General features: G+C 58.9%; 104 protein-coding genes and 3 tRNA genes (1 of these 107 running past the window's edge). 55 read left to right on the top strand and 52 right to left on the bottom strand.

The genetic code is table 11. The features are described 5' to 3' along the window. The 3 genes from rraA to ppsA form a co-directional block, all read right to left on the bottom strand. Nucleotides 1–321: the 5' portion of a ribonuclease E activity regulator RraA gene (gene rraA / locus FHL16_RS10550; RefSeq protein ID WP_077748195.1), read on the bottom strand. Its footprint begins 171 nt before the window's first position; 321 of the gene's 492 nt are visible here — the first part of the coding sequence; the start codon lies at nt 319–321; the stop codon falls past the left edge of the window. Between the two features lie 121 nt (nt 322–442). Further along, on the bottom strand, nt 443–1,432 hold the full coding sequence (locus FHL16_RS10545) for an alpha/beta fold hydrolase (RefSeq protein ID WP_077748194.1): 990 nt from the start codon (nt 1,430–1,432) through the stop codon (nt 443–445). 98 nt (nt 1,433–1,530) lie between these two features. Further along, complete coding sequence (ppsA, locus tag FHL16_RS10540; protein ID WP_010456532.1) at nt 1,531–3,906, bottom strand: phosphoenolpyruvate synthase; 2,376 nt, start codon at nt 3,904–3,906, stop codon at nt 1,531–1,533. Between the two features lie 174 nt (nt 3,907–4,080). Here ppsA and ppsR point away from each other — a divergent pair, with 174 nt between their 5' ends. Continuing rightward, nucleotides 4,081–4,899 (top strand): posphoenolpyruvate synthetase regulatory kinase/phosphorylase PpsR, encoded by an 819-nt coding sequence (ppsR, locus tag FHL16_RS10535; RefSeq protein ID WP_077748193.1) that lies wholly within the window; start codon nt 4,081–4,083, stop codon nt 4,897–4,899. 123 nt (nt 4,900–5,022) lie between these two features. Here ppsR and FHL16_RS10530 read toward each other — a convergent pair whose 3' ends face one another. Continuing rightward, nucleotides 5,023–6,432 (bottom strand): aminotransferase-like domain-containing protein, encoded by a 1,410-nt coding sequence (locus tag FHL16_RS10530; RefSeq protein WP_077748256.1) that lies wholly within the window; start codon nt 6,430–6,432, stop codon nt 5,023–5,025. Nucleotides 6,433–6,523: 91 nt separating this feature from the next. Between FHL16_RS10530 and FHL16_RS10525 the strand changes: the two genes are divergently transcribed. After that, the gene (locus FHL16_RS10525; protein WP_077748192.1) at nt 6,524–7,456 is read left to right on the top strand and encodes a DMT family transporter; all 933 of its coding nucleotides are present in this window, start codon (nt 6,524–6,526) and stop codon (nt 7,454–7,456) included. Nucleotides 7,457–7,561: 105 nt separating this feature from the next. Here FHL16_RS10525 and prpD read toward each other — a convergent pair whose 3' ends face one another. The 6 genes from prpD to FHL16_RS10490 form a co-directional block, all read right to left on the bottom strand. Then, nucleotides 7,562–9,046, bottom strand: coding sequence for a 2-methylcitrate dehydratase (gene prpD, locus FHL16_RS10520; protein WP_077748191.1), 1,485 nt, complete (start codon nt 9,044–9,046; stop codon nt 7,562–7,564). 203 nt (nt 9,047–9,249) lie between these two features. Beyond that, nucleotides 9,250–10,440: a 2-methylaconitate cis-trans isomerase PrpF gene (prpF, locus tag FHL16_RS10515; protein ID WP_010456542.1), complete on the bottom strand. Its 1,191-nt coding sequence runs from the start codon at nt 10,438–10,440 to the stop codon at nt 9,250–9,252. Between the two features lie 54 nt (nt 10,441–10,494). Beyond that, nucleotides 10,495–13,092: a Fe/S-dependent 2-methylisocitrate dehydratase AcnD gene (acnD, locus tag FHL16_RS10510; protein WP_010456544.1), complete on the bottom strand. Its 2,598-nt coding sequence runs from the start codon at nt 13,090–13,092 to the stop codon at nt 10,495–10,497. 203 nt (nt 13,093–13,295) lie between these two features. Beyond that, nucleotides 13,296–14,423 carry a bifunctional 2-methylcitrate synthase/citrate synthase gene (prpC, locus tag FHL16_RS10500; RefSeq protein WP_077748190.1) on the bottom strand — a complete coding sequence of 376 codons (1,128 nt, stop codon included), beginning with the start codon at nt 14,421–14,423 and terminating at the stop codon, nt 13,296–13,298. A 153-nt stretch (nt 14,424–14,576) separates the two neighbouring features. Next, nucleotides 14,577–15,467, bottom strand: a complete 891-nt coding sequence (gene prpB, locus FHL16_RS10495; RefSeq protein ID WP_010456549.1) for a methylisocitrate lyase — start codon at nt 15,465–15,467, stop codon at nt 14,577–14,579. Beyond that, nucleotides 15,464–16,186: a GntR family transcriptional regulator gene (locus tag FHL16_RS10490; RefSeq protein ID WP_077748189.1), complete on the bottom strand. Its 723-nt coding sequence runs from the start codon at nt 16,184–16,186 to the stop codon at nt 15,464–15,466. The genes prpB and FHL16_RS10490 overlap by 4 nt, the downstream gene beginning before the upstream one ends. 299 nt (nt 16,187–16,485) lie before the next feature. On the opposite strand from FHL16_RS10490, the gene rloA reads away from it, so the two are divergent. From rloA to pabB, 4 genes are all read left to right on the top strand, one after another. After that, nucleotides 16,486–17,022, top strand: a complete 537-nt coding sequence (rloA, locus tag FHL16_RS10485) for a retropepsin-like aspartic peptidase RloA (RefSeq protein WP_010456553.1) — start codon at nt 16,486–16,488, stop codon at nt 17,020–17,022. Nucleotides 17,023–17,027: 5 nt separating this feature from the next. Continuing rightward, entirely contained in the window at nt 17,028–18,563 is a 1,536-nt protein-coding gene (gene rloB / locus FHL16_RS10480) for an osmotic stress tolerance membrane protein RloB (RefSeq protein ID WP_077748188.1), read from the top strand. Beyond that, complete coding sequence (locus tag FHL16_RS10475) at nt 18,563–19,549, top strand: alpha-L-glutamate ligase-like protein (protein WP_010456557.1); 987 nt, start codon at nt 18,563–18,565, stop codon at nt 19,547–19,549. Before rloB ends, FHL16_RS10475 begins: the two co-directional genes overlap by 1 nt. Nucleotides 19,550–19,788: 239 nt before the next feature. Then, nucleotides 19,789–21,126: an aminodeoxychorismate synthase component I gene (pabB, locus tag FHL16_RS10470; RefSeq protein ID WP_077748187.1), complete on the top strand. Its 1,338-nt coding sequence runs from the start codon at nt 19,789–19,791 to the stop codon at nt 21,124–21,126. Between the two features lie 49 nt (nt 21,127–21,175). Here pabB and thrH read toward each other — a convergent pair whose 3' ends face one another. Further along, the gene (gene thrH, locus FHL16_RS10465; protein ID WP_010456561.1) at nt 21,176–21,793 is read right to left on the bottom strand and encodes a bifunctional phosphoserine phosphatase/homoserine phosphotransferase ThrH; all 618 of its coding nucleotides are present in this window, start codon (nt 21,791–21,793) and stop codon (nt 21,176–21,178) included. A gap of 172 nt (nt 21,794–21,965) precedes the next feature. Between thrH and FHL16_RS10460 the strand changes: the two genes are divergently transcribed. The 3 genes from FHL16_RS10460 (at nt 21,966) to FHL16_RS10450 (ending at nt 25,590) form a co-directional block, all read left to right on the top strand. Beyond that, on the top strand, nt 21,966–22,706 hold the full coding sequence (locus tag FHL16_RS10460) for a phosphoadenylyl-sulfate reductase (RefSeq protein ID WP_010456562.1): 741 nt from the start codon (nt 21,966–21,968) through the stop codon (nt 22,704–22,706). A 562-nt stretch (nt 22,707–23,268) separates the two neighbouring features. Continuing rightward, a complete protein-coding gene (locus FHL16_RS10455) occupies nt 23,269–24,804 on the top strand; it encodes an NCS1 family nucleobase:cation symporter-1 (RefSeq protein WP_077748186.1) in 1,536 nt (511 codons plus the stop codon). Between the two features lie 57 nt (nt 24,805–24,861). Next, the gene (locus FHL16_RS10450) at nt 24,862–25,590 is read left to right on the top strand and encodes an aspartate/glutamate racemase family protein (RefSeq protein ID WP_077748185.1); all 729 of its coding nucleotides are present in this window, start codon (nt 24,862–24,864) and stop codon (nt 25,588–25,590) included. 96 nt (nt 25,591–25,686) lie between these two features. On the opposite strand, the gene FHL16_RS10445 is transcribed toward FHL16_RS10450, so the two are convergent. Continuing rightward, on the bottom strand, nt 25,687–26,610 hold the full coding sequence (locus FHL16_RS10445) for a LysR family transcriptional regulator (protein WP_077748184.1): 924 nt from the start codon (nt 26,608–26,610) through the stop codon (nt 25,687–25,689). A gap of 125 nt (nt 26,611–26,735) precedes the next feature. On the opposite strand from FHL16_RS10445, the gene FHL16_RS10440 reads away from it, so the two are divergent. Next, nucleotides 26,736–27,482 carry a 3-oxoacyl-ACP reductase family protein gene (locus FHL16_RS10440; protein ID WP_010456571.1) on the top strand — a complete coding sequence of 249 codons (747 nt, stop codon included), beginning with the start codon at nt 26,736–26,738 and terminating at the stop codon, nt 27,480–27,482. A 119-nt stretch (nt 27,483–27,601) separates the two neighbouring features. Here FHL16_RS10440 and FHL16_RS10435 read toward each other — a convergent pair whose 3' ends face one another. Beyond that, nucleotides 27,602–28,297, bottom strand: coding sequence for an HAD-IA family hydrolase (locus tag FHL16_RS10435; protein ID WP_010456572.1), 696 nt, complete (start codon nt 28,295–28,297; stop codon nt 27,602–27,604). A gap of 252 nt (nt 28,298–28,549) precedes the next feature. Between FHL16_RS10435 and FHL16_RS10430 the strand changes: the two genes are divergently transcribed. Both FHL16_RS10430 and FHL16_RS10425 read left to right on the top strand, forming a co-directional pair. Next, the gene (locus FHL16_RS10430; protein ID WP_077748183.1) at nt 28,550–33,325 is read left to right on the top strand and encodes an RHS repeat-associated core domain-containing protein; all 4,776 of its coding nucleotides are present in this window, start codon (nt 28,550–28,552) and stop codon (nt 33,323–33,325) included. Next, complete coding sequence (locus tag FHL16_RS10425) at nt 33,322–33,624, top strand: hypothetical protein (protein WP_077748182.1); 303 nt, start codon at nt 33,322–33,324, stop codon at nt 33,622–33,624. Before FHL16_RS10430 ends, FHL16_RS10425 begins: the two co-directional genes overlap by 4 nt. An 869-nt stretch (nt 33,625–34,493) precedes the next feature. On the opposite strand, the gene FHL16_RS10415 is transcribed toward FHL16_RS10425, so the two are convergent. From FHL16_RS10415 to FHL16_RS10385, 7 genes are all read right to left on the bottom strand, one after another. Then, nucleotides 34,494–34,703 (bottom strand): hypothetical protein, encoded by a 210-nt coding sequence (locus FHL16_RS10415; RefSeq protein WP_077748180.1) that lies wholly within the window; start codon nt 34,701–34,703, stop codon nt 34,494–34,496. 106 nt (nt 34,704–34,809) lie between these two features. Further along, the gene (locus FHL16_RS10410) at nt 34,810–34,992 is read right to left on the bottom strand and encodes a hypothetical protein (protein ID WP_010456579.1); all 183 of its coding nucleotides are present in this window, start codon (nt 34,990–34,992) and stop codon (nt 34,810–34,812) included. A 127-nt stretch (nt 34,993–35,119) separates the two neighbouring features. Next, nucleotides 35,120–35,548 carry a glycine zipper domain-containing protein gene (locus FHL16_RS10405; protein WP_010456581.1) on the bottom strand — a complete coding sequence of 143 codons (429 nt, stop codon included), beginning with the start codon at nt 35,546–35,548 and terminating at the stop codon, nt 35,120–35,122. A 193-nt stretch (nt 35,549–35,741) separates the two neighbouring features. Next, nucleotides 35,742–36,113 (bottom strand): hypothetical protein, encoded by a 372-nt coding sequence (locus FHL16_RS10400; RefSeq protein WP_010456583.1) that lies wholly within the window; start codon nt 36,111–36,113, stop codon nt 35,742–35,744. Between the two features lie 336 nt (nt 36,114–36,449). Further along, nucleotides 36,450–36,635, bottom strand: a complete 186-nt coding sequence (locus tag FHL16_RS34400) for a hypothetical protein (RefSeq protein WP_010456584.1) — start codon at nt 36,633–36,635, stop codon at nt 36,450–36,452. A gap of 187 nt (nt 36,636–36,822) precedes the next feature. Then, nucleotides 36,823–37,143: a YbjQ family protein gene (locus FHL16_RS10390; protein ID WP_077748179.1), complete on the bottom strand. Its 321-nt coding sequence runs from the start codon at nt 37,141–37,143 to the stop codon at nt 36,823–36,825. Nucleotides 37,144–37,472: 329 nt separating this feature from the next. Further along, a tRNA-Ser gene (locus FHL16_RS10385) sits at nt 37,473–37,562 on the bottom strand. A gap of 307 nt (nt 37,563–37,869) precedes the next feature. On the opposite strand from FHL16_RS10385, the gene FHL16_RS10380 reads away from it, so the two are divergent. The 3 genes from FHL16_RS10380 (at nt 37,870) to FHL16_RS10370 (ending at nt 40,629) form a co-directional block, all read left to right on the top strand. Beyond that, complete coding sequence (locus FHL16_RS10380; protein ID WP_010456588.1) at nt 37,870–38,559, top strand: crotonase/enoyl-CoA hydratase family protein; 690 nt, start codon at nt 37,870–37,872, stop codon at nt 38,557–38,559. 214 nt (nt 38,560–38,773) lie between these two features. Next, nucleotides 38,774–39,496: a lysophospholipid acyltransferase family protein gene (locus FHL16_RS10375; protein WP_077748178.1), complete on the top strand. Its 723-nt coding sequence runs from the start codon at nt 38,774–38,776 to the stop codon at nt 39,494–39,496. 161 nt (nt 39,497–39,657) lie between these two features. Then, entirely contained in the window at nt 39,658–40,629 is a 972-nt protein-coding gene (locus FHL16_RS10370; protein WP_010456592.1) for a magnesium and cobalt transport protein CorA, read from the top strand. 54 nt (nt 40,630–40,683) lie between these two features. On the opposite strand, the gene FHL16_RS10365 is transcribed toward FHL16_RS10370, so the two are convergent. The 3 genes from FHL16_RS10365 to FHL16_RS10355 all read right to left on the bottom strand — a co-directional run bounded on the left by FHL16_RS10365 (nt 40,684) and on the right by FHL16_RS10355 (nt 44,883). Beyond that, nucleotides 40,684–41,412, bottom strand: a complete 729-nt coding sequence (locus tag FHL16_RS10365; RefSeq protein WP_010456594.1) for an amidotransferase — start codon at nt 41,410–41,412, stop codon at nt 40,684–40,686. 95 nt (nt 41,413–41,507) lie between these two features. Continuing rightward, nucleotides 41,508–43,652, bottom strand: a complete 2,145-nt coding sequence (locus FHL16_RS10360) for a 3-hydroxyacyl-CoA dehydrogenase NAD-binding domain-containing protein (protein ID WP_077748177.1) — start codon at nt 43,650–43,652, stop codon at nt 41,508–41,510. A 25-nt stretch (nt 43,653–43,677) separates the two neighbouring features. After that, nucleotides 43,678–44,883 carry an acetyl-CoA C-acetyltransferase gene (locus FHL16_RS10355; protein WP_010456599.1) on the bottom strand — a complete coding sequence of 402 codons (1,206 nt, stop codon included), beginning with the start codon at nt 44,881–44,883 and terminating at the stop codon, nt 43,678–43,680. Between the two features lie 598 nt (nt 44,884–45,481). Here FHL16_RS10355 and FHL16_RS10350 point away from each other — a divergent pair. Then, nucleotides 45,482–46,303, top strand: a complete 822-nt coding sequence (locus FHL16_RS10350) for a c-type cytochrome (protein ID WP_077748176.1) — start codon at nt 45,482–45,484, stop codon at nt 46,301–46,303. 120 nt (nt 46,304–46,423) lie between these two features. Here the strand turns inward: FHL16_RS10350 and FHL16_RS10345 are convergent, their stop codons facing one another. The 10 genes from FHL16_RS10345 to FHL16_RS10300 all read right to left on the bottom strand — a co-directional run bounded on the left by FHL16_RS10345 (nt 46,424) and on the right by FHL16_RS10300 (nt 55,565). Further along, entirely contained in the window at nt 46,424–47,239 is an 816-nt protein-coding gene (locus FHL16_RS10345; protein WP_010456609.1) for a transglutaminase family protein, read from the bottom strand. Further along, nucleotides 47,236–48,186 carry an alpha-E domain-containing protein gene (locus FHL16_RS10340; RefSeq protein ID WP_010456611.1) on the bottom strand — a complete coding sequence of 317 codons (951 nt, stop codon included), beginning with the start codon at nt 48,184–48,186 and terminating at the stop codon, nt 47,236–47,238. The genes FHL16_RS10345 and FHL16_RS10340 overlap by 4 nt, the downstream gene beginning before the upstream one ends. Before the next feature lie 12 nt (nt 48,187–48,198). Beyond that, nucleotides 48,199–49,608, bottom strand: coding sequence for a circularly permuted type 2 ATP-grasp protein (locus FHL16_RS10335; protein WP_010456613.1), 1,410 nt, complete (start codon nt 49,606–49,608; stop codon nt 48,199–48,201). Between the two features lie 393 nt (nt 49,609–50,001). Next, the gene (locus FHL16_RS10330) at nt 50,002–50,343 is read right to left on the bottom strand and encodes a ribonuclease E inhibitor RraB (protein WP_010456615.1); all 342 of its coding nucleotides are present in this window, start codon (nt 50,341–50,343) and stop codon (nt 50,002–50,004) included. A 214-nt stretch (nt 50,344–50,557) separates the two neighbouring features. Next, nucleotides 50,558–50,791 (bottom strand): hypothetical protein, encoded by a 234-nt coding sequence (locus tag FHL16_RS10325; RefSeq protein ID WP_077748175.1) that lies wholly within the window; start codon nt 50,789–50,791, stop codon nt 50,558–50,560. Nucleotides 50,792–50,967: 176 nt separating this feature from the next. Then, complete coding sequence (speE, locus tag FHL16_RS10320) at nt 50,968–51,843, bottom strand: polyamine aminopropyltransferase (protein WP_010456619.1); 876 nt, start codon at nt 51,841–51,843, stop codon at nt 50,968–50,970. A 247-nt stretch (nt 51,844–52,090) separates the two neighbouring features. Further along, nucleotides 52,091–52,282: a PLDc N-terminal domain-containing protein gene (locus tag FHL16_RS10315; RefSeq protein WP_010456621.1), complete on the bottom strand. Its 192-nt coding sequence runs from the start codon at nt 52,280–52,282 to the stop codon at nt 52,091–52,093. A 64-nt stretch (nt 52,283–52,346) separates the two neighbouring features. Next, a complete protein-coding gene (locus FHL16_RS10310) occupies nt 52,347–52,877 on the bottom strand; it encodes a hypothetical protein (protein ID WP_077748174.1) in 531 nt (176 codons plus the stop codon). A gap of 246 nt (nt 52,878–53,123) precedes the next feature. After that, nucleotides 53,124–53,642, bottom strand: a complete 519-nt coding sequence (locus FHL16_RS10305; RefSeq protein WP_010456625.1) for an ankyrin repeat domain-containing protein — start codon at nt 53,640–53,642, stop codon at nt 53,124–53,126. Between the two features lie 96 nt (nt 53,643–53,738). Further along, on the bottom strand, nt 53,739–55,565 hold the full coding sequence (locus FHL16_RS10300; protein ID WP_077748173.1) for a long-chain-acyl-CoA synthetase: 1,827 nt from the start codon (nt 55,563–55,565) through the stop codon (nt 53,739–53,741). Between the two features lie 344 nt (nt 55,566–55,909). Between FHL16_RS10300 and FHL16_RS10295 the strand changes: the two genes are divergently transcribed. Beyond that, entirely contained in the window at nt 55,910–56,188 is a 279-nt protein-coding gene (locus FHL16_RS10295; RefSeq protein WP_010456630.1) for a DUF3509 domain-containing protein, read from the top strand. Nucleotides 56,189–56,408: 220 nt separating this feature from the next. Here the strand turns inward: FHL16_RS10295 and mtnC are convergent, their stop codons facing one another. From mtnC to aroC, 5 genes are read right to left on the bottom strand one after another with little or no spacing between them, the layout of a single operon-like run. Next, nucleotides 56,409–57,092, bottom strand: a complete 684-nt coding sequence (mtnC, locus tag FHL16_RS10290) for an acireductone synthase (protein WP_077748172.1) — start codon at nt 57,090–57,092, stop codon at nt 56,409–56,411. Nucleotides 57,093–57,096: 4 nt separating this feature from the next. After that, nucleotides 57,097–57,642: a 1,2-dihydroxy-3-keto-5-methylthiopentene dioxygenase gene (locus FHL16_RS10285; RefSeq protein WP_010456634.1), complete on the bottom strand. Its 546-nt coding sequence runs from the start codon at nt 57,640–57,642 to the stop codon at nt 57,097–57,099. A 34-nt stretch (nt 57,643–57,676) separates the two neighbouring features. Continuing rightward, entirely contained in the window at nt 57,677–58,303 is a 627-nt protein-coding gene (locus FHL16_RS10280; protein WP_077748171.1) for a methylthioribulose 1-phosphate dehydratase, read from the bottom strand. Beyond that, the gene (locus FHL16_RS10275; RefSeq protein ID WP_010456638.1) at nt 58,300–59,445 is read right to left on the bottom strand and encodes an MFS transporter; all 1,146 of its coding nucleotides are present in this window, start codon (nt 59,443–59,445) and stop codon (nt 58,300–58,302) included. Before FHL16_RS10275 ends, FHL16_RS10280 begins: the two co-directional genes overlap by 4 nt. A gap of 33 nt (nt 59,446–59,478) precedes the next feature. Further along, entirely contained in the window at nt 59,479–60,570 is a 1,092-nt protein-coding gene (aroC, locus tag FHL16_RS10270; RefSeq protein ID WP_010456640.1) for a chorismate synthase, read from the bottom strand. 129 nt (nt 60,571–60,699) lie between these two features. Here aroC and FHL16_RS10265 point away from each other — a divergent pair, with 129 nt between their 5' ends. Next, nucleotides 60,700–61,653, top strand: a complete 954-nt coding sequence (locus FHL16_RS10265; RefSeq protein WP_010456642.1) for an alpha/beta hydrolase — start codon at nt 60,700–60,702, stop codon at nt 61,651–61,653. A 99-nt stretch (nt 61,654–61,752) separates the two neighbouring features. After that, entirely contained in the window at nt 61,753–62,544 is a 792-nt protein-coding gene (locus FHL16_RS10260; protein ID WP_010456644.1) for a hypothetical protein, read from the top strand. A gap of 126 nt (nt 62,545–62,670) precedes the next feature. Here FHL16_RS10260 and prmB read toward each other — a convergent pair whose 3' ends face one another. After that, nucleotides 62,671–63,579, bottom strand: coding sequence for a 50S ribosomal protein L3 N(5)-glutamine methyltransferase (gene prmB, locus FHL16_RS10255; protein WP_010456646.1), 909 nt, complete (start codon nt 63,577–63,579; stop codon nt 62,671–62,673). Between the two features lie 238 nt (nt 63,580–63,817). On the opposite strand from prmB, the gene FHL16_RS10250 reads away from it, so the two are divergent. The 10 genes from FHL16_RS10250 (at nt 63,818) to FHL16_RS10205 (ending at nt 76,884) form a co-directional block, all read left to right on the top strand. Further along, a complete protein-coding gene (locus FHL16_RS10250) occupies nt 63,818–64,408 on the top strand; it encodes a cysteine hydrolase family protein (RefSeq protein WP_010456648.1) in 591 nt (196 codons plus the stop codon). A 130-nt stretch (nt 64,409–64,538) separates the two neighbouring features. Continuing rightward, nucleotides 64,539–64,859, top strand: a complete 321-nt coding sequence (locus tag FHL16_RS10245; protein WP_010456650.1) for a hypothetical protein — start codon at nt 64,539–64,541, stop codon at nt 64,857–64,859. 87 nt (nt 64,860–64,946) lie between these two features. Beyond that, the gene (locus FHL16_RS10240; protein ID WP_010456652.1) at nt 64,947–65,504 is read left to right on the top strand and encodes a Smr/MutS family protein; all 558 of its coding nucleotides are present in this window, start codon (nt 64,947–64,949) and stop codon (nt 65,502–65,504) included. A 77-nt stretch (nt 65,505–65,581) separates the two neighbouring features. Continuing rightward, nucleotides 65,582–66,127: a GTP cyclohydrolase I FolE gene (gene folE, locus FHL16_RS10235; RefSeq protein WP_003204506.1), complete on the top strand. Its 546-nt coding sequence runs from the start codon at nt 65,582–65,584 to the stop codon at nt 66,125–66,127. Between the two features lie 101 nt (nt 66,128–66,228). Beyond that, nucleotides 66,229–66,600 (top strand): glutathione S-transferase N-terminal domain-containing protein, encoded by a 372-nt coding sequence (locus FHL16_RS10230; RefSeq protein WP_010456661.1) that lies wholly within the window; start codon nt 66,229–66,231, stop codon nt 66,598–66,600. Between the two features lie 333 nt (nt 66,601–66,933). Beyond that, nucleotides 66,934–68,283 carry an NCS2 family permease gene (locus tag FHL16_RS10225; protein WP_042932677.1) on the top strand — a complete coding sequence of 450 codons (1,350 nt, stop codon included), beginning with the start codon at nt 66,934–66,936 and terminating at the stop codon, nt 68,281–68,283. A gap of 72 nt (nt 68,284–68,355) precedes the next feature. After that, complete coding sequence (locus FHL16_RS10220) at nt 68,356–68,985, top strand: LysE family translocator (RefSeq protein ID WP_077748170.1); 630 nt, start codon at nt 68,356–68,358, stop codon at nt 68,983–68,985. A gap of 208 nt (nt 68,986–69,193) precedes the next feature. Next, nucleotides 69,194–72,793: a calcium-binding protein gene (locus FHL16_RS10215; protein ID WP_077748169.1), complete on the top strand. Its 3,600-nt coding sequence runs from the start codon at nt 69,194–69,196 to the stop codon at nt 72,791–72,793. Between the two features lie 234 nt (nt 72,794–73,027). Continuing rightward, on the top strand, nt 73,028–74,914 hold the full coding sequence (locus FHL16_RS10210) for a hypothetical protein (RefSeq protein ID WP_238706164.1): 1,887 nt from the start codon (nt 73,028–73,030) through the stop codon (nt 74,912–74,914). 110 nt (nt 74,915–75,024) lie between these two features. Continuing rightward, on the top strand, nt 75,025–76,884 hold the full coding sequence (locus FHL16_RS10205; RefSeq protein ID WP_177346231.1) for a hypothetical protein: 1,860 nt from the start codon (nt 75,025–75,027) through the stop codon (nt 76,882–76,884). A 156-nt stretch (nt 76,885–77,040) separates the two neighbouring features. On the opposite strand, the gene uraH is transcribed toward FHL16_RS10205, so the two are convergent. After that, nucleotides 77,041–77,394: a hydroxyisourate hydrolase gene (uraH, locus tag FHL16_RS10200; protein WP_010456673.1), complete on the bottom strand. Its 354-nt coding sequence runs from the start codon at nt 77,392–77,394 to the stop codon at nt 77,041–77,043. 418 nt (nt 77,395–77,812) lie between these two features. Between uraH and puuE the strand changes: the two genes are divergently transcribed. The 8 genes from puuE to FHL16_RS10160 all read left to right on the top strand — a co-directional run bounded on the left by puuE (nt 77,813) and on the right by FHL16_RS10160 (nt 85,939). After that, entirely contained in the window at nt 77,813–78,739 is a 927-nt protein-coding gene (gene puuE, locus FHL16_RS10195) for an allantoinase PuuE (protein WP_008031461.1), read from the top strand. After that, nucleotides 78,736–79,251: a 2-oxo-4-hydroxy-4-carboxy-5-ureidoimidazoline decarboxylase gene (uraD, locus tag FHL16_RS10190; RefSeq protein WP_010456677.1), complete on the top strand. Its 516-nt coding sequence runs from the start codon at nt 78,736–78,738 to the stop codon at nt 79,249–79,251. Before puuE ends, uraD begins: the two co-directional genes overlap by 4 nt. Nucleotides 79,252–79,341: 90 nt before the next feature. Further along, nucleotides 79,342–80,337, top strand: a complete 996-nt coding sequence (gene alc / locus FHL16_RS10185) for an allantoicase (RefSeq protein WP_059404692.1) — start codon at nt 79,342–79,344, stop codon at nt 80,335–80,337. A 116-nt stretch (nt 80,338–80,453) separates the two neighbouring features. Continuing rightward, entirely contained in the window at nt 80,454–80,957 is a 504-nt protein-coding gene (locus tag FHL16_RS10180; protein ID WP_010456681.1) for an ureidoglycolate lyase, read from the top strand. A 50-nt stretch (nt 80,958–81,007) separates the two neighbouring features. Next, nucleotides 81,008–82,300 carry a urate hydroxylase PuuD gene (locus FHL16_RS10175; protein WP_010456683.1) on the top strand — a complete coding sequence of 431 codons (1,293 nt, stop codon included), beginning with the start codon at nt 81,008–81,010 and terminating at the stop codon, nt 82,298–82,300. Nucleotides 82,301–82,471: 171 nt separating this feature from the next. Continuing rightward, a complete protein-coding gene (locus tag FHL16_RS10170; RefSeq protein WP_010456685.1) occupies nt 82,472–83,830 on the top strand; it encodes a nucleobase:cation symporter-2 family protein in 1,359 nt (452 codons plus the stop codon). A gap of 161 nt (nt 83,831–83,991) precedes the next feature. Then, nucleotides 83,992–84,777 carry an outer membrane protein OmpK gene (locus FHL16_RS10165; protein WP_077748166.1) on the top strand — a complete coding sequence of 262 codons (786 nt, stop codon included), beginning with the start codon at nt 83,992–83,994 and terminating at the stop codon, nt 84,775–84,777. Between the two features lie 376 nt (nt 84,778–85,153). Beyond that, nucleotides 85,154–85,939 carry an outer membrane protein OmpK gene (locus FHL16_RS10160; protein WP_010456690.1) on the top strand — a complete coding sequence of 262 codons (786 nt, stop codon included), beginning with the start codon at nt 85,154–85,156 and terminating at the stop codon, nt 85,937–85,939. A gap of 116 nt (nt 85,940–86,055) precedes the next feature. Here the strand turns inward: FHL16_RS10160 and FHL16_RS10155 are convergent, their stop codons facing one another. Both FHL16_RS10155 and FHL16_RS10150 read right to left on the bottom strand, forming a co-directional pair. Further along, nucleotides 86,056–87,228 carry a patatin-like phospholipase family protein gene (locus FHL16_RS10155; RefSeq protein WP_077748165.1) on the bottom strand — a complete coding sequence of 391 codons (1,173 nt, stop codon included), beginning with the start codon at nt 87,226–87,228 and terminating at the stop codon, nt 86,056–86,058. A gap of 28 nt (nt 87,229–87,256) precedes the next feature. After that, a complete protein-coding gene (locus FHL16_RS10150) occupies nt 87,257–88,189 on the bottom strand; it encodes a lipid A biosynthesis lauroyl acyltransferase (RefSeq protein WP_010456694.1) in 933 nt (310 codons plus the stop codon). 118 nt (nt 88,190–88,307) lie between these two features. Here FHL16_RS10150 and minC point away from each other — a divergent pair, with 118 nt between their 5' ends. The 8 genes from minC (at nt 88,308) to FHL16_RS10115 (ending at nt 96,321) form a co-directional block, all read left to right on the top strand. After that, on the top strand, nt 88,308–89,045 hold the full coding sequence (gene minC, locus FHL16_RS10145) for a septum site-determining protein MinC (RefSeq protein WP_010456696.1): 738 nt from the start codon (nt 88,308–88,310) through the stop codon (nt 89,043–89,045). Nucleotides 89,046–89,236: 191 nt separating this feature from the next. Then, nucleotides 89,237–90,049, top strand: coding sequence for a septum site-determining protein MinD (minD, locus tag FHL16_RS10140; protein ID WP_010456697.1), 813 nt, complete (start codon nt 89,237–89,239; stop codon nt 90,047–90,049). After that, nucleotides 90,049–90,303, top strand: a complete 255-nt coding sequence (gene minE / locus FHL16_RS10135; RefSeq protein ID WP_007898843.1) for a cell division topological specificity factor MinE — start codon at nt 90,049–90,051, stop codon at nt 90,301–90,303. The genes minD and minE overlap by 1 nt, the downstream gene beginning before the upstream one ends. Nucleotides 90,304–90,482: 179 nt before the next feature. Beyond that, nucleotides 90,483–91,118 carry an RluA family pseudouridine synthase gene (locus tag FHL16_RS10130; protein ID WP_030131660.1) on the top strand — a complete coding sequence of 212 codons (636 nt, stop codon included), beginning with the start codon at nt 90,483–90,485 and terminating at the stop codon, nt 91,116–91,118. Nucleotides 91,119–91,168: 50 nt separating this feature from the next. Continuing rightward, entirely contained in the window at nt 91,169–92,275 is a 1,107-nt protein-coding gene (locus tag FHL16_RS10125) for a hypothetical protein (RefSeq protein ID WP_077748164.1), read from the top strand. 76 nt (nt 92,276–92,351) lie between these two features. Beyond that, the gene (locus FHL16_RS10120; protein WP_027922480.1) at nt 92,352–93,641 is read left to right on the top strand and encodes a M18 family aminopeptidase; all 1,290 of its coding nucleotides are present in this window, start codon (nt 92,352–92,354) and stop codon (nt 93,639–93,641) included. A gap of 257 nt (nt 93,642–93,898) precedes the next feature. Further along, on the top strand, nt 93,899–94,075 hold the full coding sequence (locus tag FHL16_RS34025) for a hypothetical protein (RefSeq protein ID WP_008031437.1): 177 nt from the start codon (nt 93,899–93,901) through the stop codon (nt 94,073–94,075). A 77-nt stretch (nt 94,076–94,152) separates the two neighbouring features. Continuing rightward, nucleotides 94,153–96,321 carry a mechanosensitive ion channel family protein gene (locus FHL16_RS10115; protein ID WP_077748163.1) on the top strand — a complete coding sequence of 723 codons (2,169 nt, stop codon included), beginning with the start codon at nt 94,153–94,155 and terminating at the stop codon, nt 96,319–96,321. A 112-nt stretch (nt 96,322–96,433) separates the two neighbouring features. Here FHL16_RS10115 and FHL16_RS10110 read toward each other — a convergent pair whose 3' ends face one another. Next, complete coding sequence (locus FHL16_RS10110; protein ID WP_008030372.1) at nt 96,434–97,147, bottom strand: UTRA domain-containing protein; 714 nt, start codon at nt 97,145–97,147, stop codon at nt 96,434–96,436. A gap of 349 nt (nt 97,148–97,496) precedes the next feature. Between FHL16_RS10110 and FHL16_RS10105 the strand changes: the two genes are divergently transcribed. The 6 genes from FHL16_RS10105 to FHL16_RS10080 all read left to right on the top strand — a co-directional run bounded on the left by FHL16_RS10105 (nt 97,497) and on the right by FHL16_RS10080 (nt 102,940). Next, on the top strand, nt 97,497–98,561 hold the full coding sequence (locus FHL16_RS10105) for an ABC transporter substrate-binding protein (RefSeq protein ID WP_077748162.1): 1,065 nt from the start codon (nt 97,497–97,499) through the stop codon (nt 98,559–98,561). Nucleotides 98,562–98,749: 188 nt separating this feature from the next. Continuing rightward, nucleotides 98,750–99,556, top strand: coding sequence for an alkaline phosphatase family protein (locus FHL16_RS10100; protein WP_077748161.1), 807 nt, complete (start codon nt 98,750–98,752; stop codon nt 99,554–99,556). A 5-nt stretch (nt 99,557–99,561) separates the two neighbouring features. Further along, the gene (locus FHL16_RS10095; protein WP_154501365.1) at nt 99,562–100,398 is read left to right on the top strand and encodes an ABC transporter permease; all 837 of its coding nucleotides are present in this window, start codon (nt 99,562–99,564) and stop codon (nt 100,396–100,398) included. Further along, nucleotides 100,385–101,185, top strand: a complete 801-nt coding sequence (locus FHL16_RS10090) for an ABC transporter permease (RefSeq protein WP_010456724.1) — start codon at nt 100,385–100,387, stop codon at nt 101,183–101,185. The genes FHL16_RS10095 and FHL16_RS10090 overlap by 14 nt, the downstream gene beginning before the upstream one ends. Further along, nucleotides 101,182–102,171, top strand: coding sequence for an ABC transporter ATP-binding protein (locus FHL16_RS10085; RefSeq protein WP_010456726.1), 990 nt, complete (start codon nt 101,182–101,184; stop codon nt 102,169–102,171). The genes FHL16_RS10090 and FHL16_RS10085 overlap by 4 nt, the downstream gene beginning before the upstream one ends. 115 nt (nt 102,172–102,286) lie before the next feature. Beyond that, a complete protein-coding gene (locus tag FHL16_RS10080) occupies nt 102,287–102,940 on the top strand; it encodes an HAD family hydrolase (RefSeq protein WP_077748160.1) in 654 nt (217 codons plus the stop codon). Between the two features lie 54 nt (nt 102,941–102,994). Here the strand turns inward: FHL16_RS10080 and FHL16_RS10075 are convergent, their stop codons facing one another. Then, the gene (locus FHL16_RS10075; protein ID WP_077748159.1) at nt 102,995–103,957 is read right to left on the bottom strand and encodes a zinc-binding dehydrogenase; all 963 of its coding nucleotides are present in this window, start codon (nt 103,955–103,957) and stop codon (nt 102,995–102,997) included. 140 nt (nt 103,958–104,097) lie between these two features. On the opposite strand from FHL16_RS10075, the gene FHL16_RS10070 reads away from it, so the two are divergent. Further along, nucleotides 104,098–106,179, top strand: coding sequence for a carboxy terminal-processing peptidase (locus FHL16_RS10070; RefSeq protein ID WP_010456732.1), 2,082 nt, complete (start codon nt 104,098–104,100; stop codon nt 106,177–106,179). A 120-nt stretch (nt 106,180–106,299) separates the two neighbouring features. Next, entirely contained in the window at nt 106,300–108,090 is a 1,791-nt protein-coding gene (locus tag FHL16_RS10065) for a bifunctional diguanylate cyclase/phosphodiesterase (protein WP_077748158.1), read from the top strand. Nucleotides 108,091–108,227: 137 nt separating this feature from the next. Here the strand turns inward: FHL16_RS10065 and FHL16_RS10060 are convergent, their stop codons facing one another. The 6 genes from FHL16_RS10060 to FHL16_RS10035 all read right to left on the bottom strand — a co-directional run bounded on the left by FHL16_RS10060 (nt 108,228) and on the right by FHL16_RS10035 (nt 111,697). Continuing rightward, nucleotides 108,228–108,563 carry a hypothetical protein gene (locus FHL16_RS10060; protein WP_077748157.1) on the bottom strand — a complete coding sequence of 112 codons (336 nt, stop codon included), beginning with the start codon at nt 108,561–108,563 and terminating at the stop codon, nt 108,228–108,230. A 439-nt stretch (nt 108,564–109,002) separates the two neighbouring features. Next, nucleotides 109,003–109,410, bottom strand: a complete 408-nt coding sequence (locus FHL16_RS10055; protein WP_077748156.1) for a sel1 repeat family protein — start codon at nt 109,408–109,410, stop codon at nt 109,003–109,005. Next, the gene (locus FHL16_RS10050; RefSeq protein ID WP_003223109.1) at nt 109,411–109,782 is read right to left on the bottom strand and encodes a hypothetical protein; all 372 of its coding nucleotides are present in this window, start codon (nt 109,780–109,782) and stop codon (nt 109,411–109,413) included. Then, complete coding sequence (locus FHL16_RS10045) at nt 109,779–110,120, bottom strand: helix-turn-helix domain-containing protein (protein WP_077748155.1); 342 nt, start codon at nt 110,118–110,120, stop codon at nt 109,779–109,781. Before FHL16_RS10045 ends, FHL16_RS10050 begins: the two co-directional genes overlap by 4 nt. Before the next feature lie 114 nt (nt 110,121–110,234). Then, nucleotides 110,235–110,690, bottom strand: a complete 456-nt coding sequence (locus FHL16_RS10040; protein WP_010456751.1) for a YkvA family protein — start codon at nt 110,688–110,690, stop codon at nt 110,235–110,237. Nucleotides 110,691–110,983: 293 nt separating this feature from the next. Beyond that, entirely contained in the window at nt 110,984–111,697 is a 714-nt protein-coding gene (locus tag FHL16_RS10035) for an FKBP-type peptidyl-prolyl cis-trans isomerase (protein ID WP_010456752.1), read from the bottom strand. 271 nt (nt 111,698–111,968) lie between these two features. Between FHL16_RS10035 and FHL16_RS10030 the strand changes: the two genes are divergently transcribed. Next, a complete protein-coding gene (locus FHL16_RS10030; protein WP_077748255.1) occupies nt 111,969–113,777 on the top strand; it encodes a di-heme-cytochrome C peroxidase in 1,809 nt (602 codons plus the stop codon). Beyond that, nucleotides 113,774–114,907, top strand: coding sequence for a catalase family protein (locus tag FHL16_RS10025; protein ID WP_077748154.1), 1,134 nt, complete (start codon nt 113,774–113,776; stop codon nt 114,905–114,907). The genes FHL16_RS10030 and FHL16_RS10025 overlap by 4 nt, the downstream gene beginning before the upstream one ends. An 85-nt stretch (nt 114,908–114,992) precedes the next feature. Here the strand turns inward: FHL16_RS10025 and FHL16_RS10020 are convergent. Then, nucleotides 114,993–115,068 (bottom strand) — tRNA-Val (locus FHL16_RS10020). A 189-nt stretch (nt 115,069–115,257) separates the two neighbouring features. Then, nucleotides 115,258–115,334, bottom strand: a tRNA-Asp gene (locus FHL16_RS10015). Nucleotides 115,335–115,343 lie beyond the last annotated feature (9 nt).

Here is a 115,343-nt window from a genome sequence, read left to right as displayed (position 1 = left end):
GTCGGTTTGCGCAATGACGTCGACGTCACGGATGCAACCATAGATCACCAGCCCTTCCCAGCCGTTGTTCGCGGCTTTCTCGGCGATCATGTCGCCCAGCAGGGCACGACGCAGGGAACCGCCACCGTCGACCACCAGCACCTTGCCATTGCCCTTGAGCTCGGCTTGTTCCTTGACCAGCGAGTTGTCTTCGAAGCACTTGATGGTCACGATTTCGCCGCCGAAAGAATCACGGCCGCCGAAATTGCTGAACATCGGTTCCAGCACCTGCACCAGCTCCGGGTAGGCGTCGCACAGGTCAGGCGTGAGGTAATGGTTCATCGAGAAACTCCTGTAGAGAGGAAGACAATCGAGTGTGTCGCAAAGTGACCGGAACAGCTCAATGCGTCATATCTTAGCCTCAAGCCGGACAGAGCGAAATGCCCTTGTTAGAGCATCAGGCTCAGATTGCCGTGGCCAAATCCGGCTTTTCTCCCAGTAAAGGCGCTTGCTGATCGGCCAGCCAGCGCGCTACCAACGGCCAGACTTCGGTTTGGGCTGCTTTGCTGACGAGCATTTCCACGTGACCGAAATTATCGCCAAAGCCCTGCTCGCGGCCAAGGTTGATGAATTGTTTGTGTTCGGAACCCATTTGATCGAACAACTTGCGGCACGCCCATGCCGGATCCTGGTGATCGCCAGCGGCACTCACGGCCAGCACCGGTATTTGAACGTCGGCCAATCCCGCCCACCAGTCCTTCTCCGCATCGCCGAAGCGCCCGAACAGGCCATACCAGCGCATGCTTTCCAAGGCCAGGCCAATCGGCTCGTCCTCCGGGCCACGCTTGAGCCGCGAACCGGACAGTTGGGCGAAACGCTTGAGAATGAAGCGCCCGCTCCACTCCACCGGTGGAATTTTCAACGGCCAGTAGGTGCGACTGACCTGCGTGCCGAAGAACGCCGCCGACGCCACGACAGGCTCGCCAATGTATTCACCACCCAGTGCCGCCGCCAATGTGATGCCGCCCAGCGAGTGACCGATCCAGTGCGGGACCTGACCGCTCTGCTCGCGTACGAACGCGCCAATGGCCGGCAGATCGTAACGGGCGTAGTCGGCAACACGGTTCTTGCGGTAGTTCTGATTACGCTGGGACAGGCCGTGACCGCGCATTTCGGGAATCCAGACATCGAATCCCAGGCGCGTCAGGTAGGCGCCCAGCCCAAGTCCTTTCGGCGAGAACCAGAACCGGCGATTGGAAAAGCTGCCGTGCAACAAAATCACCGGCACGCCACGCACGGACGATTCATCAGCCATGCCAAGACGCGTCACAGCCAGTTCGACGGTGCCGTCAGGGCTGTTGCCAGGTTTCAAACGATAGACATCTTCGCTCAGATCGCCGCGACGCTCGGCGCTGATCAGGGCGACAGGAAATAGGTTGCTGCTGCTTTGCATAATGCTCTTGCACAAAAAAGGGCGGCTTCCAGAGGAGCCCGCCCTACTTGAATCTTAAAGCCCCAGCCACTAAAGCGGCCGGGGCTTCACTCACACCATCAAGCCGAAGCCTGACCTTCAGCCAGGAAGAACCAGGTTTCCAGCACGGAATCGGGGTTCAGCGAAACGCTTTCGATGCCCTGCTCCATCAGCCACTTGGCCAGATCAGGGTGGTCCGAAGGGCCCTGACCGCAAATACCGATGTACTTGCCAGCCTTGTTGCAGGCCTGAATCGCGTTGGCCAGCAGCTTCTTGACCGCCGGATTACGCTCGTCGAACAGGTGCGCGATGATCCCGGAGTCACGGTCCAGGCCCAGGGTCAGCTGGGTCAGGTCGTTGGAGCCGATGGAGAAGCCGTCGAAGAACTCGAGGAACTCTTCAGCGAGGATGGCGTTGGACGGCAGCTCGCACATCATGATGATGCGCAGACCATTTTCGCCACGCTTCAGACCGTTCTCCGCCAACAGATCGATAACCTGGCTGGCTTCGCCGAGGGTACGGACGAAGGGCACCATGATTTCGACGTTGGTCAGGCCCATCTCGTTGCGCACGCGCTTGAGGGCACGGCATTCGAGTTCGAAGCAGTCGCGGAACGATTCGCTTATGTAACGCGAGGCGCCACGGAAACCCAGCATCGGGTTTTCTTCTTCCGGCTCGTAGAGCTTGCCGCCGATCAGGTTGGCGTATTCGTTGGACTTGAAGTCCGACAGACGCACGATGACCTTTTTCGGCGTGAACGCAGCGGCCAGGGTGCTGATGCCTTCAACCAGTTTCTCGACATAGAAACCGACCGGATCGTCGTAACCGGCAATGCGCTTGTCGACGCTGTCCTTGATGTCCTGCGGCAGCCCGGCGTAGTTCAGCAGCGCCTTGGGGTGCACGCCGATCATGCGGTTGATGATGAATTCCAGACGGGCCAGACCCACACCGGCGTTCGGCAGTTGCGCGAAGTCGAATGCACGGTCCGGGTTACCGACGTTCATCATGATCTTGAACGGCAGATCAGGCATGGCATCGACGGAGTTTTTCTTGATGTCGAAGCCCAGTTCGCCTTCGAAAATGTAACCGGTGTCGCCTTCAGCGCAGGAAACAGTCACGCCCTGGCCGTCTTGCAACAGCTGGGTGGCGTTGCCGCAACCGACCACGGCCGGGATGCCCAGCTCGCGTGCGATGATCGCCGCGTGGCAAGTACGGCCGCCACGATTGGTGACGATGGCGCTGGCGCGCTTCATGACCGGTTCCCAGTCCGGGTCGGTCATGTCGGAGACCAGAACGTCGCCTGGCTGGACCTTGTCCATCTCGGACACGTCCTTGATGATGCGGACCTTGCCGGCGCCGATGCGCTGGCCGATGGCGCGACCTTCAACCAGCACGGTGCCTGTTTCTTTCAACAGGTAACGTTCCATGACGTTGGCCTGGGTGCGGCTCTTCACGGTTTCAGGACGGGCCTGAACGATGTAGAGCTTGCCGTCGTCGCCGTCTTTGGCCCATTCGATGTCCATCGGGCACTTGTAGTGCTTCTCGATGATCATCGCTTGCTTGGCCAGTTCGCTGACTTCAGCGTCGGTCAGGCAGAAACGGGCGCGATCGGCCTTGTCCACGTCGATGGTCTTGACCGACTTGCCGGCCGTGGCGACTTCGCCGTAGATCATCTTGATGGCCTTGCTGCCCAGGTTGCGACGCAGGATGGCCGGACGACCGGCGGCCAGCGTGCCTTTGTGGACATAGAACTCATCCGGGTTCACCGCGCCTTGTACGACGGTTTCACCCAGGCCGTAGGCGCCGGTGATGAACACCACGTCACGGAAGCCCGATTCGGTATCGAGGGTGAACATCACGCCGGCGGTGCCGGTTTCGGAGCGGACCATGCGCTGCACGCCAGCCGACAGGGCAACCAGTTTGTGGTCGAAGCCCTGGTGGACGCGGTAGGAAATCGCGCGGTCGTTGAACAGGGAGGCGAACACCTCTTTGGCGGCGCGAATAACGTTTTCGACACCACGGATGTTCAGGAAGGTTTCCTGCTGACCGGCGAAGGAAGCGTCCGGCAGGTCTTCGGCGGTAGCGGAAGAACGCACGGCCACGGCCATGTCAGGGTTGCCGGCCGACAGCGTGGCGAACGCAGTGCGGATCTCGGCGTTGAGTTTCTCGGGGAATTCGGCTTCCATGATCCATTGACGGATCTGGGCGCCAGTCTTGGCCAAGGCGTTGACATCGTCGACGTCCAGGGCGTCGAGGGCGGCGTGGATCTGATCGTTCAGGCCGCTCAGTTCCAGAAAATCACGATAAGCCTGAGCTGTCGTGGCGAAGCCACCGGGTACCGATACACCGGCACCTGCGAGGTTACTGATCATCTCGCCCAGGGATGCGTTCTTGCCCCCTACGTGCTCTACATCATGGACGCCGAGCTTATCGAGGGAAACTACGTACTCTACCAAGGTGATCTCTCCACTAACTGTGTTGGAAAAGCTCAGAAGCCGGGCGCTCGGGGGAGCGTTTGCCAGCTGTATGGCCTGGACCTGGAAAATAAGTGAGAATGCGGGCCACTGGCGGCCGGCAAATCGCGCCTATCATATCCAAGATTCGTCACTAGCTTAAGGCCCAAGGTGCAAATGAAACGATCTGCTTTCTTTATTTCCGACGGCACCGGCATCACAGCCGAAACCCTCGGCCAAAGCCTCCTGGCGCAGTTCGAAAACATTACCTTCAGCAAATTCACGCGTCCGTACATCGACAACGTGGATAAAGCGCGGGCCATGGTACAACAAATCAACAAAGCCGCCGAAACCGACGGTTTCCGGCCGATTATCTTTGACACCATCGTCAATCAGGACATCCGTGAGATCCTCGCCACGTCCAATGGTTTCATGATCGACATTTTCTCGACCTTCCTGGCGCCGCTTGAACAGGAACTGACCGAGCATTCTTCCTACACCGTCGGCAAATCCCACTCCATCGGCACCAACTCCAATTACATGGAGCGGATCGAGGCGGTGAACTTCGCCCTCGACAATGACGACGGCGCGCGCACGCATTATTACGACAAGGCCGACCTCATCCTAGTGGGCGTGTCGCGTTGTGGTAAGACACCGACGTGCCTGTACATGGCGATGCAATTTGGCATCCGCGCGGCCAACTACCCGCTGACCGAAGACGACATGGAACGCCTGCAACTGCCCACCGCCCTGCGCGCCCACCAGCACAAGCTGTTCGGCCTGACCATCGACCCGGATCGTCTCACCGCGATCCGCAACGAGCGCAAGCCCAACAGCCGCTATTCGAGCTACGCCCAGTGCGAGTTTGAAGTGCGCGAGGTGGAGAACCTGTTCCGCCGGGAGAACATTCCGAACATCAATTCCACGCATTTTTCGGTGGAAGAGATTTCGGCGAAAATCCTGGTGGAGAAAGGGGTGGAGCGGCGGTTCAAATAGTTCTGCGGCGCCCGTTATAGCGCATTCGCGAGCAGGCTCGCTCCCACAGTTGATCTCCAGTGGACACAAAGTTTGTGTACGACAGAGATCCACTGTGGGAGCGAGCCTGCTCGCGAAGAACGATTACACGGTCTCCGCCAATGCCCTCGCCAATGCTTCAAACCCCTGCAGCAACAACCGATCATCCCCCGCTGAATGACACACACTCGCCCGAATGAATTGCGGCACTGCGGCATGCCCGACCGCAAACGCCTCCGCGGTGGCCACCAGGTAATTGTTCTGCTTGAGCTCCGCCGCAATCTGCGATGCTCGCCACGGCTCGGGCACTTCGATCCAGAAGTGTGGGCTGTGGGGATGAGTCTTGTACCCGACCTCTTCTAACATGGGGCTGACCAAACGCTTGCGGCGACTGATTTCAGCAATCTGCTGCCCCAGCAACTGCTCGGCGATACCGTTTTCGATCCACGCCGTCGCCAGCTCCATCGACAGCGGACTCGCCATCCAGCACGTCCCGCGCACCGCCGCGCTTAAACGTCCGATCAACGGTTGCGGTGCATGCAGATAACCCGCCCGTAAACCCGCCGAAACCGCTTTGCTCAGACTGCCGATCAACACCGAACGCTCCGGGGCAAAGTGGCTCAAGGGCAACGGACGCTGCTGCGCGAGCACGGCGTGGGCTTCGTCCTCGATGATCAGCAGATTATGTTGGCGACAGACCTCGGCAATCGCCTCACGTCGCGGGACGGACATCACCGCCGCCGTAGGATTCTGGAGGGTCGGCGTGCAGTACACCGCCGATACCCGATGATGCTGGCAAACCTCCGACAAAGACTCGGGCAACAATCCTTCGTCATCCATCCCGACACCGATCAGTTTGATGCCGAGCATGCGGGTGACACTGATCAGCCCGGGGTAAGTCAACTGCTCGGTGACCAGAGTGTCGCCGGGCTTGAGCAGCGCCATCAACACGCAGAGCAAGCCGTGCTGGCCGCCATTGACGCAAATAACCTGCTCGGCGCTCGGTACGAAGGCCTGATGCCGCAGCCAATGGGCACCTGCCGCACGATGGCGCGGTAACCCGGCATCGGCCGTATATCCGCTAAGCAGTTGCAAGGTGTATGGATCGCTGGCCAGGGCCTGCAGGCTTTGACTCAGAAAAGCGCCTTCCTGCCCCGGAATCGGCTGATTCCGACTCATATCGAAGTAAGGCTGTGGGTCGTCGCTGACATTGCGAAAGCCGCCATCCCGCACCCGCTCCATCCCGCGCTGACGCACATAGGTGCCATCTCCTACACGAGCCACGACCAACCCTACCCGTTCCAGTTCGCCATAGGCACGGCTGATGGTGCCGATGGTCACTCCCAGGCTGTCCGCTAACAGACGATGGGGTGGCAGCTTGCTGCCGGGTTCGATCAAACCTTCGCCGATACTCTTTTCCAGGGCTTCGGCGAGGCGCTTGTACTTCACGCCGCGCCCCTGAGCCAGGCCTTCGCGCAAGATTGACACCGTGGCAATACTTACTTTGACAGTCATTTCCATCCCGAATAGCGTGCTGAAAACAGGTTCAATCAGGGATAGACCTATTTGGTAACGGGGTCAATTTCGACGACGAAGGAGCACGATCATGTCCACGGCCCTCAGCGCCTTTTCCAGTATCCGAAAACCGTGGCTAGCCGGAGGGGTCACCAGCGTGCTGTTCCTGATCGTTTGCCTGAGTTGGGGCACGACGTGGCTGGGCATCAAGATTGCCGTCGAAAGTGTGCCCCCGCTGACCGCCGCCGGGCTGCGTTTTCTGATTGCCTTTCCGCTGTTTTTGAGCTTCGCCCTGCTGCGTCGCGAGGCGCTGCTGTTTCCCCGGCAAAGCCGCTGGTTTTTCGTGTTCGTCACCCTGTCGTATTTCAGCCTGCCGTATTACTTGCTCAACTACGGCGAGATGCACGTGTCGTCCGGCCTGACCGCGCTGCTGTTCAGCTGCATGCCGGTGTTCATCCTGCTGTTTTCCGCCGTGTTTCTGCGGCAGAAAATCTATCCTTCGCAAGTGATTGGCATCGCCATCGGTTTTGGCAGTCTGTTCATGATTATCCGCAGCCAGGGGCTGCACCTGGACCATGCCGAATTATTCGGGGTGCTGGCGATTCTGGCGGCGGCGGTCATGCATGCGCTGTGTTACGTCATCACCAAGAAGCAAGGCAGTGCGATCAGTGTGATTACTTACAACACGCTGCCCATTGGCCTGGCCGGTTTGATGCTGTTTGTGGCGGGACTGAGCGTTGAGGCTCCGGTGTTCGATGACATCACTGCGCGTTCGTGGGGCGCCTTGCTGTATCTGGGACTTGTGGCCTCGGTGGGCGGGTTTATCGTTTACTTTTTGCTGCTCAAACGCTTGAGTCCGATCATTCTGTCGTTCGTGTTTATTATTTTTCCGGTGTTCGCGGTGGTGATTGGCGCGTGGTATGAGGGGCACAGTCTGACCCGGGAGTTGATGGGGTATTCGGCGGTGTTGCTGACCGGGTTTGCCATCACCAAATTACCCGTCGAAAAATGGCTCAAGGGTTGACGCCGGCCGCCCCTGCAGGAGCCAGGCTGCCGGCGAAGGCGTCTTCAAATACGCCGTCGCCAGCAAGTCGGATCGCCGCCCCCCTGTCTTTTGCAGGAATTCGTGTCAGATCACGAACAGGTCGACGAAGCGATTGACCGGGGTTGCCTCCAGCGCAGCCTGATCCTTGCACAACGCAAAAATCTCCGCACTGCGCTGGGCGGTGAAGCGCGTCGCCAGGTTGGCCTTGAACTTGTCCTCCAGCAACGGAATGCCATCGGTGCGGCGACGGCGATGCCCGATCGGATATTCCACCACGACTTTCTCGGTGCTGGAGCCGTCCTTGAAAAACACCTGGATCGCGTTGGCGATGGAACGCTTGTCCGCCTCGAGGTACTCGCGGGTGTACTGCGGGTCTTCGACGATGACCATTTTCTCGCGCAATACATCAATGATCGGGTGCGCCGCGTGGAAACTGTCTTCGTACTGCTCGGCGACCAGATTGCCGAAAGCCAGCGGCACCGCCGTCATGTACTGAATGCAGTGGTCGCGGTCGGCAGCGTTGGCCAGCGGGCCCACCTTGGAAATGATCCGGATCGCCGACTCGTGGGTGGTGATGACGATTTTGTCGATCTCATGCAGACGATTTCTAACCTGTGAATGCAGGGTCACTGCCGCTTCGCACGCGGTTTGTGCGTGGAATTCAGCGGGGAAACTGATTTTGAACAGCACGTTTTCCATCACGTAGGTGCCGTATGGGCGGGAGAAGCTGAAGGCGCGTTTGTCTTCGGGCTTGATCGCCAGATCGTTGTTGGTGTGGCTGAACAATACATCGTAAAAGCCCCACTGCTTCGCCGTCAGCACGCCGGGAATGCCCATCTCGCCACGCATCGCCATGTCCGCCAGGCGCACACCGCGACTGGACGCATCGCCCGCCGCCCAGGACTTGCGCGACCCGGCATTCGGCGCATGCCGATACGTGCGCAGCGCCTGGCCGTCGGCGAAGGCGTGGGACAACGCTGACAGCAACTGCTCGCGATTGGCGCCCATGAGTTTGGCGGTGACGGCGGTCGAGGCGACTTTCACCAGGATGACGTGATCGAGTCCTACCCGATTGAAGGAGTTTTCCAGTGCGATCACGCCTTGAATCTCGTGGGCCATGATCATGGCTTCGAGCACTGCGCGAACGGTCAGCGGCGCATCGCCATTGGCCAGACGCTTTTGCGACAGGTGATCGGCCACTGCAAGAATACCGCCGAGGTTATCGGACGGATGGCCCCATTCGGCGGCGAGCCAGGTGTCGTTGTAGTCGAGCCAGCGCACGATGCAGCCGATGTCCCAGGCCGCCTTGACGGGATCGAGCCGGAATGGGGTGCCTGGCACGCGTGCACCGAACGGGACGATGGTGCCTTCCACGATAGGGCCCAGGTGTTTGGTGCATTCGGGGAAGCGCAGGGCCAGCAGGCCGCAGCCGAGGGTGTCGATCAGGCAGTTGCGGGCAGTGTCGAGCGCTTCCTTGGACTCGATTTTGAAGTTGAGGACGTAATCGGCAATGTCCTGCAGGACGGTGTCGTAGTCGGGGCGGTTGTTCAGGTCGACGTTGGCGCTCATGTTCGATTCACTCTTGAAGTGGTTCGTTGATGGGACCTCGGTTCAGGTTAAATCTCTGTCAGTCGCTACTTTCTTATTGTGGTAATCGAGATCAATTGTGGGAGCGAGCCTGCTCGCGAAGGCGGTGTGACAGGCAACATTGATGCTGAATGTCATGGCCTCTTCGCGAGCAGGCTCGCTCCCACATTGGTTCTGTGTCCGGTTTAGAAACTGTCACCTGGCACGCGGACGTAACCTTCCATCAACACCCGCGCACTGCGGCTCATGATGGCCTTGTTCACTTTCCATTCACCGTTCACCAGGCTAGCTTCAGCGCCCACCCGCAAGGTGCCGGACGGATGCCCGAAGCGCACGGCATTGCGTTCGATTCCACCCGCCGCGAGGTTGACCAAGGTGCCGGTAATCGCCGCTGCCGTGCCGATGGCAACGGCCGCCGTGCCCATCATCGCGTGGTGCAATTTACCCATCGACAACGCACGTACCAGCAGGTCGACATCCCCTGCCGCAATGGCTTTGCCGCTGGACGACACGTAGTCCGCCGGCTTTGCCACAAAGGCCACCTTAGGTGTGTGCTGACGCTTGGCCGCTTCGTCCAGGTCCTTGATCAGGCCCATGCGCAACGCGCCATAAGCACGGATCGTCTCGAACATCAGCAGCGCTTTCGGATCGCCATTGATCGCCCCCTGCAACTCGGTGCCGGTGTAGCCAATGTCTTCGGCATTGACGAAAATCGTCGGGATGCCGGCATTGATCATGGTTGCCTTGAAGGTCCCGACGCCGGGCACTTCCAGGTCATCCACCAGATTGCCGGTGGGGAACATTGAACCGCCGCCACCCTCTTCTTCCGCGGCAGGGTCCATGAATTCGACCTGCACTTCAGCGGCGGGAAAGGTCACGCCGTCGAGTTCGAAATCGCCGGTTTCCTGCACTTCACCGTTAGTGATCGGCACGTGGGCGATGATGGTCTTGCCGATGTTGGCCTGCCATACGCGCACCACGGCGATGCCGTTCTGCGGAATGCGGCTGGCGTCCACCAAACCATTGCTGATGGCGAACGAACCGACCGCTGCCGACAGGTTGCCGCAATTGCCACTCCAGTCGACGAAAGGCTTGTCGATCGAGACCTGACCGAACAGGTAATCGACGTCGTGATCAGCCTTGGTGCTTTTCGACAGGATCACGGTTTTGCTGGTGCTGGACGTCGCGCCGCCCATACCGTCGATTTGCTTGTCGTAGGGGTCGGGGCTGCCGATCACGCGCAGCAACAAGGCATCGCGCGCCGGGCCGGGAATCTGTGCCGCTTCGGGCAGGTCTTTGAGGCTGAAAAACACGCCTTTGCTGGTGCCGCCGCGCATGTAGGTGGCGGGGATTTTGATCTGAGGTGCGTGAGCCATGATGGTCCTTTTAGGATCGAGCGGGACCGCAGGGTCCCGCCCGAACTCATCGTGTTAAACGGCAACCGCCGATTCTTCGAGGAAGTCCTGAGCGAAACGCTGCAACACGCCGCCGGCCTCGTAGATCGACACTTCTTCAGCGGTGTCGAGGCGGCAGGTCACCGGCACTTCGACGCGTTCGCCGTTCTTGCGGTTGATCACCAGCGTCAGTTCGGCACGCGGCGTGCGCTCACCGATCACGTCGTAGGTTTCGCTGCCGTCGATGGCCAGGGTATGACGGTCGGTGCCCGGTTTGAACTCCAGCGGCAACACGCCCATGCCCACCAGGTTGGTGCGGTGGATGCGCTCGAAACCTTCAGCGGCAATCGCCTCGACACCCGCCAGACGCACGCCCTTGGCCGCCCAGTCGCGGGACGAACCCTGACCGTAATCGGCACCGGCAATGATGATCAGCGGCTGCTTGCGTTCCATGTAGGTTTCGATGGCTTCCCACATGCGCATCACTTTGCCTTCCGGCTCGACGCGAGCGAGAGAACCCTGCTTGACCTTGCCGTTTTCCTGAACCATTTCATTGAACAGTTTCGGGTTGGCAAAGGTGGCGCGCTGCGCGGTCAGGTGGTCGCCACGGTGAGTCGCGTAAGAGTTGAAGTCCTCTTCCGGCAAGCCCATTTTCGCCAGGTATTCACCCGCCGCGCTGTCCAGCATGATCGCGTTCGACGGCGACAGGTGATCGGTGGTGATGTTATCCGGCAGCACCGCCAATGGGCGCATGCCCTTGAGCGGACGTGCGCCGGCCAACGCGCCTTCCCAGTACGGCGGACGGCGGATGTAAGTGCTCATCTCGCGCCAGTCGTACAGCGGCGTGACTTTCGGGCCGGTGTCTTCATGGATGGCGAACATTGGAATATAGACCTGACGGAACTGCTCCGGCTTGACCGACGCCTTGACCACGGCGTCGATTTCTTCGTCGCTCGGCCAGATGTCTTTCAGGCGGATTTCCTTGCCTTCGGCGTCCAGGCCCAGCACATCTTTTTCGATGTCGAAACGGATGGTCCCGGCGATGGCGTAAGCGACCACCAACGGCGGCGAAGCAAGGAACGCGTTCTTGGCGTACGGGTGAATCCGGCCGTCGAAGTTGCGGTTACCGGAGAGCACGGCGGTGGCGTACAGGTCGCGGTCGATGATCTCTTGCTGGATCACCGGATCCAGCGCACCGGACATGCCGTTACACGTGGTGCAAGCGAACGCCACGACGCCGAAACCAAGTTGCTCCAGCTCAGTCGTCAGGCCGGCTTCGTCCAGGTACAGCGCCACGGTTTTGGAACCCGGCGCCAGGGACGATTTGACCCACGGCTTGCGGGTCAGGCCGAGCTTGTTGGCGTTGCGCGCCAGCAGGCCGGCGGCAATCACGTTGCGCGGGTTACTGGTGTTGGTGCAGCTGGTGATGGCGGCGATGATCACCGCGCCATCCGGCATCTGGCCAGGAACGTCGTCCCACTGACCGGAGATGCCTTGGGCGGCGAGATCCGAGGTGGCGACGCGGGCGTGCGGGTTGCTCGGGCCGGCCATGTTGCGCACGACGGTGGACAAGTCGAACGTCAGGCCGCGCTCGTATTGCGCGCCTTTCAGGCTGTCAGCCCACAGGCCGGTTTGCTTGGCGTAGTTCTCGACCAACTGCACCTGCTCGTCTTCACGGCCGGTGAGTTTGAGGTAGTCGATGGTTTGCTGGTCGATGTAGAACATCGCCGCCGTGGCGCCGTATTCCGGGGCCATGTTGGAGATGGTTGCGCGGTCGCCGAGGGTCAGCGCGGCGGCGCCTTCACCGAAGAATTCCAGCCATGCGCCGACCACTTTTTGCTTGCGCAGGAACTCGGTCAACGCCAGCACCATGTCAGTGGCAGTGATGCCCGGTTGCAGCTTGCCGGTCAGTTCAACGCCGACGCTTTCCGGCAGACGCATCCACGACGCACGGCCGAGCATCACGCTCTCGGCTTCCAGACCACCGACACCGATGGCGATCACGCCCAGTGCATCGACGTGCGGGGTGTGGCTGTCGGTGCCGACGCAAGTGTCGGGGAACGCCACGCCGTCACGTACCTGGATCACCGGAGACATTTTCTCCAGGTTGATCTGGTGCATGATGCCGTTGCCCGGTGGAATCACATCAACGTTCTTGAAGGCCTTTTTGGTCCAGTTGATGAAGTGGAAACGGTCTTCGTTGCGACGGTCTTCGATGGCGCGATTCTTCTCGAACGCCTCCGGGTCGAAGCCTCCGCGCTCGACGGCCAGGGAGTGGTCGACGATCAACTGCGTCGGCACCACCGGGTTCACTTGCGCCGGGTCACCACCTTGCAGGGCGATGGCGTCACGCAGGCCGGCGAGGTCGACCAGCGCGGTCTGGCCGAGGATGTCGTGGCACACCACGCGAGCCGGGAACCACGGGAAGTCGAGGTCGCGTTTGCGCTCGATGAATTGCTTCAGGGATTCGGTGAGCGTGGCCGGGTCGCAGCGACGTACCAGGTTTTCCGCCAGCACGCGTGAGGTGTACGGCAGAGTGTCGTAGGCGCCAGGCTGGATGGCCTCGACAGCCGCGCGGACGTCGAAGTAATCCAGATGGCTGCCGGGCAGCGGTTTACGGAATTCAGTGTTCATCGTCAGGACTCGGTCACGGTAGTTTCAAAAGGTGGGGCCTGGCACAGCACCTGAAATGCACACAATCCACTGTAGGAGTGAGCCTGCTCGCGATAGCGGTCAATCAGTCGACATCCATTTTGAATGTCAGTCCGTCATCGCGAGCAGGCTCGCTCCTACAGGGATCTGCGTAGAGTTCAGATCCCGGTGCAGGCCTTCACCATTCAGCGTTGTTCGATTGGCACGAACTTGCGCTGTTCGACGCCGACATACTCGGCGCTCGGGCGGATGATGCGGTTGTTGGCGCGTTGTTCGAACACGTGCGCCGCCCAGCCGGTCAGGCGCGAGCAAACGAAGATCGGTGTGAACAACTTGGTCGGGATGCCCATGAAGTGGTACGTCGACGCATGGTAGAAGTCGGCGTTCGGGAACAGTTTCTTCTGTTCCCACATGGTCGCGTCGATGGCTTCGGAAACCGGGAACAGCACGGTGTCGCCCACTTCTTCAGCGAGTTTTTTCGACCAGCCCTTGATCACTTCGTTACGCGGATCGTTGTCTTTATAGATCGCGTGGCCGAAGCCCATGATCTTGTCCTTGCGCGCCAGCATGCCGAGGGTGCCCTCGACGGCCTCTTCAGGCGACGAGAAGCGCTCGATCATTTCCATCGCCGCTTCGTTGGCGCCGCCGTGCAGAGGGCCGCGCAACGAACCGATGGCCGCGGTGACGCAGGAATACATGTCCGACAGCGTCGAGGCGCACACCCGTGCGGTGAACGTCGAGGCGTTGAACTCGTGTTCCGCGTAGAGGATCAGCGAAACGTTCATCACTTTGACGTGCAAATCGCTCGGTTTCTTGCCGTGCAGCAAGTGCAGGAAGTGGCCGCCGATGGATTGTTCGTCGCTCACGCAGCTGATGCGCTTGCCGTCATGGCTGAAGCGATACCAGTAGCACATGATCGCCGGGAACGCGGCGAGCAGGCGGTCGGTCACGTCGTGTTGCTCGGAGAAGTCTTTCTCCGGCTCGATGTTGCCCAGGAACGAGCAACCGGTGCGCATCACGTCCATCGGGTGGGCGTCGGCAGGAATGCGTTCCAGCACTTCTTTGAGCGCTTGCGGCAGGTCGCGCAGCTTGCCCAGTTTGCTGATGTAAGCGGCGAGTTGTGCCTTGGTCGGCAATTCACCGTAAAGCAGCAGATAAGCCACTTCTTCGAATTGCGCGTCGGCCGCCAGTTCGCGAACGTCGTAGCCGCGATAGGTCAGGCCTGCGCCCGATTGGCCCACGGTGGACAGAGCGGTTTGCCCGGCAACCTGGCCACGGAGCCCGGCGCCACTGAGTACTTTTGCTTCGGCCATTGCTGTCTCCAGTTTTTCTTGAATTTGTCAGGGAAACTTGTAGGAGCGATGCTTGCTCGCGAAAGCGCTGTATCAGACGACATTAATGTTGAATGTCAGTGCGTCTTCGTCGGATCGCCGCCCAGAGCAAGCTTCGCTCCTACAGGGCTTTCGTTACTTCTTCGCGGCAAACAACGCATCAAGCTTCTGCTCGAAGGTGTGGTAGTCGATGCGATCGTAAAGCTCCATGCGGGTCTGCATGGTGTCGATCACGTTCTGTTGCGTGCCGTCGCGACGGATTGCGGTGTAGACGTTTTCCGCCGCCTTGTTCATCGCGCGGAAAGCGGACAGCGGGTACAGCACCAGCGACACATCGGCAGCGGCAAGTTGCTCGGTGGTGTACAGCGGCGTCGCGCCGAATTCGGTGATATTGGCCAGGATCGGCGCTTTCACGCGGTTGGCGAACAGCTTGTACATGTCCAGTTCGGTGATGGCTTCCGGGAAGATCATGTCGGCGCCGGCTTCGATGCAGGCGGCGGCGCGATCCAGCGCGGATTCCAGACCTTCCACTGCCAGGGCGTCGGTGCGAGCCATGATCACGAAGCTGTCATCGGTGCGCGCATCGACGGCGGCCTTGATCCGGTCGACCATTTCCTGCAGCGACACGATCTCTTTATTTGGACGGTGACCGCAGCGCTTGGCGCCGACCTGGTCTTCAATATGGATCGCCGCCGCGCCGAACTTGATCATCGACTTGACGGTGCGCGCGACGTTGAACGCCGAGGAACCGAAACCGGTGTCCACGTCCACCAGCAGCGGCAGGTCGCACACGTCGGTAATGCGACGCACGTCGGTCAGCACGTCATCCAGGCCGGTGATGCCCAGGTCCGGCACGCCGAGGGAGCCGGCAGCCACCCCGCCACCCGACAGGTAAATGGCCTTGAAACCGGCGCGCTTGGCCAGCAGCGCGTGGTTGGCGTTGATCGCGCCGACCACTTGCAGCGGATGTTCGCTGGCGACCGCATCGCGGAAACGCTGGCCTGGAGTGCTCTTGTTGGAACTCATGACTCACCTCGTTCAGTGGCTGTCTGGTTAGCGCCGTCCTGGTAGTGACGGGCGATATTGCGTTTGGAGGCGCCGATGTGACGGCGCATCAACAACTCGGCGAGCTCACCGTCACGGTCGGCGATGGCGTCGAGAATTCGGTGGTGCTCGGCAAAGGCCTGGTGCGGGCGATTGGGCGTGGTGGAAAACTGGATGCGGTACATGCGCACCAGTTGGTAAAGCTCGCCGCACAGCATCTGCGTCAGGGTGCGGTTGCCGCTGCCCTGGATGATCCGGTAGTGGAAATCGAAGTCGCCTTCCTGCTGGTAATAGCCAACGCCGGCCTGAAACGCCTCATCGCGCTCGTGGGTTTCGAGGACCCGGCGCAGTTCGTCGATTTCTTCGCCGGTCATGCGTTCGGCCGCCAGCCGACAGGCCATGCCTTCGAGGGATTCGCGAATCTCGTAGAGCTCCAGCAGCTCGGCATGGCTCAGCGAAACCACCCGCGCCCCGACGTGCGGTACGCGGACCAGCAGGCGCTGGCCTTCCAGTCGATGGATCGCCTCGCGCAACGGCCCGCGGCTGATGCCATAGGTGCGCGCCAGCTCCGGCTCGGAGATCTTGCTGCCCGGGGCGATCTCGCCTTTGACGATGGCCGCCTGAATGCGGCGGAAGACGTTTTCGGAAAGCGTCTCCGACTCGTCTTGCGTAACCACCGGGGGATCGAGTTGATCCAGCATATTGTCGACACCTTGAAAGCCAATGCCGCAAAAACTAGCGAAAACAGCCGCAACAGTCAAAGGATAAATAGGTATTGTCGACAATCGTCTAATAACCGACTGCACCACAACAAAGCAGCCCTTCTGTTTATAGCCCCCCGCCAGCGCTGGCGCCATAAACCCACCGTGCTAGAATGCCGCCCGCATTTGTCTGTGACATCTGCACGGCTTGTCATAAATAGTTGATAGGCATACGAGGGAGCTTGCGCAGCGATGCCAGGGCCTTGAATTGAAGTACGGACCGCTGCGCACCAGGATTTATGAGACTCAAGCCCCTCCCGACATTCCTTTATCTTCTTTGCCTGCCCGGTTTCGCCGTGGCGGGGGAAAAGACCGTGTACGGCCTCAACGAGTATGCTTCCCTGGACGGCATCAACCTGGAAGTCGCCGCCAAACTCGACACCGGGGCGAAAACAGCGTCCCTGAGTGCCCGCGACATCAAACGTTTCAAACGCAATGGCGAGTCCTGGGTGCGCTTCTATCTGGCCATCGACGCAGCGCATTCGCACCCCATCGAACGGCCACTGGCCCGCGTCAGCAAGATCAAGCGTCGTGCCGGCGACTACGACCCGGAAGAGGGCAAGAAGTACACCGCCCGTCCGGTGATCGAGCTGGATATCTGCATGGGTTCGGCTTTACGCAGTATCGAAGTGAACCTAACCGACCGTAGCGCCTTCCAATACCCGCTCTTGATCGGCTCCGAAGCGCTGAAACGCTTCGACGCGCTGGTCGACCCCAGTCTTAAATACGCTGCTGGCAAACCCGCCTGCGCCACCGACGCACATACCGCAGAGTAATTCCAATGCGCGCTCTTACCCTCCATCTGAAACTGCTGATCGCCATCCTGGTGGTGCTGGGCATTTCAGTTACGGCCTATCAGATTTTCGTGCTCGGCATTCCCGTGACCGAGGACGCCACCGACGACTTGTGGAACATCGACGCCAAGGTCGAGTTCGTCGCCAGTGCCAAAGACCCGGTCAAGATCCAGATGTTCGTGCCGCCGCTGAGCCGCGACTACGTCAGCCTCAACGAGAGTTTCATTTCCAATAACTACGGCGTCGCCGTGAACCGCGTCGATGGCAACCGCAAGGTGACCTGGTCGGCGCGCCGGGCCAAGGGCAACCAGACCCTTTATTACCGCCTGGTGCTGACCAAGCGCTACACCGGCGAAAAATCCAAGGTCAAGGGCCCGACCTTCCGCGACAGCATCGCCGTCGAAGGTGCGGAAAAAATCGCCGCCGAAGCCCTGCTCGCGCCGATCCGCCAACACTCGGCCGACGTCGAAACCTTCATCGGCGAAGCCATCAAGCGTGTCAACAATCTCAACGATGACAACGTGAAGCTGTTGCTGGGCGGCGATCCTTCTCCCGGGCACAAGGCGAAAATCGTCGAGCTGGTCCTGTCCATCGCCCACGTGCCGGTGGAAAAGGTCCACACCATCCGTCTGGTGGCCGATCAGCCGCAAACGCCGGAACTCTGGCTGCGCAGCTTCAACGGCACCGACTGGCTGTACTTCAACCCGGAAACCGGCGAACAAGGCCTGCCGTCCGACCGCCTGCTGTGGTGGACCGGCGACGAGAACCTGATCACCGTCGATGGCGGCAAGAAAGCCAACGTGACGTTCAGCCTGAACAACAGCGAAATGAACGCGATTCGACTGGCCAAGCTGACCGACGAAAACACCGACGCCAACTTCCTCGAATACTCGCTGTACGGTTTGCCCCTGCAAACCCAGCAGACCTTCATGATCATGGTGATGATCCCGATCGGCGTGCTGGTGATCCTGATCCTGCGTAACCTGATCGGCCTGCAGACCCTCGGCACCTTTACCCCGGTGCTGATCGCCCTCGCCTTCCGCGAAACCCAGCTTGGCTTCGGCATCGTGCTGTTTACGGTCATCACGGCGCTCGGGCTGTCACTGCGCTCCTACCTTGAACACTTGAAGTTGCAGATGCTGCCGAGGCTGTCGGTGGTGCTGACCTTCGTGGTGGTGCTGATCGCGGCGATCAGCCTGTTCAGCCATAAACTCGGCCTGGAACGCGGGCTGTCGGTGGCGCTGTTCCCGATGGTGATTCTGACCATGACCATCGAACGCCTGTCGATTACCTGGGAAGAACGCGGTTCCGGGCATGCGATGAAAGTGGCGATCGGTACGCTGTTTGCCGCCTCCCTGGCGCACCTGATCATGAGCGTGCCGGAGCTGGTGTACTTCGTGTTCACCTTCCCGGCGATCCTGCTGATCCTGGTGGGTTTCATGCTGGCGATGGGGCGTTATCGCGGTTACCGCCTGACCGAACTGGTGCGCTTCAAGGCTTTCCTCAAGAAGGCTGACTCTTGATGTTCGGCTTCTGGAAGACCTGGAAGGCCCTGGAAGCCCGGGGCATCATGGGGATCAATCGGCGTAACGCGGACTACGTGCTCAAGTACAACAAGCGCAGCCTGTACCCGATTGTCGATGACAAGATCATCACCAAGGAACGCGCGATCGCCGCCGGTATTCATGTGCCGGAACTGTACGGCGTGATCTCCACCGAGAAGGAAATCGATAACCTCGACAAGATCATCGGCGGGCGCACCGACTTCGTGATCAAACCGGCCCAGGGCGCGGGCGGCGACGGCATCATTGTGGTTGCCGACCGTTTCGAGGGCCGCTATCGCACGGTGTCCGGCAAGATCATCAGTCATGAGGAGATCGAGCACCATGTCTCCAGCATCCTCACCGGCCTGTATTCCCTGGGCGGTCACCGTGACCGCGCACTGATCGAATACCGCGTGATCCCGGACCAGATCTTCAAAAGCATCAGCTACGAAGGCGTCCCGGACATTCGCATCATCGTGTTGATGGGCTATCCGGTGATGGCGATGTTGCGCCTGCCGACGCGCCAGTCCGGCGGCAAGGCCAACCTGCACCAGGGCGCCATCGGCGTCGGCGTCGACCTCGCAACCGGGCAGACGCTGCGCGGCACCTGGCTGAACAACATCATCACCAAACATCCGGACACCACCAACGCGGTAGACGGCGTGCAACTGCCCTACTGGGACGGTTTCATGAAACTCGCTGCCGGCTGTTATGAGCTGTGCGGGCTGGGCTACATCGGTGTCGACATGGTGCTCGACCAGGAAAAAGGCCCGCTGATTCTTGAGCTCAATGCCCGGCCCGGGTTGAACATCCAGATTGCCAACGATTGCGGCCTGACGCTGCGCACTCATGCGGTTGAAGCGCGGCTGGAAGAGCTGAAAGCGCGCGGGGTTGTTGAGTCGGTTCAGGAGCGGGTCGAGTTTGTTCAGGAGATGTTTGGGCATATTCCTGCCGTCGAAGGCTGATCCGAAACCGAGTCGCTGCCTTCGCGGGCAAGCCTCGCTCCTACAGATCTAGCGTCGTTCACATTCTCGGCGAACGGCACAAACCCGTAGGAGCGAGGCTTGCCCGCGAAGACTGACTAACAGTCACCAAACCTCGCAACCCTGTCCCCAATCTGCCAATCCCCGACATCCCCTCTAGGAGCAAATCCTGCAGAGGACTACAATCGCACCCCCGCCTCGATGGCTGATCTGCCCCGCCCATGTTGACCTGTTCCGTACACCCGCTGCCCTATCGCGCCAACCCCGCCGAGTACTTCGCGGCGATTCGTCATGCCCCCGGTGCCGTGCTGCTCGACAGCGGCCGGCCCACCGCTGATCGCGGGCGTTATGACCTGCTCAGCGCCTGGCCGCTGCAGCAAATAGCAGTATTGCCTGACGAAAGTGGCAGCGATTTCCTGCAACGCCTTCGCGACCATCTGGCACGACTGGGTGAAGCGGCAGTCTCCGATGAACTGCCATTCGCCGGCGGGCTGATCGGTTATCTGAGTTATGACTTCGGACGGCATCTTGAACACCTGCCGAGCCAGGCGCAGGACGACCTGCAATTGCCGGATGCGCGTTTCGGGCTGTACGACTGGGCATTGATCAGCGATCACCAGTTGGCTACCAGTCAACTGGTGTTCCACCCGACACTGATCGACAGCGAGCGCCAGCGCTTGATCGCCTTGTTCAGTCAGCCTGCGGTTGAGCCGATCGAGCCGTTCAGTTTGAAAGCCCCGATGAAGGCCGACCTGAGCGCTGACGAGTATCGCCACGCACTTGAGCGCATTCAGCAGTACATCCAGGCGGGCGATTGTTATCAGGTGAATTTCGCCCAGCGCTTTCGTGCGCAATGTGCGGGTGATCCGTGGGCCGCGTATATCGCGCTGCGGGCCGCGTGCCCGACACCGTTTTCCGGTTTCCAGAGCCTGCCCGACGGCGGCGCGGTGTTGAGTCTGTCGCCTGAGCGCTTCGTCAAAGTCAGTGAACGTCATGTGGAAACCCGCCCGATCAAAGGCACCCGTCCGCGTGGCCTGACGGCTGCCGAAGACGCCGCGAACGCTGCCGAACTGCTGGCCAGTCCCAAGGACCGTGCCGAGAACCTGATGATCGTCGACCTGCTGCGCAATGACCTCGGTCGCACTTGCCGCATCGGCTCGGTGCGGGTGCCGGAGTTGTTCAGTCTGGAAAGCTATCCGAATGTGCATCACCTGGTGAGCAGCGTGACCGGCGAACTGGCGGATGACCGGGATGCGCTGGATCTGATCGCTGGCAGTTTTCCGGGTGGATCGATTACCGGTGCGCCGAAGATTCGTGCCATGCAGATCATCGACGAGCTGGAGCCGACCCGACGTGGGTTGTACTGCGGCTCATTGCTGTATCTGGACGTGCGCGGCGAGATGGACAGCTCCATCGCCATTCGCAGCTTGCTGGTCAAGGATGGGCAGGTGTGCTGCTGGGGCGGTGGTGGGATCGTTGCGGACTCGGAATGGCAGGCGGAGTATCAGGAATCGATTACCAAGGTGAAGGTTCTGCTCGACACCCTGCAAAACCTTTGATTCCGGGCTTTTGTGGCGAGGGAGCTTGCTCCCTCGCCACAGGTTGTGTTTACAGACTTAGGGCCCGATTCGAAGCCTTGATGAACTCCTGCTTCAAGTCCTCAAAGGTATGCACCGCCGGGAACTGCGGAAACTCGCGAATCACATTATCCGGCGCATGAAACAGAATCCCCGCATCCGCCTCACCGAGCATGGTGGTGTCGTTGTAGGAATCCCCTGCCGCAATGACCCGATAGTAAAGACTCTTGAACGACAGAACCGACTGCCGCTTCGGATCTTTCTGACGCAACTGATAGCTCGTCACCCGTCCCGAATCGTCGGTAATCAGGCGATGGCACAGCAAGGTCGGGAAGCCCAGTTGACGCATCAGCGGCTGGGAAAACTCGTAGAACGTGTCCGACAGAATCACCACCTGAAACCGCTCACGCAGCCAGTTGACGAACTCGATGGCGCCGTCCAGCGGCTTCAGCGTGGCGATCACTTCCTGGATGTCAGTGAGCTTCAAGCCGTGCTCGTCGAGAATCCGCAGGCGCTGCTTCATCAGCACGTCGTAGTCGGGAATGTCCCGGGTGGTCGCCCTCAGGGATTCAATACCGGTTTTTTCAGCGAACGCGATCCAGATTTCCGGGACCAGCACACCTTCGAGATCCAGACAGGCAATTTCCACAAGACACTCCCATTTGTATTGATTATTGAGTCGAGCGAGTAAAAGACTGCCGAACTCTAGCGACTCAGGCTGCCCCGCGCAACGCACAGGGCGCGCCCGCCGCCGCAGGATTTTGTTACCATCAGCCCCATATAGAGCGCCCAGCGCCACCGACCTGTAGGAAGCCGCCCTGATGAGCCCATCGTTCGATGTTGTGGAACTCGCCACGACCTATGCCAACAAATCCGCCCAGGACATCCTGAAACTCGCGTTTGCCGAGTTTGGCGATGACCTGTGGATATCTTTCAGCGGCGCCGAAGACGTGGTGCTCGTGGACATGGCCTGGAAGCTGAACAAGAACGTCAAAGTGTTCAGCCTCGACACCGGCCGCTTGCACCCGGAGACCTACCGCTTCATCGATCAGGTGCGCGAGCACTACAAGATCGACATTGAGCTGGTGTCCCCGGACTACACGAAACTGGAGCCGTTCGTGAAGGAAAAAGGCCTGTTCAGTTTCTACAAGGACGGCCATGGCGAGTGCTGCGGCATCCGCAAGATCGAACCGCTGCGTCGCAAACTGTCGGGCGTGAGCGCCTGGGCCACCGGCCAGCGTCGGGACCAGAGCCCGGGTACCCGCAGCGCTGTTGCGGTGATGGAAATCGACACCGCGTTTTCCACCCCGGAACGCACCCTCTACAAATTCAACCCGCTGGCGCAGATGACCAGCGAAGAGATCTGGGGTTACATCCGCATGCTCGAACTGCCGTACAACAGCCTGCACGAACGCGGCTTCATCAGCATTGGCTGCGAACCCTGCACCCGCCCGGTGCTGCCGAACCAGCATGAACGTGAAGGCCGTTGGTGGTGGGAAGAGGCGACGCAGAAAGAATGCGGGCTGCATGCGGGGAATATCATCAGCAAGTCCAAGGCCTGAGCCCGAGCCGGGTGAATTCCCCTGTGGGAGCGAGCCTGCACGGGATAGCGGTGTAACAGTCAACAATACTGTTGAATGCCCCGGCAAGCCGATCTCACTCCCACGGGCTTAGTGTTCTGCTTTATAAATGTGTACACACGAATGTCACCATAGGTGCCATTTATGTGTGCACTTTTGTTTTCTACGCCCCAAAAAGTTACACCCTCTTTTCCTGACTTCCCCAGTCGAGTTTTCCCACTTCTTCCTACGAAAAATAAATACCTGTTCAACCGGTCAATTTATATCGCCTTTTTTTCAGTTACTTATCGTGATCCATCAACAAAACGAAATGAGAACCTATTTTTATAGATCGGTAGCTGGCATGGAACTGGCTTAAGTGCATACATGTTTTGTATACAATCAACTCAAAACATACACACACTTAGATCCGCAAGCCTGAAGCGCCCTATCCCGTACAGGCTGCAGATGCCCCGTAACCAATGATGCTTTTGCCCGCGACGAAGATTTGTCGAGCTCACGCTCATGCACAGTCATCGCGACGCCAAGCTCGGAGCCTGCCGGAATGCGTACTAGCCTCTCCAATAACAACATCGCGCTGGATCTGCCCTCCTTTCCACCCACCGCTCAAGATCAAACTGTTCAAGAACCCGTGGTGCTCAGCCCGCGCCTGCACAACAAGGACCTGGCGCCGACCAAGGCCGAAGGCCGACGCTGGGGCCGCTACAGCATCTTCGCCCTGTGGACCAACGACGTTCACAACATCGCCAACTATTCCTTCGCCATTGGCCTGTATGCGCTGGGTCTGGGTGGCTGGCAGATTCTGTTGTCCCTGGGGATCGGCGCGGCGCTGGTGTATGGCTTCATGAACCTTTCCGGCTACATGGGGCAAAAGACCGGCGTGCCGTTTCCTGTCATCAGCCGGATCAGTTTCGGTATCCACGGGGCGCAAATTCCTGCGTTGATCCGCGCCATTATCGCCATCGCCTGGTTCGGCATTCAGACGTACCTGGCGTCCGTAGTGTTTCGCGTGCTGCTGACGGCGGTGCATCCCGGCTTCGCCGACTACGACCACAACTCGATCCTTGGTCTGTCGAGCCTGGGCTGGGTATGTTTCGTGGCGATCTGGCTGGTGCAACTGGGCATCCTCGCCTACGGCATGGAAATGGTACGGCGCTATGAAGCGTTCGCCGGGCCGGTGATTCTGCTGACCGTCGCCGCGCTCGCCGCCTGGATGTACACCCAAGCCGACGCAACCATCGCCTGGTCGATCCGCGAGCCGCTGACCGGTGGCGAGATGTGGCGCAATATTTTTGCCGGCGGCGCATTGTGGCTGGCGATCTACGGGACGTTGATCCTCAACTTCTGCGACTTCGCCCGTTCATCGCCGTGCCGCAAAACCATCAAGGTCGGAAATTTCTGGGGCTTGCCGGTGAATATTCTGGTGTTCGCGGCCATCACCGTCCTGCTTTGTGGTGCGCAATTTCAGATCAATGGCCGGATCATCGAAAGCCCGACTGAGATCATCGCCTCGATCCCCAACACCTTCTTCCTGGTGCTCGGCTGCCTGGCGTTCCTGATCGTCACCGTAGCGGTGAACATCATGGCCAACTTCGTCGCCCCGGCGTTCGTGCTCAGTAACCTGGCGCCTAAATACCTGACCTTCCGCCGCGCCGGGCTGATCAGCGCAACCATCGCGGTGCTGATCCTGCCGTGGAATCTCTACAACAGCCCACTGGTGATCGTGTATTTCCTGTCCGGCCTCGGCGCCCTGCTAGGCCCGTTGTACGGCGTGATCATGGTCGACTACTGGCTTGTACGAAAAGGCCAGGTCAACGTGCCGCAGTTGTACAGCGAAGATCCCAATGGCGCTTATTACTACAGCCGTGGAGTCAATTTACGCGCCGTAGCGGCGTTCATTCCTGCCGCATTGATTGCCATCGTCCTGGCGCTGGTGCCGGGCTTCCACCTCGTTTCACCGTTCTCGTGGCTGATCGGCGCCGGGATTGGCGCAATGCTCTACCTGATCATCGCCAAGCGACAGCCCCATTACGCCGACGTCAGCGGTGAAAGCATCGCAGTCGACAACGTCTGCCACTAATCCACTCGCGGCCCGCCAGCGCCGGGCCGCAGAACCGCCCTGCAATAAGGACTACTCATGCGAATTCTCGTGGTCAACGTCAACACCACCGAGTCCATCACCCAGGCCATCGCCCTATCCGCCCAGGCGGTGGCCGCGCCGGGAACGGAAATCGTCGGCCTGACGCCCTACTTCGGCGCCGACTCCATCGAAGGCAATTTCGAAAGTTATCTGGCCGCCATCGCCGTAATGGACCGGGTCATGGCCTACGACCAGCCCTTCGATGCGGTGATCCAGGCCGGCTACGGCGAACACGGTCGCGAAGGCTTGCAGGAATTGCTCAACGTGCCGGTGGTGGACATCACCGATGCAGCGGCCAGTACGGCGATGTTCCTCGGCCATGCCTATTCGGTGGTCACCACCCTGGACCGCACCGTGCCCCTGATCGAGGACCGGCTAAAACTGTCGGGGCTGTGGGACCGCTGCGCGTCGGTGCGGGCCAGTGGTCTGGCGGTGCTGGAACTGGAATCCGATCCGCAACGGGCGCTGGAGGCGATTGTCCGTCAGGCGGAACTGGCGGTGCAGGAAGACAAGGCCGAAGTGATTTGCCTGGGCTGCGGCGGCATGGCCGGGCTGGATGAACAGATTCGCCAACGCACCGGGGTTCCGGTGGTGGATGGCGTGACGGCGGCGGTGACCATTGCCGAATCGATGGTGCGATTAGGGTTGTCCACTTCCAAGGTGCGGACGTATGCGACGCCACGGCCAAAGAACATTATTGGTTGGCCGGGGCGGTTCGGGCGGTAGACCGCGTTATCGTTCATCGCGAGCAGGCTCGCATTGGATCTGTGTCATTCACAAATCCCCTGCTCGCGAAAGCAGCGACTCGGTCTCAAGCCAGGCTCAAACCGCACTGAACCGCTGCACCCACCCCCGCTCCGCAAACTGCTCAATAATGAAATCCACAAACGCCCGGGTCTTGCCCGGCAGCAGTTTGTGTTCCGCGTAATAGATAGAAATGTTGCCGTCGTCGACATACCAGTCCGGCAACACCCGGTGTAACGTCCCGGCTTCCAGATACCCCACAGCAAACGGCATGCTCACCAACGCAATGCCCAACCCCTGCGCCGCCGTCGCACACGCCGCTTCCGAATCGCTCATGGTCATGCGCGCCTTCAGCGCCAGCGGGTTGTGTTGCTGAGTACGACTGGTCAATTGCCAGGAACGCACCCGACCGGTCTGTGGGGAGCGGATCAGGATGCCGTCGTGGTCCTTGAGTTGATCGGGCTCGACGATCACAGGCCGCGCCGCCAGATACTCCGCCGACGCCACCAGCACCCGATGCGCCGGCGTCAGCTTGCGCGCCACCACGCCTTGCGGCAGCTCAAATCCCCCACCAATCGCCGCATCGAAGCCCTGAGCGATCAGATCGACCTGCCGGTTGTCGAAATGCCAATCCGGGTTGATCGCCGGAAATCGCCGCAGAAACTCGCCCAGTAAAGGCACCACATATAAACGCCCGAACACCGTGCCCATGCTGACTTTCAGTGTTCCCGCTGGCCGACCCTCAGCGCTGGCGAGGTTGGCCACCGCATTCTGGATCGTGTGAAGGCTGGAACTGACTTCGCCGAGAAACAGGTGACCTGCCTCGGTCAGCGTCAGGCTTCGCGTGCTGCGCTGGAACAGCCGCACACCCAGCCGGGCCTCAAGCTTGGCAACACTTTTGCCCACCGCCGCCGGGGTCAGGCTCAAGCGTCGCGCGGCTTCGGCGAAGCTGCCAACCTCGGCGCTGCGCACGAAGCATTCGATACTGCTGAAGGTTTCCATAGGCGCCACTATAAACTTCTGGTTTACACAGACTATCGCAATTGCCGTCTACACAGCGTGTAATCCGCAATCAATACTAGGCTCCATCAACCGAGGCATCTCGCCTCGGGACTTCGGAGATCGTTATGACTACTCAGAACCTCAGCGGCAAAGTGGCTTTGATTCAAGGCGGGTCCCGCGGCATCGGCGCCGCCATTGTCAAACGCCTGGCCGCTGAAGGCGCAACCGTTGCCTTCACCTATGTCAGCTCCACGGCCAAAGCCGAAGCCTTGCAAGACAGCATCACCGGCAATGGCGGCAAAGCCCTCGCCATCAAGGCCGACAGCGCTGACGCCGAGGCCATTCGCCGCGCCGTGACCACCACCGTAGACACCTTTGGCCGCCTCGATATCCTCGTCAACAACGCCGGCGTGCTGGCCGTTGCGCCACTGGAGGATTTCAAACTCGAAGATTTCGACCAGACCTTGGCCATCAACGTGCGCAGCGTGTTCATCGCCACCCAGGCCGCCGCCAAACACATGACTGAAGGCGGTCGCATCATCAACATCGGCAGCACCAACGCCGACCGCATGCCCTTCGCCGGTGGCGGCCCTTACGCCATGAGCAAATCAGCGCTGGTAGGTCTGACCAAAGGCCTGGCCCGCGACCTCGGCCCGCGCGGCATCACCATCAACAACGTGCAACCGGGCCCGGTCGACACCGACATGAACCCGGCCGACGGTGACTTCGCTGACAGCCTGATCCCGCTGATGGCGGTGGGCCGTTACGGCACTTCCGAGGAAATCGCCAGCTTTGTGGCCTATCTGGTCGGGCCGGAAGCCGGTTACATCACAGGGGCGAGCCTGACCATCGACGGTGGTTTTGGCGCCTGATGCGCTAGACGCAATCACAATGTGAGGGCGAGCCTGCTCGCGAAGACGGTGCGTCAGGCGACATTGATGTCGTCTGACCTTCCGCTTTCGCGAGCAGGCTCGCCCCCACACTTTTTACTTCAAGCCCATTCGAGGGCTGGCAAACCACAAGCACTCGGCTTGAACGCCTTCAACGAACGAAGAATGCCATCGGCATGCGCATACTTTTCGTCAGCCATCGCCGCGTCGGGAATCGCAATCGCCGTCATCCCCGCCGCTTTCGCCGCCGTGACACCGAACGGCGAGTCTTCGAATACCAGGCAGTCCTCGGGCGCAACGCCCAGGCGCCGCGCCGCCGTGAGGAAGATGTCCGGCGCCGGTTTGGCCGCGCCCACTTCAGGGTCATCGGCCGTCACGACAAAGTCGAACAGCGCAAACCAATCGCGGTGCAAGGTGGTTTTCTGGCCGAACGACTGACGCGAAGAACTGGTGCCGACCGCGATCGGAATGTTGTTGGCTTTCAAGTGCCTGACCAATTCCTCGGCGCCAGGCATCGCCAGCGCTTGCGGAAAACGCTCGCGCATCAGCGGTTCGCGGATCACCAGAAACTCTTCGGCGGTGATCGGAAGGTCGAGAGCCTCGACCACGTACCGCGCCAGATCACCCGCGCCACGGCCGATGATGTTCTGTTTGATGCTCCAGTCGAAGACCCGACCGTAGCGCTCGGCAATCATGGACGTGACCTCGGTATAAATGCCCTCGGTGTCCAGCAGCAAGCCGTCCATATCAAAAATTACGGCCTTGATCGGGCCGTATTCATTCAGCGGTGCATTCATCGCATCTGATCCGTTTTCTAATGACATCCCAGAGGCGGCTCAGGTGCGGCCGGGTCCGTGATCGATTAAAGGATTCAGCAGCATAGCGAGCGCGGCGGCCATCGAGCAACGGGCAATCCCTGACAGATACAAAAAGTGCTCGTCGTCATTTAGCGATTTTCCCTACATAAAACGCCTCCTTTCCCGACTTCTTTACCCGTTGATCCCAAGCAAAGTCCCGCGCTCAAACTTGATCTGCGCGAGGGACTGCGAATGTTCGTACCTGACAAGGTACTGGCCTTGAATAACGCCATCGGCCTGCTGGTGGTTGCCGCCATGGACCCCGAGCGGCCGGATGTCGAAGCGCTGTTCGCTGACTTCCGGCTTTGCCTCAATGACTACGACGCCTGGGCCGAAAGTTTCTGGACCGGCAAGGCGCTGGATATCGAGCAGGTGTTCAAGGTGGGGCACGACGTTCGCCTGGTCGCGCCGAAAAACTCCACCACCCCTGTCAGCTCGACCGTCGCCGCATGCCCGGCAGCGGGTCCCCTGACCCTCGTGCACATGTTCGACGCTGCGCGGTTCGTGCCTATCGGAAACACCCCGGTGATGCTTGAGACTTTGAACGCTGACGGTACGTTCGGCAAGCCGGTTTATGACGAGATCGGCCCTAGCGGCATCCTCGAAATCCGCGAGTGCGAACGCAGCCTGCGTTATCGCATCACCTTCTTCCCGAATGTTTCCGCTGAGCATGTCAAAGCGCTTTATGCCTCTTATCAAGGCGTCATCAGCGGTCTGGAAGGCTGGCTGCGTAATGAGTGGACGACCGAATTCGAACCCTCATGGGCCGAGTTCGCCGAGGCCGGTTTCATCAAGCGTTACGGCCAACTGCAACAGGCCGACTGGCGCGGTTTCGAGAACTCGCTGAACGGGTTGTGGGATGACGTGAAGCAGATCTACGCGCTGATCGCGGACCTGCAAGCCAACAGTGAAAAACTCCTTGAGTACCTGACCGAAACCGAACTTGAAACGCTGCTGGAGGCTTCAGCGGAATCCATCGCCAACCTGTTGCTGGTGTTGAGTGATGAGCCGCTGATGTTCATTCATCTGGCGGCGATCACCAGTTGGCTGAGGATGTTGCCGCCGCAGTTCATCGCCGAAGTCGTGGCGCAGATTCGCACAGGCATATTGATCGGCTTCCTGCTGGCGCGCTTCACAGGCCCTGCCGGGTTGAAGCTCGGCATCAGCGCCAAGGTGCTGGACAAGATCAAATCCGAGCGCGCGCGCAAATGGCTGGCTGCCGCGAGCCTGAGGTTGGCCGAGCTCGGCACCCAGTCCGACCTGACGACCCACGCGGGCGTACTCAAACCCCTTGCGGTCAATGTCCGAAATGCTCCGCTAAACCCCGCACCCGCGGTGCCGTTGCAGATCAACCTGAGCACTGCGCCGGTTTTGACAGTGCAGAATCCAGTCGCCATCGCTCGCGACAAATCCGCAGCCATGACCCGATTGGGTCGGCAGGAGCACCGTGACGACGTTCCCGATCAAGCGAAAAATCCCAACGGCGATAGTGCCGATTGCGGGCCGCTGACCTGCACCAACGGTTGCCCGGTGTCGATGGTCACCGGCGAAGAATTGCTGACACTGGACGATGGATCGCTTAACGGCTTGCTGCCTTTCGCGTTTACCCGGTTGTACCGAACCAGCGCCGTGGAAATGGATTGCGGGCTGGGTTGGGGTTGGAGTCATTCGCTGGCGCATCGCCTGGAGCTGGACGCAGAACAGGTCGTCTGGACCGACCATGAAAACCGTCGTACGACGTTTCCACTGCCCAGCATTTTGCGTCCGGCGATTCATAACAGCCTGTCCCGCTCGGCCATTTATCTCGGAAACAAACCCGAGGAGCTGATTGTTGCTCTGGCGGGTGAGTCTCCACGGTTCTATCACTTTGAGAATGGTCGCCTGACGTCCATCAGTGATGCCTACGACAACCGGCTGCATATCACCCGCGACCGTCAGGATCGCATTCAACGCGTCGATAACGGCGCGGGACGTTCACTGCTGTTGCGTTACGAGCGCCGGCACATCGTTACGGTCGAGTATCAGTCGTTTCATCCCGCCGACGGGTTGGTGGACGCCTGGCGTACAGAGCAAACGCTGATTGCCTACCGCTACGACGCCCGTCACCGCCTGATCGAAGCGACCAATGCTGCCGGCGAAAGCGAGCGGTACGACTACGACGACCAACATGTGATTCTCCAGCGACAACTGGCCGGTGGGGCCAGTTTCTTCTGGGAGTGGGAAAGGTCTGGCAAGGCGGCCAGATGTGTCAGGCACTGGGCGACTTTTTCGCAGATGGATACGCGATATGCCTGGGATGACGACGGCGCAGTGCTGGTTAAAAACGCCGATGGCAGCGAAGAAGTTTACGTCCATGACGATAAGGCCCGATTGGTGCGCCGGGTTGAGCCGGATGGCGCAGAGCATCTCAACACCTACGACGACCAGGGCCGTTTGACGAATGAGTGCAGTCCGTCAGGGGCAATCACTCAATATCGCTACGACGAGGTCGGGCGGCTGATCGCGCTGATTCCACCGGAAGACGAGCCAACGTCCTACGAATATCGCTACGGTTTCCTGCATGCGCGATATCGCGGTAAAGCGGTGTGGAAATACCAACGCAATGTTCAAGGGGATGTCACCGAGGCCATCGATCCCGATGGCCACATCACTCACTACCACTACGATGCTCAAGGACGGCTGCTGTCTATCCGTTACCCGGACACCAGCCGTCATGTGTTCCTGTGGGATGCCATCGGGCAACTGGTCGAAGAGACGTTGCCAGACGGCAGTCAGCGGCGGTTTTCCTACGATGTATCAGGTCGTCAGATTGACCGTCAGGACGAACATGGTGCCGTCACTCAATACCAATGGGACGCCGTTGGCCGACTGATCCAGACGGTTCTTCCTACAGGCGCCAGCCGCGCCTTCAGTTACAACGCCTACGGCAAAATCACCGCCGAACGCGATGAACTGGGGCGAGTCACCCGTTTTGAATACGACGATGACCTGCATCTGGTCAGCCGCCGAATCAATCCCGACGGCACGCAGCTGCGCTATCGCTACGACAACGCCCGGCTGCTACTGACGGAAATCGAAAACGAATCCGGCGAACGATATCGACTGGACTACACACCTGGCGGACTGATCCGACAGGAAACCGGCTTTGACGGCCGTCGCACAGCGTATGCCTACGACCTCAACGGCCATCTGCTGGAAAAAACCGAATTCGGTGATGACGGCTCGCAGCTGTTTACGAGTTACCAACGGGATACGGCCGGACGCCTGCTGGTCAAAAACCTGCCCGACGGCGTCAACGTCGAATATCGCTATGACAGCCTCGGCCGATTGGTCAGCGTCGATGACGGCCACGACCATCCGCTGGAGTTCGAGTACGACAAGCAAAACCGTCTGATCACTGAACATCAAGGCTGGGGCACGCTGCGCTACGGCTACGACGCTTGCGGCAAGCTCAACCATCTGCGTCTGCCGGACAACAGCCAACTCGACTATCACCACGCCAAGGGCGGTGCGCTGACAGCCATCGACCTTAACGGCACACGACTTACAAGCCACACGTATAAAGCCGACCGCGAACTGCAACGTCAGCAAGGCATGTTGTCGAGCCGGTACGACTACGACGAACAGGGTCGCCTGAAAGCTCACGCTATCAGCCAACCCCAGCATCCGCTGTATCGGCGCGACTATACCTACAGCGCCAACGGCAATCTCGAACACATCGCCGACACCCGTCATGGCCAACGCAGCTATCAATACGATCCGCTTGACCGCCTGATCCGCGTCCGCCACTCCCGCGACCAGCAGCCCGAAAGTTTCGCCCATGACCCCGCCGGCAACCTGTTGATGCAGGACCGGCCAGGCCCAGCCACCCTCAAAGGCAATCGCCTGCTGATGCAGGGCGATCGCCATTTCGTCTACGACCCCTTCGGCAACCTGATCCGCGAGCGCCGCGGCGCCGCCCAAAAACTCGTCACCGAATACCGCTACGACTGCCAGCATCGATTAATCGGCGTCACCCTGCCGAGCGGCAACACCGCCAGCTACCGCTACGATGCCTTCGGCCGCCGCATCTGTAAAACCGTCGACGACCACATCACCGAGTACTTCTGGCAGGGCGACAACCTCGTTGCCGAAAGTGGCCGCGAACATTACCGCAGCTACGTCTACGAACCCGGCACCTTCCGCCCACTGGCCATGCTCGACGGCAAAGGCCCGCACCAGGCCTGCCCGTTCTACTACCAACTCGACCACCTCGGCACACCACAAGAACTCACCGACTACAGCGGCGACATTATCTGGGCCGCCCAATACACAGCCTATGGCCGCCTGACTCGCCTGAACCGCGATACCCATCAGGTTCTGGATCAGCCATTGAGGTTTCAGGGGCAGTATTACGATGCGGAGACGGGACTGCATTACAACCGGCACCGGTACTACAACCCGGATCTGGGACGGTATCTGACGCCGGATCCGAGTAAGTTGGCGGGTGGGTTAAACGGATATCAGTACACGCGCAATCCAACGGGGTGGGTTGATCCGTTGGGGTTGAATGATTGCCCTGGAGGGGACGGGTGCAAGAGGCCTTCGTTTGGGGATGAGGATCCGGCGGGGAAGGTGAAGGTTGATGAGGGGGATCCTCATCTTCCATTTCCAGAGAACGTCAACTGGACGCCGCACGGTTACAAGCACAGCCCGTCAAAAAACATGACATGGAAGGAAACGATAAACTCAACCAAGTCGGGGCCCGCCAAATACAAGCATGGAATCGATATTGAAAGCATGGAGCGAGACGCTTACAAAACTGGCTCCCCTGCCACCAATGGAAAATCTTGGAAAATCAAAGAGTACAAGACCGAGATAGGTGCCAGCGAAGGAAAACCCAGCCGCTGGATTCGCATCGAGCTAAGCGCCAGAACGATTCATGGACATCCAATTTCAGAGATCGAATATAGGAGACTGACAAAGTGATTGACCTAACATTCATCACGGGAAAAATCACTTACGATGAGATTTCCGTATTGAAAAAGATCGATCTTTCAAATCAGATCGACCTATTGAAAGAAGATATGCTTCAAGTGGATTATCAAGGCACACACTTGCTAGATGTCGGCTGGTATCCCTCATTCGATATAAAAGGATCTTTTCAAATCAGAGTTATCAAGGATTACGACTGGGACGCGCCACTTGTGTACTCAACGGCTGATACGATTCGATTACTTATCGAACAGATAAATGCTGCTCAGAATGTGATCAATAAGGAACGATAACCAACTTCGCCTCTCGATTTTTACAATCCGCTCGCCTATTCAACAAAAAGCCCAGCTCGTTGCTGGGCTTTGACTTTTGAATAACAGCCGGGCAAACCACCCGAACCACCAGAACTACCGGACTCTCCCGATCCACCTCCAGAACCGCTCCCTGCACTACTCCCGCTCGCATCACCCGCATTCCCCCCACCAATGGAGCCAGGCGCCAACGCCTTCCCGTCTCCAGAACCCGCGTTCATTTGGCTCAGGGGACAGATTTATTTATGCCGGATGGCAGCTACAAGGGCTACTCAACTCCCAACCCACGCAGGAAGTGATCGCGAACAAAACAATAGAAATATCCATAAACTCCTGCGGAGTCACTGAGAAAAGAACCTGGATTAACCGCCGGAACCACTCGTCCCCCCACCAGCACCACCCGTCCCTCCTCCCGCACTTCCCGAACTCCCACCACTCCCACCACCGCTCATCCCGGAACCACCAGAGCTACCGGATCCTCCAGACCCACTCCCAGAACCACTCCCCATCGAACTTCCACCACTCATCGACCCGCTTCCCGCTCCCGGGCTGGTGCTACTTCCGCTCGCATCACCCGCATTCCCACCACCAATGGAGCCAGGCGGCAACGCCTTCCCGTCTCCAGAACCCGCGTTCATTTCAGTAGACGGCGGCATCCCGCCCTTATCGACCGGAGCATCGTTGCCGGAAGACTGAGCAAACGCCGCCATTGAACTGATCGACAACACGCTGCTCACCGTCAGGACCATCAATGTTGACCTGATCATGGTGCATCTCCTCTAAAAAGGTGCGTACCTGATTTCTGGCAGCATTGGCTTTTTAAAGGTGCCGCTCAATCGACGAATGGCTTTTCAGCTGGGCTCACCGGAGCCATCGTTACCGGCAATGTCCGGGTCTTCGGGGGTGGCCTCAACATCGCCACGTTTCACATCATCAGTCGGCACTTGCTCGACCGCAGTGTCGTCGTCCGGCGGACGTTGATCGCGACTCAGGGAATCGGTGGGCGAAGGCAGCGGGTATTCAGGGGTGTCGTCATCGTCGACTTTCGGACCAGCATTCATAAAGCACCTCTCGAAGGGCCTGAAAAGCAGGCCCTGAAATTTCGAGGGCTGGGCAATGCTTGCGTTCGATCAGTGAGACGATCGGTCGATAGCACATCAACGCCGGTCAATCGTCGTCTTCTTCCTCTTCTTCGTACTCAACGTTTCCCACATCCCCAGCGTCATCGGAGTCGTTGAGCGGGACCGTTGCATCATCCATCAAAGAACCCGGATCTTCGTTGCCGGGGTCATTGATGAACGGAAGCCCACTTGGGCCTTTTTCTTCCTTGCCTTCGGTTTCAGGAGTCATGGCAGTCCTCGCGACGTTGGGGGTGTATGACGTTCGAGGCGGCTTGCGACCAAACGTTCCGGGGACTACCAGGCAGATACGAAAAAACCCGGCCTGGGCCGGGTTTCTGATATCACTCGATGTCGAATCAGTGATGTTTATTCTTGTGCTTGTTTTTGTGCTTATTCTTATGACCGCCTCCGGAATGGGAGCCGCCGTTGTCGTTGCCGAGGTTGTTGCCGACTGCACCACCCGCTGCGCCACCCAGGCCTGCGCCAATGGTCGAACCGGTAGAACCGCCGAGGCTGTTGCCGATCACGGAACCGCCTGCCGAACCTAACCCACCACCAATCGCGGCCTCTGTGCGACTGCCCTTGTTCGCGCCAACAGCGCTGCCCGCAGCACCGCCAACGCCGGCGCCAATCGCTGCGCCTGTGCTGCCGCCCATTTGCTGACCCACTACGTTACCCAGTGCGCCGCCAAGACCGCCACCAACTGCAGCAGTGCCATCACCGGCAGCCATTGCACCTTGAGCGACCAAAAGTCCCAGAAACAACGTGGACAATGTCAAACGCATGATATGAACCTCAAATTCCGCATCGGGGGTAAGAGTACGCATTGCGGATGGGCGTGAGTCTAACACCTGCACTCACTGAATCCGGCCAGCGATGGAGGTTGGACATCTGCAAATTCAAAGTCTGTGAAAAACGAAACATCCAGATACGAAAAGCCCGGCATTTAGCCGGGCTTTTCGAGGTTATCGCTCAGGATCAGTGACGCTTGTGACCTTTGGCCAGATTGCTGCCCACGCCGCCGCCCAATGCGCCGCCCAAACCTGCACCAATGGTCGAACCAGTCTTGCCGCCCAGGCTGTTGCCGATCACCGAACCACCGGCCGCACCGACGCCGCCACCAATGGCCGCTTTGGTGCGGCTGCCTTTACGTGCTGCCACGGCACTGCCAGCTGCGCCCGCAACACCCGCGCCGATTGCCGCGCCGGTACTGCCGCCCATGCTCTGGCCGACTACGTTACCCAACGCACCACCCAGACCACCACCGATCGCAGCAGTGCCATCACCGGCAGCCATCGCACCTTGAGTCACCAGAAGTCCCAGAACCAGAGCAGGCAGTGTTAAACGCATGACGAAAAACCTCAAAAATAGGGAATACCGAAAAGCCGGGGATTGAATGCTTTCGAGGAGGAAACGTCCACACAAAATCCGCCGCTCCTCGCAATTGGCGACGTTTGGACAGCTTTTATGGAAAAGGTTTTATGACAGGCAAAAAAAAGCCCGCTGGGGAACGGGCTAGGGTACTGCTTTCTAACGGATGAGCTGAGACTACGTACTTGGGTGTGAAAACTTTGTGAAAAAACATCAACAGAAAATTCTCGTTTGTCGGTCGACCATTTTTTGGGGTGTCGAGCCCCTGTAAAAATAAAAAACCCCACTCATTGGCGGGGTTTGTCCGTTTGACCATTACTTCCTGGATGTCACTCGTTTTGGCAAAAACTTCGACCTGAGCACCTTGGTTGCCGCGGATCTGACTTTGCTGGTTTCGACCTGATCTTCACCGAAGCTCGCCACATACTCCGTCTGGCCACACTGCACGCAATTGTTGATTGGAAATTCTGCCCCGTCGTCTTCGATATACGGATCAGTCATAGCGCTTCCCCTCTCAAAGCGGGATCGATACCGGCAAGCCCTATTGCCTGAAAAATATCGACCACCAAGGCTTTTGAGACTAGCCGGTCATTACCGGACTTGTAGTTCAGATCTCCGCATGCCCGACGAATGGACCCCGCCGTTTCCTACAAAATCAGCTGGCGATCAAACAGATTCATTCCGTCACTCACCTCAACTTGACCGCCGTCCCGGTCACAAACACCACGACCATCCCACCCTTGCCGGCCGGCATGCTGATCTCAAAATCGAGCCCCACCACCGCATCCGCCTGAAGCGCCCGCGCCCGCTCCTTGATCTCCTCGGTCGCCTGAATCCGTGCCTCCTTCAACGCCCGCTCCAGCGTCTGGGAACGCCCACCGAAGAAATCCCGCATGCCGGCGAACACGTCGCGAATAACGTTGACGCCCTGCACCGATTCGGCGCTGACGATGTCCAGATAGGCGGTGATTTGGCGGCCTTCGATGGCGTAGGTTGTGGTGGTGATCATGGGGATTCCTTCTTCATAGAGGCGCGCATTATTCCTCTGCGGCCAATCGTTGGAAACAAAAAGCCCAGCAACGGCTGGGCTTCGATAATCAGGTATCACAGTTCTTCAGGCATATTTACAGAGTCAAAGAAGCTTGCCGTCGGAAGCCCCCATCCGCCTGGCGCTCCTGCGTTACTTCCCACACGCCTTTCACTATTCCTACACCATTTTCAGAAGCGACTTCGCTTATTCGCTTGAGCCAACAACGGTGCCATGATTCAAATACTAACGCCAGAAACCACAAAACCCCTGATTTCTCTCGAAATCAGGGGTTCTGGTTACATCGAATTTGGCGGTGAAGGAGAGATTCGAACTCTCGATACAATTTCTTGTATACACACTTTCCAGGCGTGCTCCTTAAGCCACTCGGACACTTCACCGTATCTCTTCAAACATGTTCTGTCTGTCGAGGCGCGCTAATGTAGTCGAAAGCTTTTCTGATGGCAAACTTTTTTTGCAGAATTTTCATGCGCTTAGCGTTTCAGTCGTTCCTGTCGGTTCCGGGCGATGGCAAACCTGCCAATCTCCGGCTTCGCGCCCTCTTCTATAAGCAGAGGAATGCGCGGCGGGAGTGGCGAGCTACGCTTGCCCGGCGGGGAAAGGGTGACTGGCGGGTCAGTCACGGCGCTTTACCTGGCCTGCGGCGGTGGGTAACGTCTGCCCAACTTTCATACAAGGAATAGCGTCATGAGTGAGTTGATTTCCTACCATCTCGAAGACGGTATCGCGACCCTGACTTTGAGCAATGGCAAGGTCAATGCCATTTCCCCGGACGTGATTGCTGCGTTTAATGCTGCGCTGGATCAGGCGGTGACTGATCGTGCAGTGGTGATCATTACCGGTACGCCGGGGATTCTGTCCGGCGGTTATGACTTGAAGGTAATGACGTCCGGCCCGAAAGAAGCGGTCGCGCTGGTGACGGCCGGCTCGACGCTGGCCCGTCGTCTGTTGTCGCATCCATTCCCGGTGATTGTGGCGTGCCCTGGGCATGCGGTGGCCAAGGGCGCGTTCCTGCTGTTGTCGGCGGACTACCGCATTGGTGTCGACGGCCCGTTCAGCATTGGCCTGAACGAAGTGCAGATCGGCATGACCATGCACCATGCCGGTATCGAGATCGCGCGTGATCGTCTGCGCAAGTCGGCGTTCCACCGCTCCGTCATCAACGGTGAGATGTTTAATCCACAGAGCGCCGTGGATGCCGGCTTCCTCGACCTGGTGGTGTCGGCCGAAGAGCTGCAAAGTGCTGCGCTGGCGGCGGCGCGTCAGTTGAAGAAGATCAACATGACCGCGCACAAGAACACCAAGCTGAAAGTGCGCAAGGCGCTGCTGGATACGCTGGACAACGCGATCATCCTGGATCAGGAACACATGGGTTAAGCCCGGACAGTCTGCACAGAAAAGCCCGACCGTCGTGTCGGGCTTTTTCATACGCACGCTGTTGAAAAATCCACAACCGCTCTAGCACGCGTCTGACCCTCAAGTCGGAAACATGCGCACAAACATCGCCTATCTCCTTCCTCTATAGCGGCAATTGCCGAAAACAGTGCACATCCGTACACTGCGCCACCTTTTGTCCCGGTGGGGCCTGTAAATGCTGTTTGCGTTTCGTATGTTATTGATGGGCCTGCACTTTATTTTGGCAGGTGTGCTTGGGGTGATTCTGGGCCTGTGCCGCCCGTTCAACCCGGACAACAGCCGGTTGTGTGCGCGCCTGTATGCGTGGCCGGCGATGTGTATTTTGCGTTTGCGGGTGAAGGCCGATGTCGGGCCGTTGATGGATAAGCCCGACAGCTGCGTGATCATCGCCAACCATCAGTCCAACTACGATCTGTTTGTGTTCGGCAACGTGGTGCCCCGCCGCACCGTATGCATCGGCAAAAAGAGCCTGAAGTGGGTGCCGCTGTTCGGGCAGTTGTTCTGGCTGGCCGGCAATGTGTTGATCGACCGCGGCAATGCGCACAAGGCGCGCCAGTCGATGTTGACCACCACGCACACCTTGCAGCATCAAGACACATCGATCTGGGTCTTCCCCGAAGGTACGCGCAACCTCGGTGAAGATCTGCTGCCGTTTAAGAAAGGCGCGTTCCAGATGGCGATCGCCGCGGGCGTGCCGATCGTGCCGGTGTGTGTCAGCAGTTACGTCAAACACATGCGATTGAACCGCTGGCGCAGTGGGAAAATTCTGATCCGCTCGCTGCCAGCAATTCCTACGGCGGGATTGAGCCTGGATGACATGCCCCGTCTGATGGCACAGTGCCGCGAGCAGATGCGCGAATGCATCGAATCGATGGACCGGCAACTCCAAGCCGTTTGACAATAAAACCCGCCTAGTGCGGGTTTTTTTCGCCTGTGAACTTCTGCCGGCGAACTCGGCAGATTTCATTGACTCTCAAGCAGCAGACAAGGCTAAGCTGAGCACGGCTCGCCACTGGGTCTTTGTTAATCAAAAGCGCTAATAAGAAGTGAACCAAAATCATGGGTAGAGTTGTTGCTGCTGCGGTTTATAGCGCCGGTAAAAAAGTCACCAATATCACCCTCGACGAAGGCGCGGCCTGGGCAGCAAAGCCTGGCCACTTTGTCTGGATCGGCCTTGAAGAGCCGAACGCGCAGGAACTGGCCAACCTGCAACGCCAGTTCAACCTGCACGAGCTGGCCATCGAAGACGCCTTGGAAAAACACAGCCGACCGAAGCTCGAAACCTTCGGCGATGCCTTGTTTATCGTCACGTATTCACCGGTCCGGCATGAAGGCAAACTGGAGTTCATCGAGACTCATATCTTTGCCGGCAACGGTTACATCATTACCGCGCGCAACGGTCATTCGGCGTCCTACGCCCTTGTCCGCCAACGTTGTGAGGCGCGTCCGCTGTTGTTGGAGCACGGGGAAGATTTCGTCCTCTATGCCATCCTCGATTTCGTGATTGAAAACTACCAGCCGGTGGGCGAAGCGATCCATGCCGAGATCGATGAGCTGGAGCGCAATGTGTTGTGCAGCGCGCTGAATGAACATGACATCCAGAAGCTGCACGGCCTGCGCCGGGACGTCTTGCGCTTGCGGCGTTATGCGGCGCCGATGGTGGAGATCGGTGAGGAACTGCAGAAGCTGAGCTTTCCGTTTATCGACAAGAACATGCGCCCGTACTTTCGCGATGTGCAGATTCACGTCACACGGCAGATGGAAGACCTGACGACCCTGGCGGACATTGCCAGCCAGACCATCGAGGTCGGTGTGTTGCTGGAGGCGTCACGGCAGAGCGTTGTGCAGCGCAAGTTTGCGGCGTGGGCGGCGATCCTGGCGTTTCCGACGGCGGTGGCGGGGATTTACGGGATGAACTTCCAGAACATGCCGGAGTTGACCTGGCATTACGGGTATTTTGCGGTGCTGGGGTTTATTGCGGTGGGGTGTGTGAGTTTGTGGGCGAGTTTCAAAAAGTCCGGGTGGCTTTGAAACGCTTGTGTGGCGAGGGCGCCTGCTCCCTCGCCGCACATTCACTGCAATGTTTTAAACCGCTTTAGCTTCTGGCTTATGCGCCACAAACCGCATCATCCACTCCGCAACGGTCGTGCCGTGATGCTCTTGCTCAAGGCTCGCCACACCTTTCGTATAAACCTGCTGACCCAGTGCCTCCTGTCGAATCTCCAGCAGCGCACGGGAATAATCGTGAATGAACTCAGGGTGCCCCTGGAAGCACAGCACCTGATCGTTGATGTGGTACGCGGCGAACGGACAGAAATCGCTCGAGGCGATAACCGTGGCGTTTTCCGGTAGCGACGTCACTTGGTCCTGGTGGCTGATCAACAAGGTCAGTTCTTCACGCACCGGACTCATCCATGGCGCCTTGGCAGCGAGTTTGTATTTGTGAGTGCCAACGCCCCAACCTTGGGTCGCACGTTCGCTCTTGCCGCCCAGCAGCAGCGCCAACAACTGATGGCCGAAGCACACGCCCAGTAACTTGTCGCCGCGTTCATAACGCTTCAGCAAGTAAGCCCGCAGGGTTTCGATCCACGGATCGGTGCCGAAGGAATCGGCCTTGCTGCCGGTGACGAGGTAGGCATCGAAGGTCAGATCGTCACTGGGGTACTCGCCCTGCATCACGTTGTACACGGTGAACTCGGCAGCGATGGGTTGCTGCGAAAACAGATTCTGGAACATCTGCCCGTAACCCTGATATTGATCGACCAGTTCCGGACGCAGGATGTCGGTTTCCAGAATGCAGATGCGTAACGACATAAAAAATACCTGACACGTGATGGGAATAATGCACACCCCAGAGCCTGCCTCGAAACACGGTGACAAGGCAAGCCCCGGAAGGCGTCATACGTCCCTTAGAACGCCTCCCCTTTGGCCGCTTTCTCCAGCAATAACGCAGGCGGCGCGAAACGCTCGCCATACTGCTGAGCCAGGTACTGGGCGCGGGCGACGAAGTCTTTCACCCCGTACTGGTTGATGAACTGCAGCGCGCCACCGGTCCAGGCCGCGAAGCCGATACCGAAGATCGAGCCGACGTTGGCGTCCGCCGTCGAGGTCAGCACACCCTCCTCCACACAACGCACGGTTTCGATGGCTTGCACGAACAGCAGGCGATCGCGCACATCCTTTGGCGAAATCTGCCCGTCGGCTTTCTCGAAACGGCTTTTCAGCTCAGGCCACAGATGTTTCTGGCCACCGACCGGGTACTCGTAGAACCCGCCTCCTGCGGCTTTACCGGGCCGTTTGTATTCGTTGAGCAGCAAGTCAATCACGGCGAATGCGGGGTGCTCAATCAGCGGTTTCCCTTCTGCTTGCAGGTCTTTGGCGGTCTGCTGGCGGATATGACTCATGAGGCTGAGGGAAACTTCGTCGGAGATCGCCAGAGGCCCGACCGGCATACCGGCCTTGCGTGCTTCCGTCTCGATCATCGGTGCACTCACGCCTTCGCCGAGCATGGCGATGCCTTCGTTGGTGAAGGTGCCAAACACCCGGGAAGTGAAGAAACCACGGCTGTCGTTGACCACAATCGGCGTCTTCTTGATTTGCAGGACGAAATCGAACCCGCGCGCCAGGGTTTCGTCGCTGGTGTTGGCACCCTTGATGATTTCCACCAGCGGCATTTTCTCCACCGGGCTGAAGAAATGCAGACCGATGAACTTCGTTTGATCCGGCACGGCGGTGGCCAGGCCGCTGATCGGCAAGGTCGAGGTGTTGGAGGCGATTACTGCGGCCGGGCCGACGACCTTTTGTGCCGCCGAGGAGACTTTGGCTTTCAGCTCGCGATCTTCGAATACCGCTTCAATGATCAGGTCGCAACCGGCCAGGTCGGCATCGTTTTCGGTGGTGTGGATCCGCGCCAGGATTGCCTCTCGCTGTTGCGGGAGCATCTGGGCGCGTGCGACTTTCTTGTCCAGCAGCGCCGCCGAGTGGGCCTTGCCCTTCTCCGCTGCTGCGAGGTTGATGTCCTTGAGCACCACTTCAATGCCGGCCGAAGCGCTGACAAAGGCGATGCCCGCGCCCATCATCCCGGCGCCCAGCACGCCGACTTTTTGCGTGACACAAGGTGCAAAACCCTTGGGCCGCGAGCCGCCGGCGTTGATCTCGTTGAGCTGGAACCAGAAGGTGCCGATCAGGTTTTTCGAAATTTGCCCGGTGGTCAGTTCCGTGAAATAGCGGGTTTCGATCAGGTGCGCGGTGTCGAAATCCACTTGAGCGCCTTCGACAGCGGCACAGAGAATCTTCTCCGGCGCAGGCATGCAGCCCTGGGTTTTGCTGCGCAGGATCGACGGTGCGATGGCGAGCATTTGCGCGACTTTAGGGTTCGACGGCGTGCCGCCGGGTATCTGATAACCCTTCACGTCCCACCGCTGTGCGGCGGCCGGATTGGCAATAATCCAGGCGCGCGCCTTGCTCAGCAATTCATCGCGATCTGCGGCCAGTTCATCGATCAAACCCGCTTGCAAGGCCTGTTGCGGCCGGACTTTCTTGCCTTCGAGCAGGTACGGCAAGGCTTTTTCAATGCCCAGCATGCGCACCATACGGACTACCCCGCCACCGCCCGGCAGCAAGCCAAGGGTGACTTCCGGCAGGCCGAGTTGCACGGATGGATTGTCCAGCGCAACGCGGTGATGGCAGGCGAGGCAGATTTCCCAGCCACCGCCCAACGCCGCGCCATTGATCGCGGCCACCACCGGTTTGCCAAGGGTTTCCAGGGTACGCAACTGGCCTTTGAGCGTGAGGACCATGTCGTAAAAGGCCTTGGCCTCGGGTTTGCCGACCTTGATCAGTTCATTGAGGTCGCCACCGGCAAAGAAGGTTTTCTTGCCCGAGGTGATGATGACCCCGGCAATGCTGTCCTTTTCGGCCACCAGGCGGGCGACGCAGGCGGCCATGGCCTCGCGATAGACCGCGTTCATGGTGTTGGCGCTCTGGCCCGGCATGTCGATGGTCAGGACGACGATCTGGTCCTGACCTTTTTCGTAACGAATGGCTTCAGTCATGTCACTTGTTCCTTAAGGTCGGGGCTCAGAGGCGTTCGATGATGGTGGCAATGCCCATGCCGCCGCCGACACACAGGGTCGCGAGGCCATAGCGCAGACGCCGGGTTTCCAGTTCATCGAGCAGCGTGCCGAGAATGGCGCAGCCAGTGGCGCCCAGCGGATGGCCCATGGCGATGGAACCGCCGTTGACGTTGACCTTGTCCGGGTCGATGGCCATGTCCTTGATGAATTTCAGTACCACCGAGGCGAAGGCTTCGTTGACCTCGAACAGATCGATGTCTTCAACCCGCAGCCCGGCCTTGGCCAGTGCTTTGCGGGTGGCCGGTGCCGGGCCGGTGAGCATGATGGTCGGGTCGGTGCTGGTGACTGCGGTGGCGACAATCCGCGCCCGAGGCTGCAGACCCAGCGCACGGCCCTTGGCCTCGGAGCCAATCAGCATCAGGGCGGCACCATCGACGATCCCGGAGCTGTTGCCCGGTGTGTGAACGTGGTTGATCCGCTCGACCTGGCTGTAAACGCGCAGCGCGGTGGCGTCGAAGCCCATCAGCCCCATCATCTCGAAGCTGGGCTTGAGTTTGCCCAGTCCTTCCAGGGTGGATTCGGCGCGGATGAACTCATCGTGATCGAGCAGGATGATGCCGTTCTGATCCTGCACCGGCACCAGTGATTTGTTGAACGAACCGTTGGCCCGCGCCCGCGCTGCCTTTTGCTGGGAATGCAGCGCGTAGGCATCGACGTCCTGGCGGCTGAAACCTTCAATCGTGGCGATCAGGTCGGCACCGACGCCTTGCGGGGTGAAATGGCTGTGCAGATTGGTTTCCGGGTCCAGCGCCCAAGCGCCGCCGTCGCTGCCCATGGGCACACGGGACATGGATTCGACGCCGCCGACCACCACCAGGTCTTCGAAACCGGAACGGACCTTCATCGCGCCCAGGTTCACGGCTTCAAGCCCCGAAGCGCAGAAGCGATTGATCTGCACGCCAGACACGCTGACGTCCCAATCGGCGACTTGTGCCGCCGTCTTGGCGATATCGGAGCCCTGATCGCCAATTGGCGTGACGCAACCGAGCACCACATCATCGACCTGGCTGGTGTCCAGCGACGTGCGCTGCTGCAACGCCGTGAGCAACCCGGCCACCAGATTTACTGGTTTGACGCTGTGCAAGGCGCCATCGGCCTTGCCTTTGCCACGGGGCGTGCGTAACGCGTCGAAAATCAAAGCTTGGGTCATGACGTCCTCGAACCTGGGCGGTGAGTAAATACTGAGCTTCCACCTTAGGCCGAGCCGCCATGGATTCAATGACCGCAATGCTCACTGGCGTTGACGGACACGCTCAGACGGACGGTCACTCGGGTGCGGATTAACCGATTAACGTCACCAAGCTGTCTAGCAAACGGGCGCCCAAGAAGCTGGCAATAGGCCTCATGCCTTTTTAAAAGCTTTAAGTAAGCAAACCATACGAAATGGATCTAAACCAAGCGTGACGCGGGCTCTAAGGTGAACATGTACGAAGTTGTCGTCGGGTTTTGCCGAGGCACTCGTCTTACAGGAAGTTCAGCGCTCTGCCGTCATGGAGATATGCAGGCAGGCATCAGGAAATAACAAAAAAGGCGGTCAAGCCATGTTCAAGCATTCGAAAGTACGTCAAGCCGGGCTCATTCTTTTCGCCACTACGCTGTTGTTGATTTTGCCGAACTTGACCAAGGTGATCGGTTAAGCGGTCTTCAAATAATACGGCGCCAGGTTTTTACATCGCCCTCTTAAAAATGTGACTGGCTCGCTACCCGGGCCAGCGTGGGTGTGCCAACCTTTGCGGCACTTCCACGACATGGACGGCGATCATTTGAAAACGCTCATTCTCTTTGGGGCCTTGCTGCTCAGCACGCCCTCGTATGCCGCACAGCTGAACCTTGAGCTGGGCGCGAGCAGTCGCACCTGGCAGACCGAGGAATTGCTCAAGCATCCTCAGGTCCAGACCATCACTATCAGCGACGACGTTTCCTACAAGCGGGACATGAGTTATCGCGCAGTTCCGTTGGCGGCGTTGTTGACCGGCATCAAGCCTGAAGACCATCTGCAAGCCGTGGCGCTGGACGGATTTGCCGCTGAACTGTCGGCGGCGCCGTTGCTGAACGCCAAGGGCGCGCGCGCGTGGCTGGCGATTGAAGACCCGGCGAAACCGTGGCCGGCGTTATCTGAAGGGAAACCGGGGGCCGGGCCGTTTTATCTGGTGTGGGTCGATCCGCAAGCCGGCAACATCAGCCCGGAGCAATGGCCGTTTCAAGTGGCGAGTATCAAGCGCATGGCGCCCGTGGCCGAGCGCTTTCCTGCGCTGCTGCCGGATCCGGCCTTGAAGGCGGATGATCCGGTGAACAAAGGCTTTGCGCTGTTTCAGAAGAATTGCCTGGCGTGTCATCGATTGAACGGTGCAGGGGATGCGCAGTTCGGGCCGGATCTGAATATTCCGTTTAGCCCGACCGAGTACTTCGGGGCGGATTTTCTGAAGCGCTACATTCGAGATCCGCAGAGTTTGCGCCAGTGGCCTCAGGCGAAGATGCCGGGTTTTGCGCCGACGGTGTTGCCGGAGGGGGATCTGAAAATGCTGGTGGGGTATTTGAAGCATATGGCTGGGCGCAAAGCTAAGCCCTGATCCATTCCCTGTAGGAGCGAGGCTTGCCCGCGAAGGCGTAGTGTCAGTCGACATCAATGTGAATGACAGTACGCCTTCGCGGGCAAGCCTCGCTCCTGCAAGGGGGCCGTGGTGTTCCGGTTATTGCTGCTGAACGGAGATAATCGGCGCTGGCATCGGCGTCGGCGAAACAAACACCTTCGCGTGCATTTGCTCACACCCACCGCCCCGGCGCATCCCGCGTACAGGGCAGGCATCCAGGTAATCCAGGCCCACCGCCAGTTTCAAATGCCGTTCCGGCCGGGCCAATTCATTGGTCACATCGAAGCTGTACCAAGCGTCATCGAGCCAGGCTTCGGCCCAGGCGTGACTGGCCAGGTGTTCGCTATTCTCGCTGTACAAATACCCCGACACATAACGTGACGGAATGCCCAGGCTGCGGGCGCACGCGAGAAACGCGTGCGTGTGGTCCTGACAGACACCGGAACGCCCGGCGAAGGCCTGGGCGGCGCTGGTGTCCACTTCGGTGGAGCCCGGCGTGTAGGTCATGTGCGAATTGAGGCCATGCATCAAGTCGATCAACGCCGTGCGATCCCGGCGTTTTTTGCATTCCTTTTCCGCGAACGCACGCAGGGCTTCGTCGGCTTCGGTCAGGCGCGTGAAGCGCAGGAACGGCAGTGCCGACTGGCTTTCATGTTCGGCTTCGCGCAGCTCGTCGATGTCCACCTGGCCACGGGCGCCGATGATGATCGCCTCGTGGGGTTCGTCCATGGTCAGCACATGCAGGATGTTGCCGAACGGATCGAGTTGCGCGCGCACCGGGCGCGGCAGGTCGAGTTGCCAGCTGAGCACATGCTGACGCTCGCTGTCGTGGGGTGTCAGTCGCAGGTACTGGATGCTCGCCCGCACCTGATCTTCGTAGTGATAGGTGGTTTCGTGGCTAATGGAAAGTCTCATGCAGCCTCCAGGTAGGAACTGTGAATGGCGTTACCCAACTGGCGCACCAGCGGGATGAATTCGGTCAGCCAGGCGTGCAGGCCTTCGTCGAGAATTTCGTTGATGCCGGTGTAGCGCAGGCGCGCGTCCATCTCCGCCGCCAGACGTTGTGCGGGACGGCCATTGGCCCCCGGCAACTGGGCAAGGATCTGGTCGATTTCTTCGGTGCAGGCACGCAGGGAACGTGGCACATCGGCGCGCAGCAACAGCAACTCGGCCACATGCCGGGCACCGGGTGCATCGCGATAAATCTCGGTGTAGGCCTCGAACGACGACAACGCCCGCAACAACGCGCTCCACTGGTAATACGCGTGAGCAGTGCCGTCGCTGACCGCTTCGGCCTGATCGCCGGCCATTTCGTAGCGGGCGTCGAGCAGGCGCAACGTGTTGTCGGCCCGTTCGATAAACGTCCCCAGGCGAATGAAGCGGAACGCATCGTTACGCATGATCGTGCCGTAGGACGCGCCACGGAACAGGTGGGAACGTTCCTTGATCCACTCGCAAAAACGGCTCATGCCGTAGCGACTCAGGCCTTGCTCGGCGATCCCGCGAATTTCCAGCCAGGTGGCATTGATGTTTTCCCACATGTCGGCGGTGATTCGCCCACGCACCGCATGGGCACTGGCCCGCGCCGCGCCCAGGCAGCTGTAGATGCTCGCCGGGTTGGCCGCGTCCAGTGCGAAGAAATGCAGCAGCCGCTCGGCGTGCAAATCACCGTGGCGCTCCAGGTAATCGTCCAGGGTGCCGGTAATCAGCAGCGGCATGGCCAGTTCGTGCAGACCGTCACCGCGACCGTCCTGCGGCATCAGCGACAGCGAATAACTGATGTCGAGCATCCGTGCGAGGTTTTCCGCCCGCTCCAGGTAACGCGACATCCAATACAAATCCGAGGCAGTTCTACTTAACATGGCAGGCTTCCTTCAATCCTCGACCACCCAGGTGTCCTTGGTTCCGCCGCCCTGGGAAGAATTCACCACCAGAGAGCCTTCACGCAGGGCGACACGGGTCAAACCGCCGGGCACAACCCGGGTTTCGCGGCCAGACAATACAAACGGACGCAGGTCGATATGGCGTGGCGCAATGCCGTTTTCGACAAAGGTCGGACAGGTCGACAGGGACAACGTCGGTTGCGCGATATACGCGTGGGGCTTGGCTTTGATCCGCGCGCGGAACGACTCGATTTCCGCTGCGGTCGCCGCCGGCCCCACCAGCATTCCGTAACCGCCGGAGCCCTGGGTTTCCTTGACCACCAGGTCTGGAAGATTGGCCAGCACGTGGGACAGTTCAGAAGGATTGCGACACTGGAACGTCGGCACGTTCTTCAGGATCGGCTCTTCGTCCAGGTAGAAACGGATCATGTCCGTGACAAACGGATACACCGATTTGTCGTCCGCGACCCCGGTGCCGATGGCATTCGCCAGCACCACGTTGCCGGTTCGGTAGGACGACAACAGCCCTGGAACGCCGAGCATCGAGTCCGGGTTGAACGCCAGTGGGTCGAGGAATGCATCGTCGAGGCGACGGTAAATCACGTCGACCGCCTTCGGCCCGTCCGTGGTGCGCATGAACACCTTGTCGTCGCGCACGAACAGGTCCGCGCCTTCCACCAGCTCCACGCCCATCTCTCGCGCCAAAAAGGCGTGCTCGAAAAACGCGCTGTTGAAGCGACCCGGCGTCAGCACCACCACGCTCGGATTATCGATCGGGCTGGAGCTTTTCAGAGTGTCGAGCAGCAGGTTCGGATAATGGTCGATTGGCGCGATGCGCTGGGCCGAGAACAACTCGGGAAACAGTCGCATCATCATCTTGCGGTCTTCGAGCATGTAGCTCACGCCGCTGGGTGTACGCAGGTTGTCTTCGAGCACGTAGTACGTGCCGTCGCCATCGCGTACCAGATCGACACCGGAAATGTGCGAATAGATATCGCGGTGCAGATCGAGCCCTTGCATCGCCAGCTGGTATTGCTCGTTGGCCAGCACTTGCTCGGCCGGAATGATGCCGGCCTTGATGATGCGCTGCTCGTGGTAGAGGTCGGCGAGGAACATGTTCAACGCCTTGACCCGCTGGATACAGCCGCGCTCGACGATCCGCCATTCACTGGCGGGGATGCTGCGCGGGATGGTATCGAAGGGAATCAGGCGCTCTGTCCCCTGCTCATCACCGTAGAGCGTGAAGGTAATCCCGGCGCGATGAAATAACAGATCGGCCTCGCGTCGCCGTTGTGCCAAGAGCTCGTCAGGCGTCTCGGCCAGCCAACGGGCAAACTCCCGATAATGCGGGCGGACCTGGCCGCCGGCATCGTACATCTCATCAAAATAGGTGCGGATCATGCCGTACTCCTTGTCACCCGGACATCTAGGCATCGCAAGGCCCGTGCCATCGGCAGAAACGCTTTGTTATCAATCAGTTGGAGAATCACGCCGTTTGCACCGCACCAATCCTGTGCAGCAAACGCCCCACGCTGATCGCCCCCGCTTCATTGCAAGGCGACGTTGTCACCTATCACCAGCATAGTCAGAGTTGATTTCACTGCCCGGCCGGCGGTGCGGATAATCCGCGCATCCGCTGCAAAACCTGACCGAACTTCCCTTTAGCCGCCTGCTCAGGCGGTTTTTTTTGCCTCGGGATTCTTGTTTCAGGGTTTTGCCAAGGGGCGGATGCCACAAACGAAAACGGCCAACCCGAAGGTCAGCCGTTGCTGAGCGTTGTCACTGTTCATAACGTTATGCGAGACGCCCTCGTATTTCCTGCTTGACGCCCCACCCTTCGAGGATGCCGCCCAGAGGCTCAACCACCGCCTCGAAACCCTGTTCGAAATCGCCGATGTCATCGTAGGTGGCGTACATGACTTTGCTCAGTTCGAGCGCCCATGCGCCGTCATCGCGCACACTGATTTGCGCGTTCAAGGATTCACCTTTGTATTGCCCTGCCGCCCTGCGTGCCCGCTCCTCGTCCGGGAAAATGGCGTAGAACTCGATGGGATGGAACCGTGAAAAATCGAAACCGCCTTCTTTCATGCGGCGCAACACGCTGCTGCTGATGTCTTCTTGATAGGCTGTGCTCATGAAACGTCCCCCTCAATCATGATGGATAGACTTTCCGTATTCCCGGCACGCGCAACCGATTGGTGCGAGCGATGCGGCAACCAGGTCGCCGGTGGGAAGCAAGCATGTAGCTGACAAGTCCAGACCTTAGCGATCCGTTCGCTGATCTCGATTGCAGAGTAGCCCCAAGACGGAGGCGCTGCCAAGGCCTGGATAAGAATGAGACAGGTGTTGTTCAGATTGGCGTGATGCCGAGGATTTGAATGCTGTTCTGCGCTTTGAGATTTTTTACGCTGGCATCAGCGGTGCGCCCTTCCAGATCATTCAGATCCAGTTCAGCGGCGACAGGAAGGAGCCGGCCTTTGATGAGTTTCGCGGCTTGCTCGTTATCCGGGCACTCGTCGCACTCAAAGACTTCATCGACTGTTTCACCGTGATCATCCACGAAAGTGATTTTCCACTTTTGCATCAGTGCCTCCTCGAACAAACCCGCAAATGGGCTTACATCCATCTGGACGTTTGGCCTGAGTGATCGTTCAAACGGATTACCGCATGCAGGTATGAAAAACATACAGGAACCTGCAGGAGCGAAGCTTTCGCGAGCAAGCTTCGCTCCTGCAAGGGGGTTATGCGTACATCTTCAGTTTAGTCGTTGCTTGGCTTGTTGATCGCTTGCAGCACGTATTGCGGCAAGGCGAAGGCGCCGATGTGGATTTCCGGGTTGTAGTAGCGGGTGATGATGCCGCTGCCGGCGAAACGCTGTTGCAGGGTTTCGCGGGACAACTTGCGATAGGCGGTGTTGGTCGCCCCCCAGGCAAAGGTCATCGAGCCGCCGATGTAGGTCGGCACCGCGGCCTGATAGAAGTGCCAGTCCGGGAACAGACTGCGCAGGCGACCCGCAGTGGTTTTGACTTCTTCGATCTGCATGAACGGTGTGCCGTTCTGCGTGACCAGGATGCCGCCCTCGTTCAGGCAGCGACGGCAGGCCTGGTAGAAGTTTTCGGAGAACAGCACTTCACCCGGACCGATCGGGTCAGTGGAATCGGAAATGATCACGTCGAATTTTTCGGTGGTGGTGGCGACGAAACGCATGCCGTCATCGATTACCAGATTCAAGCGAGGATCATCGAACGCACCCTTGGAGTGGTTCGGCAGGAATTCCTTGCACATGTCGACCACGGTGCCGTCGATCTCGACCATGGTGATGTGCTCGATGCTGCGGTGCTTGGCCACTTCACGCAGCATGCCGCCGTCGCCGCCACCGATAATCAGTACACGTCTGGCGGCGCCATGCGCCAGGATCGGCACGTGGGTGAGCATCTCGTGGTAGATGAATTCGTCGGCCTCGGTGGTCTGGATGACGCCGTCCAGCGCCATGACCCGGCCCATGCGCGGGTTTTCGAAAATCACTAGGTGCTGGTGTTCGGTGCGCACTTCGTGCAGCAGTTTTTCCATGCGAAAACGCTGGCCGTAGCCTTCGTAGAGGGTTTCCAGGTATTCGCTGGTGGTGATATTGCTCATGGGAAGTGCTCCGATGAATGCGGTGGCAACGGACGGTTACCCGCCCATGATGGCCAATCGATCGGCTCGATTAACCGGGAAAGGCGCGCATTCTACGTTGCGGAAGATGACAGGTCGAACCTTCTGACGCCCACATACCTGTAGGAGCGAGGCTTGCCCGCGAAGAACGATAACTCGGTCTCTCTGTTAAACCGTTTAATCGTTTTTCGCGGGCAAGCCTCGCTCCTACAGGGGGGCGGTGTTGGGGTCAGATCCGCACATTGCCCCGGGGCCCGGCGATAGCCCAGATGATCAGGCCCAGGACAGGCAGCAGCAGAATCAGCAGCACCCAGATGATTTTCATCCCTGTGTCAGCGCCACTTTTGAGCACGTTGATGATTGCCCAAATGTCCAGGACAAGAATAATCAGGCCGATCAGGCCATTGAACGTGGAACCCATGGTGTCGCTCCCTAAGAGTGGTGTGCACTCTTAGGATAGCCGGGCCTTGCGAGGGTTCCGTATTTTAAACGTGGACCGCTATTTTCAGGGCTTCGAGCGATGGCGCGGCGGTGATACCCACTTGCGCGCACAACTCGAGCACGCGCGGTACGTCGTTGCCGTAGACCAACACCACTTGCAGTTCGTCGTCGAGCAACTGGCTGAAGTTCATCAGCGTGTAACCGCCGTTTTCCTTGTTCATGCTGCCCATCTGCACCTGAATGCGGTTGAGCGCTGTCAGGGCTTCGGTCTTGGCCAGTTGCTTGGGTTTGATGTTGAAATCAACGCCGGGGCCGAACGAGGCGACGATCTGGGCGAACAGGTCGACGTAGGTGTCGGCCTGGAACAGCACGGTTTCCGGCAGGCTGCCCACTACAACCCACTCGCCCAGTGGAATCGGGAAGGAATCGTCGTAGTTGATATCCTGATTGGCCGTCAGAAAAGCCTCGGGATCGGCGTAGGCCTGAGCCGCTTCGTCAGCGACTTTCAGGATTTCGTCATCGCTCATGCACCCGGAGCTGATTTTAGTGATGAGTTCGACGAGTGCGGCTTTCATGGGGCGGATCCTGTAGCGAGTGAATTTTGAGGGCGCGAAGGATAGCGCATTCGGAGAGAGTTACCGAGCAGACCAAAACTGCGTGGCGAGGGAGCTTGCTCCCGCTCGGCTGCAAAGCAGTCGTCAATCAGGTGAAAGCGGTCGACCTGATCTACTGCGGTGAATGGTTTTGGGGCCGCTTCGCAGCCCAGCGGGAGCAAGCTCCCTCGCCATAAAAGCCTCGATACCACAGGGGAGCGTGCGTATTCAGGCCAGCAATTTTTGCAACTGCGCGGTGGTATCGACCGCGCCCATGGTTTTCGCGGCGTCCAGCGCGGTGACGCCATTGGCATCCTTGGCTTTCGGATCGGCGCCTTTGCTGATCAGGTAATCGACGATTTCAACGCGGTTGAACATCGCCGCCATCATCAGCGCGGTGCGGCCGTCGAAGGATGAGCCTTCCACTTGTGCGCCCCCCTCGACCAACGCCTTGACCACCGCCAGGTCGCCCTTGAACGCGGCGCCGGCAATCGGGCTCTGGCCATTGTCGTTGCGGATTTCCGGGTCGGCCTTGTGTTCCAGCAGCACTTTCACCGTCTCCACGTGGCCGTGGTAGGCGGCGAGCATCAGCAAGGTGTCGCCCTTGTGGTTGCGCAGGTTCGGCGGCAGGCCTTTGGTCAGCAACGCAGCCATCATGGCCGCATCGCCCTCGCGTGCCTTGTTGAATACCTGTTCGGCAAATTCAGCGGCTTCTTCGGGGGTCATCTGGCGGCTTTGGTCTGACATCGGGGACTCCACTGTCTGTCATTCGGAAAGCCGACAGTTTCCCGAGCAGCCCCAAGGCTGTCACTTCTTTTTTCTCAAGAGCCGCCATAGCCACATTCAATAGCGGTACTTGCCGCCGCGAATATCCGCCAGGATCTGGTCGGTGACTTGCACGTAAGTCTGGGTGCCGGGCAGCCAGGCGTAGATCGGGTCATCGCCGGTTTTGCCGGGGTCGAAGGCTTCGTCCTTGAGCCGGGTCTTCTGGTATTTGAAGGTCCCGGTGGTTTCCATTTTCACTTTCACCCGCAGGAAAAGCGGCACCGCATACGCGGGCATTTGCTCGCGGGCAAACGCCAGTAACTCGCTGAAATCCAGGGTCGCCAAGGATTCGGCAGGCGTGATCGCGGCCATGCCGGCACGTCCGTTGGTGTTCAGGATTTCCACGCCATACGCCACGGCTTCTGAAATATTCGGGTGTTGCAGCAAGATGTTCTCGACCTCGGTCGTCGAGACGTTCTCACCCTTCCAGCGATAGGTGTCCCCCAACCGATCAACAAACTGCGCATGGCCAAAACCGATATTGCGCAGCAGATCGCCCGTATTGAAGTAACGGTCGCCCCGGGTGAACACGTCGTGGAGCACGACTTTTTCAGTCTTCTGCGGATCGGTGTAACCGTCCAGCGGCGCCTTGTCGTCGATTCTCGCCAACAACAGACCCTGCTCGCCTTTGGCAACTTTGCGCATGAAGCCCTTGGCGTCACGAATCGGCAGGCCGCTGTCGTGGTCGTAGGCCACCAGCTCCCAGGCCATCAGGGAAAAACCGATGGTGTTGTCGAAGTTGAGGATGTTGGTGAAGCCGATATTGCCGTCGCTGGCGGCGTACAGCTCACAAATGTGCTCAACCGCAAAGCGCGTCTTGAACTCGCGCCAGGCGCCGGGCCGCAGGCCATTGCCGATCATCTTGCTCACGCGGTGTTTGCTGTCCTCGGCCGTGGGTGGTTGATCCACCAGGTAGCGGCATAATTCGCCGACGTAACCAAGGGTGGTCGCCTGGTATTTGCGCACGTCGTTCCAGAACTGGCTGGCGCTGAATTTGCGGCGGATGGCAAATCCTGCGGCGCCGCTGATCGCCGCCCCCCAACACACGCAGAGCCCGGTGGCGTGATACAGCGGCAAGGTGCAATAGACGACATCCTCAGGCTGCATATTCAGGGCGATCTGGCCGAAGCTCGCCGAGCTGCGCATCCAGCGACCGTGTTTGAACACGCCCGCCTTGGGCAACCCGGTGGTGCCTGAGGTGTAGATATAGAAACAAGGATCGTCGAAGAAAACCTGCTGGCTGCTGGCCGGATTTTCACTGGACGCCTGGGCGCTGGCGCTCATCAGGTTGATGAAACCGTCGGGCGCATGGCCGGGATGTCGATAGGTGTCTTGATCGGCGACGAACCAGGTGCGCGTCGGCTCGATCGACACCCGCTCGCGGACGGCACTGAAAGCCGGGACCAGTTCTTCGCCCACAATGATCGCCGCAGGCGCCACGAGGTTCAGGCTGTGGGCCAGGGTGTCGCGGGTTTGCGAGGTATTGAGCAACGCACTGATCGCGCCGACCTTGGCCACTGCCAGAATCGTCACCAGCAGTTCTGGACGGTTCTCGAGAAAAACCGCCACCACATCACCCTTGCGGATGCCCTGGGTAATCAGGTGATGGGCGATGCGATTGGCCCACTGATTGACCTGTGCATAACTCAGCGTCACGTCGCCTTGCAGCAACGCGGGGCCATCGGGATTGCGCAAGGTCGCTTGCTCGAACGTCCAGCCGAGGCCACACGCTTGGGTCGGGTCCTTGACGTTGGCAACCTTCATGCCCTTCACCACCCGCGGAATGGCTTTGGCAATGGAAGGCAGTTTGCGGAGCATCATGCCCCAGGTAATCGTGTCGCTCATGCTTGCTCCCGTTCGATCTTCTTATTGTCGGGCGGCGGTCTATGAGTCCGAAAATACGTCAGCGGTTCTTGAGCTGTACACGCGGTTTTTGAAATGTTTTGTATCCGCGCCCCGAGCGTTCGAGATCGCGAACCTCAGCGCGGGTGATTGGTTCCATCCAATCGAGGCCAACCCCGCAAAATGCAGGATGCACGATGGCCATTCATGCAGATTGCACGAAAGCGAAAACCCACCAAAAATATAACTCATTGATTTATAAGGTTTTTAAAAATATCAGGTGCTGGCACAATCACTGCAACTACCTCTCCATGCTTGCCAATCAAGTGCTAACGGAGCTGATAGACATGAGCCTGATCCAAGAAAAATTTACCTCCCTGTTCTCCAACTTCGAAGTGAACACCCAACCACGTCCGGATGGTGGCATTCTGCTGACCCTGCGCAGCACCGAAGGCAAAGTGTTCAAGCGTTCGATTTCGTACCAGCAATTGCATGCCGGCGATCAGTTGTCGTGGGTGATCAGTGCAATTCGCCGTGATCTGGCCGAACAGGCCAGCGAACTGCCGCAGATCTCCATGCTGCAAAGCCAGCAGCGGTTTGCCCTGCCGACCTATCACTCGGCGTGAACCTTGCGGTTGTGTAACTTGCGGTTGTGTAAATAGACGCGCTGTAAAAAAACAGGCCGTGAGAGCTTTTGCTCCACGGCCTGTTTTGTTTTTGAAGCTGCACTGAGCCTTTGTAGGAGCGAAGCTTGCTCGCGAAGGCGATGGGGCAGATGTCAATAATGTTGACGGACACGCCGCCTTCGCGAGCAAGCTTCGCTCCTACAGGTAAGTCGTTTCGACGTTAAAAGTCGGAAAGATCAATCCGGGCAAAACTGTCGACGGTGACATGCCCTGCCAGCGCCCCGCCTTCTCGGGCCAGTCCGCAAGTGGCCATGCCAGCGGCGCGCGCCGCGTCCAGTTCCTCGACGATATCGGACAGAAACACAATCTGCGCAGCCTCCAGCCCGATCGCCTGGGTGATGCGCTCGTAAGAGTGCGCTTCACGCTTGGGCCCCGACGTGGTGTCGAAATAGCCGCTGAACAAGGGCGACAAGTCCCCCGCCTCCGAGCAACCGAAGATCAGCTTCTGTGCCTGGATCGAGCCCGAGGAATACACAAACAGTTTAAAACCGTCCTGATGCCAGCGCTTGAGCGCTTCAACGGCGTCCGGGTAAACGTGACCTTTCAACTGTCCGGCCTGATAGCCCTGCTCCCAGACCATGCCTTGCAATGCTTTCAGCGGCGTGGCCTTGCGGTCTTCGGCAATCCAGCCCAGCAGGATTTCGATCACCCGCTCAACGTCGGCGTCCGGTTCGTTGCTGTCACGGCGCACGGCGGCCAGTTGCTCGGCCACATCTGCGCGCCCGGCGTGTTGGCGAACAAATTCCGGCAGGTGTTTGGCGGCATACGGAAACAGCACGTCGAACACAAAACTCACCGCGCTGGTGGTGCCTTCGATGTCGGTGAGAATCGCTTTGATCGGCATCGGCTCAGTCCTCAAGACGCGGGAAGCGGCTGGCGATGTCTTCGCCGGTGAAGTTGGCAACCCAGCCTTCAGGGTTGTTGAACAGTCGGATCGCGACGAAGTGCGGATGCTCACCCATGTCGAACCAGTGCGGCGTGCCGGCCGGTACGGAGATCAGGTCGTTCTTCTCGCAGAGCACTGCGTAAACGTAATCGTCGATGTGCAGGGTGAACAGCCCACGGCCGGCGACGAAAAATCGGACTTCGTCTTCGCCATGGCGGTGTTCGTCGAGGAACTTGGCGCGCAGTTCGGCTTTTTGCGGGTGATCGCTGTTCAGGCTGATCACGTCGACGGTGACGTAACCGCGCTCGGTCATCAGTTTGTCGATCTGTTCCTGGTACGCCGCGATCACTTCTTCCTGACTGGCGCCCGGCTGGATTTTCGCGGTAGCTTGCCAGCGGTCGAAACGCACGCCCTGCTCGGCCAGGGTCGAGGCGATGTCTTCGAAATGGGTCAGCACCTTGTTCGGAAGATCAGGGCTTGAGACGTGGTAAACGGACAGGCTGCTCATCAGGGCAACTCCTTAACGGTTCATGCGTTGCGGTTCATGCTTGACGGTTCAAAACCGCGCGCATCTTCAACTCGCATTCGAACAAAAATTCAAACGCTTCGATCTGCCGCAGGGCGTCGCTCATGCGCGCGCCCCAGGTGTAGAGGCCGTGGCCGCGAATCAGGTAGCCGACGCAATCGGGATGGGTTTCTAGCCAAGGCTGCACCTTGGCGGCGAGGCGCGCAATGTCCTGGTCGTTGTCGAAAATCGGCACGCGCACCCGGGACTCGTGGGTCGAGACGCCGCTGAAAGCTTTTTGCAGTTCGTAATCTTCGAACTCGATGAAATCTTCTGGCGTCAGGCGCGACAGCACCGTGGCGTTCACCGAATGGGTGTGCAGCACCGCGCCGATCTCCGGGCGCCAGCTGTAGAGCTGGGTGTGCAGCAAGGTTTCGGCGGACGGTTTTTTGCCCGGTTCCAGGCTGTTGCCCGACAGGTCGGTGACCAGCACATCATCCACACCCAGCTGGCCTTTGTGCTTGCCGGACACGGTCAGCAGCGCTTCGGTCGGCGACAGGCGGGTCGAGTAGTTGCTGCTGGTGGCCGGCGACCAGCCGCGACCGTACAGAAAACGCCCGGCGTCGATGATTTCCTGGGCGAGGTGTTCACGGGTAAGGCTCATGGCCTGTCCTCTTGCATGCGTGTGGCAATGATAACGGCAGCGGCGAAGGCTGCGAGACTGGCAATACTAAAGGTGAACGTGGCCCCGAGGGCGTTCCAGCTGTAGCCGGAATACAACGCGCCCAATGCGCCGCCAGTGCCGGCGAGCGCGGCGTAAAGCGCCTGGCCCTGACCTTGCTGACGCGCACCGAAGCTACGTTGCACGAACTGGATGGCAGCGGCGTGAAAGCTGCCGAATGTTGCAGCGTGCAGCACCTGGGCAAACAGCAGCACCCAAAGGAATTCGGCCAGCGAGCCCAGCAGCAACCAGCGCACGGCCGCCAGCAGGAAACTCACCAGCAGCACCCGACGCACCGAGAAGCGCGCGAGGATTTTGCTCATGGCCAGAAACATCAGGACTTCGGCGACCACGCCGACCGCCCAGAGCATCCCGATCACGCCTCGACTGTAACCGAGCCGTTCGAGGTGCAACGTCAAAAAGGTGTAATAAGGCCCGTGGCTCACCTGCATCAGCGCCACGCAAGCGTAAAACGCCAACACGCCGGGATTGCGCAATTGCCTGAGAAAACCGTCTCCGGCAATGCGTTCACCCTGAACCGGTTGAGCGTTGGGCACCCACAGGCTGCTGACGACGATGCCGGCCATGATCAGCACCAGCGCCACCGGGTAAATGTCGAGGCTCAGCCATTCGAACATCCGGCCGAGCGCGACCACGGTGATGATGAAACCGATGGACCCCCAGAGGCGGATCTGACTGTAGCGCGACGTCTGCCCTTTCAAGTGCGCCAGGGTGATGACTTCGAACTGCGGCAACACCGCGTGCCAGAAGAACGCATGCAGCGCCATGACCATCGCCAGCCAGGCGTAGGTCTGGCTGACGAAAATCAGCGAAAACGTCAGCAGGGTGCAGACGGCGCCGAAGCGCACGATGGCCAGGCGCCGGCCGGTGTAGTCACCCAGCCAGCCCCAGATGTTCGGTGCCACGCAACGCATCAGCATCGGGATCGCCACCAGTTCGCCGATGCGCGCGCTGGAGAAACCCAGGTGATCGAAGTACAGCGCCAGAAACGGTGCTGTCGAACCGAGCAAGGCGAAATAGAACAGATAGAAACTGGAGAGCCGCCAGTATGGGAGCGCCGCCACGTCGTCAGACCGCAGCGGCGTTGAGGTCAGCCATTAAAGCTGACCCAGCACCGGCGTGCTCACGCGCACGTCGGCATTCTGCCCGCGATGACGCAACAGGTGATCCATCAGCACGATGGCCATCATCGCTTCGGCGATCGGCGTGGCGCGGATGCCGACGCAGGGGTCATGTCGGCCCTTGGTGATGACGTCCACCGGGTTGCCATGAACGTCGATCGAGCGCCCCGGCGTGGTGATGCTCGAGGTCGGCTTGAGGGCCAGGTGCGCAACGATCGGCTGACCGGAGGAGATCCCGCCCAAAATGCCGCCCGCGTTGTTGCTGAGGAAGCCTTCCGGGGTCATTTCGTCGCGGTGTTCAGTACCGCGCTGGGCGACGCTGGCGAAACCGGCGCCGATTTCCACGCCTTTCACGGCGTTGATGCTCATCAGCGCATGGGCCAGTTCGGCGTCGAGGCGGTCGAAGATCGGCTCGCCGAGGCCTGGCATCACGCCTTCGGCGACGACGGTAATCTTGGCGCCGACCGAATCCTGATCGCGGCGCAGCTGGTCCATGTAGGCTTCCAGCTCCGGCACCTTGTCCGGGTCAGGGCTGAAGAACGCGTTCTCTTCCACCGAATCCCAGGTCTTGAACGGGATCTCGATCGGGCCGAGCTGGCTCATGTAGCCGCGAATGACGATGCCCTGGCTGGCCAGGTATTTCTTGGCAATCGCACCAGCGGCTACACGCATGGCGGTTTCGCGGGCGGAACTGCGTCCGCCACCGCGGTAATCGCGCTCGCCGTATTTGTGGTGATAGGTGTAGTCGGCGTGGGCCGGGCGGAACAGATCCTTGATCGCCGAGTAGTCCTTGGACTTCTGGTCGGTATTGCGGATCAACAGGCCGATGGCGCAACCGGTGGTGCGACCTTCGAACACGCCGGAGAGGATTTCGACTTCGTCGGCTTCCTGGCGCTGCGTGGTGTGGCGGCTGGTGCCGGGTTTGCGGCGATCCAGATCGCGCTGCAGATCCTCAACGGAAATCTCCAGCCCCGGCGGGCAGCCGTCGACAATGGCGACCAACGCCGGACCATGGCTTTCGCCCGCGGTGGTGACAGTGAACAGCTTGCCGTAGGTATTGCCGGACATGCAGGACGCTCCGTGAAATGAACCTGAATACGTAATGCGCGCCAGTATACGCAGGCTACCCAAGTAGTTCATCCTCGAACCTTATGGGTGCCCGCGAGTCCAACCGGCACCTTTGTGAATGATGGCGTGATGATGCTGCGAGTTCTAGCCTTGAGCCTTACCCTGTTTACCGGCTTTGCCCAGGCCACTGTCCTGCAACGCCCGATCACTTTGGATACCGGCACCGGGGAGCTTTTCGGCTCGCTGTTGTTGCCTAAATCCGACACCCCCGTGCCCGTTGTCCTGATCATTTCCGGCTCCGGTCCTACGGATCGTGACGGAAACAACCCCGACGGCGGCCGTAACGACAGCCTCAAGCGGCTGGCCTGGGTGCTGGCCAAACACAACATCGCCAGCGTGCGTTACGACAAGCGCGGCGTGGCGGCGAGCCTCGCAGCGACGCCGGACGAGCGCAATCTGTCGGTGGAAGCTTATGTCGCCGACGCCGAGGCCTGGGGCCGCAAGCTCAAAACCGACCCGCGCTTTGGCCAGCTGATTCTGCTGGGCCACAGCGAAGGCGCCTTGATCGCCAGCCTTGCGGCACCCAGCGTCGATGCCGCCGCGGTCATCTCCATGTCGGGCAGCGCCCGGCCGATCGACCAGGTGTTGCGTCAGCAATTGAGCAATCGCCTGCCACCGCCGTTGATGCTGCGCAGCAATGAGCTGCTCGACAGCCTCAAGGCCGGCAAAACCGACGACAACGTGCCGCCGCAGTTACAGGTGATTTTCCGCCCGAGCGTGCAGCCGTATCTGATTTCGCTGTTCCGTCAGGACCCGGAGGCAGCGTTCGCCAAATTGAAAATGCCGGCGTTGATCATCCAGGGCAGCAACGACATTCAGGTCGGCGTCGGTGACGCCAGGATGCTCAAGGCGGCCAAACCGGACGCCGAACTGGCGCTGATCGAAGGCATGAACCACGTCATGCGCATCGTGCCCAACGACGTGAAACGGCAAATGGCCTCTTACAAGGACCCGCAATTGCCGTTGGCCGCCGAACTCGGCGCGCGAATCCTCGAGTTTATTGACGGACTTCGCACCAGTTAGCCACTACTCACCCTCCAGTCCTGAAAAAAACGGCCGATAAGCCTTTGTCGCCAGCGCTATGACTGACGACAAGCAGAGCTTGGACAGGATCTCGCCGTTATGACTGATACCCAGACTTCACCCGACACGACCGCTGAAAAAGACGCACCGCCAGCGGTCGAGCTGCCGTGGGCGGACGTTCACGTCGAGCACCACAAGATGCTCCGCCTGGCGCCGCTGCAAACCGACCGCAATACCGGTGGGCGGCCATTGCGCTTTGTCGAATTCGGTTACGCCGACCGCCACAGCAAGGACCACAGCCTGATGCGCATGAGCATCAAGCTGCCCGGCCAGCGCGTGCGCAAAGAGCAGAACCATCTGGACGTGTGGGTCGATCACACCGCCAAGCGTGTGCATTTCGAACCTGAAAGCGGTTTGCAGATTGAACCGATGAACCGTGGCATCGGCCGGTTCATGGCCGCCCAGGGCATCACTTGGGCGAAGAAGCGTTGGCCCGGCTACACCGTCGACGGCACGGATCTGAACAATAAAGATGCGTTGAACGAAGACACGCGCCTGCGCCGCGATCACTTTCTCAAGGCCCATGGTTTTGAAGTGGTCTACGCCGACGCCCAGCATTTGAAAGGCAGCGTCAAAGAAGTAAAGGTCGAAGACCTGCTGGGTGACTGGAACAGCGAAAAGCTGCAAGTGGTGGAAATACTCGAAGCCGCGCAGATGCTTCAACAGGCCGAGCAGAATCTGGCCGAGCAGGAAGTGAAGCTGAAGAAACACGAAGAGAAGGTCAGCAAGTACAAGCGTGAAGACGCCGGTCTGCGCTTTACCATTACGTGCCTGGTGGCGTTTGCGGTGTTTCAGGCGGGGTTACTGATCTGGATTGCTACGCACCGGTAACGATCCGAGACCGCGGCGCGGTCTTCGCGGGCAAGCCACGTTCCCACCGATTTTGCGTCGTGCCCATATGATGCGGCACACACAAGACCTGTAGGAACGAGGCTTGCCCGCGAAAGCGCCCTATAGTCAGACGCGGGAAGCGAACAGGGCCTGATGATCGCGGCACTGCTCCGCACTCAACATGAACACACCATGCCCACCGCGCTCGAAATCGAGCCAGGCGAAGTCGACTTCCGGGTACAGCGCCTCAACGTGAACCTGGCTGTTGCCCACTTCAACTATCAGCAAGCCCTTCTCGGTCAAATGATCCGCTGCTTCAGCGAGCATCCGTCGCACCAGGTTCAAACCATCATCACCGCAGGCCAGGCCCAGTTCAGGTTCATGCTGATATTCGTCCGGCATGTCGGCGAAATCTTCCGCGTCAACGTAAGGCGGGTTCGACACGATCAGGTCGAAACGCTGACCCGGCAAGCCGTCAAACCCATCACCCTGCACGGTGTACACCCGCTCATCAACGCCATGGCGCTCGATGTTCTGGTTGGCCACCTCCAGCGCTTCGAACGACAGATCAGCCAGCACGACTTCGGCGTTCTGGAATTCGTAGGCGCAGGCGATACCGATGCAACCGGAACCGGTGCACAGGTCGAGAATCCGCGCCGGCTCGGCACCCAGCCATGGTTCGAAACGTTTTTCGATCAGCTCGCCAATCGGCGAGCGCGGGATCAGCACACGTTCGTCGACAATGAACGACATCCCGCAAAACCACGCTTCGCCCAGCAGGTAGGCGGTCGGAATGCGGTCTTCGATGCGGCGTTTGAGCAAGCGTTGCAGATTGACCAGTTCGTCATCTTCCAGGGCGCAATCGAGGTAGCTGTCAGCGATCTCCCACGGCAAGTGCAAGGCACCCAACACCAGTTGACGGGCTTCGTCCCAGGCGTTGTCGGTCCCATGGCCGAAAAACAGATCCTCCCCATGGAAGCGGCTGACGGCCCAACGGATATGGTCACGCAGGGTACGAAGGCGGGAAGTGATCACGGGGGTAAACTCCAGAAAAAACGACTGGCGATTCTAACAGCCAAAACGCGCCACGACGACGCGGGAAAACAGCAGATCAGATGTAGGACATGTCCATTTTTACTGTTGGCTATTGAACAAAACCTGCATCTTGACAAGGCTGCACGCCAGCAACGACGGCGCCTGCGATAGTAGCGATTCACAGAACCGCTCAGCCAGAGGACAATGTCGCAAAAGCCCCACTCCAAGGAGCCCCAGAATGTCCGTTCCAAAAACGATGTTTCAACTCAGCGGCCGCGGTTACGCAGCAGCCAATCTGGGTCATGCGACCCTTGTCATCATCGATGCCCAGAAAGAATACCTCAGCGGCCCGCTGGCCCTGACCGGCATGGATGCTGCCGTCGCGAACATCAAGCAACTGGTGGCCGCTGCCCGTGCCGCCGGTCGTCCGATCGTGCATGTGCGCCATCTCGGCACCGTGGGCGGGCTTTTCGATCCACAGGGCGAGCGCGGTGAGTTTATCCCGGGCCTGGAGCCGCTGGCGGACGAAACCATTATCGGCAAACTACTGCCGAGTGCGTTTCACGGCACCCCATTGTACGATCGACTGCAAGAACTCGGCTCCCTGGACCTGATCGTGTGCGGCTTCATGAGTCACTCCAGCGTCAGCACCACCGTGCGTGCGGCAAAGAACCTGGGCTTTCGTTGCACACTGGTTGAAGACGCCTGCGCGACTCGCGATCTGCCCTACAAAGGTGGCGTACTCACAGCCGAGCATGTTCAGCACACCGAAATGGCGATCATGGCGGACAACTTCGCCACCCTCGCGCTCACTCATGAACTGATCTGATCGGCCTCGAAGAGCGGTCAATACCGCCGCTCATCCGCAAAAGCCTCTCATTTGCTGCAATTGACTTAGCCTCAGGAACAACCCGGACAACTCCCGGTCGAAGGGCCGATACCCATTGAGGAAGGTCGGAATGAAGTTATCCGATGGTTTTGACGCACGCCGCTTGCGGCCCAAGGGCCAACGCAACTGGCGTTTTCGATTCGGCGCAGCCTTTGCTGCCTTGCTGGCGACGTGCGGTGTGTTGCTGGCAATGGCCGGCGCCGCCAGCCTGCTCGGCCGCCCTCCGGCCCTGGGCGAATTGAATGCCAGCCCGCTGGGCTCGGCGATCATTCTGGCCGTTGGCCTGTTCGTGCTTTATATCGGTGTGTGGCTGTGGCGTCGTTGCCGGCGTCGTTCGCGCCAATCGCGAGAGCTGAACATGTCCCCGCACCTGATGAAAAAACACGATTGAATCGAAGGCCCGGCTTTTAGGCGGGCCTCAATTGTTATGGATAGTGCCTCGACTTGGGTAAACTGGCCGCCCTTCGCGGAGGCTGACATGCAAGACGACGATTTTTCCCTGTTCAAAAGTGCGATCCAAGGCGTCAAGCCGATCAAGCACGATCGCGCCGAAACCGGCAAACCCAAGGCCGACCGCGCGCAAATCGCCAAGTTGCGTCAGGCCGCGACCGTTCGCACCGATGCTACCACCGTTGATGGTCTGTCCGATCAGTTCGTGATCGACGTCGGCCCGGAAGACGAGTTGATGTGGGCCCGTGACGGCGTTCAGGAAAGCCAGATACGCAAGCTCAAGATCGGACAGATTCCGTTCGAAGGCAGCCTCGACCTGCACGGCATGACGGTGGAAAAAGCCCGGGAAACCCTCTGGGCGTTCCTGGCTGAAGCAACCAAATTCGAAATCCGCTGTGTGCGTGTCACCCACGGCAAAGCCGTGCGTCTGGACGGCAAGCGGCCGATGATCAAAAGCCACGTCAACACGTGGTTGCGTCAGCATTCCCAAGTACTCGGCTTCACCTCTTGCCAACCGAAACATGGCGGTGCCGGCGCGGTGTATGTGATGCTCAAACGGACCATGATGGAAGGTCGCGACGAGTAAAGCTGTCGCTTCACGCTTGCAGCGCCGTGTTTGCCACCGTACCCTTGCCCTTTGCGAAAATCCCCACAGGTAGTTTCATGTCCCTGGAACAGAATTACACCGCGATTCTCGGCCAATTGGGCGAGGACGTCTCCCGCGAGGGCCTGCTCGACACGCCAAAGCGTGCCGCCAAAGCCATGCAGTACCTTTGCCGCGGCTATGAACAGACACTGGAAGAAGTCACCAACGGTGCCTTGTTCAGCTCCGACAACAGCGAAATGGTGCTGGTCAAGGACATCGAGCTTTACTCGTTGTGCGAACACCACCTGCTGCCGTTCATCGGCAAGGCTCACGTCGCCTACATCCCGAGCGGCAAAGTATTGGGCCTGTCGAAAGTCGCGCGGATCGTCGATATGTACGCTCGCCGCCTGCAGATCCAGGAAAACCTCAGCCGCCAGATCGCCGATGCGGTCCAGCAAGTCACCGGTGCCTTGGGCGTTGCGGTGGTCATCGAGGCCAAGCACATGTGCATGATGATGCGCGGTGTGGAGAAGCAGAATTCGTCGATGATCACGTCGGTGATGTTGGGTGAGTTCCGCGAAAACGCCGCGACACGCAGCGAGTTTCTCAGCCTGATCAAGTAATTCGTTACACGAAGAAAACCGGCATTCATCGCCGGTTTTTTTTCGTCTGTGAAAAATCAGGTAAGCTGCGCGCCTTCCGTTCGCCCTGTGAGGCTTATTCCGTGTTCGTAAAAGCGCTTCGTGTCGGCCTTGGCCAACTGATCATCTTCATCGACTTCATTACTCGCCCAGGCAAGAAGCAGCGCCCCGCCGCCGCTCAGGCTCAGGTCGAAACAGCGGCCAAGGACCTGACGCTGTATCAGTTCCACGCCTGCCCGTTCTGTGTGAAAACCCGTCGCACCCTGCGTCGTCTGAATGTGCCGGTAACGTTGCGCGATGCGAAGAACAACGAACAGGATCGCCAGACCCTGCTGGAGCAAGGCGGCAAGATCAAGGTGCCGTGCCTGCGCATTGAAGAAAATGGGCAGACCACCTGGATGTATGAGTCCAAGGTGATTATTGATTATCTGGATAAGCGGTTCGCAGCTGCCTGACACGGCGGATCTCGAACAAAAATAAACCGGCCCATTGGCCGGTTTATTCGTTTCTACCCTCCCCCAGTCGTTTCCCCGCTTGCTTGTGATGCGAGCCGGGCTCGGTCAGCGGTACGACGAAGGTCTCCCTCCCGGCGATATATCCCTATTGCCAAACTTTTCGTCTACAAAATCAAAAACATTATTTGCTTTATTTGTATACAAAAGCATAATCCACTTCGTGCGAGTTTCTGACCAGCCGGTCAACAAATTCGCAAGTGCCTCAAAGGGCCGCTGCCACCCTCATGGGTCCGGCCCTGGAAATAACAATAAAACTCTTGAGGAGTATTCGCTGTGGAAAGCCGCAAATCCGAAGCCCCGACGCTGGAACTCTCGCCGCCGTTACGCAATGGCTTGCTTGAGCGCATTTTCAAACTCAGCTTGCACGGCACCACGGTGAAGACCGAGCTGATTGCCGGTCTGACAACCTTCATCACCATGGCCTACATCATCTTCGTCAACCCCAACATCATGGCCGACGCCGGGATCGATCACGGTGCCGCGTTCGTCGCGACCTGTATCGCTGCTGCGCTCGGTTGCCTGTTAATGGGCCTGTATGCCAACTGGCCGGTCGGCCTGGCACCGGGCATGGGGCTGAACGCCTTCTTCACTTACACCGTGGTCGGCACGATGGGCTACAACTGGGAAACCGCCCTTGGCGCGGTGTTTGTTTCCGGTGTGTTGTTCATGTTCCTGACCTTCTCGCGGATTCGCGAATGGTTGCTCAACAGCATTCCTGTGAGTCTGCGCTACGCCATGGGCGCCGGCGTGGGACTGTTTCTTGGGTTGATCGGCCTGAAAACCGCCGGCATTGTCGTTGATAGCCCGGCCACCCTGATCAAGCTCGGCTCCCTGCGCGAGCCCGGCCCGTTGCTCGCCGCCATCTGCTTCCTGATGATCGCCGTGCTCAGCTACCACAAAGTGTTCGGTGCGATCCTCATCAGCATCATCACCGTGACCCTCGCGGGCTGGGGCCTGGGCCTCGTCCACTACGAAGGCATCATGTCTGCCCCGCCAAGCCTGGCGCCCACCTGGATGGCCATGAATGTTGCCGGCGTGTTCAACGTCAGCATGATCAGCGTGGTGCTGGCCTTCCTCTTCGTGCACATGTTCGACACCGCCGGCACCCTGATGGGCGTCGCCCAGCGCGCCAACCTGGTGAACGCGGACGGCCGGATCGAAAACCTTTCTCGCGCCATGAAAGCTGACAGTGCTTCCAGCGTGTTTGGCGCTGTAGTCGGCGTCCCACCCGTCACAAGCTATGTGGAAAGTGCCGCTGGCGTAGCAGCGGGTGGTCGCACTGGTCTTACCGCTGTGACCGTGGGTGTGTTATTTATTGCAGCCATGTTCTTCGCTCCACTGGCGGGCATGATCCCTGCTTATGCAACAGCGGGTGCGCTGATTTATGTGGCGATGCTGATGATGGGCGGCATGGCGCACATCGAATGGGACGAAGCGACCGACAGCATTCCCGCGATCGTCACTGCGATCATGATGCCGCTGACGTTCTCGGTTGCCGATGGCATCGCGCTGGGCTTTATCACCTACGTGGTCCTGAAAGCCTTCACCGGCAAACACAAGGAAATTTCCGTCAGTCTGTGGGTGTTGTGCGCGATCTTCATCGCCAAGTTTATTTTCTTGTAAGCGTTACGGCGTCAGTGTTTCAAATCAGCCTCACCCCGTCGGGTGGGGCTTTTGCACAAATGGAGGAAAGTGATGAGTCTGGAAACCTGGCTGCTGTTCAGCGGCGCTGCGCTGGTGGTGATCCTGATCCCGGGGCCCCTGTCTTTGCTGATGATCAGCAACAGTCTGAATTACGGTTTGCGCCGCTCTTACCCGGCGTTCCTGGGGGGCGTTATTGCCTCGATCTGCCTGCTCAGTGCCTCGGCGCTGGGCCTGGGCGCCCTGTTGCTGGCATCGGAACAGTTGTTCAGCGCGCTGAAAATCGTTGGTGCGCTGTACCTGTTCTACCTCGCCTGGCAGAGCTGGCAGCAATCGCGCCAGCCATCGGTTGGCGCTGAAGTGCCCCAGGCTGCACCGGTGCCGCGTTTTCGTGCCCTCTTCGGACGCGCATTCGTGTTGGGCGCGAGCAATCCGAAGGATATTTTGTTCTTTGCTGCTTTCCTGCCGCAGTTTCTGAGCCCCGAACAACCGTTCCTGCCGCAGTTGCTGATGATGATTGCGACCTGGACTGTGCTGGATCTGCTGTGCAAATTAGCTTATGGGCTGGGCGCTCATGGTGCGGCCAGGTATTTACGCAGTGGCAAAGGACAAAGTTGGTTTAACCGGGTGAGCGCAGGACTCTTCAGTGGAGCGGGCGCAGCCTCCTTACTAAGCAACCACTGATCGTATTGCCCTATTACTTGAACACTTGGTTTCATTAGATGTTATCAACGCCAACGCACTAAGAAGTGTTTGCCAAGGATGGCAACACTTCAACCCCGCCCCGCAACAAACCGCAACACGCGATATAAATATATATAGTTGTCTTTTCAGAACTCCCCCTACCATGGCGCTGCGATTTTGCACACGACGCCAGGAAAAGGAAGTTCCTATGGCAATGGTTTTCCAAACCCCCGATCCCGATCACTACAATGCCGTCGAAGTGACGGATATTGAACTGCAAGCCAATGAGTACTCCCCAACCACTATTGATTTCGATAAAGAAAGCATCGCCTCCGCCCCGCAACAAACAAATGCCAATAAAAGCCAGCTACGCGTTATTGATGAGCTGTTCGGCCCTGTAAAAATAGGCACCCACTCGATTACCCGGTGTGCACTGGATGCACTGGGCGCGACATCAAATGGTCAGGGATTGAACGCTCAAAACACGTTCTTTCGACACCCCAAGCGGTCTTTTATCAACGCCTTGCAATTTGACCCTTTATTTATTGAAGCGCGTATGCGATTCACCGGCACCCGGGATGATTACGCACTGCCTTCCTTGCTGTTTGAAATGGCGTCGCAACGCCCACTAACGGCTCCGCCCCTGCTAAGAGAATTACCTGATCCCGCTGCCGATCCTGAACAGTACCGCCACAAACTGGACAAATTGCTGAACGCGGCGCAGAGGCTTGATATACGCCACGCGCACTTGTCCAAAACCACACCTCCCTGGGTGAATCGGGTCAAAAGTAGCAGCATGGTCAGCATGGGGACCGGGCTTCAGGCCTTCGGTATTTACAGCGGGCTGCGCGGCCTGCAAGACGCTATTGCAAGAAAAGATCACGGCGAAGTTGTATTCAACAGCCTCAGCACTTCAGCGGAAGTCACTTCATTAGCCGTCGAAGTGGCGGTCACCAAGCAAGCAAAATACATGATCGAAGCCGGGCAAAAAGCCTACAGGGATTTTGCCAAAACCAGCTTCGGCGTTCGACTGGGGCGTGGCGCGGGGCTGATCGCGAGCGCACTGACGTTGCCCTTCGATGTCATGTCCGCCGTCAAATCCTTTAATAGCGCAGCGGCAACCACAGGCAAAGAAGCCACGGATCACTATGTCGCTGCTGGCTTGAGTGTGACCAGCGCGGCCATGACGTTGATTCTGGGTGCCGCCGCACTGGCAGGTTTCTCCTTTATCGGCCCGGTGGGGCTGACGGCCGGACTTCTGCTGGTGGCAGGTTCTCAGGTCTATGCGGCGGTACGCGTTGTCGACGATATCGATGATTACATCGAACTCACTACCCATGAGCGCCTGCGCACGGGCTGGTTCGCCTTCTGGGGAATCCCCCCCGACGACGACATACAAACCCGCCACGCGATTGCCAAATCAACGGTTGAACATTCGAGACTGTTACAAGCGACCGCCCGAAAATTACTGGAAGGAAAATTAAAAGACAGCACAGAAGTCATTGTAAACGGCAAGTTCAAGGTCGAGCTAAAGCCGACACAGGTGCCTAGCTTCGATTGGGAGGCGCAACAGTACCTATATAAAACCATACAAAAACCGCACGTCATTGATAGTAACGACACGATTGATGCTCGGAACGGTGTGACTGACGACATGCCCGGCGCGGAGTTCGGAACGCCAGGAGAGAACAAAGGTGCGGTGTGGTTTATGGGTGGCGGCGACGACACCATCGTGGGTGTTGAAAAAAAGCCAAACAGATTCTATTACGGCGCAGGTATCAAGCATCTGACCGGGGGAGAGAAAGACGATGAATTCATCTTCGAAGGCGCCGCCGAACTTCTCAAAAACGGTCCAAAAGACCCTCTACCCACTCTTCTGAAAGGTGGTTTGGGCAGCGATACGCTAGTGGTTACCGGGAGCTATCCTGAGGGCAACCGCCAAAGATTCGGGTATTTCATCGATCTGAACGAAGGACGACTGTCCATCATCACCCGTGACCAGACCAATGAGGGCCGTTTCAACTATCGGCACACGCTTCTGGAGAGCATTGAGAACGTCGAAACCCTGGCCGGTGCGCAAAACAAGGTCATCGGTACGGGCGGCCCGAATGTCATCAAGTCGCGCGGTCGCGACACCATTGAGGCGGGCGCCGGGGATGACAAAATCTATCTCCTGAACAATGAAGGTACAGCCGCCGGAGGTCCCGGAAAGGATCACTACGCGGTGGCCCATAAACCCGGCAACGTATTCATTACTGAAGATGGCGTGGAAGAGAGCGTCATTGCACTTGACTGGAGAATGGACCTGATAAAGAGCTGGAAAATCGACAATCACGAACTGGTCATCACCTCAGGCTTTGATCTCGACGATCTTAAAGAGCGGGATGTCTACATCAAGGGCGTCTATAAAACAGCCAACGATCGACGGCAACTGCAGAACAGGAAACTGACTTTCGTTACAAAGGACGGGTTTCATTTGATGCCTGAACTTCCTGAAACCATAGAGGCTGCCGGTTCCCTCGAGATTAAAACAGTCGTTACTCAACAGGGAAAAACCCAGAACCCGGTCATCCTTTACAACCGTGAATACACGATCGCACACGACAAAAACACGAGTTATTTTGTTTCGCGACTCAATAAACATACGATCCTTACAGTAAAACAACGAAGCACAAACACGCTGGCAACCCTTTATCTGGAATATGCCAGCCATGAACTGACGCGGGTCGAGGCTTACTTCAAGGTAGACCTGATGCGCCAACGTGACTTTGATCGCATCATGTATAAAGAGTGTGGTGTGACCTTTCACTTTGACAGTCAGCAATTGACTATCAACAACCTGGCCAGCTCTATCTGGGGCGGCGACCAGAGAATCACAAGCCGACTGACGCGCCCCACCAACGTGTTGAACCAAGCTGTTCTTCTGATCATGAATGACGGTGTTTCTTATAGAGTCGATCCACCCTCCTTGCCCGATTCAGCTTTTTCCAACGATCAGTTCGAAATAAACGGTCCAATGGAGCGCACCCGCCAAGTGCCGCTGCCACTCGTGGCCAGAGATGGAGCGCCTGTTTTTTGTCAGCCCTTGGACAACGAGGCCCATCACCTGGGCAACCGGGAGAAGTGCGTCCAACTGGTCGCTTACCCTGAACAAACAACCATCGAACATCTGGAGGGTGACGGCTCGACGTACCTTGTCCACCTCAGCTCCGAAATGACGCTAGGCATTTCAACGCCAGGCGCTCGAGCGAACGCCCTACTCAAATCGCCATCGGCGTCTACCTGGGAATTCGATGCAACGAGCCTCGCCTACACCAGAATCAAACGGGTGGACGACTGTCTGCTGATCGGACATACCGTCATTCACCTTCCGCACTACGACGACCCACAAGATTTGATCGATCAGATACGGGTCATCACGCCAGACGGCGTTGTCTATAAAGTCGATCTGGATTTCGACGAAGTCTATATCGACTCACTGGATGGCCGGTATTTCAAAGGCGATGTTCTGAACGAGGGCGCCCTATTGGCAGAACTGAGAGCCTTGGAAATGGAGGACCTCGCCGTTCGAAACATAGCCCTGAGAGACGGTACTGTCGGCAGTCTGTCTTACAACCTGTCGGACCGTCGTTGGATACTTGATACAGACACGTCCCGCACGGTCCTTTACGCCGACCTGGTGCCTTTACACCGGTGCGCCCACCAACTCGAACACTGTTATGAGTTGATGGAGTTTGGCACTCGTTCCACCCCTCCGGTAAGCGCCGCCGATCTGCGGATACTTTTAGACACCTGCAAACTTCTATAGCGCCTACGCAAGACTTCAAACCTCAGGATCAGGCAGACGTCTTTTGTAGCAAATACCACCACACCCTATACATATTTATAGCCTCTCGACGGTTGATCCAATCAAAACTAACCACCGTGTTTTCCAGGGCCGTGCTTCTTCACGAGCCCTGCTTTTCACCCAACTAATTTTTCGTCTGTATCAGCGGCCAGTCCTGATTCAGACCTTCACCAGATTATTATCGGATCTACGGCCATGGCTAAACCACCCAAGAAAATTCCAAACCCTAATACGCCTGGCACTTCATCATCCTCCACCAGACTCTCTTCTGAGGATGACGTGCCCAGGGTCGGCCCGTCCGGCCGTAATGACACGCCCGTGCAGGGAGAACTCGCTCCCCCTGTCCCTGCCTCAAATGCGTTGCCAGGCGACACTTCCCAGCAACAGCCCGTGGTTGTCACCCACATGCCTGCTCGCACTCCTCACCCCTTTTTGCAACCGGAGAATAGGGTGTCCTGGCCTCTTGAGCAGGTTGATCAACTGATACGCATCGGTGACACCGGGCTCTTCATGAGCAAAGAGCAAAGGTTATATGCCCACATTGAATACGCAGGCATTGGCAGAGTGGAACCGAACGCCAACGGAGACTACCAAGTCTATTTCCCTTTCGCCCCTGACCATGCCGGACCGGTGCTGAAGAAGGTTGAAGGCAAGCCGCTGTGGTCCATTTTTCCGTCAACTCCAGGCGAACAAAAAGGGGGTTCGCGCGTGACCGCTTCGACCTTCGCGGCCCCCGTCCATCTGATCAACAATCCACTGGTGATCAGAAAACTACCCGCCGCTGACAGGCTTGGAATTCGTTGGCACAACCTGAGAAGTTATGTCGAGTTGCTCGACGAAGGCATTGTTCAAGTCGTCAGAAACGCGAATGGCGATTATCAGGCGACCTTCGGCCAGGAATGGACACCTTCCGGCCCCGTACTCGAGAGGGTTGGACTGACACGATTCTGGCGACGTAAAGCTCCGACGCAAACCACTGATCAACTGACGGCTCGTCAACCGTCCTCCACCGTCGAAGAAGCCGGTCCGAGCAAGCGCCAGCGCCTTGAGGAACATGAACAGCAGCCAGGCCCCCGTGGACCCGAGCAACAGGATATTCCTCTCTACCCCGCCCACCCGACCAATGAAAATCCCTACCTGTGGGCATCCTGGGGAAAGATCAACAAGCCGCATTCAACGGAATCCATACAGATCGGTGAACTGCATTATGAAACGGTACCCAAGGTCAAAAACGTACCAAAAGTCTTGAATTACCTCCAGCATCCCCAATTCCAGCCTTCTCGTTTCGACTTGTTTGAACAGATGTTGCACGCGAAACCCTGGTTGCAGCCCGTACCGGTAGTCCTGAACAGCGATGGCAAGTGGATTGTGAATAGCACCCGCCGATTGTTTGAAAAACCGATGACAGAGTCTGTTTCAACTACCTTCCCGGACTTTTCACCGGTCACCTCGCGCGCTGTCGCAAAACGACTATTCGAATATTCGGGGGGATCCGAGGTAATCGCCCGCGACGGCTTGTACACCACCATATTGACGCTGGATCACTGGAAGGAACGGGCGGGCATCTTTGATGCAACGTTCGAAAATCCGATTGATTTATTGCCTGTCGCTTCACGCATGGATGATGAGGGGACAATCATTTCCATGGTGCCTCCGGAATTTGGCGAACCCTTGCGCAGGCTGGACTTCCTCCCCAGGCATTTCCAGATGGAATGGGACAGTTTTGTCGCGGATCGCTCTGACTACAACCTCAAACGGTTAGTCAGCACCGCATTGATCCGCAACGGGTATGACGTGTTTCCTTTATTGAATGAACATCGCAATCCCAAGTTGATTTTCAAACGCGAGGGTCATGACAAGGTTTACTTCCTGAAACTCGGTATCGTCGAGAAAAATGCGATTGGACTAAAACCGTCTCTTGCGCCCGAACTTGCCTACCAGGCGTTAGCTTCACAGGTGGGGAATGAAGCCCGGCAAGCTCTCATTACCGCCAACCAACAAAACAACATTGTCTGGTTATTAGGCGGCGTTCAAACAACGCCGTCTGGATGGCAGTCTGTTTTTATTATCAGAGAGCGCTGATACCGCCTTTCTTCAGTGATAGCCGCACATCATTAAACGCCCCTTATCGGGCCTCAGATACTTATTGTTTAAACATTACCCACTTATATAAACATCCAGGAATACGACCGATGGCCAAACCACCAAAAAGAGTTTCAACTTCCAATACACCTGATACCTCGACAACACTTCCAAGGTCTTCGTCAGAAGACAGCCGGGTACGAGGCGGTCATCAGGCCGCAACGGTTGGCACATCGCGGGGAGACGCCAATCCCGTTTCAGACGCCAATGTGCCAGGTTCATCGCAAAGTACCTTGCCTCGTCAGCCTGTCGTCGTTAGCGACATGTCGGCTAACCCTACAAGCGATGCCGAGAGGGCTACCCGCATGATTTCCTGGCCTCGGAACAAGGTCGACGAACTATTCAGCATCGCCGACACCGGGCTTTTCATGAGCCGCCAGCAGCAGCTTTACGCCGATATTGGAGAGGAAGGCATTTTTCTGATCAGGGCAAACGCGAGAGGCGACTACCAGGTGCCTCTTCCGTTTGCCCCGGGCCAACCCGGGCCGATCCTCACGAAGGTGCCTGGCCAGGCGCAGTGGAAAATCACTCGCGAGGGCATGGTCCTTCCCATCGCAAGCGTTCCCGTGAGGCAGGAAACGCTGGAGATCATTCCTCGGCATCTGGCCGACAAACTGACGTCACCCGATGCCAACGGTCTTCGTTACGACAAGCTGAAGAGAACCTATGTCGACGTGACGGAAGAAGGCACGGTCATGGTCCGCAAAAATACGGACGGCCACTATCAGGCCTCCTCGACGAGCGAATTGATCCCTTCGGGCCCGTTACTCGAAAACATTGAAGGAATGACGCTTTGGCAACGCAAGGCAACCAACACACCAGCCTCAGACGCTGAAGATTCAGGCCCCACCCCAGGCAAGCGCCCTCGTCTGGACGAACAGGTCGAGGCGGCCAACCCCGTGGCCGATAACAACCCTCCTGCTGCCACCCTGAATGACAACCCGTATTTATGGGCCTCCTGGGGGAAAATAACCAAGCCTGATTCGGTGGAATCCATCATGATCGGCCAACTCCACTATCCGATCGTGCCAAAGGGGCCAATGGCCGATCAGCTCCCCCTCGTGTTCATTCAACACCCGGAATTTGCGCCCTCACGCTTCGAGGCCTTCGAGCGCATGTTGCAAGAGGCACCTTCGTTGCAACCCGTCGCCACCAGCCACCACGCCGCAACAAATACCCGGAAAGTCGACGGCGCTGCTCGGCTCTTTGAGAAAACACTGACGCAACAGGTCGCGGATGTTTACAAGGGTTTCACCGAGCCGACATCCCGCGCCGTCGCCAAGCGACTATTTGAGCTTTCCAACGAGTCGGCGGAGTTCAACGGCAGCGGTTTGGCCCGAATGAAGCAAACCTTTCGCTACTGGGAGGGCAAATCGAACCTGGGCGTGCCACGGCTCGGCGACCCATTGGACATGTTGCCTGTTGCGTCCAGTAATGATGGCGCCCGACGAATCGTCGAATTACACGCTCCGGATTCCGTGACGCCCTTACAGCAGTTGAACTTCAACCCCGAGAGCACTCATGCCTGGCAGTTCTACACCGAGTTGCCCAACGCGCCGGGACGACTTTCGTTGTTGCTCGCGTCGATACTGGGCCACAGCGGTTACAAGGTCTTCCTTCCCGCAAACGTAGAGAATGTTCAGCTCACGCCTCCAACGCTGGTATTTAAAAGGCCTAATCACGACAAGGTGTACTTTTTGAAAGTGGGACGTGTGGAGACCGATGCGATTGAAATTCTGCCGCCGTCCATGGCAGAGCTTGACGACCCTCATCTGAAGACGCGAATCGGCGATGAAGCGCACCAGTCACTGGTTGCCGCCGATGCGAAGGGTGATGTGGTATGGCTGATGGGCGGCGTCCAGCACCTGCTCGCTGGAAGCCCTTCGGTGTTCATCATTAAGGAACGCTGATAGCGAAACGTGCGCACCTCGCCGTCCATCAGCGGGGTGCAACCCAAGGTATCCGTGTCAAACACAAGACAAAAAAAAGCCCGCAGTGTGAGCGGGCGAAAGACCAAAGAAGCTATATGCGCAGTCGCTTCCAGGTTGAGGCAGCTGCTTGGGGGATCAGCTGCCGCGGTACGTGGAATAGCTGTAAGGCGAAATAAGCAAAGGCACGTGATAGTGATCCTGTTCCGCAGAGATGCCGAACCGCAGCACCACCACGTCCAGGAACGCCGGTTCCGGCAACTGAACACCCCGGGCGCGGTAGTAATCGCCCGCATGAAACTGAACCTGATAGACCCCGGAACGGTAGTCATCGCCTTGCAGCAACGGTGCGTCGACACGGCCGTCGCTGTTGGTGATCGCGCTGGCGACCAATTCCAGCTGCGAGCCTTCAACGCGGTACAACTCGACCTTGATCGAGCTGCCCGGGCAACCGTGTGCAGCGTCCAAAACGTGTGTAGTCAAACGTCCCATTGATTCTGCGCGCCTGCCTGCATGGAGCAGTCAGACCTCGCGCCTCCCGAAGTCAGTTGAAAGGAGACCGCACCGGTTCGGAGCACGAAACGCTGCGGCGAGCGACTGATTAAGACACTTTTCAAAAAAATTGTACACAATAAAAACGACATTTTTCCAACCAGTGCCGCCATCCAGGATTTCATAACAAATCTGACGCCAAACCATGCGCTAAAAGGTCCTTCCATCCATTAGCTGACCATTCGGGCAGGTTTCTTGCAATAACATGCAAAGATAACAGCTCATCAAAAATGCAAAAAATCAGGCTTACAAAGTGAACATAAAGTTGTATACAATCAGCCCATCGCTGTGACGCCAGCCTGTCATCTCACCGCCAGGCCGCCACACAACCTGTCAACGAACAAGAAGGAAGACTGCAGTGAGCGCTGACTACCCACGCGACCTGATCGGTTACGGCAGTAACCCTCCTCACCCACACTGGCCCGGCAATGCCCGCATCGCCCTGTCGTTCGTGCTCAATTACGAGGAAGGTGGCGAGCGCAATATCCTGCACGGCGATAAAGAATCCGAAGCCTTCCTCTCGGAAATGGTCTCGGCGCAGCCGCTGCAAGGCGCGCGCAACATGAGCATGGAATCCCTTTACGAGTATGGCAGCCGCGCCGGCGTCTGGCGGATTCTGAAACTGTTCAAGGAATTCGACATTCCGCTGACCATCTTCGCCGTGGCCATGGCCGCCCAGCGTCACCCGGACGTGATTCGCGCGATGGTCGATGCCGGCCACGAGATCTGCAGCCACGGCTACCGCTGGATCGACTATCAGTACATGGATGAGGCGCAGGAACGCGAGCACATGCTCGAAGCGATCCGCGTCCTCACCGAAATCACTGGCGAACGCCCGCTGGGCTGGTACACCGGCCGCACCGGCCCGAACACCCGTCGCCTGGTGATGGAAGAAGGCGGTTTCCTCTACGACTGCGACACCTACGACGACGACCTGCCCTACTGGGAACCGAACAACCCGACCGGCAAGCCGCACCTGGTGATTCCGTACACCCTGGACACCAACGACATGCGTTTCACCCAGGTCCAGGGTTTCAACAAGGGCGACGATTTCTTTGAATACCTCAAAGACGCGTTCGACGTGCTGTATGCCGAAGGCGCCGAAGCACCGAAGATGCTGTCGATCGGCCTGCACTGCCGCCTGATCGGCCGCCCGGCGCGCCTGGCCTCGCTCAAGCGCTTTATCGAATACGCTAAAAGTCATGAACAGGTGTGGTTCAGCCGTCGCGTCGACATCGCTCGCCACTGGCACGAAACCCACCCGTACCAAGGGGCTGCCCAATGAGCACCTTCCAGACCGTCAAACCTTCGAGCCTGAGCCGCGACGCGTTTGTCGCCGCGTTCGCCGATATCTACGAACATTCGCCATGGGTGGCCGAGAAGGCCTTTGACCTGGGGCAGGACGCCTCGATCGATGAGATCGAAACCCTGCACCAGCGCATGAGCGACATCCTGTTGAGCGCCGATCATCAAAGCCAACTGGCCCTGATCAACGCTCACCCGGACCTGGCCGGCAAAGCCGCTGTCCAGGGCCAGCTTACCGCGGCCAGTACTGAAGAACAGTCGGGCGCGGGGATTCACCAATGCACGGCCGAAGAGTTTCAACGCTTCACCGAGCTGAACGACGCCTACAAGGCCAAGTTCAAGTTTCCCTTCATCATGGCGGTAAAAGGCAGCAACCGGCATCAGATCCTCGCGGCGTTCGAAACGCGCATTCACAATTCGGCGGATACCGAATTCAAATGCGCGCTGGCGGAGATTAACAAGATCGCCCTGTTCCGTTTACTGACTCTCTAGCAAGCTTGGCCCGAGAGACCTCTAGAACGCTTGCGTTTCCCAGGGCCCTGCAAGCATCCCAAGCCAACTTATTAAAGGCAGACAAGAAGAATGAAAGCTTACGCCGTACCTTTCGAGAAGTTCGTCAACCTGGCCGACGCCCGCCTGGGCACCAAAATCATCTCGGTCACCGATGACTGGTTCGCAGACGCCAACCGTCTGTTCCAACCGACCCCGGCCGTATGGAAGGAGGGCGTGTTCGATGACAACGGCAAGTGGATGGACGGCTGGGAGTCGCGCCGCAAGCGCTTCGAAGGCTACGACAGCGCCGTCATCCGCCTGGGCGTTCCGGGATCGATTAAAGGCGTGGACATCGACACTTCATTCTTCACCGGCAACTTCCCGCCGTCGGCCTCCCTGGAAGCCTGCTTCCTGGCCTCGGGCGAACCGGACGACAACACCCAGTGGACTGAAGTGCTGTCCGCCGTCGAGCTGCAAGGCAACAGCCACCATTACCACGAAATCAGCAATGACCAGGCCTTCAGCCACTTGCGTTTCAACATCTACCCGGATGGTGGCGTGGCCCGTCTGCGTGTCTACGGTATTCCGTTCCGCGACTGGTCCGCTGTCGGCGACAACGAACAGGTTGACCTGGCAGCAGCCCTCAACGGTGGCCGCGCCCTCGCCTGCTCCGACGAACACTTCGGCCGCATGAGCAACATCCTCAACCCGGGCCGTGGCATCAACATGGGCGACGGCTGGGAAACTGCACGTCGTCGCACGCCGGGTAACGACTGGGTCATCGTCGCGCTGGGTCATGCCGGCGAGATCGAAAAAGTCATCGTCGACACCCTGCACTTCAAGGGCAACTACCCGGACACGTGCTCGATCCAGGGCGCGTTCGTGAAGGGCGGCACCGACAGCCAGATCGAAACCCAATCGCTGTTCTGGCGTGAACTGCTGCCGGCGCAGAAACTGGAAATGCACGCCGAACACACCTTCGCCGAACAGATCAAGGCCCTGGGCCCGATCACCCACATCCGCCTGAACGTGTTCCCGGATGGGGGCGTGAGCCGCCTGCGGGTATTGGGCAAGGTCGCTAAATAAGCGGCGCGCCCTTCGCGGGCAAGCCTCGCGCCTACGGGCATCACCGACCGTAGGAGCGAGGCTTGCCCGCGAAGACGCCAGAACAAACAACATTGAATTCGGAAAAGAAGACCAGCATGCGCACATTGACGATTGAACCGCTGACCAAAGAAGCCTTCGCCCCTTTCGGTGACGTGATCGAAACCGACGGCAGCGATCACTTCATGATCAACAACGGTTCGACCATGCGCTTTCACAAACTGGCGACGGTGCAAACCGCCACGCCAGAGGACAACGCGATCATCAGCATTTTCCGCGCCGACGCGCAGGACATGCCGCTGACCGTCAGCATGCTGGAGCGTCACCCGCTGGGCAGTCAGGCGTTCATTCCGCTGCTCGGCAACCCCTTTCTGATCGTGGTCGCGCCACTTGGCGATGAACCTGTATCAGGCTTGGTCCGCGCCTTCGTCACCAACGGCAGGCAGGGCATTAATTACCATCGCGGCGTTTGGCACCATCCGGTGCTGACGATCGAAAAGCGGGATGACTTCCTGGTGGTTGATCGCAGTGGCACAGGCAATAACTGCGATGAGCATTTTTTCAAAGAGGATGAGCGTTTGATCCTTGCCCCCCACCAATAAGAGAAGGTCTGATCACTCGACAACAGAGTGACGGGCGAGAGGTAAAGACTGTGGAAGCACATCTGTTGGAATGGCTGAACCTGAGCGTGCGCTGGGTTCACATGATTACTGGCGTGGCCTGGATCGGTGCGTCGTTCTATTTCGTCTGGCTGGAAAACAACCTCAATCGGGTCAACCCGAAAAGTGGTCTGGCGGGCGATCTGTGGGCGATCCACGGCGGCGGTATCTACCACCTGGAAAAATACAAATTGGCCCCGCCGACCATGCCGGACAACCTGCACTGGTTCAAATGGGAAGCCTACTTCACCTGGTTGTCGGGGATCGCGCTGCTGTGCGTGGTGTTCTACTCCAACCCGACGCTGTACCTGCTGGCACCGGGCAGCAGCCTGACCGGCCCTGAAGGGGTCGCACTGGGCATCGCCTCGTTGTTCGTCGGCTGGTTCATCTACTCCTTCCTCTGCGACTCGGCCCTGGGCAAACGCCCTGCCCTGCTAGGCTTCATCCTGTTCGTGCTGATCATTGGCGCCGCTTACGGCTTCAGCAAAGTGTTCAGCGGTCGTGGTGCGTACCTGCACGTCGGCGCGATCATCGGCACCATCATGGTCGGCAACGTGTTCCGCATCATCATGCCGGCGCAACGAGCATTGGTGGCGGCGATTGCCGAAAACCGCACGCCGGACCCGGCACTGCCGGCCAAAGGCTTGCTGCGTTCGCGTCACAACAACTACTTCACCTTGCCGGTGCTGTTCATCATGATCAGCAACCACTTCCCGAGCACCTACGGCAGCCAATACAACTGGCTGATCCTGGCCGGGATCGCAGTGCTGGCGGTGTTGGTGCGTCACTACTTCAACACCCGTCATGACAGCCACAAGTTTGCCTGGACTCTGCCTGTCGCGGCTGTTGGCATGATCTGCCTGGCTTACGTTACCGGCCCGGCGCAAATGCCGAGCGCACCTGAAGTGGCCAAGGCGCCTGGCACCATCGAGTACCAGCCGCTGCCGGAAACCGCCATCGGTGGTGGTGCCAAACCTGCCGCTGCGAAGCCTGCTGAAGCACCGGTCCAGGCGTCCAACGCCGGCCCGAGTTTCGACAAGGTGCACAGCGTGATCCAGGAACGTTGCTCGGTGTGCCATTCGGCCAAACCGACCAGCCCATTGTTCAGCGCGGCTCCGGCCGGTGTGATGTTCGACACCCCCGAGCAGATCCGCCAGAACGCAGCGCGCATCCAGGCTCAGGCCGTTACCAGCCAGATCATGCCACTGGGCAACATCACCCAGATGACCCAGCAGGAACGTGACCTGATCGGGGCGTGGATTGTTCAGGGCGCTCCGACCAACTAACCGTTGAAAAGCTTCGCGGGCAAGTCGGATCGCCACACCGCTCGCTCCTACGGATATGCAGTGTCCCTGTAGGAGCGAGCGGTGCGGCGATCCGACTTGCCCGCGAATGGCCGCGCCGCGGTCAATCCTGATGCACAAAATCACAAGAATAAAAAAGATCCGAGGTGTTGCATGTCCGAGCTATCCGAAGCACGCATCCCCGACGCACCCGCAATTCAGCGTTTGCCCCTTTTGCAACTGATCCTGGTCGGCCTGCAACACGTTCTGCTGATGTACGGCGGCGCCATCGCGGTGCCGCTGATCATCGGGCAGGCCGCCGGCCTGAGTCGTGAAGAAATCGCCTTCCTGATCAACGCCGACCTGCTGGTGGCCGGGATCGCGACCATCGTGCAATCGCTGGGCATCGGCCCGATGGGCATCCGTATGCCGGTGATGATGGGCGCCAGTTTCGCCGCCGTCGGCAGCATGGTCGCCATGGCCGGCATGCCCGGGATCGGCCTGCAAGGAATCTTCGGTGCAACCATCGCCGCCGGTTTCTTCGGCATGATCATCGCGCCGTTCATGTCCAAAGTCGTGCGCTTCTTCCCGCCGCTGGTGACCGGCACGGTCATCACCTCGATCGGTTTGTCGCTGTTCCCCGTGGCCGTCAATTGGGCGGGCGGCGGTGCCGGCGCCACTCAATTCGGCTCACCGATTTACCTGGCCATTGCCGCGCTGGTGCTGGCCACCATTCTGCTGGTCCACCGCTTCATGCGCGGGTTCTGGGTCAACATTTCCGTGTTGATCGGCATGTGCCTGGGCTACGTAATCTGCGGGCTGATCGGCATGGTCGACCTCAGCGGCATGGCGGATGCGCCCTGGGTGCAGATTGTCACCCCGCTGCACTTCGGCATGCCCACGTTTGAACTCGCACCCATCCTGTCCATGTGCCTGGTGGTGGTGATCATCTTCGTCGAGTCCACCGGGATGTTCCTCGCGCTGGGCAAAATCACCGGCCAGGAAGTCTGCCCACGGATGCTGCGCCGCGGCTTGCTGTGTGATGCCGGCGCCTCGTTCTTCGCCGGTTTCTTCAACACCTTCACCCACTCTTCGTTCGCGCAAAACATCGGCCTGGTGCAGATGACCGGCGTGCGTTGCCGCTCGGTGACCATCGTTGCCGGCGGTTTGCTGGTGGTGTTGAGCCTGTTGCCGAAAGCGGCGTTTCTGGTGGCCTCGATTCCACCGGCGGTACTGGGCGGCGCAGCGATTGCGATGTTCGGCATGGTGGCCGCCACCGGGATCAAGATTCTTCAGGAAGCCGACATCGGTGACCGTCGCAACCAGTTGCTGGTGGCGGTAAGCATCGGCATGGGACTGATTCCCGTGGTGCGTCCGGAGTTCTTCGCGCACTTGCCGTTGTGGATGAGTCCGATCACCCACAGCGGCATTGCGATGGCGACGTTGAGTGCGCTGTCGCTGAACCTGCTGTTCAACATTCTTGGCGGCAAAGAACGCGCCGCGATCAACGACTGTCACGCCCACTCGCATTAAGTCAGCAACGCACGAACCCTTTAGGAGCCGGTTTGCTGGCGAAGGCGGCGTGTCAGACGACATCAAAATTGGATGTTCTGACCTCATCGCCAGCAAGCCAACTCCTACAGGGTCGGGGACTGCCTGCGCCTTGCAAAAATAAAAACAAGAGGGAGCAACAGATGATTCGGACACAGAAAAAACTGCTGTTGGGCGGTGGCCTTCTGGCCGCAAGCCAGGCCATGGCTGGCGATTTACTGCTGTGGCAGACCAACAGTCTGAGCTATTTGTACGGCAAGGATTTTGCGGTCAACCCGTCGATCCAGCAGACGATAACCTTTGAGCATGCCGACCGCTGGAAGTACGGCGACAACTTTCTGTTCGTCGACAGCACTTACTACAACGGCGAGAAAGACCGGAACAAAGGCGTTCACGCCTATTACGGCGAGTTCAGCCCGCGCCTCTCCTTCGGCAAAATCCTCGACCGCCGTTTCGAGTTCGGCCCGATCAAGGACGTGTTGCTGGCCATGACCTACGAGAATGGCGAAGACGATACCGAGGCCTACCTGATCGGCCCCGGTTTCGACCTCGCGATTCCCGGCTTCAACTTTTTCACCTTGAACTTCTACTATCGCCAGACCGAAGGCTCGCGTCCCGGCGACGATGTCTGGCAGATCACGCCGGCCTGGTCTTACACCCTGCCATTGGGCAACTCGAACCTGTTGATCGACGGCTACATCGACTGGGTGGTGGATAACGACCAGAACTCACAGGGCACCTACCACGCCAACTTGCACGTCAACCCGCAGATCAAGTACGACCTTGGCAAAGCGTTTGGCTGGCGGGAGAAACAGGTGTACGTCGGCGTCGAGTACAGCTATTGGAAAGACAAGTACGGCATCGAAAACAACGGCAACTTCGACACCAATGAAAACACCACCAGCCTGCTGGTGAAGGTGCACTTTTAAGATGGCCCGCAACCGTGCTCCAAACCTGTCGTCGGTGCGCTGTTGCGGGGCACTTGAGACCTGGCCAAGGAGTCAGTATTCTCCGCGGCCGCCTGAATCCGCTTTAAAAAAAAGCCCGGATTTAATTCCTGACCAGAAAGCCAACTTATCCCGGCTCTGCACGGTTCCAAGGCATTCCAAAACCCCTCTCAATCGACTGCTCTTGAGCAGCCGAGCGGGAGTTTTTTGGCTTTTCGAACGCCTTGGCTCAGCTCTTGCTATCAGCACTGAAGCTGACCGACTGGATGATTTTTTACCGCTACAGAAAAAGGCGCCACACCAGAGCGTCGACCTTAGAAAAATAACGTGGAACCACCTACTTTTTGGGAGCAACCGAATGAAACGTACGTGCACCAGCCTGATGCTCGCGGGATCGTTACTGGCCGGGGGCCAGGCCATGGCCGGCGACTTGCTGCAATGGCAGGACAACAGCCTGACTTATCTGTATGGCAAGGACTTCCAGGTCAACCCGCGCATTCAGCAGACGGTGACCTTCGAACACGCCGACGGCTGGAAATATGGCGACAACTTCTTCTTCATCGACAAGATCTTCTACAACGGCAAGGAAGACGCCTTCGCCGGTGAGAACACCTACTACGGCGAATTCAGCCCGCGTCTGTCGTTCAACAAGATCTTCGACCAGAAGCTTACGTTTGGCCCGGTCAAAGACGTGCTGCTGGCCATGACTTACGAGTTCGGGGAAAACGATACCGAGTCCTACCTGATCGGTCCCGGTTTCGACCTGGCGATCCCTGGGTTCGACTACTTCCAGCTGAACTTCTACAACCGCCATACCGAAGGCGACCGTCCGGGTGACAACATCTGGCAGGTCACCCCGGTCTGGTCCTACACCATTCCGGTCGGCGACTCGAACATCCTGATCGATGGCTTCATGGACTGGGTGGTCGACAACGACGTCAACAAAAAAGGCGAATATCACGCCAACCTGCACTTCAATCCGCAGGTCAAATACGACCTGGGCAAGGCACTGAACCTGGGCGAAAAGCAGTTGTACGTCGGCGTCGAGTATGACTACTGGAAAAACAAGTACGGCATCGAAGACAGCCAGGGTTTCAAGACTGATCAGAGCGTGACCAGTTTCCTGGTCAAGGTTCACTTCTGATCCGACGGCGTCTCTAAGGACGCCATCGCTAGCAGGCTAGCTCCCACAGTTGATCTTCGTCGCGCTGAAGATCCCCTGTGGGAGCTAGCCTGCTAGCGATAGCAACACCGCCGATCTCAGGCCGTAACCACAGGCTCCGACAACCCCAGAAACCGGCACAACTCCCCGCGCTTGGCCAACGCATCCCGTCGCCCCAGATCAATCAGCTCGCTGCAATACCCTGCCTCGAACAGCAGATAACTCAACACCCCCGCCCCGCTCGTCTTGGTCGCCCCCGGCCCGCGCAGAAACAGGCGCAACGCCGCCGGCAATTCCTGCCGATGCCGCGCGGCAATTTCATCGATCGGCTGACTCGGCGAAATCACCAACACGTCCACTGGCGCCACGCCCAACGCGCGCATCGGCGTGCCGTCGGGCAGCAAGTGACTGAACTGATTCAGACGCTGCAGCAACTCGATGTCACTTTCCAGACTGTCAATGAACGTGCTGTTGAGCATGTGTCCGCCGATCTGCGCGAGGGTGGGCTGCTGACCGGTGTAGGCGCGTTGCAGCGGTTGCTCCGGGTCGACCCCGCGCGGGTTGCCGCTGACGCCCACCACCAGCACGCGGCTGGCGCCCAGGTGCAGGGCCGGGCTGATCGGTGCCGATTGGCGCACCGCGCCATCGCCGAAATACTCTTCGCCGATTTTTACCGGTGCGAACAACAAGGGAATCGCTGAACTGGCCAGCAAGTGATCGACGGTCAATTGCGTGGGCACGCCGATCCGCCGATGGCGCAACCAGGCATCGATGGTGCCGCCCCCCTGATAGAACGTGACGGCCTGCCCGGACTCATAACCGAATGCCGTGACCGCCACCGCTTGCAACTGCTTCTGGGCAATGGCCTCAGCGATGCCGTTCATGTGCAGTTTGTCGTTGAGCAACCCGCGCAGCGGCGAACTGTTGAGCAAGGCCACCGGAACCTGAGCGCCGATACCGAGCAAACTGTGGCTGACGAAGCGGCTGGCCTGATGGATCACGCCAGGCCAGTCGCTGCGCAGCACCAAGTGACTGCGAAAACCCTGCCAGAACGCAGTCAGGCGCTCGATCGCGCCACGAAAGTCCATCGCCCCGCTGGCCAGGCTCACTGCATTGATCGCCCCGGCCGAGGTACCGACAATCACCGGAAACGGATTCGCCGCGCCCACTGGCAGCAACTCCGCAATCGCCGCCAGCACGCCCACCTGATACGCCGCCCGAGCCCCGCCGCCGGAAAGAATCAACCCTGTAACCGGTTCAGCAGGACTCATCGCAACACTCCATGGTGCAAAAAAGGGATCAGCCGCGTTTCTTGTACAGCTTCGGCTCGCCCGGTGGACGGCTCTTGAAGCGCCGATGGGCCCAGAGGTATTGCTCGGGGCACTCACGCAGAGCGCCTTCGACCCACTGATTGATGCGCAGGCAATCGGCCTCTTCGGTCTCGCCAGGGAAACCTTCGAGCGGTGGGTGGATCATCAACCGATAGCCGCTGCCGTCCGCCAGACGCTCCTGGGTGAACGGAACCACCAGCGCCTTGCCAAGCCGGGCGAATTTGCTGGTGGCCGTGACCGTCGCGGCCTGAATCCCGAACAGCGGCACAAAGATGCTCTGCTTGGCGCCGTAGTCCTGATCCGGTGCGTACCAGATCGCCCGACCGGCCCGCAGCAATTTGAGCATGCCGCGCACGTCGTCGCGCTCCACGGCCAGCGAATCGAGATTGTGCCGCTCGCGGCCCCGGCGCTGGATGTAGTCGAACAAAGGATTCTTGTGTTCGCGGTACATGCCGTCGATGGTGTGCTGCTGCCCCAACAGCGCCGCGCCGATTTCCAGCGTGGTGAAATGCACCGCCATCAGGATCACGCCCTTGCCTTCGCGCTGGGCCTTTTTCAGATGCTCCAGGCCTTCGACATGGGCCAGCTTCGCCAGACGCTGACGCGACCACCACCAGCTCATGGCCATTTCAAAGAAGGCGATGCCGGTGGAGGCGAAGTTTTCCTTGAGCAGGCGCTTGCGCTCGTCGGCGGACTTTTCAGGGAAACACAGTTCCAGATTGCGTTTGGCAATGCGCCGTCGGTCGCCGGCCAGCCGATACATCAAGGCGCCCAACAAGCGACCGATGAACAGCAGCGCCGGATATGGCAACTGAACAATCAGCCACAACAGCCCCAAGCCACACCACAGTGGCCAGAAACGCGGCATAAGAAATGTTTTTCGAAAACGCGGGCGATCCATTAAAGGTTCCGGAAAGACAATGGCCGCGCATTCTACATCGTTCGACCCGGCTTGCGGCTTGCGGGCGTTCTCGTTATAAGTCTCGGCACTTTTAGTGACAAGCCGTTGTATGCCGACCATGAGCCAAACCGAACCGCAAGACCAGGATCCCGTGTTCCAGTTGAAGGGCAGCATGCTCGCCATTACGGTGCTGGAACTGGCCCGCAACGACCTCGAGAACCTTGATCGGCAACTGGCCGCCAAGGTCGCCCAGGCGCCTAATTTCTTCAGCAATGCGCCGCTGGTGCTGGCCCTGGACAAACTCCCGGCCAGCGAAGGCGCGGTCGATCTGCCGGGCCTGATGCGCGTGTGCCGCCAGCATGGCCTGCGCACCCTGGCGATCCGTGCCAGCCGCATCGAAGACATCGCCGCCGCCATCGCGGTGGATTTGCCGGTGCTGCCGCCGTCCGGCGCCCGTGAGCGTCCCCTCGACCCGCTCGAAGGCCAGGTGAAGAAAAAGCCGGAAAAACCGCCCGAGCCGACCATCAAACCGACGAAAATCATCACGTCGCCAGTACGCGGTGGCCAGCAGATTTATGCCCAGGGCTGCGACCTGGTGGTGATCTCCTCGGTCAGCCCGGGTGCGGAACTTCTCGCCGATGGGAACATCCATGTATACGGTCCGATGCGCGGTCGCGTGCTGGCCGGGGTCAAAGGCGACACGAAAGCCAGGATTTTCTGTCAGCAGATGAGCGCTGAACTGGTCTCCATCGCCGGCCACTACAAGGTTTCCGAGGATTTGCGCCGTGACCCTTTGTGGGGCGCGGGCGTGCAAGTCAGCCTGTCAGGCGACGTGTTGAACATCATTCGGCTTTAACGGATACTGCCGCATTTTCCAAGCATCTCTAAAACGTAGCGAAAACGGCTCAAACGAAGTAGGAAAAAGGCCAAACGCAGTGTTTATCGCTGTTCTGGACCGGATTCCAGCCAAGGCTGTCCGACTGCAGTAGTTTTTCAAGAGATGTTTTTCAGGGGCTAAAAGTCCTTTTTCCTTAGGGGTGAAACACCTTGGCCAAGATTCTAGTGGTTACATCCGGCAAGGGTGGTGTGGGTAAGACCACCACCAGCGCCGCTATCGGTACCGGCCTCGCACTGCGCGGCCACAAAACAGTGATCGTCGACTTCGACGTCGGTTTGCGTAACCTCGACCTGATCATGGGTTGCGAGCGCCGTGTGGTGTATGACTTCGTCAACGTTGTGAACGGCGAAGCCAACCTGCAACAAGCCCTGATCAAAGACAAACGCCTGGAAAACCTCTACGTCCTGGCCGCCAGTCAGACCCGCGACAAAGACGCGCTGACCGTGGAAGGCGTGGAAAAAGTCCTGATGGCGTTGAAAGAAGACTTCGAATACGTGGTCTGCGACTCTCCGGCCGGCATCGAGAAAGGCGCCCACCTGGCCATGTACTTCGCTGATGAAGCGATTATCGTGACCAACCCGGAAGTGTCCTCGGTACGTGACTCGGATCGCATGCTGGGCCTGCTGGCCAGCAAATCCCGTCGCGCCGAAAACGGCGAAGACCCGATCAAGGAACACTTGCTGCTGACCCGCTACAACCCGCAGCGCGTCAGTGACGGCGAAATGCTGGGTGTCGAAGACGTCAAGGAAATCCTGGCGGTTGCCCTGCTGGGTGTCATCCCGGAATCCCAAGCGGTACTCAAGGCTTCCAACTCGGGCGTGCCGGTGATTCTCGACGACCAGAGCGACGCCGGTCAGGCGTACAGCGATGCAGTCGATCGTCTGCTGGGCAAGGAAAAGCCGCATCGATTTATCGATATCACGAAGAAGGGCTTCTTCGAGCGCCTGTTTGGAGGTAGATAATGAATCTTTTTGACTTCTTTCGTGCCAGCAAAAAGGTCAGCACCGCGTCGGTAGCGAAAGAGCGTCTACAGATCATCGTGGCGCATGAACGCGGCCAACGCAGTACGCCGGACTACTTGCCAGCCTTGCAGAAGGAACTGGTGGAAGTGATCCGCAAGTACGTCAATATCGGGTCCGACGACGTGCATGTCGCGCTGGAAAACCAGGGCAGCTGCTCGATCCTGGAACTCAATATCACCCTGCCGGATCGCTAGTCGGTCCAGCGGGAGCCACGGCGGCTCAGGCCCTTACGCTTTTGTAGGAGCGGAACTTGCTCGCGAAGCAGGCAACTCGGTGTATCTGATAGACCGAGATGATGTGTTCGCGAGCAAGCTTCGCTCCTACGGATGCGGGGGCCTGAGTCGCCGTTGGCGTTTGTTACGAGGCTGTTTTAATGCCGTTGTCCAACATCCGCATCATTCATCAGGACGCCGCCGTACTGGTGGTGGATAAACCGACCCTGCTGCTCTCTGTCCCTGGCCGGGCCGATGACAACAAGGACTGCCTGATCACCCGCCTGCAAGAAAACGGCTACCCGGAAGCGCGAATCGTCCATCGCCTGGACTGGGAAACGTCCGGCATCATCCTGTTGGCCCGTGACCCGGACACTCATCGCGAGTTGTCTCGGCAATTTCACGACCGCGAAACCGAAAAAGCCTACACAGCCCTGTGCTGGGGACAACCGGAACTGGACAGCGGCAGCATCGACCTGCCCTTGCGCTACGATCCGCCGACCAAGCCTCGCCACGTGGTGGACCACGAGTTCGGCAAACACGCCCTGACCTTCTGGCGAGTGCTGGAACGTTGTGGCGACTGGTGCCGCGTCGAACTGACGCCGATCACCGGCCGTTCCCACCAGCTACGCGTACACATGCTTTCCATCGGCCACCCGCTGCTGGGTGACGGGCTCTACGCCCACGAACAGGCCCTGGCCGCCTGGCCACGCCTGTGCCTGCACGCCAGCATGCTCAGCTTCACCCATCCGCAAACCGGTGAACGCTTGCGCTTCGAATGCCCCGCACCGTTTTAAGCACTGCCTGACACGCAGTCGCCTGCTTTAGCAAAAGGATCCCCATCCCGATGAGCTTTACCGAATTCCCGGCAACACCGGTCAAGAAAACCCGACACCAACTGCTGTACCTGATCTACGGCAACCAGGACGTTTACCGGCGCGAAGCCAAGTTCAGTATCTTGACCGCGCTGTCCCACGCGAAGAACGGCAAGCTCCCGAGCATCCGAATCCTCACGGATCGTCCTCAGGACTACGCCGGCTGGCCGGTCGAAACGGTCATGCTGACCCAGGAAACCCTGACCCTGTGGCAAGGCGAAAACGGCTATCACCATCGTCGCAAGGCCTGCGCGATTGCCGCCGGCCTGCAGCTTGCTGAAAAAACCCTCTTCGTCGACACCGACACGCTGTTCACCAGCGACCCGAACCTGATTTTCAACCAGATTCAGCCGCAGCACTACTTGATGGATCGCTTCGAGTACGACTGGCAGGACGTGTGTGAACGTCCCGACTATGTGAAGCTCGGCGGTTGCCTGCAGGCTCACGGCGTCAGCGCGGACAATGGTTTCAAGCTGTACAACAGCGGATTGTGCGGCGTGACCGACGGAGATGGCGCCTTGTTCGAAGAGTCGATCACGCTCATCGACGAATGGACCCGGGACGGCTTCGACATCCACACCATCGAGCAGATCGCCCTGTCGTTCGCCATGCGCGACAAACCGGTTCATGAAGCGAAAAAATACATCTATCACTACTTCGCGGAAAAACGCTTTTTCCATGCGATGCAAGCGTATTTCTTTTCTCAGCATGGCGAGCGGTTCAGCCAGGAGCTGGTCGAACTGTGCCAGGACGTGCCGCGGGTCAAACCCTTCCCATCGGCCTGGCAGCGCCTGAAAATCAAATGGAAGCTGCGTAACCAGAGTGGCGCCCTACGCAAAGTCGGCCGCGATCTGCTTTACGGCAGCGCGGCACCCGATCATCCGTACTACACGGCCTGCCGCCACGAATGGTGGGAATGTGCCTCGCGGGAGATCCTTCGCTGGGACAAGGATCAACAGAAAAAGCTGCTGGAGACTCATCAGAACGCCTGGCCCCCGCAATTGCCCAAGCCAGAAAAGCCAGAAGATGAGCGGATTATCATGAAGTACCTGAAAAAGCGGGTAGAGGCTGCCAGCTGACGTGACCGGTTCACGTCATGCCCAAAGGCCTCGGCCAATACGTTAAACTCCCGCCCACTGCTGTCTGGAGCTTCTTATGCGCGAAGAGTTGAACCAAGGCCTGATCGACTTCCTCAAGGCCTCCCCTACCCCGTTCCATGCCACTGCCAGCCTCGTTCAGCGTCTGGAAGCGGCGGGTTTTGTGCGCCTTGACGAGCGCGAGCCCTGGACCACTGAAGCCAACGGTCGTTACTACGTCACCCGCAATGACTCGTCGATCGTCGCCATCAAGATGGGACGGCATTCACCGCTGCATGGCGGCATTCGCCTGGTCGGCGCCCACACCGACAGCCCGTGCCTGCGGGTCAAACCCCAGCCGGAATTGCAGCGCCAGGGTTTCTGGCAACTGGGCGTCGAAGTCTACGGCGGTGCGCTGCTGGCGCCGTGGTTTGACCGCGACTTGTCCCTGGCCGGCCGCGTGACGTTCCGCCGCGACGGCAAGGTCGAGAGCCAACTGATCGACTTCAAGGCGCCGATCGCCACCATCCCGAACCTGGCGATCCACCTCAATCGTGAAGCCAATATGGGTTGGGCCATCAACGCCCAGACCGAACTGCCCCCGATCCTCGCGCAATTTGCCGGTGACGAGCGTGTGGACTTCCGCGCCGTGCTCACCAATCAGCTGGCGCTGGAACATGGCCTGAATGCCGACGTGGTGCTCGACTACGAGCTGAGCTTCTACGACACTCAGAGCGCCGCCATTATCGGTTTGCATGGCGACTTCATCGCGGGCGCGCGCCTGGACAACTTGCTGTCGTGCTATGCCGGCCTGCAAGCCTTGCTGACCGCGGAAACCGACGAAACCTGCGTGCTGGTGTGCAACGACCACGAAGAAGTCGGTTCCTGCTCGGCGTGCGGGGCCGATGGTCCCATGCTCGAGCAAACCTTGCGTCGCCTGCTGCCTGAAGGTGACGAATTCGTGCGCACCATTCAGAAATCCTTGCTGGTCTCGGCCGACAATGCCCACGGCGTGCACCCCAACTATGCGGAAAAGCACGACGCCAACCACGGCCCGAAACTCAACGCCGGCCCGGTGATCAAGGTCAACAGCAACCAGCGCTACGCCACCAACAGCGAAACCGCCGGGTTCTTCCGCCATCTGTGCATGGCCGAAGAAGTGCCGGTGCAAAGCTTCGTGGTGCGCAGCGACATGGGCTGCGGCTCGACTATCGGCCCGATCACCGCCAGCCACCTGGGCGTGCGCACCGTGGACATCGGCCTGCCGACGTTCGCCATGCACTCGATCCGTGAACTGTGCGGCAGCCACGACCTGGCCCACCTGGTCAAAGTGCTGAGCGCGTTCTACGCCTGCCAGGAATTGCCGTAATTTCGCGCCAATGAATGGCCGGAATGCTATCTGTGGCGAGGGAGCTTGCTCCCGCTCGACTGCGCAGCAGTCGCAACCCCCGGTGAATGCGTGCTGTCTGAAAGATCGCGATAGCTGGGTTTGGGGTTGCTTCGCAACCCAGCGGGAGCAAGCTGCCTCGCCACAATGATCGCGCCGCATTCATGATTGATCTCTGACCACCGGTCGCCCAAAAGCCACCTAGACTTAAGCTATCCCCTTCGACAAGGCAGTCACCCATGATCTCGATGTCTTCATTCCATGCCATGCTGATCCCCATTCTCGCCGGGATGATCTTGCTGGCAATCGGCTTCAACTTCCGCGACAAAAACGCCGGCGTGTTCGCCATGTGGATCGGCATGCTGACGATCCTTGCCACCGTGGTGTTCAAGATCCTCGCCAAACTCAACGAATAAATCCTGCCCCTGGCTCGCATTGATTTTGACGGGCTCGTACACTCGGCCGATCCGTCCCCCCCGAGGTTGACCGCCTAGTGTTCGCTCGTCTTTTCGCCCTGCCGTGTTTCTTCCTTGTCTGCCTGATGACGCTGCTGCCGATGGCGCCTGCCCAGGCGGTCGGTTTGCCGGGCTTGCTCAACAGTTCGGCCAAGGCCCAGCCAGAAGCGCAAGAACCGCTGGGCCAATCACTGGACGAAGTCATCAAGTCGCTGGAGAACGATCAGCAGCGGAGCAAACTGCTGGCGGACCTGAAAAAGCTGCGCGACGTCACCAAAAAAGCTCAGCCGGCCGCCGAAGAAGGCGTGCTCGGCCTGATCGGCGGCACACTGGCCACCTTCGAAAAACAGTTTTCCGGTGCCGACAGCCCGCTCACGCGCTGGTCCGAAGAATTTGACCTGGCCAAAGACGAACTGACCGCGCTGATGCTGCCGGCCAACGAGTGGCTGCCGATCATCTTTGCCTTCGCCATGATTCTGATGGTCTGGAGCCTGCTGGCCGCTGCGCTGATCTGGGTCAGTCACCGGGTGCGCATGCGCTTCGGCCTCACCGAAGAACTGCCGCAACACCCCAAGGCCCTGGACATGTTGCGCTTCGCCCTGCGCAAACTCGGGCCGTGGCTGATTGCCTTGGTCATCACGGTCTACATGAGCTATGCCCTGCCCTCATCCTTGGGCAAAAGCCTGGCCATGGTGCTGGCCTACGCGCTGGTGGTCGGCACCTGCTTTTCGGCGATCTGCGTGATCGCGTTTTCCTTGCTCGACGGCCCGCATCGTCACCGGGCCTTGTACATCCTGCGCCATCAAGCCTTTCGACCGTTGTGGCTGATCGGCAGTTTCGCCGCATTCGGTGAAGCACTGAGCGATCCGCGCCTGGTCGCCAGCCTGGGCAGTCACCTGGCCCACTCCGCCGCCACCGTCGCCAACGTCCTGGCGGCGCTGTCCACCGGGCTGTTCATCCTGCGTTTCCGCCGCCCCATCGCCCACCTGATCCGCAACCAGCCGTTGTCCCGACGTCTGACGCGTCGCGCGCTCAGCGACACCATCGAGATTCTCGGCACCTTCTGGTACGTGCCCGCGCTGGTGCTGGTGGGCATCTCGCTGTTCGCCACCTTCGTCTCGGCGGGCGACACCAGCACCGCATTGCGCCAGGCGCTGATCTGCACCGTGCTGCTGGTGTTGTGCATGGTCATCAACGGCCTGGTTCGTCGTCATTCGCTTAAACCGCAAAAGGGTGTGAAGCGTCATGCGCTGTATTCAGAGCGTCTGAAAAGTTTCTTCTACACCCTCGCCCATCTCGTGGTCTGGCTGGTCTTCATCGAACTGGGCCTGCGGGTCTGGGGCATGTCGCTGATTGCCTTCACCGAAGGCGAAGGCCATGAAGTCAGCGTCAAACTGTTCAGCCTCGCCGGTACGCTGATTTTTGCCTGGCTGATCTGGATCCTCAGCGACACCGCGGTGCACCACGCCCTCACCCGCTCGCGCAAAGGCCTGGCCAACGCCCGCGCGCAGACAATGATGCCGCTGATCCGCAACGTGCTGTTCGTGGCGATTTTCATCATTGCGCTGATCGTCGCGCTGGCGAACATGGGCATGAACGTCACGCCACTGCTGGCCGGTGCCGGCGTGATCGGCCTGGCCATCGGTTTCGGTGCGCAGTCGCTGGTCGCGGATTTGATCACCGGCCTGTTCATCATCATCGAAGATTCCCTGGCTATCGATGACTACGTGGATGTCGGCGGCCACCTCGGCACTGTCGAAGGCCTGACCATCCGCACCGTTCGCCTGCGGGACATCGACGGCATTGTCCATACCATTCCGTTCAGCGAAATCAAAAGCATCAAGAACTACTCCCGGGAATTCGGCTACGCGATCTTCCGGGTGGCGGTGCCCGCCAGCATGGACATCGACGAGGCGATCAAGCTGATGCGCGAAGTCGGCCAGAAAATGCGCGCCGACCCGCTGCAACGGCGCAATATCTGGTCGCCACTGGAGATTCAGGGTGTCGAAAGTTTCGAGTCGGGCAACGCGATTCTTCGGGCGCGGTTCAAGACTGCACCGATCAAGCAGTGGGAAGTTTCACGGGCGTTCAATCTGTCGCTGAAGCGGCATCTGGATGAGGCCGGGATGGACCTGGCGATGCCGCGAATGAGTGTGCAGGTGATTACGGCCGGTGGTGGGCCGCAGAAGGACGTATCTGCTACTTGATTGATAGGGTGGCTGTGAGGACGCCATCGCGAGCAGGCTCACTCCTACATTTGAAATGCATTCCAATGTAGGAGTGAGCCTGCTCGCGATGGGAGCGACGCGGTCTCCCTGGCTAAACCACATCCACCCCGACATGAATCGCATCATGCCGCCAAAACTCCAGGTCGCAATCGATCAACCGCTCGTGCTGATCGTAGTTGACCCGAGCAATCCGCAACCCCGGGCTCCCCACCGACACCCGTAACGCTGCCGCCGCATCCACCGACAACGCCGTCGGCACGATCTCGAAACGCACCCGACCGTAGTGCAAGTCGTAATGCCTGGCGTACAACTCGGTGATCGACTGATTCAGATCGAACTCCAGAATCCCCGGAAAGTACTGCGGATTCAGGTAGTGCTCCACATAGAGCACCAGCCGCTCATCAATGCGCCGCGCCCGGCAGATCTGAATCACGCTGGACAACGCCGGCAACTGCAACCACGCACACACCGCCGCCGACGCCGGTTGCAACCGCGCCGAAATCACCTCGGTGGACGGCACCCGCCCCTGCGCACTGACCATCGCGTGAAAGTGACTGCGCTGCATCAAGTTGTAAGCCAGGCGCGGTGGCGACACGAACCAGCCACGGCGTTCCTCCCGATAAATCTGCCCTTGAGCTTCCAGTTGCAACAAGGCTTCACGCACGGTGATACGCGTGGTGCCGAACAACTCACTGAGCTTGCGCTCGGCCGGCAGTTTGCTCCCGGGCGCCAACAGGCCATGGTCGAGCTGTTCTTGCAGAACCTGCCCGATGGCTGTCACCGCTTTGGTTGTCTCGATGCGCATCAACGTTACCTATCTGGACTAGACCAGCACTGTTTCGGGGCAGAACCGTGATTCAAACTGGCTCCATCAACTCCCTGCAAGCCTAGGCACTGCTTGTGACTGGCAGATGACAAAGCCGCCGAACGGTTGCGCCAGACACCTGCAAATTCACGGCCAAGTCCTTTCGTATCAGCCCTTTAGCCATGGTCTACGCTTACTCGCAAGCCTGAGCATCACCGCTCGAAAAATATAGGCCGACCGATCGTCGACATCAAAATGTCATCAGCGGCGCCTAAATTGGCTCAGGTATTGCTGACCTAGACCAACACAACCGCAATCGCAGCGTTGAAAACGCCCAAAGGAGCTTCGGATGAAAAAGCTTTTCCTGGCATCACTGTTAGGCTCGACCATTGCCATGTGCAGCGCCGCCATGGCCGCTGATGATATGAAAACCCTGGAAGCCGCTGCGAAAGCGGAAGGTGCGGTCAATAGCGTCGGCATGCCCGATGACTGGGCCAACTGGAAAGGCACCTGGGCAGACCTGGCCACGAAATACGGCTTGAAACACATCGACACCGACATGAGCTCGGCGCAGGAAATCGCCAAGTTCGCCGCCGAGAAAGACAACGCCAGTGCCGACATCGGCGACGTCGGCGCAGCCTTCGGCCCGATCGCGGTCAAACAAGGCGTGGTGCAACCCTACAAGCCAAGCACCTGGGACCAGATCCCGGACTGGGCCAAGGACAAGGACGGCAACTGGGCACTGGCGTACACCGGCACCATCGCGTTCATCATCAACAAGAAGCTGCTGCACGGTTCCGAAGCTCCGACCAAGTGGGCGGATCTGAAAACCGGTAAATACAAGGTGTCGATCGGTGACGTGAGCACCGCCGCCCAGGCCGCCAACGGTGTACTGGCCGCCGCACTGGCCAACGGTGGCGACGAAAAGAACCTGCAGCCAGCGTTGTTGCTGTTCGCAGATATCGCCAAGCAGGGCCGCCTGTCCATGGCCAACCCGACCATCGCCACGATGGAAAAGGGTGAAATCGAAGTCGGCGTAGTCTGGGATTTCAACGGCCTGAGCTACAAGGCCAAGATGGCGAACCCCGATGACTACGTGGTGCTGATCCCTTCCGACGGTTCGGTGATTTCCGGCTACACCACCATCATCAACAAATACGCGAAGAACCCGAACGCCGCCAAGCTGACCCGCGAATACATCTTCAGCGATGCCGGTCAGATCAACCTGGCGAAAGGTAATGCCCGTCCAATCCGCGCCGAGCACATCAAGCTGCCGGCTGACGTCCAGGCCAAGCTGCTGCCAAACGAGCAATACAAAAAGGTCACGCCGATCAAAGACGCGGATGCGTGGGAAAAGACTTCCAAGGCTTTGCCGCAGAAGTGGAACGAAGAAGTCCTTGTTGAAATGAAATAACCCTGTAGCCCGACTTCTGTCGGGCTGATGGAGATCCAAATGCAGGAGCGAGCCTGCTCGCGAAAAGCGGACTGACATTCAACACCTGTGTTGACTGACTCGACGCCTTCGCGAGCAGGCTCGCTCCCACAGTGGACCGTGGTGAATTCAAGTTTTATGAATGTCTGTTTCGCGGAGTTTTTGCCCCTATGAAGCACAACGTCATCCTTGTCGTGCTCGACGGCCTCAATTATGAAGTCGCGCGCCACGCCTTGGGGCACCTGCAGGCTTACGTCGGCGCAGGACGCGCGGCACTCTACAAACTGGAGTGCGAACTGCCGGCCCTGTCCCGACCGCTTTACGAATGCATCCTCACCGGCGTCCCGCCCATCGAGAGCGGCATCGTCCACAACAACGTCGCGCGCCTGTCCAACCAGCGCAGCATTTATCACTACGCCACGGATGCCGGCCTGACTACCGCCGCCGCGGCCTATCACTGGGTCAGCGAGTTGTATAACCGCTCGCCGTTCGAGGCCGCCCGGGATCGTCACACCGACAACCCCGACCTGCCGATCCAGCACGGTCACTTCTACTGGAACGATCACTACCCGGATTCGCACCTGTTCGCAGACGCTGAAAACCTGCGTCTGCGCCACGCGCCCAACTTTTTGTTGATCCACCCCATGAACATCGACGACGCCGGGCACAAGCACGGCCTCGACACCCCGCAATACCGCAACAGTGCCCGCTCGGTGGACATTATCCTGGCCGACTACCTGCAAACCTGGCTCGACGCCGGCTACCAAGTGCTGGTGACCGCCGACCACGGCATGAACAACGACCGCTCGCACAACGGCCTGCTGGCGGAAGAACGGGAAGTGCCGCTGTTTGTCCTGGGCGATGCCTTCAGCTTCAACGCCAGCGCCGCGCCCAAACAGACTGACATCTGCGGCACGGTCTGCGAACTGCTGGGCGTGGCCCACGACAAACCTGTCTGCCGGGAGCTGCTCAAGTGAATGCCATGACCCGTGGTAAATGGCTGGCAGCGTTGTGCCTGGTGCCTTTCGCTCTGTTTTTTATCGTGTTCGAGATCGCGCCGCTGGTCTGGGTAATGATCAACAGCCTGCAATCGGAAGAGTTCGGCTGGGGCCTGGCCAACTTCACCAAGATCTTCAATTCGAAGTTCTATCTGCAAGCGATCCAGTACAGCCTCGAGATCAGTTTCTGGTCCAGCGTATTCGGGATCATCATCGCGGTGCTCGGCGCCTATTCCCTGCGCCGGGTCGACTCGAAACTGCGTAACTTCGTGAATGCTTTCGCCAACATGACCAGCAACTTCGCCGGCGTGCCCCTGGCCTTTGCCTTCATCATTTTGCTGGGGTTCAACGGCAGCTTCACCATCATGCTCAAGCAGGCCGGGATCATTCAGGACTTCAACCTGTATTCGAAGACCGGGCTGATCATTCTCTACACCTACTTCCAGATTCCATTGGGCGTGCTGCTGCTTTATCCGGCGTTCGATGCCTTGCGCGAAGACTGGCGTGAGTCCGCCGAACTGCTCGGCGCCAACGGCTGGCAGTTCTGGCGCCACATCGGTTTGCCGGTGCTGACCCCTGCGCTGCTCGGCACTTTCGTGATTTTGCTGGCCAACGCGCTTGGCGCCTACGCCACGGTTTACGCGCTGACCACCGGCAACTTCAACGTACTGCCGATCCGCATCGCGGCGATGGTGTCCGGCGACATTTCCCTGGATCCGAACCTGGCCAGCGCGCTGGCCGTGGTACTCGTGGCGTTGATGACCCTGGTGACCATCGTGCATCAGCTGCTGTTGAAGAGGAGCTACCATGTCTCGCGCTGAACTGGGCCCCGCCGGTGTCTATCACCGGGTGGTGGTGTACGTGCTGTTTGCCATTCTGTTGTTGCCGCTGGCCGGGACGTTGATCTACTCGATCGCCAGCAGCTGGTCGGCGACCATTCTACCGAGCGGCTTTACCTTCAAGTGGTACATCCAGCTGTGGAGCGATCCGCGCTTTCTGCATGCCTTCGGGCAGTCGCTGCTGGTGTGCGTCGGCGCGTTGATTCTGTCGGTGGTGCTGATTCTGCCGCTGCTGTTCGTGGTGCATTACCACTTCCCCAAACTCGATGCGCTGATGAACATCCTGATCCTGCTGCCCTTCGCGGTGCCGCCGGTGGTGTCCTCGGTGGGGCTGTTGCAGCTCTACGGTTCCGGGCCATTTGCGATGGTCGGTACGCCGTGGATTCTGATCGGCTGCTACTTCACCATCGCGCTGCCGTTCATGTACCGGGCGATCACCAACAACCTGCAAGCGATCAACCTGCGCGACCTGATGGACGCCGCGCAACTGCTCGGCGCCAGCACCTGGCAAGCCGCGTTCCTGGTGGTGCTGCCGAACCTGCGCAAGGGGTTGATGGTGGCATTGCTGCTGTCGTTCTCGTTCCTGTTCGGTGAATTCGTGTTCGCCAACATCCTGGTCGGCACCCGCTACGAAACCTTGCAGGTCTACCTCAACAACATGCGTAACAGCAGCGGCCACTTCACCAGTGCGCTGGTGATTTCCTACTTCTTCTTTGTGCTGGTTCTGACCTGGGCGGCCAATATCTTGAACAAGGACAAAAGCGAATGAGCTATGTCAGCGTCCAACATCTTCAAAAAAATTACGCGGGCACCACCGTCTTCAGCGACATCAACTGCGAAATCCAGAAAGGTGAGTTCGTCACCCTCCTCGGCCCGTCCGGTTGCGGCAAGTCCACGCTGTTGCGTTGCATCGCCGGCCTGACGTCGGTGGATGGCGGCAAGATTCTGCTGGAGGGCGTCGATCTGGTTCCGATGAGCCCACAGAAACGCGGGATTGGCATGGTGTTCCAGAGTTATGCACTGTTCCCCAACATGACCGTGGAGCAGAACATCGCCTTCGGTCTGCGCATGCAAAAGGTCAACGCCGACGACAGCCAGAAGCGTGTCGCCGAAGTGCTGAAACTGGTGGAGCTCAATGACTTCGCCGCGCGCTACCCGCATCAATTGTCGGGCGGCCAGTGCCAGCGCGTGGCCCTCGCCCGCTCATTGGTTACCCGTCCGCGGCTGTTGTTGCTGGACGAACCGCTGTCGGCCCTCGATGCGCGGATTCGCAAGCATCTGCGCGAACAGATCCGTCAGATCCAGCGTGAACTCGGTCTGACCACGATCTTCGTCACACACGATCAGGAAGAAGCCCTGACCATGTCTGACCGGATTTTCCTGATGAATCAGGGAAAGATCGTACAGAGCGGCGACGCCGAAACCCTCTACACCGCGCCCGTGGATGTGTTTGCCGCCGGTTTCATCGGCAACTACAACCTGCTGGACGCCGACAGCGCCTCGAAACTGCTGCAACGGCCGATCAACCACCGCATCGCGATTCGCCCGGAAGCCATCGAGCTGAGCCTCAATGGCGAGCTTGATGCGCAAGTACGCAGCCACAGTTTGCTGGGCAACGTGATTCGCTATCGGGTCGAAGCCCGGGGCGTGGAATTGGTGGTGGATGTGCTGAACCGCTCGGCGGCCGATCTGCACCCCGATGGTCAGCGCCTGGCACTTTCCATCGATCCGACTGCCCTGTGTGAAGTAGCTTGAAAACAGCTGCAAGCTGCAAGCTGCGAGCGACAAGTTGTAAACTGCTCACCACCTCAATCACTTCTTGCGGCTTGAAACTTGCCGCTTGAAGCTGTTCTCGGAGAGAACCGCACTAATGGCCTTGGCAATTTTTGATCTGGACGAAACCCTGATCCACGGCGACTGCGCCACCCTCTGGAGCGCGCAAATGGGCCGCCTGGGCTGGGTCGATCCCGAGTCGTTCATGCGTCAGAACAACGAACTGATGGACGCTTACAGCCACGGCAAACTGCGCATGGAGGAGTACATGACCTTCAGCCTGGAGCCGATGATCGGGCGCACACCGGAAGAGGTCGAGCATTTGGTCGGGCCTTGGGTGGAAGACTTCATCGAGCCGATCATCTTCAGTGACGCCACCAAAGCCATCGCCGCCCATCGCAAGGCCGGTGACCGGATTCTGGTGATCTCGGCCTCGGGCACGCACCTGGTCAGGCCGATTGCCGACCGTCTGGGCATCGACGAGATTCTCGCCATCGAACTGGAAGTGACGCATGGCGTTTATAGCGGTCAGACCGTCGGCACCCTGACCTACCGCGAAGGCAAGATCGTCCGGTTGCTGGAGTGGCTGGATGCGGAAGAGGAGAATCTGGAAGGTGCGAGTTTCTATTCCGACTCGCGTAACGATTTACCGCTGCTATTGAAGGTGGATTTCCCACACGTGGTGAACCCGGATCCGGTGTTGCTTGAGCACGCCGAAAAAGCCGGCTGGCCAATCCATATCTGGAAGTAACCGATACCCCTGTAGGAGCGCCGCCCGCTCGCTCCTACAGGTTCAGTGTGTCCTTCAGGTCAGGCTTGGGTCGATTATCAGGACCAGCTTCCCCGCCACCTTATTACTCGCCAACTCCGCAAACGCCGCTTCGGCGTCCTTGATCGGGTAGGTCTTCGCCAACTGGGGACTCAACCGCCCTTCAGCAAACAACGGCCACACATGCTGGCTCAAATCACTGAACAAATCCGCCTTGAACTGCTCATCGCGACTGCGCAACGTCGAGCCCAGCAGTTGCACGCGCTTGGCCAGAACCTGCGCCAGATCCAGGTTCGCATCACGACCGCCCATCAAGCCGATCAGCACCCAGCGACCATCCAGAGCCAGCATTTTCAGGTTCAGCGCGGCGTAGTTGCCGCCGACCGGATCGAGAATCACATCGAACGGTCCCAGGTCGCGCAAGCTGTCCAGGTCGCCCGTGCGCACCACCCCCCCCTGCGCACCCAGCGCTTCGCAATAAGCCAGACGCTCGGCGGAACCGACGCTGACCCAGCACGGGTTGCCAAAGGCCTTGCATAGCTGAATGGCCGCTGAACCGATTCCACTTGCTCCGGCGTGCAGAAGAACTTTCTCACCCGGTTTGAGCGCAGCGAGTTGAAACAAATTCAGCCAGACGGTCGCGTACACTTCCGGCAACGCCGCCGCCTCGGCCAGGGACAAACCTTCGGGGACCGGCAGCACATGCCGTCCGTCGACAACTACCTCTTCGGCCATCCCGCCCCCGGCCAGCAAGGCGCAGACCCGATCGCCGACTTGCCAGGACGAGCCCGGGCCGACTTCGCTGATCACCCCCGAACACTCAAGACCCAGTACCTGACTGGCTCCCGGCGGTGGCGGATAAAGCCCTGCTTTCTGTAACAAATCGGCGCGATTGAGGCCTGCTGCCGCCACTCGAATCCGAACTTGTCCTACATCGCATGTAGGACTGGGCTCTTCAACCCACTCCACTTGACCTTCCACGCCTTGCAATGCTTTCACAGTGCCTCCATAGTGAGTCTGGACTGAGCCCGTAGCTGTAGCGCCGGGCTTTCTTGCATTATGTGACCGGCCCTTTGTGGAACCGGCGACTTCAAAGACGGCCTAATATGCGTGATCAATTGTCTCCGCGTCGAATCAGCATGAAGCATTTTTTCCCCAGCACCGCCCTAGCCCTATTCATTGGTATCGGCCTGTTGCCGATGTCGAGCAATACATTCGCAGCCAATAGCTGGGACAAGCTTCAGCCTGATCGTGACGAAGTGATCGCCAGCCTGAACGTCGTCGAACTGCTCAAGCGCCATCACTACAGCAAGCCGCCGCTCGATGACGCGCGCTCCGTGATCATCTATGACAGCTACCTCAAGCTGCTGGATCCGTCGCGCAGCTACTTCATGGCCAGCGACATTGCCGAATTCGACAAGTGGAAGACCCAGTTCGACGACTTCCTGAAAAGCGGCGATCTCAACGCCGGGTTCACCATCTACAAGCGCTACCTGGACCGCGTCAAAGCGCGTCTGGACTTCGCCCTTGCCGAGCTGAACAAGGGCGTCGACAAAATCGACTTCAACACCAAGGAAACCTTGCTGATCGATCGCAAGGACGCCCCTTGGCTCAAGTCCACCGCAGAACTCGACGACCTGTGGCGCAAACGCGTCAAGGACGAAGTCTTGCGGCAGAAGATCGCGGGCAAGGATTCCAAGCAGATTCAGGAAACCTTGACCAAGCGCTACAAAAACCAGTTGGCGCGCCTGGACCAGACCCGTGCGGAAGATATCTTCCAGGCGTACATCAACACCTTCGCCATGTCCTACGACCCGCACACCAACTATCTGTCGCCGGATAACGCGGAAAACTTCGACATCAACATGAGCCTGTCCCTCGAGGGCATCGGCGCCGTGTTGCAGAGCGATAACGACCAGGTGAAAGTCGTGCGCCTGGTGCCTGCCGGCCCGGCCGACAAGACCAAACAGGTTGCACCGGCCGACAAGATCATCGGCGTTGCCCAAGGCAACAAAGAGATGGTCGACGTGGTCGGCTGGCGCCTGGACGAAGTGGTCAAGCTGATCCGTGGTCCGAAAGGCACCGTGGTGCGCCTGGAAGTGATTCCGGCCAGCAATGCGCCAAACGACCAGACCAGCAAGATCGTGCCGATCACCCGCGAAGCGGTGAAGCTTGAAGACCAGGCAGTGAAGAAGTCGGTGCTCAACCTGAAACAGGATGGCAAGGACTACAAGCTCGGCGTCATCGAGATCCCGGCCTTCTACCTCGACTTCAAGGCGTTCCGTGCTGGCGATCCGGATTACAAGAGCACCACTCGCGACGTCAAGAAACTGCTGACCGAGCTGCAGAAAGAGAAAGTCGACGGCGTGGTCATCGACTTGCGCAACAACGGCGGCGGCTCTCTGCAGGAAGCCACCGAGCTGACCAGTCTGTTCATCGACAAAGGTCCGACCGTGCTGGTGCGTAATGCCGACGGCCGTGTCGATGTGCTGGAAGATGAAAACCCGGGCGCATTCTACAAAGGCCCGATGGCGTTGCTGGTCAACCGCTTGTCCGCCTCGGCTTCGGAGATTTTTGCCGGCGCCATGCAGGACTACCACCGTGCACTGATTATCGGTGGCCAGACCTTCGGTAAAGGCACCGTGCAGACCATTCAGCCGTTGAACCATGGCGAGCTGAAACTGACCCTGGCCAAGTTCTACCGGGTTTCCGGCCAGAGCACCCAGCATCAGGGCGTACTGCCGGACATCGATTACCCGTCGATCATCGACACCAAGGAAATCGGCGAAAGCGCCCTGCCGGAAGCCATGCCGTGGGACACCATCCGCGCGGCCATCAAGCCGGCGGCCGACCCTTTCAAACCGTACATCACGCAGCTCAAATCCGAGCATGACGTGCGCACGGCCAAAGACGCCGAATTCGTGTTCATTCGCGACAAGCTGGCCTTGGCCCAGAAGCTGATGACGGAGAAAACCGTCAGCCTCAATGAAGCCGATCGCCGTGCGCAACACGCCGATATCGAAGCCAAGCAACTGGTGATGGAAAACATCCGTCGCAAGGCCAAGGGCGAAGAGCCGCTCAAAGAGCTGAAGAAAGAAGACGAAGACGCCATCGCGGCCGAGCCGGACAAGACCAAGCCAGAAGACGATGCCTACTTGAGCGAGACCGGGCGGATTCTGTTGGACTACCTGAAACTCAACACCGCGGTCGCCAAGCACTAAAATGATGGCAATTTAATGCTGACGCTCCCCGGAGCGTCATCAAACAGTCATCATTCTGTCGTGAAATAAAGGACTGGGAGCTCATGGCTCCCAGTCCTTTTTTTATCGCCAGAGATCGCCATGACCACCACCGAACAGCTGAGTGCATTGAGTTCCATTCTGGCTCAAAGCGGTTTGCACAGCCTGTTCCAGCCGATCATTTCCGTCTCTGAGCGACGCATTGTCGGCTTCGAAGCCCTCACTCGCGGCCCCTCGAACAGTCCGCTGCACTCCCCCATCGCATTGTTCGCGGTTGCCCGCCAGGCCGGTCGCTTGAGCGAGCTGGAAATCGCCTGCCGTGAAAGTGCCTGCCGACGCTTCAATGAACAACAGCTGCCGGGCAAACTGTTTCTCAACGTCTCTCCGGAATCCCTGTTGGAGGCCGCTCACCAACCGGGTCGCACCCTGCAATTGCTGCAGGACTTCGGCATCCCGCCGAGCCAGGTGGTGATCGAACTCACCGAACAGACCCCGACCGACGACTTCCAGTTGCTGCAAAATGCCCTGCATCACTACCGGGCGATGGGTTTTTCCATTGCGCTCGATGATCTGGGGGCAGGTTATTCGAGTTTGCGGCTCTGGTCCGAGCTGCGGCCGGATTACGTGAAAATCGACCGGCACTTTATCGATGGCATTCACCAGGATGCCCTCAAACGTGAATTCGTCGGCTCGATCCTGCAAATCGCCAAAGCCTCACGGGCACAAGTGATCGCCGAAGGCATCGAATTGCCGGAAGAACTCGCGGTGTTGACCGAGATGGGCGTCGATCTGGTGCAAGGCTACTTGCTGTGTCGGCCTCAAGAGCATCCACCTCGCGACGCCCGAGTCTTGATGCCAAAACGGGAAAGCACAGCAGTGGCTTTGAATGATGACGCCAGTGACCTCAGCGCCTTGCTCAACGACCAACCGGCCGTGGCCAGGGACACACCGACGGCCACGGTGCTGGAAGCCTTCCGCCGCCAGGCCAACCTGAACTCACTGGCGGTGCTTGACGAGCAAGGCCATCCCTGCGGCATCGTCCATCGGCATTCGCTCTCGGACGCACTGCTCAAGCCCTTTGCTACCGACCTGTTCGCACGCAAGCCCATCAGCCGCTTGATGAACGACGACTTCCTCGCCGTCGAGATGAGCCAGTCACTGCAACAAGTCAGTCGCTTGATCACCAGCCGCGCGCGCCAGCGCATCGAGGAGGACTTCATCATCACCCTCAACGGCGGCTATCTGGGTCTGGGCCGGGTGATCGATGTACTCAAGCTGATTACCGAACTGAAAATCCAGCAGGCCCGCTACGCCAACCCGCTGACCCTGTTGCCAGGCAACGTGCCCATCCAGCAATGCCTGACGCGGCTGCTGCAACAGGAACGGGAGTCGGTGATCTGTTACGTCGACATCGACAGTTTCAAACCCTTCAACGACATCTATGGCTACGGCCGTGGGGACGAAGTCCTGCTGTGTCTGGCTCAATGCCTGAACGATCGGGTGGACCCGGCCCGCGACTTCGTTGGCCATATCGGCGGGGATGACTTCCTGCTGGTGCTCGGCCCGGAAGACTGGCGCAAACGTCTGAACCAGTTACTGGACGACTTCCACAGCCAGTGCCGACGCTTCTACCGCAGCGAACACCTGGAAGCCGGCTGCTTTATCGCACCGAATCGCCAAGGCATGCGCCAGGAGTTTCCACTGCTGTCATTGTCGATCGGCGTCGTGCATTTACACCCACAGGCCTGTGGACAACTCGATGCGAGCCAGTTGGCAGAGATGGCTTCGCAGGCCAAGCATCACGCGAAGAATGTGGCGGGGTATAGCGTGTATGTGATTGATAGTTTGGCGGTGCCGGTGCAAAACGAGGATTTGATCATCGGGCAGCGGTGATTGAACGGACGCCTTCGCGGGCAAGCCTCGCTCCTACAGGGGTTTTTGTCGTTCGCAACTATTGTGGACTACCCATCTCCCGTAGGAGCGAGGCTTGCCCGCGAAGAGGCCAGACCACACAACAAAAATCTCTGGATTCAATCCGCTACTGACCACGCCCCCAGCCGCCGCCCAACCACATCCAGCACATCCAGCACATCACAGCCATCGCGCAACGGAATGGCGCAGAGCAACGCGAAGTCGCTGAGGATCATGGAATCGCATTCAACTGAACCGCGCATGGAGAGGTTCTCCAGCACTTGGGTGACGGCTCGGATTCGGTAGCGGGCGGCGTCGGTCAGAATATCGAGTGGCGCATGGGTGTCGACGAACAAGGTGGGCATGTCGCTGCAGTTGCTTGTCAGCGCCATGAAGCGGTTTTTCGGATGGGAAACTGGCTTTTCGTAGGGTGGATCAGGATGAAGTGTTGGCATTTGAGACCTTCCGATGACAATGGGAGCTGCCAAAAACCTTCCTACAGGCTTGGGTGGCAGCTATACGCGGGGTAGGAATACCGAGCATCGGAGACTCGACCACGCCGAAGCGTGCCCGCGCACAGCCGCCGCAATAGATGTTACGGACGCACATTAACGGCCGCAAATCAGGTTTCGACGCTTACGCAATACCGATGCCGAAAGGGTTCCTACACCCCACCACTGAGTGTTCAGTGACCATCAAAGGCTATCGGGTGAACTTCCTTCGCACCAGTTCATGAAAGCCGCCACAACTCGAAGGAAATCTCCGATGGTTTTCCACAGCATTAAACGCGCAGCACTTTGCGGGGGAATAATCAGGAAAGAAGTCAGGAGAAGCTGAGAACTGCGTAGGGTAAATCCCTGATCAGCCATGACTGGCTACAAAAACCACCCACGCCTACTTCGCGTCCTCCCGAGACGCCAGCTCTTTAAGCTTCATCTCAGCCAACGGATGCCCCGCCTTCGCCGCCATCTCCCAGAATCTCGCCGCTTCCACCGGATCCGGCGCCTTGCTCGGCGTCCCCGCCAAACTGATCACTCCCACCTGATACGCCGCTTTGCCATCCCCCGCCAAAGCCGCCAGGCGCAGCAATCGCACACCCTCCTCGCGAGCCCCAAGGCCAACGCCACGAAAGGTCAGGATGTGGCCATAGAAGCTTTGCGCGCCGACATCACCCAGATTGGCCATCCGTGCGAACTGGCCTTCGAGCCAACTCCAGCCGCGGGGCTGTCGCACGAACCACGACCAGTGAAACAACCGGCGGGCCAGCCAGTAACTGGCCCGTGCCTTGAGGCGTAAAAACACTCAGGCCTCCGCCGATTCCGGGTATTCGTATTCGAACACGCGCACCACTTCCGAAGCGTGCCATGAGGCGGCGGCGACACCGTCGGACGGTCCCGAGAAACGCCCCAGACGCTCGACACATTCGAAGAAACCGGTGCGTGGCAGGCGGCTGGCACCCTGGCTGATCACCAGCGAGCTGCGCAGCGGCTGCTCGGCCTTGGCGTCCAGCGCAGCCAGATGCTCCAGCGCAGCGGTGAGGGTTTGCATGGCCGGCGTGGGCAACTGCAAACGTTCAAGCAAGGCTCGATAAGTCAGCAGATGCCGTTGGCGGCGGGCCTGATCCAGCTCACCCAACAACCCGTCCCAATGTTGACGACTGATGCGGACGCTCACGATTCATCCCTCCACCCTGGCACCGTCAGTTCCCAGGCCAGACTGCGGCGAATTGCAGCGTCGGGTAGACGCTCGCCACTTTCGATCAGGGCCAGATAAGACGGGCTGATGCCTACCGTGCGGGCCAGCGCCTCGATGGCGATGCCCTTCCCTTCGCGCAAACTGCGTAGTTGATCCAGACCTGGAAGAATCGGGTCTGATGATGTGGCTTGACGCGCCGGCGTGTCGGGCGCCGGTTGTTGGTTGATGCCTGCTGCTTTCAGTAGAGCCTGGTACTGAGCCCACGGCAAAACCGCGTATTCGGGCTCGCCTTCGCGTGTGATTATCTGAATATCCATGACTTCCCCGTAGGACAACGACACTTAGCGAGTCGGCACTTTTCCCTAGAAGTGTAATCCTAACAGCGGCCACGGTCGCGGGGGGTATGAATATAAGGACGATCCTCAATCGAATCAGGTTTTTTTCGGGCCTTGAAGCTGAAGTTGCTCAGGTGTATCGGGGAGCCGCTCCACCACCGCAAGCTTCTCCGGCAACTGACGTTTGCGCCAGGCACGGAACGCATTGAGTTCATCGTCGAGGACCTTCATCAACCAGGCCAGCACGGCAATGTCATCCAGCATGCCGAATACCGGGATGAAGTCGGGGATCGCATCCACCGGACTGAGGAAGTACATCAGGCCGGCCACCACCGAGATCAGCGCCTTCGGGCTGATGGCGCGGTACTCCCCACGCCAGTAGGCCAGGCACAGTGCCTGCATCAGGCGCAGATCGTCTTTGAGTTTGCCCAATCGGTTGCCCTGACTGGCCCCTTTGCTGGCGACGGCGAACAGCAGGGTCGGCAAACGTCCACGGGCAAGCAGGCGTCCGGCGAGTGGCAGGAAACGAGCGAAATTCCAAGGTGCTTTCATCATTCCTCCCGCTGAAATGTTATCCACACAAATTGTGGATAACCTTGTGAACAGAGCTATATTTCACGGCTGAAAGCCCCGTTTCATAAGGGCTCAACTCAGATCGGGCGTTTTTTACTCACATAAAAAAACCCAAGATTTCATTGACTTGGCGCGCCGGCGCGGCTAGCACGGCGTCCTCAATGGCTATGACTGCACCGTACAGCATCCGTTCGCTTTGTTTACCCTCGCTGAACGCCAGATGCAACAACGCCCCGCATAAAGCGAGGCGTTGTTTTTTAAGCAGACGCTGATTACTTGGCGGCGTCTTCTTTTGCTGGATCCTTGATCGCCAGCAGTTCCAGGTCGAATACCAGCACCGAGTTGGCTGGAATCGCCGGGCTTGGGCTTTGGGCGCCGTAGGCCAGCTCGCTAGGAATGTACAGCTTGTACTTCTCGCCAACGTGCATCAGTTGCAGGCCTTCGACCCAACCCGGAATCACGCCGCTGACCGGCAGATCGATCGGGCTGCCACGGTCGACGGAGCTGTCAAAGGTAGTGCCGTCGGTCAGCTTGCCGGTGTAGTGAACAGTCACTACGTCGGTCGGCTTTGGCTGTGCGCCATCAGCTTTCTTGACCACTTCGTATTGCAGGCCCGAAGCAGTGGTGGTGACACCCGCTTTCTTGGCGTTTTCTTCGAGGAATTTCTTGCCGGCGGCTGCCGACTCTTCGCTCATTTTGGCCATACGCTCTTCAGCACGCTTCTGCAGTGCTGCGAAGGCTTCGACCAGTTCTTCATCCTTCAGCTTCTGTTCTTTCTTGCCGACGGCGTCTTCGATGCCTTGGGCTACGGCTTTGGAGTCCAGGTCATCCATGCCTTCCTGAGCCAGGCTCTTGCCCATGTTCAGGCCAATCCCGTAGGAAGCTTTTTGCGCCGGGGTTTTCAGCTCTACGCTGGTCTGCGAGTCACAACCCGCAAGTACCAGGCTAACCAGGGCCACCGCCGCCGCCAACCGATGCTGTTTCATGCTATTTCCTTGTTCATGCGCCTAAAGGGCAATCGAGTAAAGCCGCGAGCTTATCAGGCGGCCACGACCAATGGCTACCGGCATGAGAGCAGGAAACTTCTGATAAGTTCAGGTGTTTTAACGCATTTCGGGATTGCAGCGATGAAGCTTCTGTCATCTTGGGCCTTACAGAGACGAATACCGGATCCCACAGCATCTGGCGTAATGGCCACTTGCCGCACCTCAAGCACTGAGGCATAAGAGAGCTACAAAATCGACAAGGATGTTTATCTTGCGCCTCTTATTCCGCCTGCTGGTGTTGTTCGCTGTGCTGCTGGGGCTGGGCCTCGCCGTGGTGCTGTACTACGTCGCCAACCCGAAATTGCCGACCTGGTCCCCCGCACAACAGGTGCATTACCTGGAACAGTGGAGCGCCGCCGACCGCCAGACTTACTACTTCACCCCCCAGGGCACTCAGGTCAAAGGCTTGCGCTATGACTGGTTCAAGGAACTCGAACTGCCCTTCTCGGAACATCGCTTCGCCGCCCCGGAATACCTCGCACGCTTTGGTTTCCTGATCGACCCCGAGCAGAAAGCCACACCGAACAACCCTGCCAACTTGCCCGTGGGGTTTGCCCGCCATCAAAACCCCGGCAGCCAGGAGGAGTTCCTCGACATCACCTGCGCCGCCTGCCACACCGGTGAATTGCGTTTCAATGGCCAGGCCGTGCGGATCGACGGCGGTTCGGCGCAGCATGTCCTGCCTTCCAGTGTTCCTACACTACGCGGTGGCAGTTTCGGACAAGCACTTGTCGCCAGTCTGGTCTCGACTTATTACAACCCGTGGAAATTCGAACGTTTCGCCCGCAACGTGCTGGGCGAGGACTACGACACCCGCCGCCAACAGTTGCGCCAAGACTTCAAAGCCTCCCTCAATACGTTCGTGAAAGTGGCCTGGAACGATACCCATCGCGGGCTCTATCCGACCGAGGAAGGCCCCGGCCGCACCGACGCTTTCGGGCGCATTGCCAATGCCAGCTTCGGCGATGCGATTTCACCTGATAATTACCGCGTGGCGGATGCGCCGGTGGACTACCCGCAACTGTGGGACATGTGGACCTTCGACTGGGTGCAATGGAACGGTTCGGCGCAGCAACCGATGGCCCGCAACATCGGCGAAGCGCTGGGCGTCGGTGCCACCCTGGATTTCTTCGACGCCAATGGCCAGCCGCTCAAAGGTGACGAGCGCTATCCGTCGAGTGTCCGCTTGCGCGACTTGCACCAGATCGAACAAACCCTGCAACGGCTCAAACCACCGGCCTGGCCCGAAGCGCTGCTCGGCGCTGTCGATAAGCCTCTGGCCGTCAAAGGTCGCGAATTGTTCAGCGAAAACTGCGCCGGTTGCCACGTGCCTCGATCGGTCCAGACCAACGGGCGTTGGGTGCAACACCTGAAAATGCTGCCGGTGGATTACATCGGCACAGACCCGGGCGCGGCCAATAACATCGCCGACCATCGTTTCGACCTCAGCGCCTTGCAATGGGACCCGGCGGAGCTGGCGAAACTGGATGTGCAGTTGCAGCCGCCGCCCGCCGAACCGCTGGACATGAGCAAACTCTCGTCAGCCAAAGGCCTGGCCTACGTCACCGCTTTCGTCGGAAACCGTGCTTATCGCGAGGCGAAAATCCCCGAGGCCGAGCGTCCGGAGATGGATGGCTTCGGCCTGCCGATTGGCGTGCGTGAATTGCGCGCCTACAAGGCCCGTCCGTTGGCCGGCGTCTGGGCGACGGCGCCGTTTCTGCACAACGGTTCGGTGCCAAGCATCTATCAACTGCTCTCGCCCCAGGATGAACGCGCAACGACCTTCTTCAAAGGCACGTTCGAGTACGACCCCAGGCACCTGGGCTATCGCACCGAGGCCTTTACCAATGGCTTCAAGTTCGACACGCGCATCACCGGCAATCACAACAGTGGCCACGAATTCCGTGCTGGCAAGTTGGGTAACGGCGTCATCGGTCGCCTGCTGCAACCGCAGGAGCGCTGGGCGCTGCTGGAGTATCTGAAAGTGTTGGGCGGCCCGTTGGAGGCACAATTGCCATGAGCAGACTGTGGATGTGGTTGGGCGCCTTTCTCGGCAAAACCCTGTTGTGGTTACTGGGCCTGGGAGTACTCGGCTGGGCGCTGGCCACGGCGTGGTTTGCCTGGCAGCACAGTGGACCGGTATCCGCTGAAGAACTGATCCCGAATGGCGAAGCGGCGATGACTCAGGACATCATCCAGACGGCCGTGCGCATCGTCGATCAGCACCGGGAAAGCACCCGCTACCTGCGTGATGCGCACGCCAAGGCCCATGGCTGCGTGAAGGCCGAAGTCCAGGTCCTGCCGGATCTGACGCAAGCGCTGCGTCAGGGCGTATTCAGCGAACCCGGCAAAACCTGGCAAGCGACGATGCGGCTGTCCAACGGCAATGCCTATCCACAGTTCGACAGTACCCGCGATGCCCGGGGCATGGCGATCAAGTTGCACGACGTGCCCGGCAAACAACTGCTCACCGATCAACAAAGCCGTGGCGAACAGGACTTTGTGATGTTCAGCCACCCGAATTTCTTCGTCAGCGATGTCGCCGAATACCGTCAGAATGTGGCCGCCCAGGCCGATGGCAAGAAGCTGATGGCGTTTTTCCCCGGATGGGATCCGCGCACGTGGCAGGTCCGTCATCTGTTTATCGCTTTGGCGACACTCTCCCCTGCGCCGGAAAGTCCGACGCAGACGACGTACTTTTCGGTCTCGCCCTACAAGTTCGGTAACGCCAATGCGAAGTTTCGGGTGACGCCCGCCCCTGACAGTTGCCCGGCCTACACGTTGCCGGCGCAGAACCAGAAGCTGCCGAATTTTTTACGCAATGCGCTGAATCAGCAGTTGTCGACGGATCGGGTGCCCGCGTGCTTTGTCTTGCAGATCCAGCGCCAGGATCCGGGCAAGTACATGCCGATCGAGGACACGAGTATCCAATGGAAGGAAAAGGATGCGCCGTTCGAAACCGTGGCACGGATCAGGCTGCCCGCCCAGGACTTCGACACGCCAGCGCTAAACGTGCAATGCGATAACCAATCGTTCAACCCGTGGTTCGGGCTTGAGGCTCATCGCCCGATTGGCGGGATCAACCGTCTGCGCAAGGCGGTGTACGAAGCGATCAGCGATTACCGACACAGCCGCAACGCCGAGCAATAAAGCCAAATCCCGGACAGCAAAAAGCCCGCATAAAGCGGGCTTTCTGTGTGGTGACCTGGCGTTCAGCGTTCCAGATTACCGAATGTGGTGGGTGATGACGGGATCGAACCGCCGACATTCTGCTTGTAAGGCAGACGCTCTCCCAGCTGAGCTAATCACCCTTTACCTTCGTTGCGGGGCGCATTGTGCCACAGATTTTCGTAAAGTGTTGATTTAATTGAATAAATCTTCAAAAAAATCTGAAAACCGGTGAAACAACACATTCCGCAGGAACAACAGACAGAAAAAAACCCGCGTTGAGCGGGCTTTTCCGTGGTGACCTGGCGTTCAGCATTCCAGGTTACCGAATATGGCGCAGCGGACGGGACTCGAACCCGCGACCCCCGGCGTGACAGGCCGGTATTCTAACCGACTGAACTACCGCTGCGCGTAACAC

Origin of the sequence: Pseudomonas sp. FSL W5-0299, assembly GCF_005930655.1 — a bacterium.
Lineage (GTDB): Bacteria > Pseudomonadota > Gammaproteobacteria > Pseudomonadales > Pseudomonadaceae > Aquipseudomonas > Aquipseudomonas mandelii.
The sequence above is the reverse complement of the archived record's forward strand: the minus strand, read 5'-3'. Positions and strand labels throughout refer to the sequence as shown.

What these genes read in the sequence shown, in the direction of transcription:
- FHL16_RS10390 (WP_077748179.1), bottom strand. Translation starts at nt 37,143, where the DNA reads ATGATCACCACCACAACCTACGCCATCGAAGGCCGCCAAATCACCGCC.
- aroC (WP_010456640.1), bottom strand. Translation starts at nt 60,570, where the DNA reads ATGTCCGGCAATACCTACGGCAAGCTGTTCACTGTCACCACCGCGGGC.
- prpC (WP_077748190.1), bottom strand. Translation starts at nt 14,423, where the DNA reads ATGGCCGAAGCAAAAGTACTCAGTGGCGCCGGGCTCCGTGGCCAGGTT.
- FHL16_RS10300 (WP_077748173.1), bottom strand. Translation starts at nt 55,565, where the DNA reads ATGAGCGACACGATTACCTGGGGCATGATGCTCCGCAAACTGCCTTCC.
- FHL16_RS10035 (WP_010456752.1), bottom strand. Translation starts at nt 111,697, where the DNA reads ATGAAACAGCATCGGTTGGCGGCGGCGGTGGCCCTGGTTAGCCTGGTA.
- FHL16_RS10110 (WP_008030372.1), bottom strand. Translation starts at nt 97,147, where the DNA reads ATGCGCATCGAGACAACCAAAGCGGTGACAGCCATCGGGCAGGTTCTG.
- mtnC (WP_077748172.1), bottom strand. Translation starts at nt 57,092, where the DNA reads ATGCCGATCAAAGCGATTCTCACCGACATCGAAGGCACCACCAGCGCG.
- FHL16_RS10250 (WP_010456648.1), top strand. Translation starts at nt 63,818, where the DNA reads ATGTCCGTTCCAAAAACGATGTTTCAACTCAGCGGCCGCGGTTACGCA.
- FHL16_RS10295 (WP_010456630.1), top strand. Translation starts at nt 55,910, where the DNA reads ATGAGCCTGATCCAAGAAAAATTTACCTCCCTGTTCTCCAACTTCGAA.
- FHL16_RS10260 (WP_010456644.1), top strand. Translation starts at nt 61,753, where the DNA reads ATGACTGATACCCAGACTTCACCCGACACGACCGCTGAAAAAGACGCA.
- FHL16_RS10065 (WP_077748158.1), top strand. Translation starts at nt 106,300, where the DNA reads ATGACCACCACCGAACAGCTGAGTGCATTGAGTTCCATTCTGGCTCAA.
- FHL16_RS10305 (WP_010456625.1), bottom strand. Translation starts at nt 53,642, where the DNA reads ATGTCAGACCAAAGCCGCCAGATGACCCCCGAAGAAGCCGCTGAATTT.
- FHL16_RS10345 (WP_010456609.1), bottom strand. Translation starts at nt 47,239, where the DNA reads ATGAGACTTTCCATTAGCCACGAAACCACCTATCACTACGAAGATCAG.
- FHL16_RS10215 (WP_077748169.1), top strand. Translation starts at nt 69,194, where the DNA reads ATGGCAATGGTTTTCCAAACCCCCGATCCCGATCACTACAATGCCGTC.
- FHL16_RS10350 (WP_077748176.1), top strand. Translation starts at nt 45,482, where the DNA reads ATGGACGGCGATCATTTGAAAACGCTCATTCTCTTTGGGGCCTTGCTG.
- FHL16_RS10430 (WP_077748183.1), top strand. Translation starts at nt 28,550, where the DNA reads ATGTTCGTACCTGACAAGGTACTGGCCTTGAATAACGCCATCGGCCTG.
- FHL16_RS34400 (WP_010456584.1), bottom strand. Translation starts at nt 36,635, where the DNA reads ATGACTGATCCGTATATCGAAGACGACGGGGCAGAATTTCCAATCAAC.
- FHL16_RS10130 (WP_030131660.1), top strand. Translation starts at nt 90,483, where the DNA reads ATGCCGTTGTCCAACATCCGCATCATTCATCAGGACGCCGCCGTACTG.
- FHL16_RS10355 (WP_010456599.1), bottom strand. Translation starts at nt 44,883, where the DNA reads ATGACCCAAGCTTTGATTTTCGACGCGTTACGCACGCCCCGTGGCAAA.
- rloA (WP_010456553.1), top strand. Translation starts at nt 16,486, where the DNA reads ATGAGACTCAAGCCCCTCCCGACATTCCTTTATCTTCTTTGCCTGCCC.
- FHL16_RS10040 (WP_010456751.1), bottom strand. Translation starts at nt 110,690, where the DNA reads ATGAAAGCACCTTGGAATTTCGCTCGTTTCCTGCCACTCGCCGGACGC.
- FHL16_RS10460 (WP_010456562.1), top strand. Translation starts at nt 21,966, where the DNA reads ATGAGCCCATCGTTCGATGTTGTGGAACTCGCCACGACCTATGCCAAC.
- FHL16_RS10070 (WP_010456732.1), top strand. Translation starts at nt 104,098, where the DNA reads ATGAAGCATTTTTTCCCCAGCACCGCCCTAGCCCTATTCATTGGTATC.
- FHL16_RS10445 (WP_077748184.1), bottom strand. Translation starts at nt 26,610, where the DNA reads ATGGAAACCTTCAGCAGTATCGAATGCTTCGTGCGCAGCGCCGAGGTT.
- FHL16_RS10100 (WP_077748161.1), top strand. Translation starts at nt 98,750, where the DNA reads ATGAAGCACAACGTCATCCTTGTCGTGCTCGACGGCCTCAATTATGAA.
- FHL16_RS10180 (WP_010456681.1), top strand. Translation starts at nt 80,454, where the DNA reads ATGCGCACATTGACGATTGAACCGCTGACCAAAGAAGCCTTCGCCCCT.
- FHL16_RS10490 (WP_077748189.1), bottom strand. Translation starts at nt 16,186, where the DNA reads ATGCTGGATCAACTCGATCCCCCGGTGGTTACGCAAGACGAGTCGGAG.
- FHL16_RS10120 (WP_027922480.1), top strand. Translation starts at nt 92,352, where the DNA reads ATGCGCGAAGAGTTGAACCAAGGCCTGATCGACTTCCTCAAGGCCTCC.
- FHL16_RS10380 (WP_010456588.1), top strand. Translation starts at nt 37,870, where the DNA reads ATGAGTGAGTTGATTTCCTACCATCTCGAAGACGGTATCGCGACCCTG.
- alc (WP_059404692.1), top strand. Translation starts at nt 79,342, where the DNA reads ATGAAAGCTTACGCCGTACCTTTCGAGAAGTTCGTCAACCTGGCCGAC.
- FHL16_RS10285 (WP_010456634.1), bottom strand. Translation starts at nt 57,642, where the DNA reads ATGAGCAGCCTGTCCGTTTACCACGTCTCAAGCCCTGATCTTCCGAAC.
- FHL16_RS10410 (WP_010456579.1), bottom strand. Translation starts at nt 34,992, where the DNA reads ATGACTCCTGAAACCGAAGGCAAGGAAGAAAAAGGCCCAAGTGGGCTT.
- FHL16_RS10415 (WP_077748180.1), bottom strand. Translation starts at nt 34,703, where the DNA reads ATGAATGCTGGTCCGAAAGTCGACGATGACGACACCCCTGAATACCCG.
- FHL16_RS10160 (WP_010456690.1), top strand. Translation starts at nt 85,154, where the DNA reads ATGAAACGTACGTGCACCAGCCTGATGCTCGCGGGATCGTTACTGGCC.
- FHL16_RS10155 (WP_077748165.1), bottom strand. Translation starts at nt 87,228, where the DNA reads ATGAGTCCTGCTGAACCGGTTACAGGGTTGATTCTTTCCGGCGGCGGG.
- FHL16_RS10325 (WP_077748175.1), bottom strand. Translation starts at nt 50,791, where the DNA reads ATGCAAAAGTGGAAAATCACTTTCGTGGATGATCACGGTGAAACAGTC.
- FHL16_RS10220 (WP_077748170.1), top strand. Translation starts at nt 68,356, where the DNA reads ATGAGTCTGGAAACCTGGCTGCTGTTCAGCGGCGCTGCGCTGGTGGTG.
- FHL16_RS10205 (WP_177346231.1), top strand. Translation starts at nt 75,025, where the DNA reads ATGGCCAAACCACCAAAAAGAGTTTCAACTTCCAATACACCTGATACC.
- FHL16_RS10455 (WP_077748186.1), top strand. Translation starts at nt 23,269, where the DNA reads ATGCGTACTAGCCTCTCCAATAACAACATCGCGCTGGATCTGCCCTCC.
- folE (WP_003204506.1), top strand. Translation starts at nt 65,582, where the DNA reads ATGTCCCTGGAACAGAATTACACCGCGATTCTCGGCCAATTGGGCGAG.
- FHL16_RS10025 (WP_077748154.1), top strand. Translation starts at nt 113,774, where the DNA reads ATGAGCAGACTGTGGATGTGGTTGGGCGCCTTTCTCGGCAAAACCCTG.
- FHL16_RS10340 (WP_010456611.1), bottom strand. Translation starts at nt 48,186, where the DNA reads ATGTTAAGTAGAACTGCCTCGGATTTGTATTGGATGTCGCGTTACCTG.
- FHL16_RS10530 (WP_077748256.1), bottom strand. Translation starts at nt 6,432, where the DNA reads ATGACTGTCAAAGTAAGTATTGCCACGGTGTCAATCTTGCGCGAAGGC.
- FHL16_RS10375 (WP_077748178.1), top strand. Translation starts at nt 38,774, where the DNA reads ATGCTGTTTGCGTTTCGTATGTTATTGATGGGCCTGCACTTTATTTTG.
- FHL16_RS10545 (WP_077748194.1), bottom strand. Translation starts at nt 1,432, where the DNA reads ATGCAAAGCAGCAGCAACCTATTTCCTGTCGCCCTGATCAGCGCCGAG.
- FHL16_RS10335 (WP_010456613.1), bottom strand. Translation starts at nt 49,608, where the DNA reads ATGATCCGCACCTATTTTGATGAGATGTACGATGCCGGCGGCCAGGTC.
- FHL16_RS10150 (WP_010456694.1), bottom strand. Translation starts at nt 88,189, where the DNA reads ATGGATCGCCCGCGTTTTCGAAAAACATTTCTTATGCCGCGTTTCTGG.
- minC (WP_010456696.1), top strand. Translation starts at nt 88,308, where the DNA reads ATGAGCCAAACCGAACCGCAAGACCAGGATCCCGTGTTCCAGTTGAAG.
- FHL16_RS10315 (WP_010456621.1), bottom strand. Translation starts at nt 52,282, where the DNA reads ATGGGTTCCACGTTCAATGGCCTGATCGGCCTGATTATTCTTGTCCTG.
- uraH (WP_010456673.1), bottom strand. Translation starts at nt 77,394, where the DNA reads ATGGGACGTTTGACTACACACGTTTTGGACGCTGCACACGGTTGCCCG.
- FHL16_RS10165 (WP_077748166.1), top strand. Translation starts at nt 83,992, where the DNA reads ATGATTCGGACACAGAAAAAACTGCTGTTGGGCGGTGGCCTTCTGGCC.
- FHL16_RS10245 (WP_010456650.1), top strand. Translation starts at nt 64,539, where the DNA reads ATGAAGTTATCCGATGGTTTTGACGCACGCCGCTTGCGGCCCAAGGGC.
- FHL16_RS10210 (WP_238706164.1), top strand. Translation starts at nt 73,028, where the DNA reads ATGGCTAAACCACCCAAGAAAATTCCAAACCCTAATACGCCTGGCACT.
- FHL16_RS34025 (WP_008031437.1), top strand. Translation starts at nt 93,899, where the DNA reads ATGATCTCGATGTCTTCATTCCATGCCATGCTGATCCCCATTCTCGCC.
- FHL16_RS10125 (WP_077748164.1), top strand. Translation starts at nt 91,169, where the DNA reads ATGAGCTTTACCGAATTCCCGGCAACACCGGTCAAGAAAACCCGACAC.
- minE (WP_007898843.1), top strand. Translation starts at nt 90,049, where the DNA reads ATGAATCTTTTTGACTTCTTTCGTGCCAGCAAAAAGGTCAGCACCGCG.
- pabB (WP_077748187.1), top strand. Translation starts at nt 19,789, where the DNA reads ATGTTGACCTGTTCCGTACACCCGCTGCCCTATCGCGCCAACCCCGCC.
- FHL16_RS10090 (WP_010456724.1), top strand. Translation starts at nt 100,385, where the DNA reads ATGTCTCGCGCTGAACTGGGCCCCGCCGGTGTCTATCACCGGGTGGTG.
- FHL16_RS10405 (WP_010456581.1), bottom strand. Translation starts at nt 35,548, where the DNA reads ATGCGTTTGACATTGTCCACGTTGTTTCTGGGACTTTTGGTCGCTCAA.
- FHL16_RS10450 (WP_077748185.1), top strand. Translation starts at nt 24,862, where the DNA reads ATGCGAATTCTCGTGGTCAACGTCAACACCACCGAGTCCATCACCCAG.
- FHL16_RS10440 (WP_010456571.1), top strand. Translation starts at nt 26,736, where the DNA reads ATGACTACTCAGAACCTCAGCGGCAAAGTGGCTTTGATTCAAGGCGGG.
- FHL16_RS10475 (WP_010456557.1), top strand. Translation starts at nt 18,563, where the DNA reads ATGTTCGGCTTCTGGAAGACCTGGAAGGCCCTGGAAGCCCGGGGCATC.
- FHL16_RS10170 (WP_010456685.1), top strand. Translation starts at nt 82,472, where the DNA reads ATGTCCGAGCTATCCGAAGCACGCATCCCCGACGCACCCGCAATTCAG.
- FHL16_RS10265 (WP_010456642.1), top strand. Translation starts at nt 60,700, where the DNA reads ATGATGCTGCGAGTTCTAGCCTTGAGCCTTACCCTGTTTACCGGCTTT.
- rloB (WP_077748188.1), top strand. Translation starts at nt 17,028, where the DNA reads ATGCGCGCTCTTACCCTCCATCTGAAACTGCTGATCGCCATCCTGGTG.
- FHL16_RS10105 (WP_077748162.1), top strand. Translation starts at nt 97,497, where the DNA reads ATGAAAAAGCTTTTCCTGGCATCACTGTTAGGCTCGACCATTGCCATG.
- prpF (WP_010456542.1), bottom strand. Translation starts at nt 10,440, where the DNA reads ATGGCTCACGCACCTCAGATCAAAATCCCCGCCACCTACATGCGCGGC.
- FHL16_RS10240 (WP_010456652.1), top strand. Translation starts at nt 64,947, where the DNA reads ATGCAAGACGACGATTTTTCCCTGTTCAAAAGTGCGATCCAAGGCGTC.
- FHL16_RS10045 (WP_077748155.1), bottom strand. Translation starts at nt 110,120, where the DNA reads ATGGATATTCAGATAATCACACGCGAAGGCGAGCCCGAATACGCGGTT.
- FHL16_RS10360 (WP_077748177.1), bottom strand. Translation starts at nt 43,652, where the DNA reads ATGACTGAAGCCATTCGTTACGAAAAAGGTCAGGACCAGATCGTCGTC.
- FHL16_RS10370 (WP_010456592.1), top strand. Translation starts at nt 39,658, where the DNA reads ATGGGTAGAGTTGTTGCTGCTGCGGTTTATAGCGCCGGTAAAAAAGTC.
- ppsR (WP_077748193.1), top strand. Translation starts at nt 4,081, where the DNA reads ATGAAACGATCTGCTTTCTTTATTTCCGACGGCACCGGCATCACAGCC.
- FHL16_RS10080 (WP_077748160.1), top strand. Translation starts at nt 102,287, where the DNA reads ATGGCCTTGGCAATTTTTGATCTGGACGAAACCCTGATCCACGGCGAC.
- FHL16_RS10435 (WP_010456572.1), bottom strand. Translation starts at nt 28,297, where the DNA reads ATGAATGCACCGCTGAATGAATACGGCCCGATCAAGGCCGTAATTTTT.
- uraD (WP_010456677.1), top strand. Translation starts at nt 78,736, where the DNA reads ATGAGCACCTTCCAGACCGTCAAACCTTCGAGCCTGAGCCGCGACGCG.
- FHL16_RS10525 (WP_077748192.1), top strand. Translation starts at nt 6,524, where the DNA reads ATGTCCACGGCCCTCAGCGCCTTTTCCAGTATCCGAAAACCGTGGCTA.
- FHL16_RS10060 (WP_077748157.1), bottom strand. Translation starts at nt 108,563, where the DNA reads ATGCCAACACTTCATCCTGATCCACCCTACGAAAAGCCAGTTTCCCAT.
- FHL16_RS10085 (WP_010456726.1), top strand. Translation starts at nt 101,182, where the DNA reads ATGAGCTATGTCAGCGTCCAACATCTTCAAAAAAATTACGCGGGCACC.
- acnD (WP_010456544.1), bottom strand. Translation starts at nt 13,092, where the DNA reads ATGAACACTGAATTCCGTAAACCGCTGCCCGGCAGCCATCTGGATTAC.
- FHL16_RS10310 (WP_077748174.1), bottom strand. Translation starts at nt 52,877, where the DNA reads ATGAAAGCCGCACTCGTCGAACTCATCACTAAAATCAGCTCCGGGTGC.
- FHL16_RS10095 (WP_154501365.1), top strand. Translation starts at nt 99,562, where the DNA reads ATGACCCGTGGTAAATGGCTGGCAGCGTTGTGCCTGGTGCCTTTCGCT.
- FHL16_RS10330 (WP_010456615.1), bottom strand. Translation starts at nt 50,343, where the DNA reads ATGAGCACAGCCTATCAAGAAGACATCAGCAGCAGCGTGTTGCGCCGC.
- FHL16_RS10280 (WP_077748171.1), bottom strand. Translation starts at nt 58,303, where the DNA reads ATGAGCCTTACCCGTGAACACCTCGCCCAGGAAATCATCGACGCCGGG.
- prpD (WP_077748191.1), bottom strand. Translation starts at nt 9,046, where the DNA reads ATGAGCGCCAACGTCGACCTGAACAACCGCCCCGACTACGACACCGTC.
- FHL16_RS10365 (WP_010456594.1), bottom strand. Translation starts at nt 41,412, where the DNA reads ATGTCGTTACGCATCTGCATTCTGGAAACCGACATCCTGCGTCCGGAA.
- FHL16_RS10400 (WP_010456583.1), bottom strand. Translation starts at nt 36,113, where the DNA reads ATGCGTTTAACACTGCCTGCTCTGGTTCTGGGACTTCTGGTGACTCAA.
- prpB (WP_010456549.1), bottom strand. Translation starts at nt 15,467, where the DNA reads ATGAGTTCCAACAAGAGCACTCCAGGCCAGCGTTTCCGCGATGCGGTC.
- speE (WP_010456619.1), bottom strand. Translation starts at nt 51,843, where the DNA reads ATGAGCAATATCACCACCAGCGAATACCTGGAAACCCTCTACGAAGGC.